We start from the raw sequence: 101,109 nt of genomic DNA on the forward strand, positions 1-101,109 counted from the left end.
AGAAGTCTGTAATAAAGCATCTCGGTAAAGATTAATATCGATATGCTCATAAATAATCGGTTTACCATAATTTTGGGATAACTTTTCTGCAATATCCCCGAAAGAGTATGAAACATTATGAGAAAGGCTGTACTCCTTATTTTCCTCCTGAGGAGACATTAATATACGAATTAAAAACTCAGCTATATCTTTTACCGAGACAAAACTAATACGTCCTGACCCTGCCGGATAATAAATAACTTTATTCTCTATAGGATCTCCAATAAAAAACGGAAGCCTTTCCATTAAAATATTCACGCGGACAATATTATAAGTAATTCCCGACTGCCGTATGTATTTTTCAGTATCTCTATTTTCCCGAATTATACAACATTCACTATGATCAGGACCAACCGTGCTTATAAAAATAATACGTTTTACTTTATTTCCCCGAGCAGCATTTACAAGATTGATATATCCCATTCTTTTATCGAAAAGAATATTAGAATCCGTTACCAATATTGTATCAACATTTTTCAGAACTTTATCTAAAAAAGGATGATCGTTGATTGAACCCTCGTAAAATTCGGTATTCAAATTTACGGAAAAAGAATTTTTAGCTTCCTTTTCATTTACTATAGCCTTTACCGGTATTTTAAAATCATTTTTGTCCAGCAACGCTAAAATCTCCCGGCCTAAACAATCGGTAATATCCGTTATAAGTATCATAATCATTCCATTTTTAAGAAATAGAACAGACTGAAGGATAAAAATGTTTAAAAAAGGCACCTCGAAAATATATAAAAGTAAAACCTTTATATATTCATCATTATTTCTTTACTAAAATATAATTATCAGCCAACTGTCCGGTTATAACCTCCTTATCGGCATTTAAACGCCGCAATTTATTTGTTTCAACTTTATAATATTGCTCTTCCCCGGCATTGGTTTTCAACGTAATTATACTATCGTTGACAATATAAGTTCCTTTTTCATCGAATATACCATCCTTTTCATCAATATAAACCAAATGCAATGCAAAATTACCGTCTTTCTCGAGGGTAAGGGTTGTTTCTATTCCCGGACAATCGGCACAGGGCAAAATACCCTTATACTCTCCCGAATAAGGAGACACACTTTCAATTATGTTTTTATCTGGAATTCCGGCATCAGTTACATCATTTTCTTTATTGACTCTTACATTATTTACACAGGAAAATAACGTAAAACAAGATAATAATAAAATAATAATTTGTTTCATTTCAATTTATATCAATTGGTTAATAATATGATCAACAAACTTTACTGCATCAACATGTTATAAATATAAGAATTTTTTTCGGATAAATGTTCATTTCGACCTTTCTGATCTTTATTTATTTAGTTACAAAAAAATTATAATTTGAGATTCAAAGACACTTAAAAAGCCGGTAAAAATTTACCGGCTTTTAATATTTAATAACAAGGTTTTATTTAAGACCTTTAAGTTGTAATATAATTTTAGGTATATCAGTATTATCCAGTCTACGACTGAATTTATCCGATCCCACCCCAATAGCAAACAAAGGTACCTGACTTGCCGAATGATTCCCCGAAGCCCAGCTTACATGGGCTTTTTTATTTACCAATGCAACAACTTGAGTAGCCAAAGCATCGATACTGGCATAAAGCGATCTGACATCTTTAGAATTTCCATGAAACATTTCATCAAAAACGGTCATCAGTTTTGCTTCTTCTTTAAGTGTTACCGGTATTGTTTTCCATAATCCGGTTTCAGCACTCAATATCTGCTTCATTTCATCCCAACTGATATTCGGATTGTTTTTCTTAACTTCTTTCAAATATGCAGAAAGATTCTTACCCGACATCTTCTGATTTGCAAAATACTCTGTATTTACGTCCATAGTCCCATTCCCGAGGATACAGCCACCCGTTTCATGATCAGCAGTAATAACAATGAGTGTTTCTTTAGGATGTTTCTTATAAAACTCATAAGCAACCTGTATTGCCTGACCAAAGTCAATCACCTCATTTACAACAGTAGCACCATCATTTGCATGAGCTGCCCAATCGATTTCTCCACCTTCCACCATCATAAAGAATCCTTTTTTATTATCTTTTGAAAGTTGTTCGATGCAAGCTGCAGTAAAAAAAGGTAAAGCGGTATCACCGGGTTTACGATCGATCATATAAGGAAGTGCATCGATCATAAGAGAATCAGCCGACAACAATACCATTTTTTTCTTTGTATCTCTATTTCGATTATATTCTTCTTCTCCCCGACAAACGACATAACCATTATCTGCTAAAGCAGTATATACATTTTTATCATTCGGATCTTTTTTATTTATAGGTTTGGTAAATGCCGAACCTGCAAAAAAATCAAATTCCGACTCAGCAGCCTGAATACCAATCTCATATCCCATGTTACGGTTAGGCTGATTGGCATAAAAACCTGCCGGTGTTGCATGATCTACTGAGACACTCGTAAGTATACCGACTTTCATACCCTCTTTTTTCAATTTCTTTGCGACTGATTCGAGAGGCTTCTTGTCAACATCAAGGCCAATCGCTCCATTATATGTTTTTGTACCGGTTGCCAATGCAGTTGCTGCTGCTGCCGAATCGGTCACCCTGTTGGTAGCAGAAAACGTAGTAACGACAGACTGCACCGGAAATTGCAAAAAAACAAGTGAATTCTTTATATTCCCGTCATTCTGACTTTGACAATATTGTCGGGTAGCCTCAATATGATTAAAACCCATTCCGTCTCCAATAAAATAAAAAATATACTTAGGGCCTGCAGCATAGCCTGTAAAAATGCTCAGAAATATAAATACCCCAAGCAAAAACATCATTTTATTTTTCATATACCATAATTTAACTTATACAAAAGTAGCCTATTAATAATATAAAGCCAATTTTTTCTTAAGACATTTCAATAACAAAAAATGTTAATATAAAAATAGGGAATAAGAATAAATATCCCTATCCCCCACTCAAATTTATTGTTATCAAATATATGATCACCAAATCACAACTCGTTTCTCGGGATCGAGATACATAGCATCACCGGGAGTAATATCAAATGCTTTATAAAATGTATCGATATTCTTCAGAGCCATATCAACTCTCCATTTACCCAACGAATGAGGATCTATCTTTGTTAAACGTAGAATTTCGGCATCACGTATATTCATAGCCCATAAAGCTGCATAGGCTAAATAGAAACGCTGATCGGGAGTAAATCCATCTATTTTTTCTGTATTATTTTTTTGTGCATTTTTAAAAGCTGTGTATGCCACTCTCAATCCACCTTGATCGGCAATATTTTCACCTAATGTGAAACGGCCATTTGCGTGTACGGTATCCACGACTATAATACTACTGTACTGATCGGCAAGTTTATCGGCTCTGAGATTAAACTGTCGTGCATCTTCGGCTGTCCACCAATCTTTTAGATTCCCGTCTTTGTCATATTGTCTTCCCTGATCATCGAATCCATGTGTCATTTCATGTCCTATTACCACCCCGATAGCACCATAATTAACGGCATCATCAGCATCGAAATAAAAAAATGGAGGCTGTAAAATCCCGGCTGGGAAGCAAATCTCATTTGTATTCGGGCTATAATAAGCATTTACCGTTTGCGGACTCATACCCCATTCAGTCTTATCTACAGGTTTACCGATCTTATCAAGCATATAATTATATTCAAATTCATTTGCCCGGCAGATATTTTCCCAGTATGAATCAGATTTATCGATAGTCAAACCCGAATAATCACGCCATTTATCAGGATAACCGATTTTAATATATACCGCATCTAACTTTTCTTTTGCTTTAGCTTTTGTTTCTGAGGTCATCCATTCCAAGCTATCGATATGTTGACCTAATGCAACTTGTAAATTTTTCACCAATTTTACCATTCTTTCTTTGGCTTCAGGAGGGAAAAATTTATCAACATACATTTCTCCTACAGCTTCTGGTAAGGCATTACTTGTTATTTCAAGGGATCGTTTCCATCTGGGCTGCTGCTCTTGTTTTCCTGACATTGTTTTTCCATAAAAATCAAAAGAGGCCGAAACAAAATCGTCACTCATGTAAGGCGATGCAGCATCTAAAAGATGAAAAACCAGATAATTTTGCATTTCTTCAGGGGAAAGCCCAGAAATCACAGAATTCATTCCTTTTATAAAACCTAATTGCATAGGATTTATTTCGGAAGGTGTTTTCACACCCATAGCCTCAAAATAAGCATTCCAGTCTATTGCCGGAGTTAACGCCGCAAATTTATTGAAAGGCATTTTATTATAATTTATCTGCGGATCCCGTAGCTTTTCTCTCGTATAAAAAACATTCGCTAATTTAGTCTCTGTTTTCAACACCGATTTAGCTGCTTTTCCAGCATCTTCCGATTTATAACCGGCTAAAACAAATATCTTTTCTACATATTTTTCGTATGCATTTCTAATTTTAAGATTATCAGAATCATTTAATAAATAATAATCTCTATCTCCCATATTTATACCGCTTTGATAAAGGCTCACAATATTTTCTGAGCTGTTTTTATCATCTGCTCCTACAAATAAAGAAAAGAAAGGTGATGCTCCCTGCTTTTGCAAATTTGCAATCTTGATACTAAACGCTTTTTTATCCTTCGCCTCCAATACATCTTTTATTTGAGCAGCCAATGGAGCAATTGATTCCGAATTCAGTCGAACACTATCGAGTCCGAGGTTATACAAATCGGAAACCTTTTGAGCTATACTTCCCTGATCGAATTTCTTCTTCCCCAGTTCCATAATCAGGTCCTTTAGCTGTTCCTTATTATTTTCCCGTAACTGATCGAATGAACCAAACCGGCTGTATTCTGGTTTTAAAGGATTTTTTTTCATCCAACCTCCACAGGCATATTGATAAAAATCACTGCCGCACGATACTGTCGTATCGAGATTCGACAAATCTAAACTATCGTTTTTCACTGTAACATTTTTATTATGGCATCCTGTTACAACAAACAATCCTGCCATTAATGATAAAATCAATAATCGTTTCATCTTGTAATTAATTTAAATTTTCGTTTAACGAGCGCTTTTCTTCAAGTTCAATTGTAAAAGATGTCCACAAATTCATTGCCTCATCAAGTTCTTTCTTCATCATACCGTGTTCTTCGTACAATCTTGTATCTGAAGCTCCTTCGGGAGTAGATAATTTTTCTTCCAATTCTTTTATTTTATTTTCGAGAATCTCTATTCTATTTTCATTTTCCTCTATCGACCTTTCGAGCCGTTTTATCTGTCTTTGTTGTTCTTTTCGTTCTTCGTAGGTAAGTTTATTATCTTTTCCTACAATAGACTCTCCTTCTTTGTGTTTCGCTACAGAAATATTTTTTTCAATCTCACGCAAGTTATTAATTTTTTTCTTTTGCAAAAAATCATAAATACCTCCCAAATGTTCCTTAATAACGCCTCCTCCAAATTCATATACTTTTGTAACCAAGCCATCTAAAAATTCCCTGTCATGAGATACGACTATAACCGTTCCGTCAAAATCTTTAATAGCCTGTTTTAAAATATCCTTCGTACGCATATCAAGATGATTAGTAGGTTCATCGAGTATAAGAAGATTAACGGGCTCGAGTAATAATCTAATCATCGACAATCTCGTTTTTTCTCCACCGGAAAGTACTTTTACTTTCTTATCCGAAGCTTCTCCGCCAAACATGAAAGCTCCCAGAATATCTCGTATTTTAGTACGGATATCTCCTACTGCTACCCGGTCTATCGTATCAAAAACCGTTAAATCTTCATTCAGAAGTTGAGCTTGATTTTGAGCGAAATAACCAATCTTTACATTATGGCCGATTTTTAAATGACCCGAAAAATCAATTTCCCCCATAATACATTTAACAAAAGTAGATTTTCCTTCACCGTTCTTTCCTACCAATGCCACTTTCTCTCCTCTTTTTATTGTAATATCGGCTCCTGAAAAAACAGTATGATCTCCATAACTCTTTCCAAGTCCCTCTGTTATAACTGGATAATCTCCAGAACGAGGTGCTGGAGGAAACTTGAGATTTAATCGGGAGTTATCCATTTCATCTACTTCGATACGCTCAATTTTATCTAACTGTTTTATACGCGACTGCACTTGAACCGCCTTAGTCGCTTTATACCTGAAACGGTCGATAAAAGCCTCTGTATCCTGTATCTGTTTTTGCTGATTTTCATAAGCCCGCTGCTGCTGCTCAAGACGTTCTGCACGCAATTGAACATAGCGGGAATAATTCACTCGGTAATCATAAATTTTACCCAATGAAATTTCGATGGTACGAGTCGTTACGGCATCGATAAAAGCTCGGTCGTGTGATACCAACATTACTGCATTTGCACGTGTAGATAAAAAATTCTCCAACCATTGTATCGATTCTATATCCAAATGGTTAGTCGGCTCATCAAGTAAAAGCACATCCGGACGTTGTAACAATAATTTAGCTAATTCGATACGCATTCTCCATCCTCCACTAAATTCTGAAGTGGGTCGATCGAAATCGTTTCTCGAAAAACCTAATCCCATTAGCGTTTTCTCAATCTCGGCCTGATAATTACCGGCACCCATTAAATGCAGTTGTTCGGTTGCATTTGTCAACCTTTCAATAAGATCCTGATAATCATCCGAATCATAATCGGTACGCACTAACAATTCAGCATTCATGCTATCGATACGGGATTGCATTTCGAAAATATGCGCAAAAGCCTGTTCTGCTTCGTGCATAACCGTACGACTATCTGCCAACTGCATTTGCTGCGGCAAATAACCGATAGAAAGATCCTTCGGATAATTTACGACTCCCGAAGAAGGCTGCTGTAATCCTGCAATAATTTTTAACATCGTAGATTTACCCGCACCATTTTTACCAACCAAAGCGATACGGTCTTTTTTATTCACTACATATGTTATATCATCGAATAACGGATTACCACCAAACTCGACAGTAAGCCCTTCTACTGAAATCATCCTTTTTTAACTTTAAATAATCTGTACTAAAAACTTATACGAACACATTTTTCCACATTATACACAAATTTTATAATCGATCGATCATACGTACTACCGAATGTAACTTATGTGTATAATCTCCTATATCTTCCCGATAAATTCCTTTTTTATCAAGAATATCTATACGTACGCTTCCCGAACAATGAATGATTCGATCCGAAGCAATTATCATTCCTACGTGCACTATCTTTTCCATGGCATTTGAGAAAAAAGCCAAATCACCTGGAAGAATTTCCTCATTTGTGTCCAAACAGCGTCCTGCCAATGCCTGATCTTTTGCATCACGTGGTAACTCTATCCCATTGATACGAAAAATAATCTGAATAAATCCGGAACAATCTACTCCCATTATATTACGGCCTCCCCATAAATAAGGAACATTAAGCCAATGACGCGCTGTTGCGAGTAATTGAGCCACACAACTCCATTGAGACTTTATAACCGATCCGGAAATCAATCGCCCTGTCATATTTCCCATACGGAACATTTCCGTTTCATCATCATATTCATGGAAAAGACTTCCCATACTAAGATACTGTACACCATCAATACCTGTTCTTTGAATGACAGCTATCGGTGAGGAAATAATCCAAGAACAATTTGGCTCAATATTAGACGAAATTTCGTTTTCAAATAACATCTTTCTATCGACCCAACCTCTGTAATTATCAGAAGACTCAATTTCAGCCCATTTTTCCTCTAAGGAAAGTATTTTAATCGTTTCGCCAAATAATAACTGACTTACCATTTCACTGGTCTCATCAGCCTTTTCCCTTATCGGTACAACGCTCTGTATTGCAATCGCACTACTCATCAATTATATTATTTAAATCGTTTCGCTATTTCCTCATTCGTCAATATCCATACTACAGGTTTTCCATCAGGTGTATAATTAGGTAGTGAAGACGCAAACAAATCACTTACCAACTGGTCCATCTCACGTTCAGATAAAACTTGACCATAAGGAATAGCAGCAGCATTAGACAATGTTATTGCTAACTGTTCGTGAAGATCGGCTTTTACATCCCGCCCCTTTTCAGTTGCCGTATCAATCATACTCCAAATCAGTGTTTCCACATTTATTCCTTCTATGCCCGAAGGTATTCCATTTATCGAGTAAGAATTATTTCCAAGGTCACTGATATCGAAACCCAAAAACTGCAAATCCTCACGGATACTCTCTAAAATAACAGACTGTGAAGCCGTTAACTGTATAATCTCAGGAAATAAAACCCGTTGTGAAACACCTTGCTTTTCACGGATATTTACAATATATTTATCATATAAAATTCGTGCATGAGCTCGGCATTGATCAATAAGCATAATACCTGATACCACTGTCGTAAGAATATAACGCCCCCTAAACTGCATATAAGAAGACCCGGTAGATATATTTTCCCCGACAGGCAAAATTGTATCCGATGTAACAACATCTCCAACAACTTCAACCTCATTGCTAATAATAGTAGAAGATATAAGCCCATCGCTTTCTTCATCGGGTCGAGAAGATTCATCTATTGCTATAAATCCACTATATAATTTTTCCCAGTCGAAATCCGGACGCTTTACCGAACCCGAAGATACTTTAAATGGGTTATACGAAGAATTAAAAGTCACAGAAGGCTGTTTTACAGGCTCATTTTTACGAAATACAGGTATTTCGGGAGCATCGGTCATATCAAAATCAATAGAAGGTACAGCACTGAATTTTCCTAACGACTCCTTTATTGCAGCCGCCAATATTTGCCATATAGGTTGCTCATTTTCAAATTTTATCTCTGTTTTGGTGGGATGAATGTTTACATCGATCGAAGCAGGATCAACAGTAAACATCAGAAAATAATTCGGCATTTCACCAGATGGAATCAACTGCTCATAACACTGCATAACAGCTTTATGAAAATAAGGATGCCGCATATACCTTCCGTTTACAAAAAAATATTGTAATGCGTTGCGTTTACGCGCCGATTCCGGTTTACCGATATAGCCCGATATGGATATCAACGAAGTTTCGGTTTCTACAGTAAGCAATTGCTGATTAAGACCCTTTCCGAATACCGAAATAATACGTTGACGAAAGTTAGAAACCGGCAAATTAAAAAGTTCATTCTCATTGTGTGTAAGTTCGAATGCTATCTGCGGATTAATAAGAACAATCCGTTCGAACTCAGCCAAAATATTATTTAGTTCAACAGAGTTAGATTTCAGAAATTTACGTCTTGCAGGTACATTGAAAAAAATATTTTTGACCATAAAATTACTACCGGCCGCACAAGCAATACACTCCTGAGACTCGACAACCGACCCCGAAAGGATAATGCATGTTCCCGTTTCATCTTCATTACGTCGTGTACGTAATTCAACCTGAGATATCGCAGCAATCGAAGCTAATGCTTCTCCCCTGAATCCCATCGTACGCAATGCAAATAAATCTGACGCTTCTCGTATTTTCGAAGTTGCATGGCGTTCGAAAGATAATCGGGCATCGGTCGCAGACATTCCCTTGCCATTATCGATAACTTGTATCAAAGTGCGACCGGCTTCTTTTAAAAAAATTTGTATGTGGGTTGCTCCCGCATCGATAGCATTCTCCACTAATTCTTTTATAACCGAAGCTGGCCTTTGTATTACTTCGCCAGCAGCAATTTGGTTCGCTACAGAATCAGGTAATAATTGTATCACATCGCTCATAATCCCTTCAAAATAAATTTATTCATTACTGAATCTTCTACGCTTTTTCGGAGCTTCGACCTGTTGTTTTACAATCTTACGGAAAATATCCTGCGGGTCTTTCGGCCTTATTGCTTCATACCAACGGTAATCGGGCAAAAACAGATCTTTTCTTTTTATCATGGGAATCGGGGTCAAGGAACCCTGGCCTCCGGGCCACATAATCAGCTTTTCCATTTTCTGATTAACTAAAAATAAAGTGAGAAAACTACTTTCGGCCCGATTTAAACCAATTAAAGTAGAATCTTTTTCTTCGGGATAAAAAATAGTTTGTACATTTCCACTTACATCGACCTGTCGCAACTGGCCATTATGAAAATATGCCTTCAGGTCTTTACCAGACAACTGATCGAAATATACCGAATCCTTATGCTGCGTCGCAAAGGCAAAATGAGGAATATGAGCCCATTCTACCGTACTATCGTTCATATATATTTTGATGGTATCACCAAATATTTGGTAATTTTCATTCCAGATTACCGGATCTTTATAAAGATACAAAGCAGAATCCCGAGTAAAATAATTCATCGAATCACATACTCCTTGTAAATCGGTCCTATAAAACCGAGTCCCGTAATAAGCCTGTAATTGCCTTGTCGAATCAGGCAATGTAAACGCCTTTAATGTATCTGCATGCAGGTATAGTGTGTCCAGTCCCGAATATTCAAGAAGGCGTGCAGAATCGGTCGCAAAAGAATACTCAGTTTTTTCATTATAAAATCCATATTGCCCTTCCATGGTTATTTTCCGAAGCGTATCATTAAGTATCATATTTCCAAACACCTCCCCAAATCCACTATTTCGATTATAAAAAATGGTGTCTCCGGTAAGCTGCTGACTTTTACTAACGATTACAGATCGGTCATATAGAGTAGATATGTTCTGCAAAGTATTATACCATCCCTTCTTCGAATAAATAACATTACTGTCGGAAACAATAACCGACGGCCCGATAATATTAGCGACTCGCGTAGCCGTATTATATTCAAGTGTATCTGAATATAAAATATATTGCGGATTTACCAACTGAACATCATAGTAAAAAATTGCATTTTTCGTATCAGGGCTATACTGACCATATACAGAAGTAAGTTCATCATCGACATTAACGATCTTTCCCCCATCGAAATAATATCCTATATTCGGCTCAAGATCATAATTTAGGCTATCTGTAAAAAGAACGACATCTCTGTTTTCCATCCTTACATTATACCGCAACTTTGCGATCTGAAGCATTCCATCGTAATATAATACATCACTATAAACGAAAAGAGTATCACCCTGTTCCATCCTAACGTTACCGAAAGCATCGAGCGAATTGGTATTCTCATAAAAATAAGCACTGTCGCAATACATATGCATTCCTTCTTTACGAAAATGAACATTCCCTCTAAGAACCTGAAAATCGGGATTTAAATCTTTATCAAAAAAAAGCTGATCGGAATATTCCAAATATACTTTTTTCTTTTCATCAGTCTCCGATGCGGGCTTTGCCAAAGGTTTTATCTGAGGATCATCCGGATTACGCCGCTGATGTTGAGCCCACCCGCACAGAGCCGACAGGCACAAGATACCGATAAGTACCTTATGCCTGCCTAACCCGAAATATTTTTTATTATTACGCATTTAATATGGTAGCCCGTTATTATTTCTTCAACCAACCGTCATATTTAAATTCACAGTTATTCCAACCGTCTTTTATTCTAACGTAGGTTTCCTTTTGCTTTTTCTTGATCCATTCTTCGATCAATTCATCTTGTTTGGCCTTTTCCACAACAGCCTTAAGAGCTTGATAATCGTCTCCGATATTTGCCCTATGTCCAAGTGTACGACTCTTCAACTTTACAATAGCAACGACTTCTTTTCCATTTGTTTCATCAACCATCTCAAACGGTTTCGATATATCTCCAACATTCATCTTATCAACAACTTTAGCTACATCCTGAGGCAGTTCCCCCATTTCAAATTTAGTAGTGCCGTCATGTTTATTCACCATCAATCCATAATTATTTCGCGTATCTTTATCTTGTGATAAATGAAGAGCTGCTTCTTCAAATGTAAATTTCTTTTTATCAATAATATCGGTACGAAGAGTATCGAGTAAATTAACTGCATCATCTAAATCTTTCTGAGCAATTTCAGGACGTAAAAGGATATGTCTTACATTTACACGATCTCCCCTTTTCTCAATTAATTGTATAATATGGTATCCGTATTCTGTTTCTACTATTTTAGAAACTTTCTTCGGATCATTAAGACTAAAAGCAACTTTGGCAAATTCGGGGACAAACTCGGCTTTTCCCTTGAAGCCCATTTCACCTCCCATACGAGCTGAGCCAGGGTCTTGAGAATACATAATAGCCAAAGTAGAAAAATCGGCATCTCCTTTATTTATTCGGTCGGTATATTCACGTAAACGTGATTTTATATTATCGATTTCCTGTTGTGGAATACGAGGTTTAACCGATAATATTTGCACTTCTACCTGTGTCGGAATATAAGGAATACTATCTGCAGGAAGGTTCGAGAAGTAGCGTCGTACATCAGAAGGGGTTATTTTTATATCCTTCACCAACGCTTTTTTCATCTCATTTACAGTTTCATTATTTCTAACCGATTCCGTCAGTTCTTCTCTTATTTGAGCCATTGTCTTACCTTGGTATTCTTCCATTTTTTCTTTGGACCCATAAAAATTCAGAATATAATAATTTATCTGGGCATCGACTTGCTGTAATACGACAGCATCGTTAACTTCGATACTGTCGAGTTTTGCCTGATGTAAAAATAATTTCTGAATAGCAATTCTTTCAGGAAGAACACAATAAGGATCGCCATCGATCTTTTCTCCGCTATATTGTAAAGACCGGTAATAGTCTTCGACTTCGGATTTTAAAATTGCTTCATCACCTACTACCCAAACGACTTCATCGATAACATTATTATCCTGTGCATTTGCAGTAAAGGCTAATGCCATAAACATGACCGGAAGAATAAATGTATTAAAAAATTTATGCATGTCTTTATTATTTATTTTTATTCTTTTCTTTATTTCTTTGCGATCCATAATATTCTATTCTATTATCCTTTATCGCTTTCTCGTATAATTCTTTTTCGGTATTTACCAAAAATTGTAATCGCATTTTATTCGTCAGAATTTCACGTATCTGACGTTTAGCAAAATCAAACGGCATAACACTACCGGGAACTTTATAATCACTGATATTCAATAAATACCAATAACCGCCATCACTTATCTCCAAATATTTTTGACGTCTCAAGAAATCGGTTTCATCGGAAATCTCATACGGAATATTATCCATTACTTCGCTAAAAGAAACCCAGCGGTCATAAAAATATTCGTATATTACAGCATTATTCAAACCATATTTTTCAATATTTTCTACGGCATCGGGTTTATCAGATCGATACCATTTCTTTAACTGTGAAATACGAGGAGAATTAACCGGCACTTTAATAAACAACCCTCTTATTATTCCCGATTTCAATTTAAACTCATCTGCATGCTTATCGTAATAAGCTTTAAGATCACCTTCAGATATTTCCTTCGACAGCTTCTCATCCAGCAGTTGTTTCTTATATTCAAAAATAATAAGATCTTCTCGATACCGATCCACTTTTTGATCAATCTTGGAAAGATCGGGTATATTTTTCGCTGCGACATCGTACAAAATACGATCATTAACCCACTGGGCAATATAATTGTCGGCAAATCGAGCACTATCTGCAGCTGATAATCCGTTAGGCATATCATTCGATAATTCATCCCGGTAAAGAACCTGATCCCCAACCCTTACCAATGCATTATTCTCATTGTTAATATTCTTTCCTCCTCTGTTACATGCCATAAAGAAGGCACTTACAAACAGGCATATCAACAATGAGAATAAATTACGCATATACTGCTAATTTTAGTTTTACTTTTCAAGCTATAAAAGTACAACTAAATTTGCTGATACTAATCCTTCTTAACTGTTTTTAGAACATCTTCATGTATTTCAACCGGATATTTTAAATTTAATTGCTCAACCCATTTTTCCTCAAGATAATTCTGGTAATCTGCAGTAACCTGCCCCCGAATATCAGTATATACCTGAGGTCCTTTTTTCAGCATCTTTCCAGAAACGAAAATGACAGGAAATTTAGAATCCACAGGCTTTTCTCCAATCTTAAAAGCCAGTTTATCAACAATTTCGTTATCCCCCTTTACAAACAAGCCTCTTTCTATACGTACCTGTTTTAAAGTATCATTATTAAATTCTTTATTAACATACATAACTACCGAGTCGATTGGTAATGTTTTAATACGCTTTTTTACTTGTTTAGCAATCTCTTTACTGGAACATTTTACGACAAACCCTTTATATTTTGGCTCATCCCAACGATATTTTTTCTTATTCTTCTTAAAATACTCAGCCAATCCGACTTCATCTTTCGATGCTTTATCCCAAACTTCCTGATTACTAATCTCGAACAACAACATTCCATCACGATATTCATTCATTAAATTTCTGAAATCAGGATATTTTCTTTCCAACTGGCTGTCTTCATAATTCAAAACAGTCTTATTTACATAAGCATCTAACATCAAATCAAGCATCATTTTGGCACTGGCATTTCGTACCGAGCGTCGCATCCCCATCGCATCTTGGGCAAAATCGCTTATTTTATAAATTTCACCATCGAGGGTAAATAAAGGTAACCGATCATTGGCAATTGTAGCAAGGTATAATGAATCGGTGGGATAAGCCGTTGAAATGAGACTATTCAAACGCTCTTTCGCCGTTTCATTTATTGTAAAATGATATTCTTTCTTCAACTTACCGATCAAGACTTTTTGCCCCAAAGTACCTCTTTCATCTCTTGCAATTGTACGCATTATCAAAGGTTTCATTTCGTCATAAGGTTTGAGGGCTCTTTTATCGAGCAATCTGATTATATGCCATCCATAAGCTGTTTTTATCGGTTGTGAAATGTCTCCTACATTCTTTAATGCAAACGCAGCTTCTTCATATTCAGGAACAATACGTCCGGTACTTATCCAGGGCATTTCTCCCCCTTTTTGCGCCGAACCAGTATCTTCAGATTTTTCCCGTGCAATCTTAGCAAAATCTCCCCCCTGAATAACTTCTTGATAAATTTCTTTGATTTTTGCTTCTTTCGCCTTTGCCTGATCGGGTGTATCTTCGGGAGAAGTCATTATCATGATATGCGCAGTAAGAATTTCACCCCTGCTCGGGCGACGATCCCAAACCTTTACTAAATGATAACCAAACTGCGTTTCAACCGGTTCCGATACCGAACCCACCGGAGTCTGATATGCCGCCATTTCAAACGGATAAACTGTTCTGAATCCGGTAATATAGCCTAAATTACCATGATTTTGTCTTACCGAAGGATCCTCAGAATATTCATCGGCCATTTTATTAAAATCAGCACCATTTCTTATTTTATTCAAAACTTCGAGAGCTCTGCCATGCACCTTTTCTTTCTCTTCGACAGATGAACCCGGATTTACATTAAAAAGGATATGACTTACCTTAATTTCTTCTTTTAAACGATCATAAGCTTCTTGAGCCAGCTTATCGTCCACACTCGTATCTACAAGGTAAGGTTTTGCCAATTGCTTGCGATAACCGGCCAACTCGGTCTGAAACGCCCTTGTCGTATCTATTTTATGAGCTTCGGCTTCAGCGACTTTTAATTTATAATTTTTAAAAAGAACTACATATTCATCTAACGATTTATGATCGATCTGTTGCTGATTATTTTTATTATAAATATATTCGAATTCAGATTTTTTTATGCTTTTCCCGTTAACCTTCATTATTTCAGGATCATTATCAGCATTCTGAGCAGTCATAGATACAACACATCCCATAAAAAGAGATAATACTAACCAGTTCTTTTTCATTTGTTTTTTATTTAATATTGTAGGGCTTGTAAACCCTCGTTATTACAAAATATAGTTAATAAAAAGAATACACTAATTTAACGATTCAAATATAAAAAAATTATATTTACAACGCTAAATTAGTGTATTTATAACGTATCCTATAAACGGAATTTTATCCTCTGCTACTATAATTGGGTGATTCGCTGGTAATTGTTACATCATGAGGATGACTTTCGGCAACTCCGGCATTTGTAATACGAGTAAATTTAGCTTTGTGCAAAGCATCTATATCGGCAGCTCCGCAGTAACCCATTCCAGCTCGTAACCCGCCAACCATCTGATAGATTACTTCATATAACGAACCCTTATAAGGTACCCTTGCAGCGATTCCTTCGGGAACGAGCTTCTTGACATCGGTTTCACCTGCCTGAAAATATCGGTCTTTAGAGCCTTTTTCCATCGCTTCGAGAGATCCCATACCCCGGTACGATTTAAATTTACGTCCGTTATATATAATCGTTTCGCCCGGCGATTCTTCTACACCGGCCAACATCCCCCCCAACATTACGGAATAGCCGCCGGCAGCTAATGCTTTTACAATATCACCCGAATAACGAATACCACCGTCTGCGATTAAAGGAATATTAGTTCCTTTCAATGCTTTTGCCACTTCATAAACCGCAGATAACTGAGGAACTCCTACGCCAGCAATAACACGTGTCGTACAAATAGACCCCGGCCCTATTCCTACTTTTACTCCATCTGCTCCGGCATCAGCCAAATAACGAGCAGCCTCACCAGTTGCTATATTCCCCACAACAACATCGATTTGCGGATATTTAGCTTTTACCTGCTTCAACAAATTTATAACATGTACAGAATGCCCGTGAGCCGTATCGATTACTATTGCATCTGCACCGGCATCAACAAGAGCAGCAACACGTTCCATAGAATCACCGGTTACTCCTACACCTGCAGCAACACGCAAACGACCGAGTTTATCCTTACAAGCAAAAGGTTTATCTTTAGCTTTGGTTATATCCTTGTACGTTACCAGCCCTATTAATTTACCGTTCTTATCTACAACAGGCAATTTCTCAATTTTATGTTGCTGTAAAATATCGGCAGCTTGCTGAAGATCGGTCGACTGAGTTGTCGTAACCAAATTGTCAGACGTCATAACCTCATCGATAAGACGATTTGGATTACGTTCGAAACGAAGATCTCGGTTGGTAACTATACCTACCAGGCATCCGTCATCCGATACCACCGGTATTCCACCGATGTGATATTCCTTCATCAACCCTAAAGCATCTTTTACTGTAGAACCTCTTTTTATGGTTATAGGATCGTAAATCATTCCATTTTCAGCTCTTTTTACCATATGCACTTGTCTTGCCTGGGCTTCTATCGGCATATTCTTATGTATTACACCGATACCCCCTTCTCGGGCTATAGCAATTGCCAACTGAGCCTCGGTAACAGTATCCATTGCTGCCGAAACTAAAGGAATATTTAACTGGATATTTCGTGAAAAACGAGTCGTAAGATCGACTTCACGCGGAAGAACTTCCGAATAAGCGGGGATTAACAATACATCATCGAATGTTAACCCGTCCATGACAACTTTATCTGCAATAAATGACATAATGAGGAAGGCGTTAAAAATTTATTGCGTGCAAAGATAAATATTTTTAATGAATCTTTATGCGTAAAATGCTTTTTTTTCATGCTTTTTTACACCATTACAACAACGGCTGTAGAAAATTTCTACAGCCGTTGCATAATTATATTATATAAAGAATCAATTTCCCATTTCCGAAAGGAATTTAATTCTTACCAAACGTATTTCTTCTTCTGTATAATCCCGTCCGAGTTCAGCAATCGCATCTTCGAGACTGTCACTATCGGCTTCTTTAAAATATTCGAAAATATCATCGATATGATCTTCATCCATTATTTCTTCCAGAAAATAATCGATATTTATTTTCGTACCCGAATATACAATGGCTTCTACCTCATCTAAAAGATCGGTAAATTCGAGACCTTTAGACTCAGCCAACTCATCGAGTGCAATCTTACGATCGATACCCTGAATAATAGATACTTTTAATTTCGATTTATTAGCGACAGTACGCACTCTTAAGTCTTCGGGACGTTCTATCTCATTCTCATCACAATGTATCTTTATTACTTTTATAAATTCTTCTCCATACCTTTTTGCTTTACCGGCTCCAACTCCTGGAATATTTTGTAACTCCTCCATAGTCACCGGATATGTAGTAGCCATAGCTTCGAGAGAAGGGTCCTGAAATATAACATAAGGAGGTAGTTCGAGCCTCTTGGCGATTTTCTTTCTCAAATCTTTAAGTATAGAATAAAGAGTTGGATCTACCGCACAAGAAGCTCCGCCTTTCATCGGTACTTCTTCTTCAACTTCATCGAAATCATTATCTTGTACAATCTTAAAAGATACCGGTTTTTTCAAAAAGGCATGGCCAGACTTCGTTACTTTCAATAAGCCATAATTTTCGATATCTTTATCGAGATAACCGGCAATAAGGGCTTGACGAATAACCGCATTCCATGTTTTTTCTTCTTCTCCCTGTCCACACCCGAATACCTCGAGATCGTCCTGATGATAAGATAATATTTCTGATGTTTCTTTTCCTAATAATACGTCGATCACATGATCGGCTTTAAACTTTTCTTTTAATGCAATTACAGTTTCAAGAACTGCACAAAGTAAATCTTGAGCTTCCACTTGTTTTTTAGGGTTTAAACAATTGTCACAATTTCCACAGTTTTCCTCTCCGTATTCTTCCCCAAAATAATGCAACAGTAGTTTACGACGACATACCGAAGACTCAGCATATGCTGCAGTTTCGAGCAGCAATTGTTTACCTATTTCTTGTTCTGCGATAGGCTTACCTTGCATAAATTTCTCGAGTTTCTGCAAATCTTTATTAACATAGAAAGTAATGCATTCTCCCTCACCTCCATCTCTTCCGGCCCTTCCGGTTTCCTGATAATAGCCCTCAAGACTTTTAAGAATATCATAATGTATTACAAAACGCACATCGGGTTTATCTATTCCCATACCAAAGGCTATCGTAGCTACGATAACATCTACTTTTTCAAGCAAAAAAGCATCCTGATTAGCTGTACGTGTCGCAGAATCCATTCCGGCATGATAGGGTAACGCATTTATCCCGTTTACTTTTAAAGTTTCGGCTAATTCCTCCACTTTTTTACGACTAAGACAATATATTATTCCCGATTTTCCAGACTGATTCTTAATATACTTTATAATATCTTTATCTACGTTCTGAGTTTTTGGCCTTACTTCATAATATAAATTGGGTCGGTTAAAGGAAGATTTGAATACTGCCGAATCGATCATACCCAGATTTTTCTGAATATCATGTTGTACTTTCGGCGTCGCCGTTGCTGTAAGGGCTATAAGCGGATGAGAACCTATTTCGTTAATTATGGGACGTATCCTACGATATTCGGGACGGAAATCATGTCCCCATTCCGAAATACAATGGGCTTCGTCCACTGCATAAAATGAGATTTTTACTTGTTTTAAAAATTCTATATTCTCTTCTTTAGTAAGCGACTCGGGAGCCACATACAGTAATTTTGTTTTTCCTGATAAAATATCGGATTTCACCTGATCTATAGCCGCTTTATTCAACGAAGAATTTATAAAATGGGCTACCCCGTCTTCTTCACTAAAATTACGCATCGCATCTACTTGATTTTTCATAAGTGCGATAAGTGGAGAAATAACAACAGCCGTACCATCCAATAACATAGACGGCAACTGATAACACAATGACTTGCCCCCTCCGGTAGGCATCAATACAAATGTATCATTGCCGGCAAGTAGATTTTCGATGATCGCTTTCTGGTTTCCCTTAAAAGTATCGAACCCGAAATATCTTTTTAACTCTTCTGTCAGATTTGTGCTCTTAGCCATTCAATAGTAAATTAAACTTTAATTACGACATATGTTGGAAATCGGATTTATATAAGCATTGAAACAAAATTATAAACAAGTCTTCAAAATAACCAATTTTTACACTATTATTTTAATGTAAAGTCAGCATATTTGTCTTCTTTAGTTTATCCTCTGCATATTTACGGGTAATATTCAGTTCTTTTTCGTCAGAGGATGGCATATCGAACATCGCATCCATCATAATATTCTCAGCAATCGACCGTAATCCTCTGGCTCCTAACTTAAACTCAATCGCTTTTTCGACGATAAAATCAAGGGCACTTTCATCAAACGTCAGTTTTATACCATCCATTTCAAATAGCTTCTCATACTGACGAATAATCGAATTCCGAGGCTCGGTTAGTATCCTACGCAACGACTCTTTATTTAAAGGATTTAAATATGTCAATATAGGTAAACGTCCGATTATCTCGGGGATAAGACCAAAAGCCTTTAAATCTTGTGGGGATACATATTGCAAAAGATTATTTCGATCGATCACAGCCTTATTTTTATCTGCTGCATATCCTACTACTCTCGTATTTAAACGCATAGCGATCTTTTTCTCAATCCCGTCGAATGCGCCGCCGCAAATATAAAGTATATTTTTAGTATTTACTGCAATCATTTTCTGATCGGGGTGCTTACGACCACCCTGAGGCGGTACATTTACAACCGATCCTTCCAGCAACTTCAACAATCCCTGCTGAACTCCTTCTCCGCTTACATCACGGGTTATAGAGGGATTATCACTTTTCCGGGCTATTTTATCTATCTCGTCGATAAATACAATACCACGTTCGGCCGCTTCTACATTATAATCGGCTACCTGTAATAAACGTGTCAATATACTTTCTATATCTTCTCCGACATATCCTGCTTCGGTAAGCACTGTTGCATCTACAATTGTAAAAGGTACATGCAACATACGAGCTATAGTTTTCGCAAGTAATGTTTTACCGGTTCCCGTAGGGCCAACCATTATAATATTTGACTTCTCTATCTCGACTTCATCCTTATCGGATTCCTGATTCTGTAACAAGCGTTTATAATGATTAAAAACCGCAACAGACAGATAACGTTTTGCATCATCTTGTCCGATTACATACTCATCGAGAAATTTTTTTATCTGATGTGGTCGAGGTAAATCCTTTTTGGAAAAACCGAGATCCGTCTTATTATTTTTCTTTTTCCCGAAAGCTTCTTCGGTGATCAGATAAGCCTGTTCGACACATGTATCACAAATATAACCAGTCATACCGGTTATTAACAAATTTACTTCATTTTCCGATCGTCCACAGAAACTACATTTGTGTTCTTGCTTCGCCATTATAATTTATCGTTCTTGCTTCTCTTCTAATTTTCAAGTCTATTTTAAAGGATTATTTTGAGCGTGAAAGTACATCATCGATCATCCCGTATTCTTTTGCTTCTGCGGCAGTCATCCAATAATCACGATCAGAATCTTTTTCTACACGCTCATACGTATTTCCCGAATGATCTGCAATAATCGTATACAATTCTTTTTTCAACTTTTGTATTTCACGAGCAGTAATTTCAATATCCGACGCTTGTCCCTGGGCTCCTCCCATAGGTTGATGTATCATGACGCGGGAATGCCTTAAAGCAAATCGTTTACCTTTAGTACCGGCAACAAGGAGAACTGCAGCCATAGAAGCAGCCATACCGGTACATATCGTAGAAACATCACTGGCAATATACTGCATCGTGTCATAAATTCCAAGTCCGGCATACACACTTCCACCCGGAGAATTGATATATATCGAAATATCTTTTCCGGCATCTGCAGAATCCAAATACAGCAATTGAGCCTGTATTACATTAGCCGTATAATCATCAACTTGTGTACCCAAAAAAATAATACGATCCATCATCAAACGCGAGAAAACATCCATCTGGGCGACATTCAATTGTCTCTCCTCGATTATGGTAGGCGAAATATAACTGCTCGTTATATCCATATATTTATCCAATGCCAGACCATTCATACCTAAATGCTTGGTTGCATAATTCTTAAAATCGTTTATCGCCATTTTCTTTAAATTTTAAATTGTCATTCTTTAATTGTAACAAACAAAGGTATAAATAATTTCAGTAAACATACAAATTTATTTTATTGCATTCGTCACATAAAAGAATATAAAATCAATAATAATACAAAAAAATATACCTGCCGAAATTGTTCTTCACCGGGCATATCATATAATCAAAAGACATAAAAATTCCCATATCTTTTCCAAGATACGGGAATTTTTGCTATCATTTTCGAGTTATTTATTTTCGAACAGTTTATAAAAATCGTCGAGGGCAATCTCTTTTTCATTAAGTTTCACCTTTTCTTTTATAGCCTTCGTAATTTTTTCTTCCGTAGCACGATCTACGATATTACGTACAGCATTTTTATCTTTAAGCATATCAGTCGCATACTTTTCAAGAATATCAGCAGGAACATTAGCCATCCCGTATTGAGCAAACTGTGCTTGAGTAACTTTTTTAGCCATTTCGAGTACATCGGCGTCTTCTACCTTAATATTCAAGTCGCGTACAATCTGTTCTTTTATCAAATGCCACTTAAGATCGGGAAGCATTTTTGGGTATTCTTCTTCAATAGATTCGGGAGTACGATTTTCCCCTGATGCTACCAGCCAACGTTTTAAGAACTCTTCAGGCAATTCCACATTACCTACCTTTTTTTCGATTACTTTACGAGCATCTATACTGAATTTATAATCGCTTTCGGGGCTTAACTGAGCTGCCAGCATTTCTTTAATTTTGGCTATATATTCCTCCTCAGTTTTCACAACATCTTTACCGAAAACGTTATCGAACAGCTCTTGTCCCATCTCAGCAGGTTTAAATCCTAATATTCCAGTAACTTCCATTTCGAAATCACTTTTAACATCAGCCGCCTGTTCTTTAGAGATGTGTAACATAGAAGCCATTTCTACTTCAAGTCCATTACATGTATTCGAAGGGTTAAAAACAACTTTATCCCCGACTTTCACTCCAGCAAATTTAGCCTTTTCATCATCATTCTTAAAATGAGAAGGAGACACGATAGTGCTTTCAACGGCAATACCGTCCTCTTTAACGGTTCCATCTTCAGCAAGTTCGGTAAGTTTACCCCGAATCATGTCGTTATCTCCGGCTGTTTCCACTTCGATTTGAGTACCGAAACGATTTGCCATCGCATCGCACTGCTTCTTTACCATTTCATCATCGATCTTAATATTATAGTAATCGACTTTTACATTTTTATTAAGATCAACTTTAATTTCAGGAGCCAAAGCAATATCAAACGAAAACTCAAAATCCTCTTGTGTATCGAAATCAATATTTTTTTGTTCGGCCGAAGGCAGAGGTTCGCCCAAAATATTCAATTTATTTTCCTTAATATGGTTGTAAAGTTGTTCTGAAACCTCCTTGTTGATTTCTTCTACCAGAACAGATTTACCAAACATCTTTTTTACCATTCCCATGGGTACCATACCTCGACGAAAACCCGGGATATTAGCCTTCTGACGATAAGTACGCAGAGCTTTATCTACTTTCTCCTGATAATCGGCTTTTGTAATCTCTATTTTGATTACAGCATTTACATTGTCAATGTTTTGTTGCGAAACGTTCATTCTTACGAATTTATTTAATTTAAAATTATTATGCATTCAATGACGGCACAAGAAATCACCGCCTATCTCAACTTATTTTTTTAACAAAATACAATTGGCAGCGCAAAAGTAATTGTAATCTTTCGATAATCAAACAGGTTTTACGATTTTGTTTTAAATTTAAAGCATAAAATACCGTTTTTCAAGCCTGCCACATACCTTAAATAAAAAAAATTTATCATTCGCTTGTACATCCAAATTTTATATTTTTCTTTGTAATCGAATGAGAGTAGGTTTGCTCTGAATGTTGAATGCTTCATACATTTAATTTAATGTATGTTTTATAAAACCTTATTTCAAACCCGCCTATTCAACATTTTATTTATCAACTTATTTTTTATTATGAACATTTACATTGGAAATCTTAACTACCGTGTTAAGGAAGCAGACTTGCAACAAGTAATGGAAGAGTATGGTCCTGTTGAATCTGTTAAGATCATTAAAGACCGTGAAACCGGTAAATCAAAAGGATTCGCCTTTATCGAAATGGCAAATGAAGCTCAGGCTAAACAAGCCATTGAAGAACTAAATGGAGCCGAATATGAAGGCCGTACAATGATCGTAAAAGAAGCACGTCCGAAAGCCTGATTTCAGATTATTATTGCTAATTGTTCTCCGCATGCAAGTCTAACAACATATTAATTTTTTCGACTTACAACGACTACTATAAAAAAGACCTTTCCTCCTTCGGAAAGGTCTTTTTGTTTTTCTATGACGGAATATTCCTCTTAACAATGAGGATAATTTATTAATCAGTAAAAGCACTCAACATCCAAACCAACTTTTCCTGTTCGGCCAAAAAATCGCTCATCATCGATACAGTTACTTCATCTCTTGCATCTGAAGCTACAGAAAGCAATTTTCTTTCTTCTTCTATAAAATGCCCATAAGTTTCAAGAATATTTTTCAAGGCTTCATCTGCATCCGAGACATAAGCGGTTTCTTTTATACGAGATACTTTCAGATAACTACTAAAATTATGTTCTGGTACTCCGCCAAGCATCAATATTCTTTCAGCAATTTCATCCACTTTTTCAGCAGCATCATTATACAATTCTTCAAATTTACTGTGCAAAGCAAAAAATAGCTGACCTTTGATATTCCAATGAAATCCTCTCAAATTTGTATAATATACCTGAAAATCGGCCAAAAGCTGTTGCAAACCATTTACAATAGTCTCTGTTTTTTGAACATCCAAATGGATATAATTTGTTGTCTTCATAATTTATAAATTTTATTTGTTTGTTTTTGTTGATACAAAGATATCGAGTCGAATTGATAGAAACAAACTGATAATTTCTATCTTTGCATAGATAAAATCTATCAAAGAAAATATTATGAATTTTCAACAGCTCGAATATATACTGGCCGTTTCTACATTACGCCACTTCGCAAAAGCGGCAGAATATTGCCATGTTACACAACCTACCCTGAGTATGATGATACAAAAACTCGAGGAAGAATTAGATATTAAGATATTCGATCGCAATGCACATCCTATACGCCCAACACCTGCCGGTGAACGGATAATAGAACAAGCTCGTAAAGTATTATATCAGGCATCGCTAATAAATGATATTGCAAAAGAAGAAAAAAAATCTTTATCGGGTATTTTTCGTATTTCTGTTTTACCTACTGTTGCACCATATTTACTTCCTCGTTTTTTTCCACAATTGCTAAAACAATATCCCGATCTCGACATACGGATATCTGAAATGAAAACAAATGACTGTATCGAATCTCTTCTATCCACTAAAGCAGATGCAGCAATTATCGCAAATTCGATAAATCACAAAGAATTAAAAGAAGAAGTTCTATATTATGAAGAATTTTTCGGTTATGTATCGTCACAGGAAACAGCTTTCAAAAATGATATCATCCGCTCGTCTGATATCAACGGAGAACGACTTTGGTTACTCGACGAAGGACATTGTTTCAGAGATCAGTTAATACGTTTTTGCCAAATGGAAAGTGTAAAGGTTCATCAACAAGCATATCGATTAGGAAGCCTCGAAACTTTTATGCGGATGGTTGAAAGTGGAAACGGTGTTACTTTTATTCCCGAATTGGCAATTTACCAACTTAACGAAACGCAAAAAAAACTCGTAAGACCTTTTGCTATTCCACGGCCGACACGTCAAATTTCAATGATTTCACGAACTGATTTTGTACGCTCGGGAATTCTTTCGTTACTCATCGATCATATTAAATCGGTAATACCTCAATCGATGTTGCAGCATAAAAAAACACAAATTCTTCTTTAAGAAAGAAGAAAAAAATGTAAAAACAAAACTCATTTTATTGATAAATATCTTTTTGTCAAAATAATGACAATTATATAAAGCAAAATGACAATTATCTAATACAAAATAGTATATTTGAAGTTGTAAAAATACATGACATTTTATATAATATAAAATAGTTAGATTGCGCTAAACTTAATCAAAGATGAAAAAAATTGGAAAGATATCCACATATTTCTCTTTTTTCGGAAAAAATAAACTATCATCTGAAACCTTACAACTTTTAAAATCTTTACAGGGAAATTCTGTCGATATCATATGTATACACAACAATAAATTCAAAATACTATATCTCTTCGATAATCCCGTAAATTCATTTTTATCTACAGCAAAAAATAAATATATTACTGATATCATACCCGATACGACAGCATACGAAAAATATAGAAAAAATGCTGAAAGTGTATTAAAAGACGGTATTTCAAGGGAATTTGAACTATGTTTTACATATAACCGTTCGATTCGAAATTTCAAAATAAAATGTATATTTCTTGAAAACAAAATTATCTCTTTTTTACAAATCGTTACTCCCAATTTATTTCCTGAGACAAATACAGGTGCAAAGGAAATACATCCTTTTTTCGAAAACATACTTGAAAATCTGGCAATCCCCATTTCCATTAAAAATATGGATACGGAAAAATATATATTCTGGAGTAGAAAATCGAATATTTTCGGATTTCCGGCATCTGTAATGATTGGAAAAACAGAAGACGTTTTTTTCGAAAAAGAGCAAGCTTCAAAATTACAAGAATTCGATAGAAAACTAGCCCGGGAAAACGGTTCGTATCAAGGCGTAGAAACTTTTAATCTGAAAAGCGATAATAAAAATCACACTTTAATAATCAATAAAAATATATTCTCTTCAGGTAATACAAAATGGCTGCTGTGCAGCTCTATAGACATATCCGATATCAAAGAACAGCAAAGCGAAATCGATTCGGTAACCCAAAAGCTTACCATGGCATTAAATATTTCGAAACTCATTCTTTGGTCTTACGACATAGAAAAAGAAAAAGTTACCTACGAATCATACCCGTTTTCAAAAGATAAAGACGTCTTTATACAGCTTGATAATATAAAGACAAAAGATGAATTTTATAGTTCCATACATCCCCAGGATCGCCCTGTAGTAAAAAAAATGCTTGATAAATTATCATCGGGAGAATTAAATAATATACAACAAGTTTTTAGATCCGATATCGAAAAATCAAATAATTATATCTGGCTTGAAATGCAGGCATCTGTCGAAAAACGAGATTCTGATAACTCTCCTTTACGATTAATCGGCACAATGACTTCCATCGACAGGTATAAACAACTCGAATATGCCCAGCGTCAAGCAAAAGAAGAGTTAGAAATCACAAACTCTATACTATCATCCGTATTAAGTATCTCTAAAGTTCTCCCCTGGCGATGTGACGTTCCATTTCAGTTATTTTCATGCGATTATAACATTTATCACCACGAGGACCAGCCAGCTCCTATCAACGGTAAATATTATTGTTCGGTAGGAAAATATATTAATTCGATACACCCGTCATATCGCGAAAAAATACGTACGGTATTTGAAGATCTTTTATCCGGGAAAAGAAAAGATTTCCATGAAGAATACCTTGTACACTGGTATAACGACCATGAATACGAATGGATCGATAAACAAGGTACGATTTATGAATATGACGAAAACGGTATTCCCAAGACAATCATCGGCTCGAGTATCGTTATAACCGAACGGAAACAAATGGAACAAAGCCTTTTGTTGGCCAAAGAACAGGCAGAAGAAAGTAATCGCTTAAAATCAGCATTTTTGGCCAATATGAGCCATGAAATAAGAACACCGTTGAATGCCATAGTCGGATTCTCGGAAATACTTACTACCACAGACGATGAAGATGAAAGAAAAGAGTATATTAATATTATACAAAATAATAATATTCTTTTGCTTCAGCTAATCGGAGATATCCTCGACCTATCCAAAATCGAAGCTGGTACACTCGAGTTTGTTTATTCCGATGTAGATGTCAATACACTACTGGAAGAAGTTTTACAAATAGCACAAATGAAAGCCGATAGTGAGGTATCAGTTTCTTTCGATGAAAAAATAACAGATTGCATTGCTTATACCGAACGCAACCGGTTATTACAGGTTATTAATAACTTTGTCTCTAATTCCATAAAATTTACCCATAAAGGAAGTATTAAAATAGGATATTATCTCACAAATTCTAATATGCTTCATTTTTATGTATCAGATACCGGTTGCGGTATAGCATCTGATAAAATTAATCAAATATTCGGCCGATTCGTCAAACTGGATAAATTTGCACAAGGTACAGGTCTTGGTCTTGCCATAAGCGAAACGATCATTCGTAAAATGAATGGAGAAATAGGAGTAGAATCATCTGAAGGCGAAGGCTCAACATTCTGGATAGAAATACCATTTATCCCTTCTAAAAAAAATAAAATATCGGAGAAAACATCCAAAACCGAAAATCCAACGAATAACAACTCTATCGAAAAGCCTCTTATACTCATTGCGGAAGATAATGCCAGCAATTATAAACTTTTTGAATCTATACTGAAAAAACAGTACACACTTCTACATGCATGTAATGGAGTAGAAGCCGTTGCCATATACCGAAATTATAGGCCTTCTCTGATTTTGATGGATTTAAAAATGCCCGAGATGGATGGTTATCAAGCAACAAAAGAAATAAGACGACTATCTGATACCGTTACAATTATTGCCGTTACAGCATATGCTTTTGCAGAGGACGAAATACGGGTATTGAATAACGGATTCGACGATTACATGTCGAAACCTATCAAAACTAAAATATTATTGGAAAAAATAGAAAAATATATAAGAGAATAATTAACATCGATTGCCATCTAACTCTTTTCGAGTAAAAAAAATATTATAATGTTATCAAAAAGTCATATATAAACAAAAAAAGGTTGTCTCGCGACAACCAATCTTCATTAACCTTAAATCTAATACCATGAAAAACACATTGCAAATGTAAAAGTTTTTTTGCGGTTGTCAATATATTAGAGTCATTTTCTTTTCTATTTTAATATCATTTAATACTTAGTGCCAATTTTACACTATAGAGAAATTATTTTTCACTTACTTAAACGATGGTAAATAAAAGTACTTTCTTCCACTAAGTCCTTTTAGTTTAAGTCGGTTTCTCCGCCATTAATGCTTCCATCCCAACGGGTATCTACAGTAACAGTAAAATCCAAATCATTATTTAATGAAGTATTTATATGTAATAATTGATTTCTTATAAGTGGTAAATTATCTTTTATTACAGCTTCGAAACAAGGTATATCTGCATTATCAGTAAATGCTTTAAGTTTATAGGTAGCGTATTCGTTGGGTAAAGTAGGATAAACACCTACCAGCAAATTGGACGCAATGTTTTTTTTCGTCATTTCTTGCAACATAATACGCTTTGAAATAGATATATGACCATTATAGTCTCCTCTCATAAAACGGTTAAGTCCTACATTATCCAAGCTAATTTCAAGAGCCGTTAAATAAGAAGGTATCTGGCTAAAAGAAAAATTTACAACACTGTGTAATCGTTGAAGATATGCATTATACCGCATATCACAATCACAATTTATTGTAAAGGGAAAGTTCAGAGCAAAATAATCTCCACATTTATCGACGCCGGGATATACAATCAAGTATTTATCAATATCGGAAGGATCTCCCGATAACACATCATCATCACAATTAGCGATTACAATCAGACGGTAATCCCCAGGATCTAACCCAGAATAAGAAAAAATATAATAAGGGGAATCCGACGATATAAAATCTGATACAATCCCCTGTTTTTGTAATACGCCATCTTTATAAAAGAAATAGCGAAACTTTTTAATACGTGTTTTAAAATTGGCTTCTGAATCTTCGGGAGACAATGTGGATGCTCCAAACTTTTCGACATATACATTAACAACTACATCAGCAGTTTTACATTTATCGAGATCTTCATGTACACAACTATATATAATACCGATAAATGGCAATAATGCAAAAAATATTTTGGTATTCATATTGAATAAAATTTTACTATTTATCTAAATTCCATTCGCAAAAATCGTCAAGAATTACAGCAGGATCTTCTTCTGGCAAATATTCGAGCATTCCTTTACCATATGGATATTCTTCATTGAATATTTCCGGGATATCGGCCGGCCGAAAAACTACCCCGCTAATACCGTTCGGCAATATTCTGAGACCTCTAATCGTACCATCATAAACATAAATAATACCCCCCGAGTAGGTATTGATTTTTATATCAGTCAAATAAAAATCCATTGTTCCGTCTGCCTCGGCACCGGTAAGAAAGAACATATTCGGTATATGAGAGTTATCCGGTCGAATAATAAAGTAACGATCGCCATTTTTTACGGTATACCATCTGCCAATAGCTGTAGTTGAAAATTTTATTTTCATTACCGGATTCAGTTTCGGATAAAATGCATCTCCCCAACAGTTCATACCTTCGCAAAACCCTTTTTGATCCAACGTACGGAGGGTCGTTTTAAAATAATGCTCGGTAGTATTAAATTTCACATCTTCGCCGGCTGTAGGTGGTATATAATCTTTTAACATCAACCTGAACTTCATCACTTTTCGGAAAAAATCGATTTTAAGACTGTTATCGGAAGTAGAATGTAGGTCTCCTGTTTTAGTCACACTAAATTCCTTTACTCCCGTAAATATTTCTCGGTTCAACTCCCGTTCTCCATAGTTAGAATAATCGATAGATCTTTTATAGTTAAAAGCATAGGGAATCGTATCACCGGGATGTGAAATATCTTTTACCAACATACCCTCATATATATCAGGATTCCACTTAACGCTTTCAGGATTAAGTACAGCTATAAGGCGATATTCTCCGGGACGCAAATCTACATTCCATTTACCAACTATCTGGTTAACACCAGTTATATATAATGTATTCCATTTCGATTGAGCAGGATCTAATTCAGCTGTTACAATAGTATCTAAGTACCAGCAATTATTCAATTTTTTCAATAATATACCTCTGAAACTATTTTGCAATCGCGTCGTCACAACATCTTCTTCCACATTTTTTGTCCTCATAGGACGTAAATCTGTCTCATATTGAATATTTTCCAAATGAAGAATAAAATTAAAATCTACATTATATTTATTTACCGTACCCTCCTCTGTAAAAAAAATATCTTCTAAAAAATCGTTTTCTTCCCGACATGAATAGATGCTTAGGAGTATACTAGAAATAATGATTATATTTTTCCACATAATTATATTCTGTTTAATTAATATTTTTTCCAAGCAGTATGAATGCCGAAATCCGACAATTCCGGTATATCGATAATACGATTTCCCGGTACTCCAGCCTTATTAACTGTAAAATGATCGGAAACAACAGAAATTCCATTTTTCTCATAAAGAGACGGGAGATTTAATTCTATACTATTCTCGAGATAACAATCGTGAATATGAATATGATTTTTTAATCCGCATACCGGTGTAGTATCGTAATATTTAAATAAAAGCCGCATTTTTATACCTTTATCCGAAGGAAGAAGAAATAAACCATTTACTCTTACCCCACCCTTTGCATACTCGACAATATTTAAACCTATATTATTCTGTGGCACCGAAACCTGAAATCGCTCGTTTTGATTTACGATCAGAGTTTCAACATATTCGTTTTCGTTTTTTTCAACAGCGACTAATTCATTTTCAGCATCGAATGATAATGCTTTTGTTATGCCTTTGTAATAGACTTCTATTGTGAAAACTCTATCTAAAACCGATAAATACCGGGGATCTATATCAATGGGATTATCTATTCCGGTTCCAGTCCTTACAAATTCGAATATCATTTGTCCTACTATTCGTTTTAATTTCCCTTCTATCATTCCGGCTGACATAATAGTCTTACTGCTCATTTCTGTAACCCCAAAATAATTTTCCATAGAAAGATGCTCGGTTAGGGGAATAATGACTAAATCGTTCCACTTCGTCTCATTTTGCACCAATGGCTTTTTTCCTATCGATTCTATAGTAATTTCACTATTATCTGACGGAGTGGCTATAAACAGAAAACGATAATCATTTTCTGTCATCTCTACATAAGGTATTCTTAACCAGTTGTTTTTTTCTTGTAACGAGAGTAAAGAACCCGAATATATAAAATCATTTTCCTGTTTCGATTTTTTAAAAATATACATCGAATAATTCAGTTCAGGTAAATTATCCGAACTGCTTTTTACAAACATTTTCACGGGTATTTGTACTTTTTCCACGTTATCTATTGCTTCGATAGATTCATTCTCAGCACAGGAGATCAAAATCCACATCAAAGTAACAAAAGATAAAGCCGTTACAAATAGTCTGATAATCATTTTCATTATAGTAGGCATTTGGCATTATCAATTCCACATTCCATTGTCACCTGTTATTTTTTCCGAAATAGGGATTCTATCAAGGGTGATTCCAATTAATTTATAGGCAGAGTTAACCCATAGCCTAATTTCTAATTGTTCATTACGTTCAGCATGTCCCGTTAACAATTTTTCCATTTTCTGAAATGGAGAACCATCAACCGGATTAAGCGATACTTTTAGAGATATTTTTCTTTCCGAATTTGAAGAAGGAAGAAAAAAAGGTCCGTCGATATCGATAAATCCATCAGCAGTAAGCACATTTTTATCAATCGAATAGGTTGATAACGACTTTCCCGTATCGTATGTTCCCGAAGCATTTACACACTTACCAACGCCCGTGATTTCAACTTGTATATTTTCAAATATGTCTGCCATAGAATGTCCTTGTTCATAAGGAACCGGAATATATTCATCTCCATGTTTATAACCTTGTTTTACAGTTATGCGCAATTGCGATACAGCCCTTTTAAGGGTACATGTTATCGTACTGCCCGAACTGATTGAATAAACAGAATCAGCAATTTGGTATTCCTGTAAAAATAATTCTCCCGAAGGCATCAGACAGCCGTTATTTAAAACGTCGGGCTTAACTACAAACATTACGTCTTTGTAATTTGTAATCGGAGTTAAAGTTTCAGGGATAAGCATAAAATTATTTCCGGATGATTCAGAAAACAAAAATTTATATTCACCCATTGGCATGCTGACTTTTATTTTACCCTCGTTCCAATGCTCTCCAATCGTCGAATTATACCAATAACCTTCCCCTTCTTTTCGAAAAGCATAAATTATGGCATTATTCGTTTTATTTATAAAAGTCACTGTTTCTTTTTTATTTCTTATTTCTGAAGATACTCCTGGCTTTCTGCCATCGAGAGTATCTTCAGAACAAGAAAACAAACACATTACAGGCAAAACGACTAAAAAAATATACCGTATGACCCTCATAAGCTATTGATTAAAAATATTAAACTTCTTCTTCAACAATGTTACATCCATCCCAAGCAGTTTCGATACTGATATCGAAGTTTAATGTAGTATCGAATATCGTTCCGCTCAACACATAAACTTTCACTAACGTAACTTTATTCCTTTCCACAGGTATTCCATCGGCAATATAAATTGTACGTACCGTACTGGGGGCCTTAGTAACAACCACAGTTAAACCGGCTTTTGTACTATTTTCGGAAAAAGGGAAAACGAATGCTCCTCGAATATGAGCTGAACCGGCGTTAATGTGATCGGGCAGAATATTATCATATTCTTTAAATTCAGGAGTACCGACAATTGTTTTATCAGAATTTCCGATGGTAACGGCCGTTGCCGGATCTGGATTATAATTCGCATTAAAAGTTCGATACATACCATTATCTTTAATGGGGCTACCGACAAAATTTATTTTATTATTTATACCGCTAAACCGCATCTCGAAAGATTGGGGTAAAATTCCCCCGAATATATCTGTCGTACCATTTGTTTCGGTATAAGTATTATCCGGATTTTTAATAGCTCTGATAAATAAAATATCAACTCTCGATACTCCACGATTAAGAGTAGATTTTACGATAGGGTTGCTCTCGTTTGAAAGTCCGAGCGTATAGTCGGGAATCTCTTCAAAGGTTCTTTTTTCAAGAAACAGCGAATGAGTATCCGAAAGAGAAGAATTCAGATTTAATCCTAAATTTTCATGTAAAAAAGTGCCCCCTTTTACTAAATCATCCATCGTGAAATTACCCCTCTCATTAATCCCTGCTACAGGGATAAATTTATACGTACCAATCGGCAAAGTAGCCGTTCCCGAGAGTTTATTATCTGTTATACTCATATTATCGGTATCGACATCTTTTAAATATCTGTAATTTCCCGTACCGGATTCTTGCCTGAATGCCAGAATTCTAAAATCGTTTTTCCCCATAGGTTTTTCTAAATTCCGAAAAGGATAGATATGATCTTTAAAATTCAAATTCATCTCGAAACGGATTTTAGTAGTAGAAAGATCTGAGGGAGAATTTAAATTATTTTGCTCCTCGTCGGTACATGAGACAAAACCCAATAAGGCTGTCGCCACAAACAATTTTAATTTTTCAATTTTCATTTTTCAATTTATTAAATTTTACATTTTTTATTTATACATCAACATTAATTCATTGCGGTTATAAGAAGCTTCTTTGCATCCATTTTTTTCAGCCTCTTCGAAACATTTTAGAGCTTTTTTCCAATCACCTTCATAAAGTAACAAGACTCCTAAATTATTTTGTACAACAGGATCGTTTTCAAAATCTACCAAGTAATTTCTGGCCTGAATATAGTCTCCGTTATTTATAGCAATAGCTGCCATATTATTATGCGCAAAAACATTTTGAGGGTATAAGTCGTATGAAATTTCTATTATATTATTAAAATCAGAAGAACCTTGCGAATAAGTAGAAGCGATTTGGTAAAGTTCATTCATATTCAGCTGTTCGGGTTTATATTTCAATATTATTTTTCCTGATTCTACCGTAAAAGGCATAATCCGATACTGAAACTTGCATTCAACTCTCCTAAGAAGCGGATAAATATTATTTAATAAATATCTATAGGTATACCCACCATCTAAATTTCTTATTTTTTCATCTCGGGCATCCGGATGATCCGTCATATCAATTATAGAGATAATCTCATTCCGTAATGGGATTTCTGAACTATCTACTTTTTGACGTACGCTCAACCAATCTTCCGATTCTGAACCAACAGTAAATAAATCCTCATTAATAGATCGTTTATTTATCAGGTAATGTTTTAATGCTTCAGCCCGTTTTTCCGATAAGCGTGTATTATAAGAGAAATTTCCTTCGGGAGAAGCATAACCGGTTAACGCAATTAATTGAGGAACGATAGCTGTATCACCAACAATGGTATCTATCACAGCATTTATCGTAGATAATTCGATAGCATTATTATCGAATTCTGGATTTAGTACGGCACTTCCCTGATGAAAATTCAATCTTGCCACCACCAATTTCTCTCTTACCTTAGGTTCAGAAAACGGAACGGCAAAATAGGCTAAAGGCCTTTTATGAAATTGCATAACAGGGATCGCACCAAGTTCTTTATTGCATTCGGCACACCCCGAAATCTTACGCATTAAATATAACTTGCTTCCATACATCCAATTTTTAAAATTAACTTTAGCCGTATAATTAACATCAGATCGGTCTTCTGTAAGCGGAATAACGCGATACGGTTCACCAAATACATTTTGCTTGTCATACAATATTTTTTGCCTGTGATTAACCTTCTCCCGAATTTTACCGGTAAAAAGGACAAACGGCAAACGAAGAGTATCCAGTCCGTTTATCAATATGGGTCTCAGCATCATTTGCTCTTCAGCACCTATATTTAATTGGGAATAATCGATAGAAAAACCTATATTTAAATAATTACCCGAACGAAATATATCTTTATTTCCTATTCTTATATCGTCATTATTCCGATCTTTAGCTTTCATTATAGGTATGAAAAAAAATATACCGATAAATATATATAAACCGACTCTTTTCATATTTATACTTATCTTTAATTATTTTATTATATATATTATACTCACGGCCAATTTCGTAGGGCCATAATAATTGTGATTCTGTTTCTTAATTATTTCTCCACAAGTTGCTATTGGATATTTTTTATCAGAAAGACGAGCGTAGCCAATTCCTAATGAAGTTTCGAGATTCCAATGGTCATTCAAAACCCAATGATAACCATATACAATACCACAACCGAATAAATGACCTTGATATCGATTATGTTTCATATTATCATTAAAAAAAAGGCCTCCGACATTATAAGTGGCGTAAATACCGTGTAATCCCCAAAAATGTCCGTTAAACTTTTCACACAACCAATAACGTATTTCCGGTTGTATAAGGCCATGTTTTAATCTGTATTTTCCGAATTTCCAAGGATTATAATTCCCCGATAAATCGAACGACCATTTACTGCTGAGTCCGAATTCAACGCCTAGATTAAGAGTAGTCGATACAGCGTACAGAAGATTTGATTTAACGGCAACTTTCTGTCCCCATGAAGTATAGCACGCTAACCCCGATAAAAATACGATCAAAAATATCTTTTTCATCTCCATTAAATTATAGCAATCCTGATTAAAGGAATAATGCAAAACACATTTTAAAACGATAATAATTATTCATGGCTTAAGCTTTTGGAATAATATCATCTGCAATCTTGTATTTACGACAAAAACACAAAAAGAGGTAAAAAAGACGTAGAGAAAAAAAATAATAAGTTCTAAATAATTATAGCAAAGTTCAAGATATACAAAAAGTTACAAAATAATTTTGCCTCAAATAATTATAGTTGTAAATTATTACTGAGTAATATTTTAATCTCCTATTAAAAAATATCATGCTATCATAAGTCACCGTTTCTTTTATCAGGTAGGTACCTTAATAATCAATCGTTTTGTATATTTGTGCATACTCCACAATTATTCACCATAAAAAAATCCCTTTATTCAGTCTTTAGAATATAAAGCCAAATAAAAGGATATATGATTACCGGTTTGTAAAAACAAATTTCTAGAAAAACAGCGATTATAACATTATAATCACAAGGTTAGTTTTAGAAACTTATGACTCAAAAGAAAAAAAATCTCATTTTGACATCGCCCTCTCTAACTTCTGAATGATCTCCCCATAATTTCCAAAATTACGAGCAATTATTTTCCCCTCAGGAGAAATAAGTATAAGCAACGGCATAGCGGTAAGATTATAGCGTTCGGCAATATATGCATTATCGGGATATGAAGTATATACAGTCTTCCATATATGATGTAACATGGGACTCAACTGACGATATACTTCGGGCTTATAGGTCATAAGAGCATCCGGATCTACACTATTTTGTACTAAGTCAAGAATTTCAAGGCCCTTAGAATGATATGTATAATATATCTTCTCTATCTCAGGGTTGATACGATAACTCCCAACAGAAGGCCCCCAATAAAACAATAACAAGTATTTACCTTTATAATCACTCAATGAAACATGCGTTGTATCGTTAACATAAAGCGTAAAATCGGGAGCAACGGCCCCCGGTTCGGTTTTCTTTTTCATATCGATCACCTGACGTATCAAATCGGCTGTATAAGTTTTTTGTATTTCAGAATCCATTTCTGAAAGACGTTTTTCCATTTCAGCCGACGATAATAACGATGAATTCCACAAATATAAAGCTGCGCCATATTCTGTATCGGTAGATTCGTTAGCTAACTGCATACTGACTTTATCCCAATCAGGTCCGTTATTAACTTGCGTAAACTCCACCAATACTTCTTTCATAGCCGCAGAATTCTTATCTTTGCGAGCTTTATCATATTTATCATAAACATCTGCTTCGACCCGGCCTACACTATCTTTCAAAAATGTATATCGGGCAACCAGAGAATTTTCATACTCTGCGCCGCTCTTTTCTGCAAGATTAAAACGATCAGCAGTTCCTTTAAGCTTTACAGTACCCTTTCCCAAAAAAAGCAACATTTCACGATTTCTTGCACTTACGGCCGTATCAATCGGATGATATTCGAGAGTATAAAACGATGCCCCGTCATTTTTCTTTTTATATTCGAATCCGTTTTTCTTTTTTGCTAAAACAACATCGACCGTACGATCTGATGGTTCAAGAACATTTTCACGATATATATATACGGTATCTCCTTTTTGCATACCCTCTATTTCGGCCTTTAAAGTAAAAGATTGTTTCTGGGCAGATACAGACACAGATCCCAGACATAATAATAAAGATATAAATATAGTTTTCATTTTTATGATTTTAGCCACGAATTAATTTTGGAATGTAAAAGTACAAAATGTTAGTATAAACAAGTAATACCTTAACGGAATTAAATAAAAAATCATATACTTTCTAACCTGAATTATATAAAGATCCTATTAAAAAGTAAGTATCTCCACACCATTTTCCGTCATTAATAAAGTATGTTCCCATTGAGCCGAAGGTTTCCGGTCGGCCGTAATAACTGTCCAGCCATCTGCAGCATCGATAAAAACTTCATAAGTACCCATATTTATCATAGGCTCGATCGTAAAAATCATGCCGGGAACTAAAACCATACCCGTTCCTTTTTTCCCGAAATGATTCACTTCTGGTTCCTCATGAAATGCCAACCCGACTCCATGTCCGCATAAATCCCTAACAACAGAATATCCGTTTTTTTCGGCATGCTTTTGTATTGCATGACCAATATCACCGACAAACCCGAATGGTCGGGCTGCTTTCATACCTATTTCAAGACATTCTTTTGTTACGTTGACCAAGCGTTGTTTTTCTGGAGAAACCTCTCCGATCATAAACATACGGGAAGCATCGGAATAATAACCATCGAGAATTGTAGATACATCGACGTTAATAATATCTCCATTCCTTAAAATACGATTTTTATCGGGTATTCCATGGCATACGACTTCATTAATCGACGTACATACACTTTTCGGAAAACCTTCGAAATTTAATGGTGCCGGTATAGCCCCCTGAGAAACAGTATAGTCATAAACTAAACGATCGATTTCCTCAGTCGACATGCCTTCCTTTATTTCACTTTGTACAAGGTCAAGAACTCCCGTGTTTATCGTTCCACTGCGCCTGATACCTTCAATTTGTTCCGGCGTTTTCACTAAATTACGAATAGGTACAAGATGCCCTTTATTTTGTAGATATAATATCCTTTTATCTAGTGCTGTAAGAGATTGTCCTTTAATGATCCGCCAATTATTTATCCGTTTCTTAGGCATATTCGTGATATTAAATTCGTAATTTTCAAAATTACTCATTTATTCACAGGATATACAACCTTGTACCAATTTATTTATAAATATTTATATCACACATTATAGCATTATATTACTTCTAACGGAATTTTATGATCTGGATAAGGAAATGCCTCGTCGAGACGTTTCATATCATCGCTAGTAAGATTTATCGATAAACTCTTATAATTTTCTTCAACATGTTTCAGAGATGACGCTTTCGGTATAGCCATTATCCCGGGATTCCTTAAAACCCAAGCCAAAGCGATCTGAACAGGTGTGGCAGTATGACTTTCTGCTATTTCACGCAAAACCGGATGATTAAGCAACCGACCTTGCTCTACAGGAGAATACGCAATTAAAGGAAAATCATGTTTCTGTGCCCAAGGTATCAGGTCATACTCTATACCCCTGCGTGTCAGATTATAAAGGACCTCATCGGCAGCACACGAATTCCCCTCTTTAATCGAGAAAAAATTTTCCATATCCTCTACATCCATATTACTGACCCCCCATTGACGTATTTTCCCCTGTTTCTGCAAGTCAAGCATTCCGGATACCGTCTCCTCAAACGGGTGCACTCCGGCCCAGTGAAGCAAATAAAGATCGATATAATCGGTTGCAAGCCTTTTCAAACTTCTTTCACAAGCGATTTTAGTGCCTTCTCGAGTCGCATTTGAGGGCAATATTTTCGTAATAAGAAAAACTTTATCTCTCCGCCCTGCTATTGCTTCACCGACAAGCTGTTCCGATCTTCCATTTCCATACATTTCAGCAGTATCGATTGCGGTCATCCCCATTTCTATACCTGCTTGCAAAACTCTTATTTCATCTATACGGCGAGGCGGATAATCGCCCATATTCCAGGTTCCCTGCCCTAAAGCACATACTTGAGTGTCGTCTACGAATGTTACTATTTTTTTCATAATGTATGTATTTATTGAACAAAACTTTTATCGGAAGTTTATATTTACCGATGATAATACGATAACAAGATATTGACACTAAAGGTTATTATAAAATTATGAATATGGATTTAATATATAAATGATTCTATATTGTATCAACTATTTTCATTAGTTTTACAAACTATAATTAATAAATGGTTCTCCATTGAAAAATAATATTCTTTTCTTTTTAAGAATTCAGAAATGATCTTTAATCAATTTAAAATAAATTAGTATGAAGTATTTTATCGTATTCTTTTTTTCAGCCTCCGTAATTTTTTGTGATTCAAGTGCTGCACAGACCGGAATAACTAAATATAAAATAGAAGATAAATCATTGAATACCGCTGCTCAAAAATGGATGGAGACAGCATTATGGTTATCTCGCCGAATGAAAAAAACAGTTGAGAATGAAGAAGTGCCTAATTTATTCACAACAAACCCTGAATTGCTTCAATACATAGATAGTATTGCAAAGGTTTGTCGTCGCGATAGTAGTTTACAAAGTGTAATAATAGTAAGAATCCCTGATAGCAAAAAACTTCTCGAACTACATAGTTCAATAAAAATTAGTGAGAAAACATGGGATTTAGTGAAAGACCGGTTTACTATTTCCGCCCTTATTTCATCAATGAACAGCCAAGAAGGTTACCTGCAATTAGCAGCCTCAGAAATGCTTGCCGTAAGTCATACTTATATAAAGCCTCCCGAGTGGAACAGCAATTTACTATTTTTATTAAATTACGGAAGTGAGTTTGATTCGGCAGTCGCTTTCTGGCAATCGGGAGAAAATACGATAACCGGGGAAGCAAAATTTTTTTCAAATCAACAAACAAAAGATTTCATACAAGTCATGAAACATTTATTCGGGTCGGAACTGGTATGGAAAAAATGGGATAAAGAGGAATTAAAAGAATTATAAATTGTAACCATAAAAATAAAACAGAATGTGGTTTTCTTTTGTGAATACCACATTCTGACATAAAATTATATATTTAAATTAAAAATTTCCAGGTTAAATTAAGCTATACTTATCAACTTTGAAAATAGACATTTTTAATCCCGATCCGAATTAAAAATACAACATAAATCCGGTCGAAAAGCTGTTCATCGAAGGACCATAATTCTTTTGTATCATATTAAAAAATGAATATTTGGCATAAAAGCCCAAATGGCTGTAACCTAATTGAAGTAAAAAATCGACGTTAATAGGATTAGGATATATATTTTTTGAAAATTCCTTAATCTTTCGATTTTCATAACGAGTCATGGTCTTCACACTACTATATGTTTTAATACCTATAACGGGTCCAAATGACACGAATGGCCTACCTTTTAAACATAAGCTTTGCCATTCGGCAAGCAAAGGAACATTCAGATGTACGGTTTTCAGTCGTGAATAATCAAGAGATACGTCCGGTAAAACCGGTGAAATTAAAATTTGTTTATTATATTTTACAAAATAAAATTCGTTATCCATTACATAATTACGCCAATCAAGGCCTATTCCCGAAACCAGGCCCCAACCTGTATTTCGTATCTGAGAATGAAATGTTACGATATTCCAAGTAATTTCGAAAGACCGTGCGAAATTAAGAGACAATCCATTCTCATTAATAAACCGGAATTCATCGTTCATTATATTACAAAACCCCAATCCCAATCCGGCCCAATGAGGCTTAAAAGAATGTCGTTTTTCATTTTTTTTGGTCAACAGCTCCGAAAATGGAAATGAAATTATTTCATTCACTTGCCAAGTTTCCTGTTTATTGCCATTTTGATATTTTGCATCATATATACGATTATAATTATCTCCCTCGGCATCAAAAACCGTTATCGAAATATTTTCCGGGGCATCTTTAATAATATAACGCTTGCCGTTATATATTAAAGTCGTATCATTAATATTCATTGAATTATTTTCGGCAATTGCCGAAAATGGAAAAATTGTAACAAGTAAAACTAACAATGTTTTCATTTGCTTATTATTTCTTTTTGTTTATAAATATTTTTATCAAGGCGTCGAGATCAGTTTTTCCCTCGAGATAAATGATCGTCGCATTTCCACTATTTTCTTTATGAAAAAGAATAAAACGATTCGCATCTTTATCACTATTTAGTGCTGGGGGTAGCTGATAATAGGCAGCTAAGACTTTATTTCCATTTTTTATAACTTTACTATTAACCGCGTTTTTTCCATCGGCCAACACTGCTTTTTCGAACTTTGCGACATCATATTCCGAATTTTTCACCGATATACTATGAAAGAAAGACAATTTATATGATTCTAACTCCCTCCCTTTCATTATCACTACAACAGCATTCGAATTTTTATTATACTCACCCGAAAATAAAGTAGACACATTTAAGCCTTTCTGTGCCCCGGAATTTATAGCCAGACATAAAAAATAAAGTATAAGTATAAAAATTTTTTTCATCTTTCTATGATTTATTTTCCAATTTACGGAATCAACGGATCGAAAATACCAGATAACTCTTCCTCTACCGAGTGATCACAAACCGGAAAAACGGATAATGTTTTTCGTAGCTGCTCTTCAACAATTTCTTTTTTTGTATAACGTGTTCCATATACATAAGCGATATAGTCATTACGCAATGGTAAAATCCCATAAACAATACCTGCAATCACTGCTGCCGTAACAGTCGAAGCAACAGAAATACGGTAATGAGCGATCCTTTTCCTTTTTTTATCCATTTGGGTATATTGCTTTCCCATCATAATATAAGATATTACGGCTTTATCCGCATTGTGCTTAGCTGTATAACGAGAATCCATAAAGTATTCCTGAAGTAAACGTTCTTCTTCCGTTGTGGTTTCTCCCTCATAATACCGTCCGATCAGTTCTTCCCAATCGACATATCTTTTATCATTATTGTTACCCATTATATCTATCTTCATGTACAATACGATTATACTGGTCCCTAATTTCTTTACGTGCTCTCGATAAATTCATACGCACTGCTGTAGGCTGCATATTCAGCTTTTGCGATATTTCTTCAATTTCATATCCTTCAAAATCTTTCATTTCAAGTATTTGCCTTTGTAAAACAGAAAGATGTTCATTTATAATTTGGCGAACGATTAAAAAAGTCTCCCGAGTTTCAAAATTTTGCTGAATATATTCACCAGACCCAATATCTTGTGTTTTGTCAAGTTTCGAAAAATACAAGCTATCCTCGCGTCTCAACCGATCGATACAAATATTTTTAGCTGTTTTTACAGCCATCGAAGCCGCCTCGTTTTCTGTTTTTATACGATCCTTAATGGGCCAAAGCCTACAGAAAACCTCCTGTACTACATCAGAAGCATCTTCTCTGTTCCCCAGAAAATTGCCGGCAATATTCAACAGTTTGTTTTTCTGCTTAATGAAAGTTATAACTAACGGTTCGTGACTCATTTTCAATTTGGGATAAAGACCCGGATTACCGATCCTTATCAAAACTTTATTTTAATATGAAACGAAGTAATAAAAAAAACGTAACATGGAATAATCATTTTTTTTTGTAATTCATAAAATTTTCTATTACGATGAAAAAGTAAAGGTAAAAAACTATAGCTATCTCCCTCCTATTTTCCATCATAATTCATTATCTTCGTCGCATAAAGGAGAGAATATTTCTATGATTGATCAAATAACAGTAGATAAAATACTCGACGCTGCCAACATACTTGATGTAGTTTCCGATTTCGTGACCTTACGTAAACGAGGAGTAAACTACATTGGGTTATGTCCGTTCCATGACGAAAAGACCCCTTCTTTCAGCGTATCACCTTCAAAAGGCATTTGTAAGTGTTTTAGTTGCGGTAAAGGCGGAAGCCCCGTCCATTTTATTATGGAACACGAACAGATGTCTTATTATGAGGCCCTTAAATATTTGGCAAAAAAATACAATATAGAAATTAAGGAACGGGAACTGAGTGATGAAGAGAAACAGGTACAAAGCGACCGTGAAAGCATGCTCATCATCAATAATTTCGCACAGGAATATTTTACGAATATACTCTTCAATCATGTCGAAGGTCGATCGGTTGGTTTGGCATACTTTCACGAAAGAGGTTTCCGAGATGATATTATAAAGAAGTTCTCTTTAGGATACTCTCTCGAGCAACGCGATGCGTTGGTTAAAGAAGCCGAAAAAAAAGGATTTAAACAAGAATATCTGATAAAAACCGGCCTTTGTCTCGAAGGTCAAAACGGATATATCAGCGACCGTTTCAGAGGAAGGGTAATTTTCCCGGTTTTTAGTTTATCCGGCAAAGTACTTGCTTTCGGAGGAAGAGTCCTGAAAAAAAGCGACAAGTTGGCAAAATATGTCAACTCACCCGAATCAGAAGTCTATCACAAAAGCAACGAACTTTACGGGATATATCAAGCCAAGCAAGCAATCGTTAAAAATGACTGTTGTTTTCTTGTAGAAGGTTATACCGATGTATTATCTATGCATCAAGCAGGAATCGAAAATGTCGTAGCTTCTTCAGGAACATCGCTTACCCCCGGGCAAATTCGTCTTATACACCGTTTTACCAATAATATTATCGTCTTATATGATGGTGATGCAGCTGGGATAAAAGCCTCGTTACGAGGTATCGACCTCATACTTAAAGAGGGGATGAATATTAAAGTAGTACTGCTACCCGATGGAGACGACCCCGATTCATTCTCGAAAAAACAAAGCGCCTCGTCTTTTACAGAATATATTAAAAATAACGAGGTCGATTTTATACGATTCAAAACCAACTTATTACTCCAATCAGCAGGAGATGACCCTATAAAACGAGCTGCATTAATTTCAGACATCGTTCAAAGTATTTCGATTATACCCGATTCTATTGTTCGTTCGGTATATACCAAAGAATGCAGCCGCCTTATGGACATCAACGAAGAAGTTCTATTGAGAGAAGTAAACAAAAAAAAATTCGATTTACTCACCCAAAAACAAACTCCTCCGATAAATACCTCGATTGAAAAAGAAAATAAAGATCAGGAAACCGGTGCAGAAACAGAACAAAATTTACCGGAAACGACACCAGAAACCGTAAAAGAAAAAAGAAAATCTTCTCCTTTAGATTCATTCGAACGTACCCTTATACGCTATATGGTACGCTATGGCCGTCACATATTATTTACAGTAAAAGACGAAAATACAAATGAAAACATCGAATGGAAAGTGATTCCTTATATCATTGCTGATCTGAAGAATGACGAGATAGAATTTCAGCATCCATTATACCGTTATATGGCAGAAGTCGCTGTTAAAAAATTTGAAGAAGACAGTGAACACCTCGAACGATATTTCTTGACACATCCAGATGAAAATATCAGTAAATTAGCTGTAGATATGATTAGTGAAAAATATCAGTTAAGTAAAATACACACTAAATTTCAAAAAATAGATACTGAAGAAGATCGTTTGGCAGACTTAGTTCCCAGAGCTTTATACGAACTTAAAAACGCAATCGTATGCCAAAATATCAAACAAATAAATGATGAATTAAAAAAAGCGGGCAAAACTAAGGATTTGGAAAAAGTAAACAGTCTTATGTCTGAATTATCTACCTTATACGAAGTAAAAGCCGCCCTTGCCAAACAATTAGGAGAACGCATAGTTAACCCTTCATAAAAATAGAACATGTATTGTATTGAAGCCATACATATTACTAAAAATTACACTCGCCACACAGCACTTGAAGATGTAACAGTAAAAGTACCCCAAAACGTCATATACGGATTACTGGGTCCCAACGGAGCAGGCAAAACTTCGCTTATTCGTATATTCAACCGTATAACATTACCAGACAAAGGCAAAATATTTTTCAATGGACATTCTTTACAAGATAAAGATGTACAATATATCGGTTATCTGCCAGAAGAACGTGGATTATATAAAAAAATGAAAGTTGGAGAACATATTATTTATATCGGCCGACTAAAAGGAATGAGTAAAAACGATGCTTCGAAAGAAATGCATGGATGGCTTGAAAAATTCGGTATCGGTGAATGGGAAAACAAACGTATCGACGAACTATCGAAAGGAATGCAGCAAAAAATACAATTTATTGTAACGGTAATGCACAGTCCGAAGCTACTTATTTTGGACGAACCTTTTAGTGGATTTGATCCGATAAATGCCAATTTACTGAAATCGGAAATTTTAGAGTTTAAAAAAAAGGGGACGACAATTATTATTTCTACCCATAACATGGAATCGGTAGAAGAACTTTGCGACGAAATATCTTTAATCAATCATTCACATGTCATACTCGAAGGGAATGTAGATTCGATCCGTAAATCCCATAAAAAAAATATTTTCCGTATCGAAAGCAATAATCTCATACCGGTTTCTGATAATAGACATTTTCATATTCTCTCTCAACTGGAAGACAAACACAAACAAATTACTTTTCTGCAAAAAGACAAAGACATAAGATCAAATGAAATATTAAAAGAACTGGTTAATATTTGTGACATTACCGCATTTGAAGAAATTCTTCCTACAATGAACGAAATCTTTATTGAGGCGGTAACGTCCGGCGATATAAAATCATAAGAAATAAAATGAAAAAAATAGGTCTTGTCATACAACGAGAATATATTAACAGAGTAAAGAAAAAATCATTTATTCTGATGACTTTTTTAGCCCCTTTATTAATGGGTTCCTTGATTATGGTCCCTTTATGGCTCTCTTCTTTTTCCGATAACACAACACGTAACATTTATGTGATAGACAGCACAGGACTATATGCCGATGTGTTTCGATCTTCCGATAATTATACATTCAGTTACTCGAAAAACAACTTTTACCCCGACCGCCAAACTGATCAACCTTACGCGTATATAGTAATTACCGATAATTTGCTTACCCACCCGAAAAGTATCGCCATATATTCAGATAAACAGGTAAGTCTCGACTTTAAGAAATCGATACAAGACCGAATGAACCAATGGTTAGGTGAACAAAAACTCCTATCCTATAACATACCGGAAATAAAAAAAATTATCGAAAATACAAAAATCAATATCGATATACCGACTATCGTTCTTAACCAAGATGGTAGCAGGCAAGAAACCTCAGCCGAGTTTGCTACTTTGATCGGTATGTCCAGTACTTTGATCATCTACCTTTTTCTACTCCTTTATGGGGCACAAATCATGCAAAGCGTAATGCAAGAAAAAACCAACCGCATTGTAGAAATTATGGTGTCCTCAGTAAGGCCATTCGACCTCATGTTCGGCAAAATCATTGCTGTTGGACTCGTCGGGCTTACCCAGCTTTTTCTATGGCTAATACTTTTTTCCATTCTTATTATTTTTTTCGGCATAACATTCGGTATTTCAGAAATTTCAGCTCTTGCATCCGGACAACTGACATCAGCCACACTGATACAAAATAACGAAATCTTACAAATGATATCAGGCATACCCTTTACAAACCTCATTTTTTCCTTTATATTCTATTTTATCGGAGGTTATTTACTTTATGCATCCGTTTTCGCTGCAATCGGATCGGCTGTTGATACCGAATCAGATACACAACAATTTATGATACCGGTTACAGTCCTCATCATTTTTGCACTTTATACAGGATTATATAGCGCTCAAAATCCTGATGGGCCGCTTGCTCTTTGGTGTTCATTCATTCCATTTACTTCTCCTATCGTAATGATGGTAAGAATTCCGTTTGGAGTTCCTTTTTGGCAAATCATTCTTTCCCTGTTAATTCTGGCTGGAACAGCGATCTGCTCTATCTGGGCATCAGGACGCGTTTATCGTATCGGAATATTGATGTACGGAAAGAAAAACAATTATCATGATCTGCTAAAATGGATAAGATCTAAAAATTGATGTTATATTCTATCTTGTAAAACGGTACCAAAAACACATCATTTCATTGTTTTTATTATAGAAAAATTTCTTTATTAAAAAGGAATACCTATTTTTGTGTAGGTCTTTCGCACCGGCAAAATAAAAAATTGCCGGAAAACCGTCCTTTATAGAATAGGACTATATGGCAACGGCGAAGAAAGTCTTTTTGTACTTAAATCACAAAAAACTAACAGACAAACACTATGGCAGATTGTAGAGAAAAGCTGTTCGACCAATTTCCCCCGGTTAGTACCGAAGAATGGATGGAAAAAGTGACAGCAGACCTGAAGGGCGCCGACTTTAATAAGAAACTCGTGTGGCGCACAAACGAAGGTTTCAGTGTAAAACCTATGTATAGGGCAGAAGATACCGAAAACCTGAGAATAACAAACTCTAAACCGGGTGAATATCCCTATATCAGAGGAACAAAAGATAACAACGACTGGCTTATCAGACAAGAAATAGAGGTTACCGATGTTATATCAGCAAACTCAAAAGCAAAAGAAATATTGGGTAAAGGTATCAATTCGATCGGATTCCATCTACAAGCAGAAAATATCACTTCCGAGAAAATCGCCCTTTTGCTAAAAGGTATCGATCCTGAAACAACAGAACTCAATTTTCACTCATGCGTAAAACATGCAAAAAAATTAGTGGAAATTCTTAGTGAGTATTTTAAACAACAAAAAATTGATACACAAAAAACAAAGGGTTCGATTAACTATGATCCTTTTAAACGTTTGCTGAAACATGGTCGCGACTTCGAAGGCATAGCCTCATTAGCTGCAGATCTTATTAAAGCAGCCGCAGGATTGCCCAAATATCGCATACTCTCTGTAGACGCATATCTGCTAAATAATGCGGGTTCTTATATTTCCCAAGAACTCGGATTTGCACTTGCTTGGGGAAACGAATGGCTATCCTCTCTTACCGACGCAGGCTTGAGTGCAGATGATGTTGCTAAAAAAATTAAATTCAACTTCGGCATTTCCTCTAATTATTTTATGGAAATCGCCAAATTCAGAGCCGCCAGAATGCTTTGGGCACAAATCGTATCGGCCTATTCACCTGCTTGCAGTTGTGCTCCCAAAATGAAAATACATGCACAAACCTCACAATTTAATATGACAATTTATGATGCGCATGTAAATTTATTACGTTCTCAAACCGAAACTATGTCTGCAGCATTATCGGGTGTAGACTCTATTACGGTAACACCTTTTGACATTACTTATAAAGAGCCTGATGATTTCTCGGAAAGGATTGCCAGAAATCAGCAACTTTTATTAAAAGAAGAATCTCATTTCGATAAAATAGTCGATCCTGGAGCAGGATCTTATTATATAGAAAATCTTACCGTATCGATCGCAGAACAAGCGTGGAAACTATTCCTCGAAACAGAAGATAAAGGCGGATTCTATCAGGCATTGAAAAGTGGATTTATACAAGATCAGATCAATGCCTCATCAATAGCAAGACACGCTGCTATTGCCAAACGAAAAGAAATTCTTTTGGGAACGAACCAGTACCCTAACTTCAACGAAACCGCCTTTCAAAAGATTAAAAAAGAATCGAATGGTTGCGGTTGCAAATCACATGGATGTATTCCTGACTTCCCCACCCTCAATTTCAGCCGCGGAGCGAGTGACTTCGAAACATTAAGACTGGCAACAGAAAAATCAGGCAAACGTCCCAACGTGTTTATGCTCACAATCGGAAACTTGGCAATGCGTCTGGCTCGATCACAATTTTCTAGTAACTTCTTCGCTTGCGCTGGATATAAAATTATCGACAATCTCGGTTTCGATACTATACAAGCAGGCGTCGATGCCGCAATAAAAGCCAAAGCCGATATCGTCGTTCTTTGTTCGAGTGATGAAGAATACGCGACATTAGCACCCGAAGCCCAAAAAGTACTAGGAGACAAAGCTATTCTGGTTATCGCCGGAGCTCCCGAGTGCATGGAAGAATTGAAATCTCAAGGCATAGACCAATTTATAAATGTACGCAGTAACGTACTCGAAACATTGCAGGCATTTAACGCTAAATTATCAATTTAATCGAAAGACACAGAAAAATGAAACCTGATTTCAAAAATATAAATATAACAACTGATGCGTTTACAGTTTCAAACTGTAATAATAACGCACCAAAATCGGAACAGCCGACATGGCTTACTCCGGAATTAATCCCGGTAAAACCCATCTATACCAAAGAAGATCTCGAAGGTATGGAACATCTTAACTATGTAGCTGGTTTACCACCTTTTTTAAGAGGGCCGTACAGTGGTATGTACGCAATGCGTCCATGGACGATACGTCAATATGCCGGATTTTCAACAGCAGAAGAATCGAATGCATTTTATCGACGAAATTTAGCATCAGGCCAAAAAGGATTGTCGGTGGCATTCGATCTTGCGACACACCGGGGATATGATGCCGATCACGAACGTGTAGTAGGAGACGTAGGTAAAGCCGGCGTTTCCATTTGCAGCCTCGAAGACATGAAAGTACTTTTCGAAGGAATACCCTTGAATAAAATGTCTGTATCTATGACCATGAACGGTGCTGTTTTACCAATCATGGCTTTCTATATCAATGCCGGACTCGAACAAGGTGCCAAACTGGAAGAAATGGCCGGTACGATTCAGAACGATATTCTGAAAGAATTTATGGTACGTAATACATACATATATCCTCCCGAATTCTCGATGCGTATTATCGCCGATATTTTTGAATTTACTTCGCAATATATGCCTAAATTCAATTCGATCTCTATTTCGGGTTACCATATGCAAGAAGCCGGCGCAACTGCCGATATAGAACTGGCTTACACATTGGCCGATGGGCTTGAATACTTGAGAGCCGGAGTAAATGCCGGAATGGATATCGACTCATTTGCCCCCCGGTTATCATTCTTTTGGGCAATTGGAATGAATTATTTTATGGAAATTGCTAAAATGCGTGCTGCACGTATGTTGTGGGCGAAAATCGTAAAACAATTCAATCCTAAAAATCCTAAATCATTAGCGTTGCGTACTCACTCACAAACTTCGGGATGGTCTTTGACCGAACAAGATCCCTTTAATAATGTAGGACGTACTTGTATAGAAGCAATGGGTGCAGCACAAGGTCATACGCAATCGCTACATACCAATGCCCTCGATGAAGCGATTGCTCTGCCAACCGATTTTTCAGCTCGTATCGCCCGTAATACCCAGATATATATACAAGAAGAAACGTATGTAACTAAAGAGGTAGATCCTTGGGCAGGATCATATTACGTAGAATGGCTGACTAACGAATTGGCGCATAAAGCCTGGGAACACATTCAGGAAATCGAGAAACTCGGCGGTATGGCGAAAGCTATCGAAACGGGATTACCTAAATTACGGATCGAAGAAGCTGCCGCCCGCACACAAGCCCGAATCGACTCCGGTAAACAAACGATTGTCGGCGTAAACAAATATCGTCTCGAGAAAGAAGATCCGATCGATATTCTCGAAGTGGATAATACCTCGGTACGAAAACAGCAAATCGCACGTCTCAACGACTTAAAAGCTCACCGTGACGAAAACGCTGTAAAAGAAGCATTAGCTGCAATTACAGAATGTGTAAAAACAAAAAAAGGAAATTTGCTCGACCTTGCCGTAAAAGCAGCAAAAGTAAGAGCTACTTTAGGAGAAATATCTGATGCCTGCGAAGTTGTCGTAGGACGTTATAAAGCAATTATAAGAACTATTTCAGGCGTGTATTCTTCAGAAACAAAACAAGATGCCGATTTTATCAGGGCAACTCAACTGGCCGAAAAATTCGCGAAAAAAGAAGGTCGTCAACCCCGCATCATGATCGCAAAAATGGGCCAGGACGGACACGACCGCGGTGCAAAAGTGGTTGCGACAGGTTATGCCGATTGTGGATTTGACGTCGATATGGGCCCATTATTTCAAACCCCGGCAGAAGCTGCACGGCAAGCTGTTGAAAACGACGTACATGTTTTAGGAGTATCTTCCTTGGCTGCAGGACATAAGACATTGGTACCCCAAGTAATCGAAGAACTTAAAAAACTCGGTCGAGAAGATATAATCGTAATTGCTGGTGGTGTAATACCCGCACAAGACTATAATTTCTTATATGAAGCGGGTGTAGCTGCAATATTCGGCCCGGGTAGTTCTGTTTCTAAAGCGGCATGTCAAATTCTTGATATTTTACTCGACGAATAATATCGTATTGAATTTTTAAATACTAAGGGGCTGTCCAAAAAGTCGGATAGCCCCTTGCTGTAATTTACAGTTCAGTAGTAAAAGAAGAAAAGTTATCCTTATTCCCTGATAGAAAAAATAATAATCTCAAGTTTATTGAATGATATTTATTTATAGACTTACACGCTGTAAGTTAAAAAATAAGAAGTTGATTTTTTCGACTTACATTTTTTCTCATTACTTAATTTAACATATTTATTTTCCAATAGAATATTTTTCTACAAGAAAATATTTGTATATTTGCAATGATATTTGAGAAACAACTCAAGTAAAACAATATTTTCAATAAATAATAACAACATGGCAATTAAAATAAATCCAGACCTTTGTCCACAAAATCATCGTTGTCCCCTTATAAAAATGTGCCCTAAAGAAGCTATTTCACAAGTCGGGAACCAATTACCACAAATCTCCGAGGAAAAATGCATCGAATGCGGAAAATGTATAAAATCATGCGGCATGCATGCAATAAGCTTTTACCATTAACTATTGTTTATTTATCTTATTTTTCAATAACATAAATATATACACCATATTATTAAAAAATAAAATTTATATTTATATGAAAATATAGAATATTATGGGAAACTTAAACAAAAAAGATGAAATTGGCAGTTATGCCCTGTCGGGAATGTTTACTTTATCATTAAGATTAATTGTAGGATGGACCTATTTTTCGGCATTCTGGAGAAGAGTAGTTCTTGAAAATAAACTAATTCCTGACGATCCCGGATATATAGGTGAAAAATTCAACCACTTCTTACCTAATTCGATCGGAATAAAACCAATAATAGAATATTTGGTAAGTAACCCCGATTTACTTTGGTGGGCAATGATCATATTTACAATCATCGAAGGTATTGTCGGTTTATTATTCATGTTAGGTTTTTTAACCCGATTGATGAGCATCGGTATATTTCTACTTGCAGTCGGTATACTCTCGGGATCGGGATGGTTAGGAACAACCTGTTTAGATGAGTGGCAAATCGGTATTTTAGGAATGGCTGCAGGATTCACACTATTTTTTACCGGAGGTGGTAAATATTCATTAGATGCATTGCTATCAAACAAAGTTCAATTTTTTCAAAAAAACAAATACATCCCCTGGATTACTTCTGGTGCACTGCCTGTAAATGATAAAATATTAAAAAAAGTATTCTTATCGGGTACAGTGTTAGTATTTGGTTTCTCACTATTCACCAATCAGGTTTTTCACGGTGGTGTATGGGGAAAACTACATAACAAATCGGTAAAGCCCAAAATTGAAATAACCGAAAGTGCCATTAAAAATGAGACTCTCTCATTCACAATATACCGCACCGAAGGAGTAGACGTATACGGATCTTTTTTAATTGGATTAACTTTAAAAGCCCCTAATGGAAATATTGTATACCAAAAAAACGGAGATGAACTGGCTGAATTCCCACCCCAAAATATTATAAACAAATATGTCGCAAAAATCAAACCGGGAAAACACAGTTTAGTAATCCCTCTCGGAAGTAAAGCCGAAATAAAGATTCGAGATCCCAAAATACAAAATCTTCTTAAAGGTAAATATGTATTGATTCTTACCGATATCAGCGGACTTACCTGGAGTAAAGAAATAACCGTTAATTAATTCTGAGCATTTTTTTGAACTCATATTTTTTTGCCCTAATACCGAGTAATACAAGATATAGGGAGCTTGTAAAACAAGTTATTTATTATACGATAATCCCTGTGTTTTTATAAAAAGTAATATATTTGCCTTATCAACCAGAAATTAGAAGAATGGCAAAAAATAAATCGGTATATGTATGCAGCAGTTGTGGCGCCGATTCTCCAAAATGGATCGGGAAATGTCCCGTTTGTGGAGAATGGAATACTTATGTCGAAGAAGTCTTAACAAAAAAACCAGTAAATAAAACAGTCTATGTCTCTGAAGAGAATCGAAAAATAAAACCGCTACGGCTTCACGAAATCGTTACCAGCGAGGAAGTACGTATCGACCTGCATAATACTGAACTAAACCGGGTATTAGGGGGCGGTTTGGTTCCGGGATCACTGGTTCTTATTGGCGGCGAGCCTGGAATCGGCAAATCTACACTTGTATTGCAGACTGTTTTGGGAATAGCTGATAAAAAAATACTTTATATATCCGGAGAAGAAAGTGCACGACAATTGAAACTACGAGCCGACCGGTTAGATAGTTCCAATGCGGATTGTTATATCGTATGCGAAACTTCCCTCGAAAATATTTTCGTACACATTAAAAATACAAAACCAGATATCGTCATTATCGATTCGATACAAACCATTTCAACTGAAACTATCGAATCTTCTCCCGGTAGTGTATCCCAAGTACGGGAATGTTCAGCATCGATTTTAAAATTCGCAAAAGAAACGGGAACCCCGGTTATCCTCATCGGACATATTAATAAAGAAGGCAGTATCGCTGGACCAAAAGTTCTGGAACATATTGTGGATACTGTTTTACAATTCGAAGGAGATCAACATTATATGTACCGTATATTACGCTCGATAAAAAACCGTTTTGGAAGCACAGCAGAGTTGGGTATTTACGAAATGCGACAAAACGGACTCCGGGAAGTAAGTAACCCGTCGGAATTATTACTATCACAAAATCATGAAGGACTAAGCGGTGTAGCTATCGCAGCCGCGATTGAAGGAATCCGGCCTTTCCTGATCGAAACGCAGGCATTGGTAAGTACTGCTGCCTATGGGACTCCTCAACGTTCTGCAACTGGATTCGACCTGAGACGTATGAATATGCTCTTAGCGGTTCTCGAAAAACGAGTCGGTTTTAAACTGGCACAAAAAGACGTATTCTTAAATATTGCAGGCGGTTTAAGAGTAAATGATCCGGCTATGGATCTGGCGATTATAAGTTCCATACTTTCCTCAAATATGGATGTAGCTATTGAAGGCCAAACCTGTATGACAGGAGAAGTAGGACTTTCGGGAGAAATAAGACCGGTAAATCGGATAGAGCAAAGAATTCTCGAAGCCGAAAAATTAGGATTCGGGCACATTGTTATTCCATATAATAATCTGAAAGGATTCGATTCGAAAAAACTTAACATCGAGATTATCCCTGTAAAAAAAGTAGAAGAAGCTTTCAGACAACTATTCGGATAAACATAACCAATTAAAAATGATAAAAGAAATACAGTTAAGGCTTCTGCCGCAACAGGCAGCTTCTGAACAGGTTATCGCACAATATATCAGTAAAAGTCGTGGCATCGATTTAAATTCTATAAAAGCAGTTCATACGTTGAAACGCTCGATTGATGCGCGCCAAAAGACTATATACGTAAACATTTCTGTAAGAGCCTATATAAACGAAATTCCCGATGACGATGAGTTTAAGCGCATAACTTACCCTAACGTAGAAGAAAAAGAAAGAGTTATCGTCGTAGGTGCAGGACCAGCCGGATTATTTGCAGCATTACGTCTGATAGAACTCGGGATATGTCCCATTATTATTGAACGGGGGAAAAATGTACATGATCGAAAAAAAGACATTGCCCTTATCAGTCGTAACCAAACAGTAAACAGCGAATCAAACTATTGTTTTGGTGAAGGTGGTGCAGGCGCATACTCAGACGGAAAACTTTATACCCGAAGTAAAAAAAGAGGATCGGTAAACCGCATCCTTCATATTCTTTGTCAACACGGAGCCAGCATTTCTATTCTATCAGATGCACATCCACATATAGGAACCGATAAATTACCGTCGATAATCGAAAACATACGTAACCAGATTATTTCTGCAGGTGGAGAAGTTCACTTCGATACCCGCATGGATAAACTCATCATAAAAAACGGAGAAATAATAGGAATAGAAACTCACAAAGGAAAAATATATACTGGTAAAGTAATTCTGGCAACTGGACATTCGGCCCGTGATGTATATTATCATCTATACAATTCGGGTATTCCCATAGAAGCTAAAGGTATAGCCGTAGGCGTACGCCTCGAACACCCTCAGGATCTTATCGACCAAATACAATATCATAACCCAAACGGACGAGGGAAATACCTTCCGGCGGCAGAATATAATTTTGTAACACAGATCGGAGGAAGAGGAGTATATTCCTTCTGCATGTGTCCAGGAGGTTTTATCGTACCAGCGGCAAGTGGCCCCGAACAAATAGTCGTAAACGGAATGTCGCCTTCACACCGAGGATCGAAATGGGCAAATTCGGGAATGGTGGTAGAGATAAAACCTGAAGATATTCCCGACTATTCAATACATGGAAATTTAGCCGTAATGAAATTCCAAGAAGAACTCGAGAGATTGTGTTATGTAAACGGGAATTGCAAACAAACCGCCCCGGCACAACGAATGACAGACTTCGTAACCCGTAAAGGATCATTCGATCTTCCGGAAACTTCATATACTCCGGGAGTCATTGCCTCTCCCCTTCATTTTTGGATGCCGGAATTTATAACCACCCGTTTACAAGAAGGATTTAAATATTTCGGTAAAATATCGAAAGGTTTTTTAACCAGGGAAGCATTAATGATAGGAGTAGAAAGTAGAACTTCTTCTCCGATACGCATTCCCCGAGACAAGGAAAAATTAGAACACATCACGATAAAAGGCTTATACCCATGCGGAGAAGGTGCCGGATATGCAGGTGGTATCGTTTCTGCAGCAATCGATGGCGAACGATGTGCCGAAGCATTAGCCGCATCATTGTCAAAATAATTTTTTAAACCCAAATCTTATTATGATCTCTTTTTGCATCGCCCTGCTGATTCTTATCACAGGTTATTTTATTTACGGAGTTCTTATTGAACGCATTTTCGGAATCGAACCAAATAGAAAAACACCTGCTGTCGCCAATCCTGACGGTGTCGATTTCGTTCCTCTCCCTAAGTGGAAAATATTCATGATACAATTTTTAAATATCGCGGGATTAGGTCCCATTTTCGGGGCCATTATGGGAGCCCGTTACGGAACCTCCGCTTTCCTATGGATCGTTTTCGGTACTATCTTTGCCGGAGCTGTGCACGATTATCTCGCAGGGATGATTTCATTACGTCATAATGGTGAAAGTTTACCCGAAACAATAGGTCGATACCTTGGTTTAACAACCAAACAAATCATGCGCGCATTTACCGTAATTCTCATGATTCTCGTCGGCGCAGTCTTCGTAGCCGGACCTGCTGAGTTGCTCGCCATGCTTACTCCAGAACATTTAAACAGTACTTTTTGGATATATGTAATTTTTATTTATTTCATTATCGCGACCCTTTTCCCTATCGATAAAATCATTGGGCGAATTTATCCCTTATTTGCAGTCGCACTTTTATTTATGGCTATAGGCATATTAGGTGTTTTACTCATAAAATTTCCGGATATTCCTGAAATCACCGACGGATTGAAAAATATGCATCCACAAGCAGCAGAATCTCCCATATTTCCAATGCTTTTTATAAGCATAGCCTGCGGAGCAATATCGGGTTTTCATGCGACACAATCACCTCTAATGGCACGTTGTATGACCAATGAAAAACAAGGACGCCCCATTTTCTACGGAGCTATGGTTACCGAAGGTATCGTAGCACTTATTTGGGCAGCGGCAGCCACTTATTTTTTTAGTCCCGAAGGCCAGCAAACTTTTGGTGTTACCGGGCATGAATCGGACATAAACGGAAAAGCAGCCGTTATAGTACAAAAAATATCGGAAGGATGGCTGGGTGTATTCGGAGGATTTCTTGCAATATTAGGTGTCATTGCTGCACCGATTACCTCAGGCGACACCGCCTTGAGATCGGCAAGACTCATCGTTGCTGATTTTATACATTACGATCAGCGAAGTATTATAAAACGATTGATTATCTGTATTCCTATTTTCATAATTGCGATTGCAATTTTAATTTACAGTCTCGCCGATAAAGACGGATTCGAACTTATCTGGAGATATTTTGCCTGGAGTAACCAAACATTGGCTGTATTTACTCTTTGGGCAATTACGGTATATCTTACGAAAAAAAATAAATTTTATTGGGTTACCCTTATCCCCGCACTATTTATGATGACCGTAGTACTCGCCTATATTCTCTTCGACCCGATCGGTATAGGGTTACCTTATGCAACTTCTGTAACAATAAGTATAGCAATTACAGGTATTTCGGCCATATGGTTTTTCTATAAATTAAGAATTTTAAAAAAGGCCGATAATAAAAATACTTGAATTTTACTTACATAGGTATTACGAAATGCCGCAGCTAAAGCTGCGGCATTTCGTAATACCTATTTGTTTGGATTTTAAGACCATGCTACCGAATAATCTTCGGTAATTATTTATTATACGCATTTCCGTTTTTCACCTATTTTTCGTACCTTCGTCGCAATTTTTGAAAGAAGATATATTAGGATCAAAATATGAATAAGAAATTTGCCGAATATTCACACTTCGATTTGTCAGAGATTAACAAAGAAGTGCTAAAGACATGGGATGAAAATGATGTATTCCATAAAAGTTTGGAAACGCGTGAAGGTTGTCCGTCATTTGTTTTTTACGAGGGTCCTCCCTCAGCAAACGGAATGCCGGGAATCCACCATGTAATGGCACGATCTATAAAAGATATTTTTTGCCGTTATAAAACCATGAAAGGCTTTCATGTAAAACGTAAAGCCGGATGGGATACGCACGGATTACCAGTAGAACTCGGCGTAGAAAAAGCTTTAGGAATTACGAAAGAAGATATCGGCAAAACGATTTCGGTTGCAGATTATAATGCTGCCTGTCGTAAAGATGTCATGAAATATACACATGAATGGGAAGACCTTACCCATAAAATGGGTTATTGGGTAGATATGCACAACCCGTATATTACATACGATAACCGCTATATCGAAACATTGTGGTGGTTATTAAAGCAACTTTACAAAAAAAATCTTTTGTACAAAGGATATACTATACAACCATATTCACCCGCCGCAGGAACAGGTTTAAGTACACATGAACTGAACCAACCAGGTTGTTACCGCGATGTAAAAGATACGACTTGTATCGGTCAGTTTAAAATGAAAAACCCGAAACCGGAAATGAAAAATTTCGGGGAACCTTATTTTCTTGCTTGGACCACTACCCCCTGGACCTTTCCTTCGAATACAGCCCTTTGTGTTGGGCCGAACATAAGTTACGTAGTTGTACAAAGTTATAACCCTTACACCGGAGCACCTATCAGTGTAGTTGTCGCCAAAGATCTATTACATACGCTTTTCAATACTAAAGCTGAAGATCTCGAACTCGAAAATTATAAACCGGGAAATAAACTCATACCCTATAAAGTCGTAGCCGAATATACCGGTAACGATCTGGTAGGAATGGAATATGAGCCGTTAATACCATGGGTAAACCCTGGAGAAGGCGCTTTTAGAGTAATACCAGGTGATTTTGTTACTACAGAAGAAGGCACCGGCATCGTACACATTGCTCCTACTTTTGGTGCAGATGATAATCGAGTAGCTAAAATTAACGGCATTCCTCCGATGATGATGATCGATAAAGACGGAAACCAGCGTCCGATGGTAGATATGAGCGGTAAATTTTACGCAATTGAAGATCTTGATCCCGAGTTCGTTAAAAATTGTGTGAATGTCGATCTTTATAAAGAATTTGCAGGACGTTATGTAAAAAATGCCTATGACAGTTCATTAAAAGAAGACGATACCACTCTCGATATCGACATTTCGGTAATGTTGAAACAGTCGAATAAAGCCTTTAAAATAGAAAAACACGTACATAGTTATCCTCATTGCTGGCGCACAGACAAACCCGTATTATATTATCCTCTCGACAGTTGGTTTATACGTACTACCGCTTGTCGTGAACGCATGATAGAACTGAATAATACTATAAACTGGAAACCTCAATCTACCGGAAGCGGACGTTTTGGGAAATGGCTCGAGAACTTGCAAGATTGGAATCTCTCACGTAGCCGGTATTGGGGTACTCCTTTACCGATTTGGCGAACAGAAGATGGAACAGAAGAAATATGTATCGGTTCGGTAGAAGAGCTATACAACGAAATAGAAAAAGCAATCACTGCGGGTGTGATGAAAGAAAACCCATACCCCCAATTTACCCCGGGAGATTATAGTACAGAAAATTATGATAAAATAGACCTGCACCGGCCTTATGTAGATGATATTATACTTATCTCTCCCTCGGGGAAACCGATGAAAAGGGAAAGCGATCTGATAGACGTTTGGTTCGATTCGGGTGCTATGCCCTATGCTCAAATACATTATCCTTTCGAAAACAAAGAAATTTTTGATAACCGGGAAGTTTATCCAGCCGATTTTATCGCAGAAGGCGTAGATCAAACTCGCGGTTGGTTCTTTACATTACATGCTTTGGCAACCATGATATTCGATAGCGTAGCTTATAAAGCAGTTGTTTCGAACGGTCTTGTTTTAGATAAAAACGGAAATAAAATGTCGAAACGCCTGGGCAATGCCGTAGATCCTTTTTCTACGATCGAAAAATACGGTTCAGATCCATTGCGCTGGTATATGATTACCAATTCATCACCTTGGGATAATCTTAAATTCGATTTGGAAGGAATAGAGGAAGTACGTCGTAAATTTTTCGGAACCTTATATAATACATATTCATTTTTTGCATTGTACGCAAACGTAGATGGATTTAGTTATAGCGAACCGGACATACCCGTAAATGAACGCCCTGAAATCGACCGGTGGATACTCTCTTTATTAAATTCCTTAGTTAAAGAAGTAGACGAACATTACGCAAATTACGAACCGACCCGCGCCGGCCGTGCAATCTCGGATTTTGTGAACGATAACTTGAGTAACTGGTATGTTCGACTCAACCGTAAACGATTTTGGGGTGGTGTAATGGATAAAGATAAACTGTCGGCATATCAGACATTGTACACTTGTCTCGAGACCGTATCGATGTTAATGGCTCCCATTGCTCCTTTCTTTGCAGATCGATTATTTACCGATTTGACAACATCGACGGGTAGAGCTTCAGATTCGGTCCACCTCGCACACTTCCCTGAGTCCCATACAGAATACATAGACAAAGAACTCGAGGAACAAATGAAAATCGCACAGGATATAACTTCTATGGTACTTGCTTTACGCCGAAAGGTCAATATCAAAGTGCGTCAACCGCTAACCACACTTATGATTCCGGTTCTCGACGAAGGTCAGAAAAAACATATCGAAGCCGTAAAACCGCTTATATTAAGCGAAGTAAACGTAAAAGAAATGAAGTTTGTGGACAATGCCGCCGGAATATTGGTAAAACGTATTAAACCTGATTTCAAAAAATTAGGTCCGAGATACGGTAAAATTATGAAACAATTGGCTACCGCCATTTCTTCAATGTCTCAGGAAGATATTTTAATGTTTGAAAATGCCGGTACTTTTACGTTTGAAATTGAAAATCAACAAGCAACAATTGAATTATCAGATGTAGAAATAATTTCGGAAGACATCCCCGGATGGCTCGTTGCAAACGAAGGCAGAATCACCGTCGCTCTCGATATTACAGTAACCGAAGAATTGAAACGTGAAGGTATCGCCCGTGAACTGGTTAACCGGATACAAAATATCAGGAAATCGAGCGGTTTGGATATTACTGATAAAATAAAAGTATATGTATCATCCAACCCAGAAACAAATTCTGCAGTAGAAGACTATAAAGATTATATTGCCAAACAAGTGTTGGCCAATACAATAGAGATAACCATGGAACTACCTGGCGAAATTACAGACCTCGATTTCGACGGTCTGAAACTACCAGTATCGATTATCAAAGTATGAATTAGATGAAATATACCACGCTACGTTTTGTATATTAAGGTAATTTCTTTACATTCGTACAGCGAACAACCTATTGGTTTCTATGTTATAGATTAAAATAACAGACTTGAATATTGCTTAACCAAAAACTGTAAAATTATGAGTACGAAAACACGATATTCAGATGCAGAATTAGACGAGTTTCGGGAAATAATCCGCGAAAAACTCGAAAAAGCGTATAGAGATTATGACTTGCTGAAAGCGGCCATCATGAATACCGATGGAAACGATACCTCAGACACATCTCCTACGTTTAAAGTATTGGAAGAAGGAGCCGCGACTCTTTCAAAAGAAGAGGCCGGACAGTTGGCTCAACGCCAAATGAAGTTTATACAACATTTGCAAGCGGCAATGGTCAGAATCGAAAATAAAACATACGGTATCTGTCGGGAAACCGGAGAACTGATACCCAAAGAACGACTAAGAGCAGTTCCGCATGCAACACTAAGTATCGATGCTAAAAAAGGACATAAATAAATTTCGTATCAAAACAAAAATATTTATATGAAAAAAGACAATCCGATGTTTTAATCAGGGGCTTTTGTGTACCTGGAGATATCGGATTGTTTTTTCATAGGTAATTAATTGACAGGTCATATACCCGATCATTTCGATAATAAAACAATGAAACTTACAAAAGGACAAATCTCGGTAATAGTGATATTATTGGTATTGCTTATAGATCAAATTACCAAATTTTGGGTAAAAACCCACATGTATTTAGGACAAGATATACGCGTTACCGACTGGTTTTACATATTATTCGTAGAAAACAACGGAATGGCTTTCGGAATAGAGATTATCAGTAAGCTTTTTTTAAGTGTATTCCGTATTCTGGCTGTAGGCTTCATTAGCTATTATTTATTTAAACTGGTAAAAAAAGAAGTCAAAACCGGATATGTAATCTGTGTAGCGCTTATTTTAGCAGGAGCCGCAGGTAATATTATCGATAGTATCTTTTACGGTGTAATTTTCGATAACCCTCCTGCCCCGTTTATAGCAACTTTTCTTCCCGAAGGAGGCGGCTACGGAACTTTATTCCACGGTAAAGTGGTTGATATGTTATATTTCCCCTTATTTCGTTTTTATTGGCCCGATTGGATCCCATTTGTGGGTGGAGACTCATTTGAATTTTTCCGTCCGGTATTCAATATCGCCGATTCGGCAATCTCGATAGGTGTTATCCTGGTTTTATTATTTTACAGAAAATACTTGTCGAGTGAAGACCATAATAAAAAACACATAACTGAATAAATAAATTTCGTGATGAAAACGTCTTTCCATATAATGTTTTTTTCATTGTTTATCCTGATTGCATTTTCAGCTTGTGACAGAACCCCTGATGGAGTTCTCTCTCCTAAAAAAATGGAAGATCTATTGGTAGACGTACATAAATCAGAAGGACTTATAGATATAAATTATTCACAATATAATACCGAGGAACAGAAAAAAGCATTACGAGAATCTATATTACAAAAGCATAATACGACACAAGCGCAATTCGACACTTCTCTTATGTGGTATGGTCATCATCTGGATGCATATATAAAAGTATATGAGAATGTAATACAACGATTAAAAAAACAAGAAGAACAAGTAAATACTCTTTTGGCCAACGAGAATACCCAGCCCATGTCACGTCCGGGTGACAGCGTAAATATATGGAAAAGACCATCTAAATTTATATTCGAACCTCAGTATGCAAAGCAAGTATTTGCATTTGACATCAAATCTGATGAAAATTTTCGGGAAAGAGATATATTTACTTTTAAATTCAACTTCGGAATGCTTCCTATTAACACAACCGATTTACCGAAAGCGATACTGGCATTAAAATACAAAGATCAGTCTGTTAAATATACTTCAGCCAATATTAGTTTCGATGGGAATTATTCTTTAAGTATTTCAGGAGATTCGGCTCGCAAAATAGATAAAATATTCGGAAGTATTATGGTCCCATCACAACCGGAAAATACACGCATGTACATAAATAATTTATCTCTTTTACGCAGTAGATATAAAAAACCGAAAATACAGAAACCTGTCGATACCCACAATGATTCTATCGCAACTTCTACCGGAAATAAATAACTACCGATAAAAATGAAAAAAGGCTATTTTTCTCACCAACTATGTTATAACGGAATATTATTGAACAAACATATTCTTTATATAGAGAATCGAAAAATAGTTTCTGCACTCCCATTTCAACGGGAAATTTCATTAACTACTTTTTGTGAAGGAATACTAATCGCTACAAAAGAAGGATTTTGCGAAAAATTGAAAGCATTCGAAAAAACATTGGAAATACAATTACAGGAAAATAAATTATTATCTGCTGGGAATGCAATAGTTTTCAACCCTCTATACAATGATTATATTGCCAGAGAAGGAGATAATTGCGAACTATACTCTCTTATTTCGATAAATTGGATGACTTACCGGTTATCCCAGGACAAACTCGATATTATACGTATCTTATAATTTACATTTGCCTTCTTCTAAATTCGGCGCATACAATAGCCGTCGCTACACCGACATTCAACGATTCAGAAGTAATACGACCATAAGGATAATTAGGAATAAAAAGCTTATGAGTCATGTACATTTCAAGTTCATTCGATATTCCATTTCCTTCATTCCCCATTACTATCATTCCGTAAGACGATAATTTTTGAGAATAAATGTCGTTTCCATCGAGAAATGTACCATATACAGGTATTCCTTTTACTTTCTCAAACAAATCTTTCAACGGTAAATACAATACCTTTACCCGCGAGATGGCTCCCATAGTTGCTTGTACAGTCTTCGGATTGTATATATCTGCACACTCGGGAGAGCAAAATATATATTCTATTCCATACCAGTCGGCAAGTCGTACGATAGTACCCAAATTACCAGGATCTTGTATAGTATCTAATACGAGGGATAACGATTCTTTGACCCCATCGAAATCTAATGAATGGCTGGGGATACGATATACTGCAATAACATCTTGAGGAGAACGCAAAAGAGATGCCTTTTCGATATCATTCTTATCGGCAACGACAATCTCATTCGCTTTAATTTTTTGATGTGTAGCCAACCAATCTTGCGTAGCCACCAAAAGTTCACAATCGAATAACCCAATCGTATCATTTACAAGCCGATTACCTTCAGCAACAAAACAACCGGTTTGCATTCTTGCCTTTTTCTGTGCAAGAGACTGTATATATTTAATTTTATTCTTTCCAAGCATCCTATATCATTTTAATAACAAAGATAAATTATCTTTTCGATTTAAAGGTAATAAATACAATCGGGCTTTATCCAATCAGAATAAAAATGATTAGTTTTGTATCGGACAAATAAAAAGACAAAAATAAATATTATGAAATATATAGGTGCCCACGTAAGTATCTCGGGAGGAGTAGAAAATGCTCCTTTAAATGCAAAAGCTATCGGAGCAAAAGCTTTTGCTCTTTTCACCAAAAACCAACGTCAGTGGAAATCGGCTCCCTTATCTCCTAAAAATATAGAAATATTTAAAGAAAACTGCAAAAAATTCGATTTCTCCCCCGATTACATTTTGCCACATGACAGTTATCTGATAAATCTGGGGCATCCTGAGACAGAAGGATTAGAAAAATCGAGACTGGCATTTTTAGACGAAATGCAACGATGCGAACAATTAGGTCTTTCATTGCTTAATTTTCATCCGGGAAGCCATTTAAACGCTATTTCCCTCGAAACTTGTCTCAACCGAATTGCCGATTCTATAAATATTGCTTTAAACAAAACTTCGGGAGTAACAGCCGTAATCGAAAATACTGCAGGACAAGGAAGTAATGTAGGTTTCGCATTTGAACATCTCGCCCATATTATCGATAAAGTGGAAGATAAAACACGTATTGGCGTATGTATAGATACTTGCCACGCTTTTGCCGGAGGATATGATATATCTACACCAGAAGGATATAATAAAACGTTCGATAGATTCGATTCGATCATCGGATTTCATTTCCTAAAAGGAATACATCTGAATGATTCTAAAAAAGAGGTCGGATCTCATGTCGACCGACATGAATCTTTAGGTAAAGGAGAACTGGGAAAAGAAGTTTTTAGTACGATGATGAAAGACTCTCGTTTCGACAACATACCGATAATCCTAGAAACTCCCGATGAAACTTTATGGCCCCAAGAAATAGAATGGTTATACAGTCAAACAAAATAAAATATAAAAAGAGACACTTAAAAGCAATGTCTCTTATCTTTAAAAATATGATATATAAATGAGAAGTTTTGCCAGTGATAACAATTCGGGAATACATCCCGAAATTATGAAAGCTATAGAATCGGCTAATAAAGATCATGCGGCCGGTTATGGAGATGATAAATGGACAACTAAAGCCACCGCTCTCATAAAAAACGCTTTTGGACCAACAGCCGATCCTTATTTCGTGTTTAACGGAACAGGGGCCAACACTGTCGCCCTAAGAGCCTGTACACAAACCTATCATGCTATTATTGGGGCAGAATCGGCACATATTTTTATGGATGAATGCGGTGCACCTGTTTTTCAAACAGGTTGCCAAATAATAGAAATACCAACTCAAGATGGAAAACTCACTCCTGAACTGATTTATTCAAAGCTTAACGGATTCGGTGAAGTACATCATTCCCAGCCCAAAGTCGTATATATTTCTGAATGTACCGAATTCGGAACCGTATATACTCCTAAAGAAATAAATGCAATAGCCGATTTGATACATCCGTATGGCATGTATCTACATGTCGACGGAGCCCGATTATCAAACGCTGCTGTTTCTTTGAATCTTTCCTTCAAAGAACTTATTACCGATTGTGGCGTAGATATACTTAGTTTCGGAGGTACTAAGAATGGAATGATGATGGGGGAAGCCGTCATCTCTTTTCGTCCTGAATTATCAGAAGGATTAAAATTTATACGTAAACAATCCTGCCAACTATATTCTAAAATGAGATATACGACCTGCCAGTTCATTCCCTTTTTCGAAAGTAACTTATGGAAAAAAAACGCTCGTCATGCTAATAATATGGCTCGTTTACTGGTTGAAGGTATAAATGATATCGGAAAATTTATTTTTACCCAAAAAACTGAAGCAAATGTTATATTGGTAAAAATGGACCGACAATTGATAGAGGAATTACAGAAAAAATATAATTTCTATATTTGGAACGAAAATAACAATGAAATCAGGCTGGTAACCTCATTCGATACCACAGAAGAAGATATCTATAAATTTTTGAAAGATTTAAAAGAACTATCCAAATAATTAATGTTACAATTAAAAATAGCCAGCGGCACGTATTAGGTCCGCTGACTGTTTTTATCTGATAAATATTGAATTCCGTCCAACACCAAATGTCTATCCAACGATATTATCACATTTAATCTATATAAAAAATGTCTATAGTTTCTTTATCGGGAAAAATATATTATTTTTCTCTTTAATCTATTATTAAACTCCTGCGCATTTATTAGATCTTCAATCGTAAGGTGCATACGGTAACGCCAGTAGTGTCGTGGATTTGCAGGTATATTTATACGCTCTTCTGTTGGATTCTCCCTACGCAAATCACTATCTACTGATAACCAATCCTGCAAAGGAAGAATAACGAGCATCGACGGTGACTGCAATTGCATATCAATTATTTTATCACAAATCCAGGGCTCGCAATAAAACGGAGCCTCGCCGGGTAATTGTAAAATCTCATTATAAAACCGTTGTGTACGCCCACGGTCCTCTTCCCACCAAGCTCTGATATTACTCATATCGTGGGTAGAAGTCGTACATACCGATAAATACGGATAATTCCAAGTATTTGCAAACTCATGGGAATTATCTTTAGGCATACGCTGTATCTCTAAAGAAAGTATCTGTAAAGCCTGCATAACTTCGGGAACGCTATGTGGAATCATCCCCAAATCTTCTCCACAAGGCAACATTTGAGTAGCAGAAATAAGGGGTGGCAATTTTTTCATTGCTTCATGCTTCCAAAATTCATTATGCCTATGATAAAAGAACTCATTATACAATCGGTCATAACACCATTTTTCATAATCTGACAAGTCTTTATAGCTATAGGTATATTGTGAAGAGATACGGGGATGAAACTGATTTTTACGTATAGGATCTTCAACAAACAAAACTTCGGCAACTAAACCAAAAAGCGCTGCCTTTATCTTCAAGCTTTTTTCATCGGTTTTATCATGAAAATACTCTTCGATCTTTCTCTGCGTGTCGAATTCCGATTTTAACGAATAGCTTTCATTATGTGAAATAAGATACTCGTATTTAGCTTCTTCAACGTATTCACCGAAAAAATCGGGAAGCATATACTCCCGTATATAAGGTCTTGCATGTCGTAATAGATTAAAATAAAAACCGAACGACTGCATTTCTTCATAAGAATAAGGAAGTGCCGGATTGAAATGTCCCATAAGGCCCTCTACCTCGGACTGAGGAATTTCCCAAATACGGAAAAAGCCCAGAATATGATCGATCCGATAAGCGTCGAAATATTCAGACATCTTACAGAATCGCGCTTTCCACCAAGCATACCCGTCTCTTTCCATTTCATACCAGTTGTAGGTCGGAAATCCCCAATTTTGTCCTTTTACAGAAAAAGCATCAGGTGGAGCACCAGCTTGAGAATGCATATTAAACAACTCGGGATGCGACCATGCATCGGCACTACTCCGACTAATACCGATCGGAATATCCCCTTTTAATACAACTCTTTTTTTATGTGCATAATCTCGGGTTTCCTTTAACTGTTTCGCCAAATGGTACTGTACAAAATAATGATAGGCAATATCATAATAGTGTACATTACCGGGAGCGCAGAACTCCTCTATATCGGTTCTGTTATAAATAGAATATTCTTTCCAATATGTAAAATCAGAAGTATGATAATAATCCCTGAAATAACAGAAAGCAGCATAGGGTATTAACCATTCACAATTTTCTTTGAAGAACAATTTAAAATCATCCGACTGTAGTAATGCATCCCCGTCCTGCTTAAAAATCTCTTTTAAATATGCTTCCTTGGTCAAACTTACTCTTTCATAATCGATCTCGGAAAGAGCATTCAGTTCTTCTCTTATTTTCTCGAAACGAATCACAGAATCTTTATCTTTCAACCTTCCGACAGCTTCTACACGCAAATAATTGGGATGTAACGCAAACGTCGAATTTGCATTATATGGATAAGAATCTACCCAAGTATGTGTCATCGTGGTATCATTAACCGGTAATATCTGTATAAATTGCATCCCGGTATCGGCAGCCCAATCGACCATTTTCTGGAGATCGTAAAAATCACCTATTCCCATACTTTTCTCTGAACGAAGGGAAAATACTGGAATAGCGACACCCGATCCTTTCCATTTTGGAAAAGGATCATTCAACATCATACCCGTCTTAATCACACATTCGGTCTCACTGGGTTTCACCGTATCTACAAAACGATTGTCGCCTTCTTCCCAAGCAAGTAAAGAATGATTGTTTTTATCGAGAATCACAAACTTAAATTCATAGGGAAAATCAATTTCTTTTACCGGTATAGAAATCATCCATATAGGGTAGTGAGCATCATTGAGAACTCGTATTTTCTGTGTATTCCAACCGGAAGACCGGTCTATAACCCCCACAGCATTACCAGGTTGCACCATAGGTGCAAAAACATATAGAATCAACGTTCCCGGTTGATAAGGAGGCAAGTTCTCATTTTTGTCCTGTCTTGCAAAAATACCATGAACAAATGCCGATGAAAAAAAGGATTTATTATCAGGTTGTCGGCTCCATGAATCATAAACAACACACTTACCCACTTTATTGCCAGGACTTAATAATCTACTTTTCCCCCACTCCACATCATAAACTCGGTCATACTCTTTTACTAAGTAGCGATATTCAACCGGTAAATCTCCCACAGACGTTTCCAGTTCATAAGTCCACTTACCATTTCCATTATACCGCATGGCAACAGCCTCTTCCTCTTTAAATTCGCCTAAAGACGGTAAATTTCCTGAAATATACAGTATCTGTCCCCAAAAAGTATGATATTCGATATTAAAAATAATTTTCATAACGGGTATTTTTATTGATTATAACACTATACTTTCTTCAGCGGTTATAGTTTATACCATGAAGATACGATTTTTTCAAACTTTTAATTACAAAAACAAATTAAATAATCTGACATTTTCGTTCCCTTCAAACAAAAAAAGGCGAACATTGGTTCGCCTTTTCCATATTATGAACAGTTGTTCTTAAAATTATCCACATTTCGAAGTACCGCAAGATGTACATATCAGACATCCTTCCTGATATATAAGAGTTTCCTGCCCACAATTAGGACACTTTTGTCCGCTAGCTTTGGTACCGTTAGGAAGATATTTTTTCAACGCTCTCTCAACCCCATTTTTCCAAGTATTAATAGACTGACTATCAAGTTCGAGACCAGAAACAAGTTTCAGTACTTGATCAATAGGCATCCCATATCTTAATACTCCCGAAATGAGTTTAGCATAATTCCAGTATTCAGGATTAAATTTATCAGACAAACCTTCGATTGTCGTTTTATATCCTCTCTTATTAATAAACTGAAAATCATACCGTTTATTTCCATCTTCATCTACAGCTTTTATGATTTTCCCCTTTACGATATTCTTGGGAATCAAGATTCCATCCTCATCATCGGCCAAACCGGTAAATATTTCATAAGGATTTCCGTCTTTCAATCCGATAAAAGCAATCCATTTTTCTTTATTATTCTGAAAACGTACGACGTCAGCTTCAAGTTCTGTCGGGCGTTTAGGATCGATATGTACGATATTTCCATCTTTTTTATCATCGCTTTTCGCAGAAATCAATACCCCCGAACGTGATCCGTCGCGATATACCGTGCAACCTTTACAACCGCACTTCCATGCCTCGACATATAATTTTCCGACAAGCTCTTCGGTTACGTCTGACGGTAAATTAATCGTAACACTGATAGAATGATCTACCCATTTCTGTACACGACCTTGCATCTTGACTTTCTGCATCCAATCTACATCATTTGAGGTCGCCTTATAATATGGTGATTTCGATACTAATTCATCGATTTCATCTTGAGTATAATTATTTTTTATTTCATATCCCTGGGTTTTCATCCAGGTAACGAATTTATGATGAAATACCACGTATTCTTCAAAAGCATCTCCCGATTCATCGACAAAATCGACTCTCACTTTAGGATCATTCGGATTTACTTTACGACGACGACGATACACTGGCATAAATACGGGTTCGATACCAGAAGTAGTTTGAGTCATCAAACTTGTCGTACCGGTAGGCGCAATCGTAAGGCAAGCTATATTACGCCGCCCGTATTTCACCATATCCTCATATAACTGGGGATCGGCCTCTTTTATCCGCAGCATAAAAGGATTATTTTTTTCTCTTGCAGCATCGTATATTTCAAAAGCGCCTCGTTCTTTAGCCATTTCTACAGAAGAACGATAAGCCGCTAAAGCCAATGATTTATGCACAAATTCAGAAAAATCGGATGCCTTTTCGGTCCCATACTGTAAACCTAATGCCGCCAGCATATCTCCTTCAGCTGTCGTTCCTACACCGGTACGCCGTCCCATCAATGTTTTAGTTCTTATTTTCTCCCATAAATACCGCTCAGTCTGTTTAACCTCCTCAATTTCGGGATCAGAACCAATTTTTTCAAGAATCTTATCGATCTTCTCCATTTCGAGATCAATTATATCATCCATAATCCGTTGTGCAAGTATTACATGTTCACGGAATAAATCGAAATCGAAATATGCATCTTTTGTAAATGGCTTAACTACATAGGAATAAAGATTTATCGCCAACAAACGACAACTATCATAAGGGCACAAAGGAATTTCGCCACAAGGATTGGTTGAAACCGTACGGAAACCTAAATCATCATAGCAATCAGGTAGAGATTCCCGAATGATCGTGTCCCAGAAAAGAACCCCGGGTTCAGCCGATTTCCATGCATTATGTACGATTTTTTTCCATATCTTCTGGGCATCTACACTCTTGGTAACCTTCGGATTTTTAGCATTTACCGGGTATTGTTGTAAAAAAGGTTCTCCCGATACCGCCGCTTTCATAAAATCATCACTGATTTTCACAGAAACATTGGCACCGGTCACTTTTCCTTCAGCCATTTTAGCATCGATAAATGCTTCAGAATCAGGATGTTTTATAGAGACACTTAACATTAAAGCACCTCTACGGCCATCTTGCGCCACCTCCCTTGTAGAATTGGAATATCTTTCCATAAAAGGAACAAGGCCCGTTGAAGTAAGTGCGGAATTTTTTACCGGAGTACCCTTAGGACGAATATGTGAAAGGTCATGACCTACGCCCCCCCTTCTTTTCATCAATTGTACCTGTTCTTCATCGATCTTAATAATACCACCATACGAATCGGCAGAACCATCCATCCCGATAACAAAACAATTCGATAAAGAACCGATCTGAAAATTATTTCCTATACCGCTCATCGGGCTTCCCTGAGGAACAACATATTGAAAATTCTCAAAGAGACTCATAAGCTTTTCCTCGGACAAAGGATTTTTATATTTTTCCTCTATCCGGGCAATTTCTTTTGCCAGTCTCCGGTGCATATCACCGGGATTCAATTCATAAATATGTCCGAAAGAATCTTTCAAAGCATATTTATTTACCCACACACGTGCTGCTAATTCATCTCCGTCAAAATATTTCAAAGATGATTCGAAAGCCTCGTCATAAGTATAAATTTTTTGTTCCACAGTAAAATATAAGTTTTTGTGTTTTTAAATTTAATAAAATAAAATGGTATTCGATCTTGATTAAAAAATTTGATTTTGCAAGTTTAGACAAAACATTTTGTTTACACAAACAAATAACAAAATATTTATCAACAATCACAAAGTTATCCGGTTTAAAACACTATATTATTATATATCAAATAATTAACAAAATAAAAAATCAAAAATGTTTTACTTTTTAATTTTTCAATAAAACTTTTACACAAATAGAACGGATACATTACAAGTGTAATAAAAAAGGATTAAAAAAAAATATGAAAGAACGAATTATTTAAACGATAATAGATATAACAGAATATGATTATATTTGTAATAAAAAAGGACTATGATAACCGAAGATTTGAAAATGCGCCGTACCATTCGGAAATATAAAAATGAAGAAATTCCTGAAGGGTTATTAAACGAATTACTGGAAACTGCTTTCAGAACATCCACTACTGGAAATATGCAGCTTTACAGCGTAATCATTACTCGAGACAATGATAACAAGCAAAAACTGGCTCCTGCTCATTTCAACCAGCCAACAGTTACAACAGCTCCGGTAGTACTTACGTTCTGTGCAGATTTCAACCGTTTTATAAAATGGTGTGAACTACGCAATGCAAAGCCTGGTTATGATAATTTTCAATCTTTCTTTACGGCTGCAATCGATGCGATGATTGTCGCTCAACAATTTTGTACTGCGGCGGAATTATGCGGTTTGGGAATCTGCTATTTAGGGACGACCACTTATAACGCACCACAAATTATCGAAGTTTTAAACCTTCCGAAATATGTCATACCTGTAACCACTATTACTGTAGGCTATCCAGAGATTATTCCTCCACAAGTAGAAAGATTGCCTTTAGAAGCAAATATACATTACGAGACATACAAAGATTATACTCCTGAAGATATCGATCGTTTATATTATGAAAAAGAATCATTATCTGAAAACCGACAATTCATTACCGAAAATAACAAGGAAACATTAGCGCAGGTATTTACAGATGTAAGATATCCTAAAGCTAATAACGAACACTTTTCTGAAGTTTTCCTCGATATTATAAAAAAACAAGGATTTAAATTCTGAAAATAATAAAAAGGCCGGGATCTTGGATCCCGGCCTTTTTATTATTTTCAGCTATATCTCATTTTTTCAACAACTCTTCTATTTCCGCAACATTAGCTCGTAAAGCTTTGTCGATGCCAATCTGCTCACTTATGGTTTTACAAGCATGTAACACAGTAGCATGATCTCTTTTACCAATTGTGGTACCTATATATGATAAAGAACTATCGGTATATTTTTTTGCAAGATACATAGATATTTGACGAGCTTGCACAATTTCACGTTTACGAGACTTTGCTTGAAGTAATTTCGGGTCCATATCATAAAAGTCACAAACCGTTTGCTTTATACTTTCTATCGTAATTTGTTTCTTCTCTACTTGCACGCAAGTACTTAACACTCTTTCAGCCAAATCGATCGTAATATCACGATTAAATATAGTAGCATGAGCCATTAATGATACGATGACACCCTCAAGATCTCGAACATTGTCGGTTATATTGCGAGATATATATTCTATCACTTCATCGGGAATTGCTAATCCATCATGACGAACTTTATTTAATAATATATTCTTACGCAATTCATAATCAGGGCGCTCTACCTTAGCCGTCAATCCCCACTTAAAACGGGTAAGTAATCGGGGAACCATACCCTCTAATGATACGGGAGGCCTATCGGAAGTAAGTACCAACTGCTTATTATTTTGATGCAGGTGATTAAATATATGGAAAAAAGTATTTTGAGTCTGTATTTTATTGGCCAGTTCCTGAATATCGTCTATCAACAACACATCTATGCTCTGATAGAAATTTATAAAATCATTGACTTTATGATTCAGAACGGCATTTGTATACTGCACCTGAAAAAGATGAGAAGAAATATACAATACGCGAGCCGACGGATTACGCTCTTTAATACGTACCCCTATCGCTTGCACCAAATGAGTTTTACCTACACCTGATTCACCAAAAAGAAAGAACGGATTAAATGCATTTTTACCGGGCTTATCAGCAATGGTTTCTCCTGCCGTACGGGCTAACTGATTGCTGGGACTCAAACAATAATTTTCAAAATTATAATTCGGATTTAACTGAGAATCGAGTTCTTCGTAAACATGTTGCTTAAAAGGATCGGGAACTTCTTCGGCCGGTTTCATTTTCTTATGGTCAAAATTCAACGGCTTGGCCGCCCCATCGATCTGTACCGTAGTTTGTGTTTTACTTACAACAGTAACTTTATATTTCAATTGTACTCCAGGGCCAAAAACACGATATAACACATGTAGCAACAAATTACGGAATTGTTGCTCCAGATGTTCATAGAAAAAGTGAGTAGGTACCTGTATTACAAATACATTATTTTCGAAACTATCCGGAACGATGGGAACAAACCAATTTTTGTACATCTCATCCGTTACATTGTCTTTAATAATGCTCAAACAGCGGTCCCACAAAGTGACATGATCAGAACTCATTTTATCAATTCAAATTTTTCAATCAAAACCAAAACGATTACAAAATTTCAAATTCTTTTTCTGAAAAACAAATCGTTTTTTTCTTGTTTTTTTTATTGTTTTATTAATCCTTTATATTACAAGCATTTATAAAGCTCTTCCTTTTTTAAATATAAAACCACTAATTATAGCAAATATCTATCTAAATATCAATAAAATACATATTTATCATTTTCCAAATAAGAAAAGGCTTCTTTATCGAAAAATGAATATAAACACCACAATTCAAAACGATTTTGAATGTATTCTTTAAGTAACGCTATTTTTTCTATTATTTAGAACGATTTCAAATAATAATCATCAATTCTTTCGACCGAACAAAGAAAAATGCACATAACGTTTCGGATGCAAACGCAAATCGTTCAATAATGAATCTGCGCTGTTTACAGTAGTCACCAAACCCTTATACAACGACTTGTCATTTAACAGAAGTCCCATAGTATTATCAGTACGATTCAGTTTTTGCGTTATAGTATTCAGGTTTTGTATGGTAGAATCTACCGACGCTTTTGTATCGGCAAGTTTAAGTTCTCCCAATTGCACTGAAAAATCATTCAAGTTATGCGCAACCCCTTTAACGTCGTTCATTAAACTTGGAACATCATTGTCGAGTACATAGTTTATTTTACGAGATGATACTTCGAGATTTGCAGTAATATTATTAAAATGACGTATCGATGACTGTAACGCAGGATCTGACACCAGAGTCTGAAGGTTGGTAAGAATACTGTCTATCTTCGGCAACATCTGCGTTAGAGCCGGTAATACCTCATTCTGTATATTTCCCAGCATATCCGGAGCATTTTCACCGATCAAGCGATCTCCAGCCTTATGATTGCTGCTTACATATTTATTTAATAAAAGGTCTATTGTAGCTGTTCCTAAAAAATCGACTTTTAAAACAGCCCTACTTCCGGTAGGCACTTTTAATTTATTATCGAGGCTTATCTCTACGATTACCGAACCTGGATTCTCATAATTATATTCTATAGAACGAACCAAACCAACCTTAAAACCATCTATAACAACAGGAGTAGATACGGTAAGTCCTGTTACATTTTTATATTCGATATAATAATAATTAGCAGGCTTCATTAAATTAATCCCCTTCAGAAAATTTATAATTACTACCAACATGGCAATACTCACAACTACTGAAAGCCCAATCATTACTTCTTTTGTAAATATCTTTTTCATATATACTAATTTCTATTTCAATTTTTCACCATCTTTAAATCCAACAATAAACGCATCTTTAAATAATTTACGCACCTCAGTCAACTTTTTCTGTAAATCATTCCGGTCTGAAGCTTCATAGCAAGTATATTTATAAAGGCCGTTTTCTTTATAACAACTTACAGGAGACAAGCCTTTATATCTGGAAGATTTTTTTCCATAATATGCAGTCGAAGTCATAAACTGTATCTTATACACAATTTGCCTCGTTTTGGTTTGTTCATCAGTATTATTTTGCGTTTTTTTCGTTCCTGAAACCGGTACGATATTCTTTCCTGCTGTTTCTTTATTATTTTTTGCGTTATCTGTTTTATTATATATCCGACCTTGTTTTCTATCATACCCTGCTTTATAATCACAAAAAGCATTATAGATAGAACGTGCTATTTTAGTTTGTCCTTCCTTCGACGCAAGGAATCGTTCTTCTGAAGCATTAGATATATATCCCACCTCAACTAAAACACTGGGCATTCCGGTATTACGCAGCACAAGAAATCCGGCTTGCCTTACCCCTCTGTCATTACGTCCGGCCGCACTTCTGAATTGTTTTTGTATTGTCGAAGCAAGATCGATACTTTGCTCCATATGTTTGTCCTGTATAAACTCAAACATTATATAAGATTCTGTCGATTTAGGATCAAATCCTTCATAGCGAGTAGAAAAATCGTCTTCGAGTAAAATAACAGAGTTCTCCCTTTTAGCTACTTCCAAATTTTCTTCAGACCGAGCCAAACCTAAAGTATAAGTTTCTGTACCAAATGCAGATTTACTTTTAGCAGAATTTGTATGTATCGAAATGAAAAGATCTGCTTTAGCACGGTTAGCTATTGACGCTCTTTCTTGTAGCTCGACAAAGACATCGGTTTTGCGAGTATAAACGATCTTCACATCAGGATTATTTTTGGAAATCATTTCTCCTAATTTCAGAGCTATACCCAAATTTACTTTTTTTTCATTAATTATCTTCCCGATGGCTCCAGGATCTTTTCCCCCGTGACCAGCATCGATAACAACGACAAACCTATTGCCATCAGCATATGACAGAAATGGAATAATAAGGAGGAAAACGGTAAGTAAATATATAAGCTTCTTTTTCTTCATTTGGAAATTAGATTATCGAATCCTCTGAACCTCAAAGTAATTATACGATGTCTATAGCCTCATAAGAAGTTATCTTTGCTCAAAAATAACATTCCGAATTAGTGACAAAGGTAAAAAATATGGTGAAAACTAAGCATAATCCTTTTAGTTTTTTTATTATATTAGTATTGTAAAGAGGAAAATAGACTTTTATCGGGCCATCTTACAGAAATATTCTTATTTTTGCATAAAGCAGATCATAAATATGAAATTTTATATGCAAATATTCGGATGTCTTATCGTTTTACTATTTAATTGTACCTCTCATAATAACGACAATTTAACTCCGTACAATATAGAACGCTTCGACATTGAATTTAAACAATCTTATTATACGAGAGATACCTGTCGTAAAAATGTCTTCAAAAAAAAATATGGCAATTTTATCGATATTTATTGTAATGGCGTACTTCGTATGGATATTTTCCCCGATAGCGTTTTCTCTTCTCATAAAACTGCACTTTTTTTTAATGACACGCTGATTTCTAAAATTTATGCAGATGTTGCAAAAAAATTTCAAAATATGGACGATATCGCTATAGAAATCAGTAAAACACAGAAAAAATATAAAAAAGAATTTCCCAATCACGATTTTCCCGATATATACACACACATTTCGGCTTTCAACCAATCATATATAGTCGGCGATAATTTAATCTCAATAGCTTTAGACAACTTTCTGGATAACGATTACCCTGAATATTCAAACTTTTTTGAACCGTATGAAATAAAAAATAAGAATAGAGTATATATTGTCCCCGGATTGATACAAGTATTACTTTATACTGAATTTCCTCAAACTATCGATAATAAAACGACATTACTCGATCGAATCATATACGAGGGTAAAATCTTATATGCTACCCAAAAATTACTTCCAGATACCCCATCTTCCATTATTACAGGGTATGACGAAGAGCAAACCAAATGGCTCGAAAATAACGAATCTCACATGTGGAAAACGATACTAAGCAAACAACATCTTTTTTCTACAGACCAATTGTTACAACACAAATATATAGACCCTGCCCCTTTTACCGCAACATTCACCCCTATATCGCCAGGTAGGGCCGGCAGGTGGATCGGATTACAAATTGTTACTCGTTTTATGAATAAAAATAGAAATATTTCTCTCGAAGAATTATTTTCAGAAAAGCATACCAGTAACGAAATATTAAAAAAATCAGGATATAAAGGTTGACAAATTAAATTATTAAGAGAAAGAGAAATGAAACAAATTTACGGCTTAATAGGATACCCTCTCGGGCATTCTTTTTCAAAAACATTTTTCAACGAAAAATTCCAGGCTGAAAAAAACGATGCAGAATATATAAATTTCGAAATATCCCGATTAAAATCATTTAAAGAAATAATAACCAGAGAAACTCGATTGCAGGGGATGAACGTTACGATACCCTATAAACAGGAAATTATCAAATATCTCGATGAACTCGATGAAACCGCACGCATGATAGGTGCTGTAAACGTAATTAAATTCATCCGAAAAAGCGGAAAATTAATTTTAAAAGGGTACAACTCTGATGTAATCGGTTTTACCGAATCAATAAGACCATTGCTAACACCTTTACATCATAACGCATTAATACTGGGAACCGGAGGTGCTTCGAAGGCTGTGTGGTACGGATTGGAATCGCTCGATGTGACACCAGCCTATGTTTCTCGCGATTCTGGAAAAGGGTTATATACTTATAATGAACTTTCGCCTGAAATTATGAACAAATATAAAGTCATTGTTAATACAACTCCTGTAGGAATGTATCCCAAAGTCAACGAATGTCCGGATATCCCCTATGACTATATTACACCCGAACATTTGTTTTATGATCTGATATATAATCCAGATGAAACGTTATTTATGAAAAAAGCAAAAGATAAAGGAGCTACCGTAAAAAACGGGCTCGAGATGTTACTGTTACAAGCATTTGCCGCCTGGAATATATGGAATGAATAAAAAATCCAAATAAACCATTTTGTACCAAAGCTGTTATTATATAAAAAAGCTGCGACGATGTTAACATTACTTTCACCTACACGAACAATGAATATGGAGGCAAGAATTCCCCCTGATTGTCCGCATGCAACAACTCCCCGTTTTATAAAAGAATCGGAAACTCTTATAAAAGGGTTACAAACATTCTCAGCCGGAGAGCTTGCCAGGATAATGCAAATCAATACATCCGTTGCAAACAAATTTTATCATATATATCAGCATTTCTATAATACCAACATACCCTCTTTACAGGCAGTTTTAGCATATAATGGAAATGTGTATAAGAAACTAAACGCTGAAAATTTTAATCGAGAAGATTTTATTTATGCACAAAATAAGGTGCGGATTATTTCCACACTGTTTGGATGGATTACTCCCATAGACGGAATTAAAGCCTATCGACTCATGTTCCGCATGCATATACCCGGAACCGGAGACGAAAATCTATATCAATTCTGGAGCCCTCGGTTAACATCGACATGCATTAACGAATTAAAAGATAATGGGAACATATTGATAAACCTTGCATCAGATGAAATATTTAAATCGCTTGATAAAAAAGCATTGATAAATGCTGGAATAAAAATTATATCACCCGTATTTAAAGACTATCGAGAGGGAAAGTTAAGATCTTATCAAATATACTCGAAACAAGCTCGAGGAAGTTTTGCACGCTATATCGTGAAAAATAAAATAACAGACCCTCAGGATCTGTTGTCATATCAGGAAGACGGTTACCATTATGATGCAAACCTTTCCTCTGAAACTCAATATATTTACACACGCTAATTATAAATACATGAAGAAAAAAGACATTTGGAAAATAATAGGAGTGATAATTCTTGTGGCACTCATGCTGTATTGGCTTTTTGCCGGAACCCTACTCGAAGAAGATGACAACGCAGCTATGCCTTCCGACCTCATAGAGCAAAGCGGAAACTAATTACCCTACATACATAGGTGCCAACCTGCATTTTTTGTCGAAGGAATTACAACTCACTTAAACATCAACCGTATTTAACATAAAATTAAAGGTAATAACATATCATAATAAGTATAAAAAAGATTAAGTGAAACGAACAATACGAGATAATTATTTGTTAGTTAGATAAAAAATAACGAAATTTATTTCAGCATTAGTTCACTTAAATAATTATGTTATGAAAGCACTTATTATTGCCGAAAATGCCGGGAGAATATGGCGTGTGCTTGAAGAGACATACACTATCACTTCTACCCAGATGATGAGAAGGTTGAACCTCGATGATGCAGCTGTTTTTGCGGCCATCGGTTGGTTGGCACGGGAAAAGAAGATTTATTGTTGCGAAAACAGAGGTGATTGGTACATCAGTAACAAACAACCCCTAGGATTTTTTAGCTTCGGGTAAAAAACGATCTTTATACAATAAGTATATGACGAAAAGGAGAGCCTCCATGTTTGGAAGCTCTCCTTTTATCGTATAAGCCACTTTTTTTGTAAAAAATGTTGTAAAACATAATTATTGTGTATCTTTGTCTCGGTCTGGCTATATGAGAATAGCATTCAACCTTATTTTTGAAACAATACGATAGCAAAACAATAGCCGGAAACGTTCTTAACATATAACATTACTCCTATATACTGCAATTTCTACGATAAATATAATTTATGAATATGCAGTTCTTTTGCCTTTATCTTTTACTATAAAATCACAAAAAAAAGAATTAGAACCAATAGTGGTCGTGTCATTATTGATTCATTTTTAAAGAATAGTAATCTCTAAATAAAAGGAGAATGATACAGAAAATATTAGTTGCAAACCGGGGCGAAATCGCCGTACGCGTTATGCGGTCCTGTAAAGAGATGGAAATAAAAACTATCGCTGTATTTTCGGAAGCAGACAGAACGGCTAAACATGTTTTTTATGCCGATGAAGCTTATTGCATAGGACCAGCCGCCTCAAAAGAAAGTTATCTGAATATTGAAAAAATCATAGAAGTCGCCAAAAAATACGGAGCAGACGCAATACATCCTGGATACGGCTTTTTATCTGAAAATGCAAATTTTGCCCGAAGATGTAGCGAAGAAGGAATTATATTCATGGGACCGACTCCCGAAACAATGGAAACAATGGGAGACAAAATATCGGCACGACGTTGTATGATCGATGCAGGTGTACCCGTTGTACCAGGTACACAAGATAATCTTAAAAGCATTGAAGAAGCCAAAGAATTATGTAACCAAATCGGTTATCCGGTAATGTTAAAAGCGTCATCAGGTGGTGGAGGTAAAGGAATGAGACTCATACATAACGAAAATGAGGTCGAAGAAGCTTACTTAAATGCAAAATCAGAAGCGCTGTCTTCCTTTGGTGACGATACCGCCTATCTCGAAAAATATGTAGAAGAACCGCACCATATCGAATTTCAAATATTAGGTGACACTCACGGAAATGTCATTCATCTTTGTGAAAGAGAATGTTCTGTTCAACGACGTCATCAAAAGATCGTAGAAGAAAGCCCATCGTCTTTCATTACCGACGAGTTACGTAAAGAAATGGGACAAAAGGCAGTAGCTGCAGCAAAAGCCGTAAATTATATCGGAGCCGGAACAATAGAGTTTTTGGTTGACAAATACCGGAACTATTATTTTCTCGAAATGAATACGCGCCTACAAGTAGAGCATCCTATTACCGAAGAAGTATTGGGAATAGATCTGGTAAAGGAACAAATACATATTGCAAACGGAAAACCTCTACGATTGAAACAAAGCGATATTGTACAACGCGGACATGCCATCGAATGTCGTATATGCGCAGAAGATGCCGATATGAATTTTATGCCTTCACCTGGTATTATAAAACAGATAACCGAACCCAATGGCATCGGCGTGCGCATCGACAGCTATGTTTATGAAGGATATGAGATTCCTGTTCATTACGACCCAATGATCGGAAAGCTTATCGTTTGGGCTACCTGCAGAAAATACGCCATTGAAAGAATGCGACGTGTTTTATACGAATACAAGATAACTGGCGTAAAAAACAATATACCTTATCTCCGGCGAATAATGGACACTCCAGATTTTATACAAGGAGGATACGACACCCATTTCATCGAAAAAAATGCAGAATTCCTATTGCGAGGTATTACTCCAGGAGAAGAAGAAGAGTCGGAAAATATCGCTATGATCGCCGCTTATATCGATTATTTGATGAATCTCGAAGAAAACACATCCAATACAATCGATAACCGCCCCATTAGCCGCTGGAAGGCATTCGGCATGCATAAAGGCGTTTTAAGAATTTAAACAGTATCAAAATGGAAATACATATAGGAAAACGTGTAGCAGAAATCGAATTACTGAATAAAGACGGTAATAAAGTACAAATATCCATCGATGGAAAGCCTTATGACGTAGATATCGTTATGGCCGAAAACGGGATATGTTCGATTCTTCATAACGGTAAATCATACAATGCCGAACTTACAAAATCGGAAAATGGAAAGAATTATAAAGTAAATACACACTTTTCTACCTTTAATATAGACATTATCGATTCTCAGGCCAGATACCTACGTACCCGAAAAAAAGAAGATGACCGACAAGACGACAAAATCATATCTCCGATGCCGGGAAAAATCGTAAAAATTCCGGTAAATGAAGGAGACTTCGTTAGTGCTGGAGACACTGTCATCGTAATAGAGGCAATGAAAATGCAAAGTAATTTCAAAGTATCATCCGATTGCATGGTCAGAGAGATTCTTGTAAAAGAGGGCGAATCGGTAAATAATGACCAGATACTGATAAAATTAGATATTATAGTAGATCAGGAGAAAAAATAATTATGGAAAACGAAGAAATATATAACTCTTTTATAAAAAAGGACAAAATTGCCGAATTAGGTGGTGGCCCCGATAAATTGCAAAAGCAACATGAAGCCGGGAAAATGTCGGCCAGAGAACGTATCGAAATGCTTCTGGATAAAGGAACTTTTGCCGAACTCGACAAGTTAGTGGTACATCGCTGCAGTAACTTCGGAATGGATAAAACAAAGATTCCGGGTGACGGAGTCGTATCGGGTTACGGAAAAATCGATGGACGGCTGGTATATGTATATGCTTATGACTTTACCGTGTACGGAGGGTCGCTGAGTACGACAAATGCACAAAAAATTGTAAAAGTTCAGAACCTCGCACTACAAAACGGAGCACCGGTAATTGCCTTGAACGATTCGGGAGGGGCTCGTATACAAGAAGGCGTTGAAAGTCTTACAGGTTACGCAAATATTTTTTATCAAAACACCATGGCTTCAGGAGTAATTCCACAAATTTCGGCTATTCTCGGCCCTTGCGCAGGAGGAGCCTGTTATTCCCCCGCCCTCACCGATTTTATCTTTATGGTAAAAGAAAAAAGCCATATGTTCGTAACCGGTCCCGATGTAGTAAAGACTGTTACTCATGAAGAAGTAAACAAAGAAGAACTCGGTGGAGCCTATACGCATAGTACCAAAAGCGGTGTTACACATTTTATGAACAATTCGGAAGAAGAAGTTCTTATGGGTATTCGTGAATTGCTTAGTTTCCTTCCTTCCAACAATATGGAAGACGCTCCAATACAACAAACCAATGACGATATACACCGTGAAGACGAATCTTTACAAACAATAGTCCCTGCCGACCCGAATGTCCCATACGACATAAAAGATATTATTGAAACCGTTATCGATGATCATTACTTCTTTGAAGTTATGGCTCATTTTGCTAAAAATATCGTTATCGGATTTGCCCGTCTGGGAGGAAAATCAGTCGGTATCGTTGCCAATCAACCAGCCTATCTGGCAGGCGTTCTCGACATCGATGCCTCTGATAAAGCTGCCCGTTTCATCCGCTTCTGCGACTGTTTCAATATTCCTTTGGTCACATTTGAAGACGTACCCGGCTTTTTACCCGGATGCACTCAGGAACATAACGGAATTATTCGCCACGGAGCAAAAATAGTTTATGCATATGCCGAAGCAACGGTTCCCAAAGTTACACTTATTACCCGTAAAGCGTATGGTGGCGCTTATATCGTTATGTCGAGTAAACAAACCGGTGCAGATATAAATTTGGCTTACCCGAACGCAGAAATTGCAGTTATGGGGGCTGAAGGCGCTGTGAATATATTATACAGACATGCCGATGAAGAAACAAAAAAACAAGCGATTGAAGATTATAGGAATAATTTTGCCAATCCGTATAAAGCAGCCGAACTGGGATATATAGATGAAATAATATTACCTAAGCAAACCCGATATAAACTTATTCAAGCCCTGGATATGGCACAGAATAAAAACAAGAGCAATCCCCCTAAAAAACACGGAAATATGCCTCTCTGATTTTCAGGATATATAAAAAAAGCCGGTGAATTCACCGGCTTTTTTTATATATCCTGAAGATTATTTCCTCTTTTTCATTCCTTTATAAACAAGAAAAACAACTACAATTACCGCAATACCTATAAAAACATAAGATAATTCATGGCTGTACTCAGCCACTCGGCTCATTAACTGATCTTGCGGAACTACCGATTCGAGATAATAACCGATTGCTGCCAAAATAGAATTCCATAAACCAGCCCCAAGTGCTGTATATAACAAAAATGTAGACAACCTCATACGTGCTAAACCGGCAGGTATAGAAATTAACTGACGTACAGCCGGTACCAAACGTCCGATAAAAGTAGAAATGCGTCCGTTTTCATCGAAATACTTTTCAGCTTTAATAACTTTCGCTTCATCGATAAGACACATATGGCCAATGCGGCTGTTTGCAAATTTATATACTAACGGACGTCCTACCCAAAGCGCCAGAAAATAATTGATAAGGGCACCTATACATGCCCCTAACGTTGAAAAAAGAACCACGAGATAAATATTTAAACCACCCGCCGCGGCTTTATATGCAGCAGGAGGTACGACAATCTCAGAAGGAAAAGGAATAAACGAACTTTCTATCGTCATTAACAAAGTTATGGTCCAATAATTTAAATGATCGAGACACCATTGGATAAAAGACAAAGATTCCATCATAAATTTATCATTTTATATTTTAAGCCGACAAATTTACGGATTAATACCATCAAACACATTATATTTCTACGACAAAAACGTAAATAAAATACTATATATGTTTATATATATTAAATATTCAAATCCTTTCAAACAAAAAATTAAACTGAATGTTTTAGTAATAAAGAAAGGGAAAAACCTCCGGAAACGGAAAATTCCAGAAGTGTCTGACCGGTTTTTCCATTTAATACTGAAACGAAGTGTTATAAAATATATTCTTGTTTTTTGTGTGTTTCATTGGTATTATTATCCTTGCTTATTACCAAAAATAAGCATTATCCTCTTTCTTGTTTTTGATATATTTCAAGTTTGGGAAGGTTGCCTCGTGAGAGGCAGCCTTTTTAAATTTATAACAATTCGCTCAATTCGAGCCACCTCATGGTTTTTTTATCAATTTCATCGATAATATTCGCAATTCGTTTCGACTTTTCGATCAATTCATCGGAAGAAAGCATTCCCGAACTCATTTCATCTTCGAGTTGTTTTTTTTCATCTTCAAGTTTAGGTATTGTCGCTTCGAGTTCCTCAAACTCACGTTTTTCCTTAAACGACATTTTCGCTTTTTTATCTCCTTCATTACGCCTGCGAGAAGATTTTACCGATAATTCTTTTTTCTCTAATTCGGCGTGTTCCGCTTTTTCCTGATTATCTTGTCGAGACTTCCATCCCCTGTAATCGGTATAATTCCCCGGAAAATCCTTTAAAACGGCATTTCCCTGAAATACCATAAGATGATCTACGACCTTATCCATAAAATAACGGTCGTGAGATACAACGATTACACACCCTTTAAAATTTTTCAGATATTCTTCAAGAACATTTAAAGTAACGATATCCAAATCATTAGTGGGTTCGTCGAGTACCAAAAAATTGGGATTACTAATGAGAACCGTACACAGATATAAACGACGTTTCTCTCCTCCACTTAATTTATATATATAATTATATTGTGTTTCGGGTGTAAACAAAAAATACTGTAAAAACTGAGATGCAGACAGTTTACGACCGTCTCCGAGCGATATTTCTTCGGCAATATTACGAACCGCATCAATCACTTTCATTTGTTCATCAAATTGTAGTCCATCTTGACTATAATATCCGAACCTAACCGTCTCTCCGATCTCTATTTCTCCCCTATCCGCTTTTTCTATTCCCATCAGCATTTTTATAAAGGTAGACTTTCCGGTCCCGTTATTTCCAACAATACCCATCTTCTCATATCTGGCGAACACATAATTAAAATCTTGCAGAATTTTTAGATCGCCGAAACTTTTAGATAGATTTTTAGCTTCGAATATTTTAGAACCTATATAAGCAGATTTCACTTCGAGACGTACATCACCCTGCATTCTCTCTGAAGCAGCCTTTTCTTCAAGTTTATGAAATGCGTCGACACGATATTTAGCCTTTGTTCCCCGCGCCTGTGGCTGCCGTCTTATCCATTCGAGTTCGGTTCGTAATAAATTACGAGCACGATCGATTTCCGAATTCGTTGCATCGATACGTTCTTGGCGTTTCTCGAGATAATAACTATAATTCCCCCGATACGAATATAAGTTACGGGCATCAATCTCGATAATCTGATCGCATACTCTATCGAGAAAATACCGATCGTGAGTCACCATCAGCAAACTTAATTTAGTACGTTTCAGATATTCTTCAAGCCATTCTGTCATTTCAAGATCGAGATGATTGGTCGGCTCGTCAAGTATCAGCAAATCCGGCTCGGTAATCAATACATTAGCTAAAGCCACGCGTTTTAATTGTCCCCCCGATAAATGCTCTATTTTCTGATCGAAATTGTTTATTTTTAACCGGGATAAAATCTGTTTAGCTTTTTGTTCATAATCCCACGCTTTAAAATGATCCATTTTCTCAATCAAAGAATCCATGCAACTATAATCACCCCTCTGAGAAGCAGTTTCATATTCAGATATAAGATTTACCATTTCATTATCAGAATGAAAACAAGCATCAAGTACCGTAATTCCTTGCGGAAACTTCGGATCCTGTTCAAGATAACCGACTTTCAGGTCTCTACGAAAAACTACACTTCCAGAATCATATCCTTCCCTTCCGGCCAGGATATTGAGCAAAGTAGTTTTTCCGGAACCATTCTTTGCTATAAGTCCGATTCGATCCCCTTCGGCAATACCAAATGAAATATTTTCGAAAAGCAACAAATCACCAAACGATTTTTTCAGATTATCTACCTGCAAATAACTTACCATAGTCGAATTTTTATCTTAAATTACAGGATAAAATTAATTATAATTTTCGGAACTACCGCTATTCCTTATTTTAGGAACTCAAAAAAACGGAAAACAGAAATATGAATTATTATACAAAATAAAATGTATATCCTCTTTTTCATAGTGTCATGAGAACACTTAAATTGGTGATTTTAACAGAAATACAGTATTATTTTGCATTTTGTAGAAACATTTCGAGGTAAAAAAAGTTTTCATTTCAATAATTGTATTATCTTTGCTTCGTTCATCTAAGGAGACCATAAGCATGAAGCTCCTTACCAATCTTGTTATCCTTATATACTAGAAAAACACACATTAACGCCGACAATCATCCGTTAGGCAAGACTTAGAACATTTGGTCGGGAATGTATAGTCTTGCGAGAGAATACTTCCTTAATTTAAGTAAGAAATTAGAGTATAAAGGAAGATATAAGCCACTAATCATGCCACATAAAACATAAAAAATGAAGCTGCCTAACAATACAGAGTTAGTCAGCTTCTTTTTTGAAATAATTTTACTATTTTTCTTATTCCGTTAGAACAACAGAAATCATTCTCTGAGTAGCAAAAATCAAAATTATCCTAATACTATAAAAAATGATTTAAAGCTCTTATCACAGCTAATTTTCAAACTATATAATATATTTTCATTTCGAATTCAAGGGTAACTTTGCCGATTTCTTTTAATTTAAAATGTCAGAACTTACCGTATTCTTACAATATATAAAGATAAATTTAATTATATTAACAGTTAATTATTTTTATTTCATAAAATTGACTATATTTGTTCATCAAAAACTTCCGATTGTAACCTGTAATGCATGCAATATAATATTAATCAATATCTCGAAGCCGATGACGACGAACTCTTTGCCTTAATAGAAAAAGGAGATGAGAAGGCATTTACCCGTGTTTATGAAAAATATCATAAACTACTATATGTTGTAGCATACCGGTATTTGATGAATCGGGAAATGGCTGAAGATATCGTTCAACAAGTATTCGTACGTCTTTGGGAATATCGAGCAGAACTTCGTGTAGGGGTTAATCTGAAGAATTATCTTTTTACAATGACCAAAAATCATGTACTGAATCAAATAAGAGACAATAATACGGCATTGACCAAAAACTATGAGATAACACAAAGAGAAACCAATTATGATGATAACTTGATAGAGAAGCTGGAAAATAAAGAGTTGATGTGTCTTTTTTATAAAGCGATCAATTTACTTCCGTCTCAAAAGCGCGATATCTGTTTAATGAAAGTGAGCGACGAATTGTCGAACAAAGATATAGCCGATAAATTGGGGCTTTCTGTGAATACTATTAAAACACATTATTCGGAAGCATTGAAACTGTTGCGATTAAATTTAAGCAAAATGTTAATAATAGTTATAATTCTCACTCTAATAACCTTTTTAAGTGTCCACTTTACAATACAAATAAGAGCATGAACAAGCCCGACGATAAACAAATAGAAGATGTTCTTGCCGGAATCGCTTCCCAGGAAGTTGCGGCAAATGTGGCAAAATGGTTTGCAACCAAGGAAGGAATTGCATTTCTTGAAAAAACGATTGATAAAAACTTTGAACAGATAAAACCCGGTATGGAAGAACTTTACGTAAACCATTCTATATCTTCCGAAAAAATGCTGGCAAGTATAAAACAAAACATTCGCAAAAAGCGCATGCGCAGGATATTGTTTCGTGTGGCAGCTGTCGTAATTCCTTTTATCATATTAACAGGCCTCTATATGCAGTTGAATTCCCGTATCGATTTATTTGGCAATTCGGAATACGAAGAAATATATGTGGCAAAAGGAGAACGTATACAAATGGTTTTTCAGGATGGGACGAAGGTGTATATTAATTCGGATACCCATTTGAAATATCCTAAAAAATTCGGTCTGTTTTCAAGAGAAATATATTTAAGCGGAGAAGCTTATTTTCGTGTGGCAAAAAATAAAAACCGTCCTTTCATCGTGAATCTGAACGGTCCTGCCATACATGTGCTCGGTACCCGATTCAATGTAAAAGCCTACCCCGACAATTCAAAAATTCTGGCTTACTTAGATAAAGGTAAAATAAATTTTGCCCTTCCGTCTGACAAAAAATACACTTTAAAACCAGGAGAACAATTAGAGTATGACAGAAATACCCAGCTTTGTGTAATACAAAAAGCGACGGATACCGAAAACACTTCCAAGTGGACACAAAATATCATCAGTTTCAAAGACGCTTCCTTGTCGGAAGTCATCCAGATTCTGAATAGATGGTATAATGTGAAATTTGTCATTGTTGATGATAGGGCACTAAATTACTCTTATACCCTCACCTCTGAAAATACTTTGTTAGAGAAAGTGTTGAAAGATCTGGAAAAGATATCTCCCGTTCGCTTCGATTACGACCAAACAAAGAAAGAAGTAAAAGTGAAAATGAAATAGCAAAAAATTCCCGTTTTTTTTACTTTCACCGCTTTTTACTATTTATATTTATGGGTGGGCTACACTACCCGAGTAAATACGGACATCGGCCAGAAACATAATTATGTTTCTGGCCGATGTCCGTATTTAAAGGACCTTAGCCTTTACTAGCACCTTATTTACATTATTTGGATGTAAAATGTTTAATCTGCCGATCGACACACGAATCATCGTTTTCGAACAGTCTTTAAAGGAAGATAAAAAAGAAAAGAATAAAAAAAATACGTTTTCCCTCACCCGCTTTTCTATCTCGTGTGTCAACTTACAATAAAAGAAATTTTTATGTTAAGTTAAACTTTAAAACTAATCAGTATGAAACACAAGATGTTGTTTGTATTGTTATTGAGCTCGATGGTATACACTCCCGTCTCGGCCCAAAAAGTAACAATCAATCTTCAACAAGTAAAGTTAGAAAAAGTCTTTTCAGCCGTCACAAAGCAAACGGGACTAACCGTTGCTTATAGCCGCCCGACTGTTAATCCGGATATGATTGTTTCCGTACGAGCCGATAATGAAGAACTTTCTGGTGTTCTTTCCCGTCTGTTTGCAGGAACTAATGTGACTTTTGAAATAGGTAAAAAAATTTATCTAAAAGAAAAGACGGCCGACGTTACTAAATTTATAAACCAAATACATCAAATTATTTCAGGCAAGATAACCGATAATAAAGGGGAACCGATAATTGGTGCCAGTATTTTGGTAAAAGGAACGACAAAAGGAACTATCAGTGATTTAAACGGGAATTTCACTATCGATGCCGCCCCCGATCAAACCCTTATCGTAAGTTATATCGGTTATAAATCACAGGAGCTTCCCGTTTTAGATAAAAAATCTTTCAAAATTAAGCTTCTGGATGACACCGAGGTTTTAGACGAGGTAGTGGTGACGGCACTGGGCATAAAGCGTTCAGAAAAAGCATTATCTTACAATGTACAGCAAGTAAATGCCGATGCAGTAACGAATAATAAAGATGCCAACTTTATCAATTCCTTAAGTGGTAAGGTAGCAGGCGTTAACATCAATGCCTCTTCGTCCGGAGCGGGTGGAATGTCCAAGGTAGTAATGCGTGGGACGAAATCTATTATGCAATCTTCCAATGCATTATATGTAATAGATGGTGTTCCGATGTTTTCCAACACAAGCAAGGTTAACGGTACAGAATTTACTTCTCAAGGAAATTCTGAGCCAATTGCCGATATTAATCCTGAAGATATCGAATCGATGTCGGTATTGACGGGAGCGGCTGCGGCAGCTCTTTATGGTTCGGACGCTGCCAACGGTGCTATCATAATTACTACCAAAAAAGGTAAAAAAGGAAAAATAAGCATTACGGTGAATAGTAATGTAGAATTCAATTCCCCCTTTGTTTTACCACGTTTCCAATCTCGTTATGGTTCAGGTATCGGTGGCGTACTGGACAATGGTTCAAGTCGCAGTTGGGGACCTAAAATGACAATTGCAAATTATCAAGGATATAATCCAAAGGATGATTATTTCCAGACCGGTGTTATAGGTACAGAGAATATTTCTTTCTCGACCGGGAATGACAAAAATCAAACTTATGCGTCGGCTGCCGCAGTCAATTCAAAAGGCATTATTCCCAACAATAAATACGATCGTTACAATTTTACGGTACGTAATACAACTTCTTTTCTTAAAGATAAAATGACATTGGATATGACCGGCAGTTATATTCTGCAGGAAGACCGTAATATGGTGAATCAGGGTACTTATAATAATCCTTTGGTTGGTGCTTATCTGTTCCCTCGCGGCAATGATTGGAATGATATAAAAATTTACGAGGAATATGATAATGCCCGTAAGATTTATACACAAAAATGGCCTACGGGAGATGGCAACATGACGATGCAGAATCCTTACTGGGTAAATTATCGTAATTTGCGGGAAAACAGGAAAGATCGTTACATATTAGGAGCAAGTTTGGATTATCAGGTACTCGATTGGCTGAAACTTTCGGGACGCGTACGTTTGGATAATGCCAGTAATGATTATACCGAAAAAGCTTACGCAAGTACAAACACCCAGCTTACAGAACTTTCAGATCGCGGTCTTTACGGAGTTTCCAGAAGTTATGAAAAACAATTATATGCGGACTTTTTAATAAGCATAAATAAAAATTTCGACAAAAACTGGTCTTTACAAACCAACTTCGGTGGTTCATTTACAGATATGAGATATGATATGATGTCTGTGAGAGGGCCTATCGCCGATGGCTCGAAGACATTCGCCGGCGAAAAGCCCGGATTGACAAACGGATTTTATATACAGAACTTAAGTACCACTAAAACAAAAAATCTACAATCGGGATGGCGAGAACAGACTCAATCGCTTTATGCTTCGGCCGAAGTCGGATATAAGAGTACTTACTATTTAAATCTTACCGGACGTAATGATTGGCCATCCCAGTTAGCCGGTCCGAATTCAGCCAATACATCATTTTTTTATCCTTCAGTAGGCGGTTCCATTATTTTATCTGAATTAATATCAAATTTGAATAAAGATTACTTGTCGTATTGGAAAGTACGCGGATCATTCGCTTCTGTGGGTACAGCATTCGAGAGATACATTGCTAATCCTATTTTTAAGTGGAACAGCAGTGCCGGTCAATATAGTAATCTTACCGATTATCCGGTTTATAATTTGAAACCGGAACGTACCAACTCCTTTGAAGTGGGTATGAATATACGTTTCTTTAAGAATTTCGAATTGGATGTTACCTACTATAATGCCAAAACAATGAATCAAACATTCAATCCTCAATTACCGGTAGGTGAATATGCCCGAATCTATATTCAGACGGGTGCAGTACGCAACCAAGGTGTTGAATTGGCGTTGAATTTTAATAAAACATGGAATGATTTCATTTGGAATACAGGAGTCATCTATTCCATGAATAAGAATAAGATACTTGCTTTGGCGGATAATGTGATTAATCCTGTAACCGGTGAAAAGTTTTCCATCTCCTCATTGAATATGGGAGGCTTAGGCAGTACACGTTTTATTTTGAAAGAAGGTGGAAGCATGGGCGATATTTACTCATTAATAGATCTTAAAAGAGACGCTAATGGAGCCATTTATATCGATGAGAAAAACAATGTTGCCACGCAAAATTTGAACCCGAACAATTATATAAAATTAGGTAGTGTATTGCCGAAAGGGAATTTAGCATGGAATAATAGTTTCAGCTGGAAAAATATAAATATTTCTTTCTTATTAACGGCACGTTTAGGCGGAGTTGTTTTCTCTCGGACACAAGCTCTTTTAGATAATTTCGGAGTATCCGAGACATCGGCTGCAGCTCGAGATCAAGGGTATGTTTCCATAAATGAAGGCGACCGGGTAAATCCGGAGAACTGGTATTCTGTAGTAGCAGGTGGAACAGCTGTTCCTCAGTATTACTCTTATTCCGCTACAAACATCCGTTTACAAGAAGCTTCTATCGGTTACACTATTCCTAAAAAATGGTTAGGCAATGTTTGTGATATTAAAGTTTCTTTGGTCGGACGTAATCTTTGGATGATTTATAACAAGGCTCCGTTCGATCCCGAAAGTGTAGCATCTACAGATAATTTTTATCAGGGAATCGACTATTTCATGATACCATCTTTACGTAATGTCGGCTTTAACTTGAGCTTTAAATTCTAACTAAATTAAGAATGAATATGAAAAATATAATAAATAAAATAGTTTATGGCTCGCTCACTTTTGCGCTGTCTTCTTGTATCGCGAACTATGATAATATAAATACCGAACCCTATCAAGCACCTGACTTATCTCCAGATGGTTACGCTTTAGGATCTGCAATGAATAATTTAGCGGGTTGTGTGATATCGCCCGACGTAAATACAGCACAATTTACCGACTGTTTGTTAGGCGGACCATTGGGTGGATATTTTGCCGACTCCAATGCCGGTTTTACAGAAACCATTTCTAATTTTAATCCTAAAGATGACTGGAGTCGTGTATTTTTGAAAAGTGATAAAATTATTCCTACTTTATACTCCAACCTGAAACAAATAGAGATCGTATCTCAAAATACTAAAGATCCTGTACCTTTTGCTATTGCCAAGGTAATAAAGGTGGCTGCCATGCACCGTGTTAGCGATGCTTACGGCCCTATTCCTTATTCACGAATCGGTGCTAATGGCGAAATTGCGACTCCATATGATTCTCAGGAAGTGACTTACGACACCTTCTTTAACGAATTAGACGAGTCTATTAAAATATTAAATGAGCATTCCAACGAGCAACTGGTACCCACTGCCGATTATGTTTATAAAGGCAACGTAAAACAATGGATAAGGTTTGCCAATTCTTTGAAATTGCGTCTTGCTATACGTATTTCTTATGTAAATCCACTGAAATCCAAACAAATGGCCGAAGAGGCTGTGAATCCCGCTAACGGTGGAGTAATTGAATCGAATGTAGACAATGCAGCATGGAATTACTTTGAAACTTCGCAAAATCCTATTTATGTAGCTACTCGCTATAATCAAGTACAGGATTCCGAAACCGGGGGAGATACACATGCTGCAGCCGATATAATTTGCTACATGAACGGTTATAAAGATAACCGACGCGCGAAGTTTTTCACTTTATCCGAATGGAAAGACATTGACTATGTAGGAATGCGACGGGGTATCGTTATTCCTGAGTTAAAGACAATCGGTCGTAAATATTCGGGAGTAAATATTTCTCCCACCTCTCCACTTTATTGGATGAATGCGGCTGAAGTGGCTTTCTTACGTGCTGAAGGCGCCGCTGTTTTTAACTTTGACATGGGAGGTACGGCAGAAACATTCTACAATCAAGGCATCCGCTTATCTTTTGAACAATGGGGTGCAGACGGAGCAGAAGCTTATCTAAACAATAGTGAAAATAAACCCGAACCCTATGTCGACCCTGCTGGTACAAATACTTATTCGGACCAAATCTCAAACATTACGATTAAATGGGATGAAAGCGCTACTCCGGAAGAGAAGCAAGAACGTATTATCGTACAAAAATGGATCGCCAACTGGGAATTGGGAAATGAAGCTTGGGCCGATTTCCGTCGCACAGGTTATCCGAAACTAATTCCTGTAAAAGAAAATAAAAGCGGTGGCATAGTTGATTCGGAAAAAGGCGCGCGTCGCATGCCTTACCCTTTGGATGAATATGTCAGCAACAGGGAAAATGTGGAATATGCCATCGCCAACTATTTAAACGGTCCGGACAACATGGCTACAAATGTGTGGTGGGCGTCTAAAAAATAATATTAAACTTAAAGGAAAATATATATGAAAAATAGCTCGATATATAAATTATCTGCTTTGATGGTTCTAACCTTATCCCTAGCGATAATTTCATGTAGTGATTGGAACGAAGTAGAGAGCCTCGGCCTTAAAAATCAGTCATTAAAAGAACAATATCCTAAATTATACGCAGATTATATTCAGGATTTAATAAAATATAAAACAGGAGAACATAAAGTGACTTTCGTGTCTTTCGATAATCCCCAAAGAGATCCCGTTAATCAGGCAGAACGATTGACCGCGATTCCGGACAGTGTCGATTTTATTTGTCTGAATCATCCAGACGACGTAAGTCCTGAAATTCAAAAGGAAATGACTCAAATACGCGAAAAGGGAATACACACACTTTATGCCATTAAGTATGAAAATTTTAAAGAAGAGTGGGAAGCCAATACTAAAATAAATCCCGAATTTACAGAAGAAGAAGCTCTTGCCTATTTTGGGAAACGTACAGACGATATGTTGGCCATATGTGACAAATATAATTACGACGGCATTATTATCGATTATACCGGACAATCACTGGTAAGTATGGTCCCAGAAAATCTGGCTAAATATAATAAACGCCAAAAGAACTTTTTTAACAGAATAGTGTCCTGGCGAGAAAAACATGACCATAAGACTTTGGTATTTTATGGAAATGTGCAGTATTTGGTTCCTGAAAACCTGAGTATGATGGAAAAATACAATTATATCGCGTTAAAATCTGTTCTTTCTACCAGTGGAGATGATATTGCAGTAAAAGCTTACTTAGCACTTCAAGCAGGCGAAGATGTAAAAGATTCGCTTTATGTAGGAGTAAATCCTGTTCCCGCAAATCGGTTCATTGCCTGTGTCGAATTACCGCAAGCAGACGATAAAGAGCAAGTGAAAGGATATTGGAATACGAAAGACGCAAATGGGAATAAGATTGTCGCCGCTTTGGGTACGGCTCAATGGATAGGGCAATATTCACCTGATTTTACCCGTAGCGGTCTCTTTGTAATGAGTATCCAAAATGATTATTATAATAATACATACGGTTATTTACGTGAAGTCATTTCTATTATGAATCCTAATAAATAAAAGTGTATATGAAATTCTATAAATATCGTTATTTCTTTTTAGCCTTTATGGCTGTTTCAATAAGTAGTTGCAAAGATGAAAATCTTGATGACATACATCATTTTGGCAATAAAATTTATGTCACATCCGCACAAGTAGTAGATGATTTGTTGATAAGAAGTGATATATCGGACTATTCACGAGAAATAATCTGCCGTTTACCGAAACCTGCCGAAAAAGACGTTCAGGTAAAATTTGAGGCAGATCCTTCAATGGCGGCTAGCTATAATTTGATTTATAACGACGATGCAACTGCATTAGACTCTCATTACTACAATATTCCCGAAAAGACTTCTACCATTAAAGCCGGCGATATTTCAGGCAACAATATAGTGGTGAACTTTATGAATACCAACGAACTGGATAATTCTCGCCGTTATGTACTACCTGTGACGATTGTGAATGCAACCGACATAGGTATAATAGATAGTAAACGAACAACATATTTTGTTTTTAAAGGCGCAGCTCTTATCAATGTGGTAGCTAATATCAAGGGCTGTTATTTCCCTATTAACTGGAAGAGTGACGTAAGCAATCTTTCCACAATTACTGTAGAAGCATTGATCAGAAGCTCAGACTGGACTGCGGGACGCGGCAACGCATTAAGTTCGGTATTCGGTATCGAGGGCCAGTTCCTTATACGTATAGGGGATGCCGACCGACCACGTGATCAGCTCCAGATAGTAGCCCCGGGCGGGAACTTTCCCGGGCCGAATGTTATTCCGGGCTTGCCTGTAAATGAATGGATACACATTGCCATCGTTTATGATAATACGACAAAAGAACGCATTTATTATAAAGACGGCGTTGCGGTTTATAAAGATGCCGGGACATCGGGTACCGTATCTTTGGATAATAATTGCTTCATTGGTAAATCTTACGATAATTCTCGTTGGTTGCCGGGAGACATAGCCGAAGTTCGTATCTGGACAGTACAAAGATCTGCCGAACAAATAGCACAATCGCCCTATTCAATAAATCCTAAGAGCGAAGGACTATTAGCTTACTGGAAATTTAATGAAGGAGCGGGTAATGTTGTTAAAGATTATACAGAACATGGAAATGATATTACCGCCGAAGGAGGTGATCCTGTATGGGTAACTGTAGAAATCCCCTCAATGAATAAATAATAGGTTTAACTTTTTACAATAGAAATTCATTATGAATACAAAAATTTTAGTATCGGGATTGTTTGTCGCCCTGATTATGGGATGTACCGCATTCTTGACTTCTTGTACCGAGGATCTTGTGGTAGGAAAGCAATTCGATGAGTCGGCATACAGTGGTATTTATGAAAATAATGCATATTTGCGAGATGGAAAGTCGAATCTGGTTTCCAATGTTGTAGAACTTCACACAGATACTTATACTACTACCGTAAAGATGGGATTGAGCAAAGTTCCTACTGAATCTACTTCGGCGAAAGTGAATATAGATGCCGCTTGGCTGGATACTTACAATAAAGAACACGAAACAGATTTTGAATTGTATCCGCAAGATTTGGTAACTTTTGCCAATAATGGAATCCTCACCGTAAAAACGAATACTAAATCAGCTGAAATAACGATGACTATCCGGGCGGGAGAAGGCGTGCAGGAAGATAAGGCCTATGCCATTCCGGTAGCCATCAGTAACCAAAGCAGTGATATTACGATTAAAGATGAAAATGCGAAGCATTGCATTTATTTCGTAAAAGATATGAGAAATGCCGGTGATGCCTATAAAGGAGAAAATGTAGTAAAGGGTTGTTTGTTCCTCGAGGTCAATGACGTTAATCCGCTGAACGCTTTATCTTTTAAACTGGCGAACGGAAAATTATTGTGGGATGTAGTGGTGCTTTTTGCAGCCAATATCAACTATGACAATGTAGCCCAGCGTCCCTATGTAAAATGTAATCCGAATGTACAATATTTACTCGACAATCATGAAATTTTTCTCCAACCCCTCCGTAAGCGCGGCATCAAGGTTGTATTAGGATTCTTAGGAAATCATGATCAGACCGGTTTAGCCCAATTGTCTAAGACGGGGGCTCGCGATTTCGCACGAGAAGTAGCGGCCTATTGCAAAGCTTATAATTTAGATGGAGTAAATTATGATGATGAGTATTCAAATAATCCTGATTTAAATAACCCGGCATTTCAACCACTTGGAGCCAAAGCGGGTGGACGACTTTTATACGAGACAAAAAGAGCAATGCCCGATAAAATAGTCAGTACTTACAATTTTGGTAATATGTATGGTACAGAAGGCTCTAACGTAGATGGTGTAGACATTTCTGAATTTATCGATTTTGTCGTTGGCGATTACGGATTAGATAGTTCGGTTTATCCGATTGGAAATATGTCTTGGAAACAGTGTTCAGGTCTTTCAATGCAATTTTCAAGCGGACAAAGCATGGATCTGGATGAAGAAGGTGCACACAAACTCCTTGACCGGGGGTTCGGTTGGTATATGGGATTTGCGGCAAATCCGGATAATTATCGAGATATTTTCAATCGACTCACGGGATGTAAAATCTTATATGGTTCTCCGTTGGTAGATCCGACGATATTTTATAAAAAGGACGACCCTACCCCTTATAAATATCCCGATGATTTATAATAATATATAGAAAAGAATCATATAACTTTTATAGCAAGTATCAGTTAGTATGGAGAATAAAAATCAATTAAAAATATGAAAGCACATTATAAGTTATTTTTACCTATAGCAATAGGATTGTTCTTCACTTTCGTTAGCTGCAAAGATGATGAAGTGTTGAATTTGACCGAATATCCGGTAAATCAGCCAACCATAACCATCGACAATACGGAAGGTGCATCAGAGAAAATACTGACCGCTGTATACAAAGAAGATGGCAGCTTAGAATTAAACGGTCCTGTTAGCAGAACATATACATTTCATTTTGCAGCGTCTCCAAAAGACGCGACAGTAACCTTTGAGATTTTAAATACTAATATCCCGAAAGAAAATGTAGAAATAAGTACGACGAAAACTATACTTCCGGCCGGCTCTACGGATGCGACTGTTACAGTAAACTTAAAAAATGAAGATTTTAGTTTTGCGCAAGCCGATTACGATTCAGTTAATTATGTGTTAGGGGTGAAAGCCTCTGTAGAAGGATACAAAATAGGTTCTAAGCCCATAGAATCTAAAGTGGTGATTAAAAAAGAAAAATATATTGCCGCATGTTCTATAGTCGGAAAGAATGGAAACAAAGTTTCATTCGAACGAGCCTATTCACAAGGTAATATTTTAGATTCTGAACCAATATCCTATACTTTTAAAATGAAGTTGGATAAACCAGCACGGCAAGATGTAAAAATAAAACTTGCCACTACAGGCCTGGACGAAAAATTCATGAACGACATAACTGTTACTCCTGCTGAAATCACAATACCGGCCGGTAAATTAGAGTCAGAAGAAATTACATGGTCTATTACTAATGGCTTTTTACTGACAACAGCCGATGCGGAAACCCATACTCTCATAGTAACAGCTTCGGCTGAAAGTGAAGATCCTGTGGTAAGTATAAATAAGAAAGAAAATGTTCTCACTTTCAATATAAATAAAGTAATCCGAAATTTCGAATACATCTCTAATAAAGTTGACGACTGGAGTGAATTATCAAAGAGTTCCTGGTCTGTAGAACTAGGTCCTGATGTGTGGGGAAGCGGTAGCACAATTATTGACGGTGAAGGCGGGAAAAAAGCTACCGATATTTACTTTAAAGGAGAAGTTTGGTTTATAATAGATATGAAAGAAGCAAAACAAGTATCCGGTTTCGGGATCGATTATTATGAAAATGATGAGGCTGCATCCTGTCCTAAAAAAGTCACCATTTCAACTTCATCGGACAATATTACATGGGTTAAACAAGGAACGGCAGATACTCCTCGGAGTTATAATCATTATTTCCGATTCTTTACTCCGCTGACTACCCGTTATATAAAAGTCGAATTATCATCGGAACGTTATGATTACTATAACGATGTGACCGAAATTTATGTATACAATGCTCAGTAAAGTTTAATTATTATCGGTAGATAGTTAATTTTGAGAGAACTGTCTGATGAATGAAGAAAACCCTAAAAGTTTTATAAAACTTTTAGGGTTTTCTT

The 101,109-nt window shown here is 36.4% G+C and carries 77 protein-coding genes (1 of these 77 running past the window's edge); 38 read left to right on the plus strand and 39 right to left on the minus strand.

All coding sequences use genetic code 11. The features are described 5' to 3' along the window. The 16 genes from NMU02_RS08690 to tig form a co-directional block, all read right to left on the minus strand. Nucleotides 1–708, minus strand: partial view of an NmrA family NAD(P)-binding protein gene (locus tag NMU02_RS08690; RefSeq protein WP_255027426.1) — the 5' portion only. 240 nt of this gene lie to the left of the window's left edge; 708 of the gene's 948 nt are visible here — the first part of the coding sequence; its start codon is at nucleotides 706–708; the stop codon falls past the left edge of the window. A gap of 100 nt (nucleotides 709–808) precedes the next feature. Further along, nucleotides 809–1,240: a copper resistance protein NlpE gene (locus NMU02_RS08695; RefSeq protein WP_255027427.1), complete on the minus strand. Its 432-nt coding sequence runs from the start codon at nucleotides 1,238–1,240 to the stop codon at nucleotides 809–811. Between the two features lie 208 nt (nucleotides 1,241–1,448). Further along, complete coding sequence (locus tag NMU02_RS08700; RefSeq protein WP_255027428.1) at nucleotides 1,449–2,849, minus strand: alkaline phosphatase; 1,401 nt, start codon at nucleotides 2,847–2,849, stop codon at nucleotides 1,449–1,451. Nucleotides 2,850–3,005: 156 nt separating this feature from the next. Beyond that, nucleotides 3,006–5,039: a M13 family metallopeptidase gene (locus tag NMU02_RS08705; RefSeq protein ID WP_255027429.1), complete on the minus strand. Its 2,034-nt coding sequence runs from the start codon at nucleotides 5,037–5,039 to the stop codon at nucleotides 3,006–3,008. A gap of 7 nt (nucleotides 5,040–5,046) precedes the next feature. Continuing rightward, entirely contained in the window at nucleotides 5,047–6,999 is a 1,953-nt protein-coding gene (locus NMU02_RS08710) for an ABC-F family ATP-binding cassette domain-containing protein (protein WP_255027430.1), read from the minus strand. 70 nt (nucleotides 7,000–7,069) lie between these two features. Next, nucleotides 7,070–7,855, minus strand: a complete 786-nt coding sequence (locus NMU02_RS08715) for a C40 family peptidase (protein ID WP_255027431.1) — start codon at nucleotides 7,853–7,855, stop codon at nucleotides 7,070–7,072. A gap of 8 nt (nucleotides 7,856–7,863) precedes the next feature. Continuing rightward, nucleotides 7,864–9,732, minus strand: a complete 1,869-nt coding sequence (gene mutL / locus NMU02_RS08720; RefSeq protein WP_255027432.1) for a DNA mismatch repair endonuclease MutL — start codon at nucleotides 9,730–9,732, stop codon at nucleotides 7,864–7,866. A gap of 18 nt (nucleotides 9,733–9,750) precedes the next feature. Then, nucleotides 9,751–11,397 carry an OstA-like protein gene (locus tag NMU02_RS08725; protein WP_255027433.1) on the minus strand — a complete coding sequence of 549 codons (1,647 nt, stop codon included), beginning with the start codon at nucleotides 11,395–11,397 and terminating at the stop codon, nucleotides 9,751–9,753. Between the two features lie 19 nt (nucleotides 11,398–11,416). Beyond that, nucleotides 11,417–12,787 (minus strand): peptidylprolyl isomerase, encoded by a 1,371-nt coding sequence (locus NMU02_RS08730; protein ID WP_255027434.1) that lies wholly within the window; start codon nucleotides 12,785–12,787, stop codon nucleotides 11,417–11,419. Nucleotides 12,788–12,794: 7 nt separating this feature from the next. After that, nucleotides 12,795–13,688, minus strand: coding sequence for a peptidyl-prolyl cis-trans isomerase (locus NMU02_RS08735; protein ID WP_255027436.1), 894 nt, complete (start codon nucleotides 13,686–13,688; stop codon nucleotides 12,795–12,797). A 59-nt stretch (nucleotides 13,689–13,747) separates the two neighbouring features. After that, nucleotides 13,748–15,703: a peptidylprolyl isomerase gene (locus tag NMU02_RS08740; RefSeq protein ID WP_255027438.1), complete on the minus strand. Its 1,956-nt coding sequence runs from the start codon at nucleotides 15,701–15,703 to the stop codon at nucleotides 13,748–13,750. A gap of 154 nt (nucleotides 15,704–15,857) precedes the next feature. Further along, the gene (gene guaB, locus NMU02_RS08745; protein WP_255027439.1) at nucleotides 15,858–17,333 is read right to left on the minus strand and encodes an IMP dehydrogenase; all 1,476 of its coding nucleotides are present in this window, start codon (nucleotides 17,331–17,333) and stop codon (nucleotides 15,858–15,860) included. A 156-nt stretch (nucleotides 17,334–17,489) separates the two neighbouring features. Then, a complete protein-coding gene (recQ, locus tag NMU02_RS08750) occupies nucleotides 17,490–19,670 on the minus strand; it encodes a DNA helicase RecQ (RefSeq protein WP_255027440.1) in 2,181 nt (726 codons plus the stop codon). A 112-nt stretch (nucleotides 19,671–19,782) separates the two neighbouring features. Beyond that, complete coding sequence (gene clpX, locus NMU02_RS08755; RefSeq protein ID WP_255027441.1) at nucleotides 19,783–21,021, minus strand: ATP-dependent Clp protease ATP-binding subunit ClpX; 1,239 nt, start codon at nucleotides 21,019–21,021, stop codon at nucleotides 19,783–19,785. 52 nt (nucleotides 21,022–21,073) lie between these two features. Then, entirely contained in the window at nucleotides 21,074–21,739 is a 666-nt protein-coding gene (gene clpP / locus NMU02_RS08760; protein WP_255027514.1) for an ATP-dependent Clp endopeptidase proteolytic subunit ClpP, read from the minus strand. Nucleotides 21,740–21,982: 243 nt separating this feature from the next. Continuing rightward, nucleotides 21,983–23,341 carry a trigger factor gene (gene tig / locus NMU02_RS08765; protein WP_255027442.1) on the minus strand — a complete coding sequence of 453 codons (1,359 nt, stop codon included), beginning with the start codon at nucleotides 23,339–23,341 and terminating at the stop codon, nucleotides 21,983–21,985. A gap of 381 nt (nucleotides 23,342–23,722) precedes the next feature. Between tig and rbp the strand changes: the two genes are divergently transcribed. Further along, nucleotides 23,723–23,968, plus strand: coding sequence for an RNA-binding regulator (gene rbp / locus NMU02_RS08770; RefSeq protein WP_255027443.1), 246 nt, complete (start codon nucleotides 23,723–23,725; stop codon nucleotides 23,966–23,968). A gap of 160 nt (nucleotides 23,969–24,128) precedes the next feature. Here rbp and NMU02_RS08775 read toward each other — a convergent pair whose 3' ends face one another. Continuing rightward, the gene (locus NMU02_RS08775; RefSeq protein WP_255027444.1) at nucleotides 24,129–24,602 is read right to left on the minus strand and encodes a Dps family protein; all 474 of its coding nucleotides are present in this window, start codon (nucleotides 24,600–24,602) and stop codon (nucleotides 24,129–24,131) included. A gap of 115 nt (nucleotides 24,603–24,717) precedes the next feature. On the opposite strand from NMU02_RS08775, the gene NMU02_RS08780 reads away from it, so the two are divergent. Then, the gene (locus tag NMU02_RS08780; protein ID WP_255027445.1) at nucleotides 24,718–25,644 is read left to right on the plus strand and encodes a hydrogen peroxide-inducible genes activator; all 927 of its coding nucleotides are present in this window, start codon (nucleotides 24,718–24,720) and stop codon (nucleotides 25,642–25,644) included. A gap of 184 nt (nucleotides 25,645–25,828) precedes the next feature. Beyond that, a complete protein-coding gene (locus NMU02_RS08785; RefSeq protein WP_255027446.1) occupies nucleotides 25,829–28,561 on the plus strand; it encodes an ATP-binding protein in 2,733 nt (910 codons plus the stop codon). Between the two features lie 302 nt (nucleotides 28,562–28,863). Here NMU02_RS08785 and NMU02_RS08790 read toward each other — a convergent pair whose 3' ends face one another. The 10 genes from NMU02_RS08790 to NMU02_RS08835 all read right to left on the minus strand — a co-directional run bounded on the left by NMU02_RS08790 (nucleotide 28,864) and on the right by NMU02_RS08835 (nucleotide 39,895). After that, on the minus strand, nucleotides 28,864–29,757 hold the full coding sequence (locus tag NMU02_RS08790; protein ID WP_255027447.1) for a hypothetical protein: 894 nt from the start codon (nucleotides 29,755–29,757) through the stop codon (nucleotides 28,864–28,866). A 16-nt stretch (nucleotides 29,758–29,773) separates the two neighbouring features. Further along, nucleotides 29,774–30,994 (minus strand): hypothetical protein, encoded by a 1,221-nt coding sequence (locus NMU02_RS08795; RefSeq protein WP_255027448.1) that lies wholly within the window; start codon nucleotides 30,992–30,994, stop codon nucleotides 29,774–29,776. A 17-nt stretch (nucleotides 30,995–31,011) separates the two neighbouring features. Beyond that, nucleotides 31,012–32,112 (minus strand): DUF5031 domain-containing protein, encoded by a 1,101-nt coding sequence (locus tag NMU02_RS08800; RefSeq protein ID WP_255027449.1) that lies wholly within the window; start codon nucleotides 32,110–32,112, stop codon nucleotides 31,012–31,014. Between the two features lie 21 nt (nucleotides 32,113–32,133). Beyond that, entirely contained in the window at nucleotides 32,134–33,096 is a 963-nt protein-coding gene (locus tag NMU02_RS08805; protein WP_255027450.1) for a FimB/Mfa2 family fimbrial subunit, read from the minus strand. 19 nt (nucleotides 33,097–33,115) lie between these two features. Continuing rightward, nucleotides 33,116–34,243, minus strand: coding sequence for a hypothetical protein (locus tag NMU02_RS08810; protein WP_255027451.1), 1,128 nt, complete (start codon nucleotides 34,241–34,243; stop codon nucleotides 33,116–33,118). Between the two features lie 27 nt (nucleotides 34,244–34,270). Beyond that, nucleotides 34,271–35,638, minus strand: coding sequence for an OmpA family protein (locus NMU02_RS08815; protein ID WP_255027452.1), 1,368 nt, complete (start codon nucleotides 35,636–35,638; stop codon nucleotides 34,271–34,273). 72 nt (nucleotides 35,639–35,710) lie between these two features. Further along, nucleotides 35,711–36,265 (minus strand): DUF3575 domain-containing protein, encoded by a 555-nt coding sequence (locus NMU02_RS08820; protein WP_255027453.1) that lies wholly within the window; start codon nucleotides 36,263–36,265, stop codon nucleotides 35,711–35,713. Between the two features lie 535 nt (nucleotides 36,266–36,800). After that, nucleotides 36,801–37,967, minus strand: a complete 1,167-nt coding sequence (locus tag NMU02_RS08825) for a TlpA disulfide reductase family protein (RefSeq protein ID WP_255027454.1) — start codon at nucleotides 37,965–37,967, stop codon at nucleotides 36,801–36,803. 129 nt (nucleotides 37,968–38,096) lie between these two features. Beyond that, nucleotides 38,097–38,954, minus strand: a complete 858-nt coding sequence (map, locus tag NMU02_RS08830) for a type I methionyl aminopeptidase (protein WP_255027515.1) — start codon at nucleotides 38,952–38,954, stop codon at nucleotides 38,097–38,099. A 104-nt stretch (nucleotides 38,955–39,058) separates the two neighbouring features. Next, nucleotides 39,059–39,895, minus strand: coding sequence for an aldo/keto reductase (locus NMU02_RS08835; RefSeq protein WP_255027455.1), 837 nt, complete (start codon nucleotides 39,893–39,895; stop codon nucleotides 39,059–39,061). 256 nt (nucleotides 39,896–40,151) lie between these two features. On the opposite strand from NMU02_RS08835, the gene NMU02_RS08840 reads away from it, so the two are divergent. Then, on the plus strand, nucleotides 40,152–40,838 hold the full coding sequence (locus NMU02_RS08840; protein WP_255027456.1) for a hypothetical protein: 687 nt from the start codon (nucleotides 40,152–40,154) through the stop codon (nucleotides 40,836–40,838). Between the two features lie 150 nt (nucleotides 40,839–40,988). Here the strand turns inward: NMU02_RS08840 and NMU02_RS08845 are convergent, their stop codons facing one another. The 4 genes from NMU02_RS08845 to NMU02_RS08860 are packed head-to-tail and all read right to left on the minus strand — an operon-like array spanning nucleotide 40,989 to nucleotide 43,377. Continuing rightward, complete coding sequence (locus NMU02_RS08845) at nucleotides 40,989–41,894, minus strand: hypothetical protein (RefSeq protein WP_255027457.1); 906 nt, start codon at nucleotides 41,892–41,894, stop codon at nucleotides 40,989–40,991. Between the two features lie 7 nt (nucleotides 41,895–41,901). Next, complete coding sequence (locus NMU02_RS08850; RefSeq protein ID WP_255027458.1) at nucleotides 41,902–42,354, minus strand: DUF6108 family protein; 453 nt, start codon at nucleotides 42,352–42,354, stop codon at nucleotides 41,902–41,904. A 23-nt stretch (nucleotides 42,355–42,377) separates the two neighbouring features. After that, nucleotides 42,378–42,836, minus strand: a complete 459-nt coding sequence (locus NMU02_RS08855; protein ID WP_255027460.1) for a PG0215 family putative anti-sigma factor — start codon at nucleotides 42,834–42,836, stop codon at nucleotides 42,378–42,380. Beyond that, on the minus strand, nucleotides 42,814–43,377 hold the full coding sequence (locus tag NMU02_RS08860; protein WP_255027462.1) for a GFO_1088 family ECF-type sigma factor: 564 nt from the start codon (nucleotides 43,375–43,377) through the stop codon (nucleotides 42,814–42,816). The genes NMU02_RS08855 and NMU02_RS08860 overlap by 23 nt, the downstream gene beginning before the upstream one ends. Nucleotides 43,378–43,558: 181 nt before the next feature. Here NMU02_RS08860 and dnaG point away from each other — a divergent pair, with 181 nt between their 5' ends. The 15 genes from dnaG to NMU02_RS08935 all read left to right on the plus strand — a co-directional run bounded on the left by dnaG (nucleotide 43,559) and on the right by NMU02_RS08935 (nucleotide 64,403). Continuing rightward, on the plus strand, nucleotides 43,559–45,559 hold the full coding sequence (dnaG, locus tag NMU02_RS08865) for a DNA primase (RefSeq protein ID WP_255027463.1): 2,001 nt from the start codon (nucleotides 43,559–43,561) through the stop codon (nucleotides 45,557–45,559). A gap of 9 nt (nucleotides 45,560–45,568) precedes the next feature. Next, on the plus strand, nucleotides 45,569–46,486 hold the full coding sequence (locus tag NMU02_RS08870) for an ABC transporter ATP-binding protein (protein WP_255027465.1): 918 nt from the start codon (nucleotides 45,569–45,571) through the stop codon (nucleotides 46,484–46,486). An 8-nt stretch (nucleotides 46,487–46,494) separates the two neighbouring features. After that, a complete protein-coding gene (locus tag NMU02_RS08875) occupies nucleotides 46,495–47,781 on the plus strand; it encodes an ABC transporter permease (RefSeq protein WP_255027467.1) in 1,287 nt (428 codons plus the stop codon). Between the two features lie 224 nt (nucleotides 47,782–48,005). Continuing rightward, nucleotides 48,006–49,862: a methylmalonyl-CoA mutase small subunit gene (mutA, locus tag NMU02_RS08880; RefSeq protein WP_255027468.1), complete on the plus strand. Its 1,857-nt coding sequence runs from the start codon at nucleotides 48,006–48,008 to the stop codon at nucleotides 49,860–49,862. Nucleotides 49,863–49,879: 17 nt separating this feature from the next. After that, a complete protein-coding gene (scpA, locus tag NMU02_RS08885) occupies nucleotides 49,880–52,024 on the plus strand; it encodes a methylmalonyl-CoA mutase (protein ID WP_255027469.1) in 2,145 nt (714 codons plus the stop codon). Nucleotides 52,025–52,363: 339 nt separating this feature from the next. Next, entirely contained in the window at nucleotides 52,364–52,549 is a 186-nt protein-coding gene (locus NMU02_RS08890; RefSeq protein WP_494337085.1) for a 4Fe-4S binding protein, read from the plus strand. Between the two features lie 94 nt (nucleotides 52,550–52,643). Then, a complete protein-coding gene (locus tag NMU02_RS08895; RefSeq protein ID WP_255027470.1) occupies nucleotides 52,644–53,681 on the plus strand; it encodes a TQO small subunit DoxD in 1,038 nt (345 codons plus the stop codon). 152 nt (nucleotides 53,682–53,833) lie between these two features. Then, nucleotides 53,834–55,201, plus strand: coding sequence for a DNA repair protein RadA (gene radA, locus NMU02_RS08900; protein ID WP_255027471.1), 1,368 nt, complete (start codon nucleotides 53,834–53,836; stop codon nucleotides 55,199–55,201). A gap of 16 nt (nucleotides 55,202–55,217) precedes the next feature. Further along, nucleotides 55,218–56,777 carry an NAD(P)/FAD-dependent oxidoreductase gene (locus NMU02_RS08905; RefSeq protein WP_255027472.1) on the plus strand — a complete coding sequence of 520 codons (1,560 nt, stop codon included), beginning with the start codon at nucleotides 55,218–55,220 and terminating at the stop codon, nucleotides 56,775–56,777. Nucleotides 56,778–56,799: 22 nt separating this feature from the next. After that, entirely contained in the window at nucleotides 56,800–58,269 is a 1,470-nt protein-coding gene (locus NMU02_RS08910) for a carbon starvation CstA family protein (protein ID WP_255027473.1), read from the plus strand. 191 nt (nucleotides 58,270–58,460) lie between these two features. After that, on the plus strand, nucleotides 58,461–61,880 hold the full coding sequence (gene ileS / locus NMU02_RS08915; RefSeq protein WP_255027474.1) for an isoleucine--tRNA ligase: 3,420 nt from the start codon (nucleotides 58,461–58,463) through the stop codon (nucleotides 61,878–61,880). A 138-nt stretch (nucleotides 61,881–62,018) separates the two neighbouring features. Beyond that, nucleotides 62,019–62,396 (plus strand): TraR/DksA family transcriptional regulator, encoded by a 378-nt coding sequence (locus NMU02_RS08920; protein ID WP_255027475.1) that lies wholly within the window; start codon nucleotides 62,019–62,021, stop codon nucleotides 62,394–62,396. Between the two features lie 147 nt (nucleotides 62,397–62,543). Continuing rightward, nucleotides 62,544–63,173: a lipoprotein signal peptidase gene (locus tag NMU02_RS08925; RefSeq protein WP_255027476.1), complete on the plus strand. Its 630-nt coding sequence runs from the start codon at nucleotides 62,544–62,546 to the stop codon at nucleotides 63,171–63,173. A gap of 12 nt (nucleotides 63,174–63,185) precedes the next feature. After that, a complete protein-coding gene (locus NMU02_RS08930) occupies nucleotides 63,186–64,010 on the plus strand; it encodes a DUF4296 domain-containing protein (RefSeq protein WP_255027477.1) in 825 nt (274 codons plus the stop codon). A gap of 12 nt (nucleotides 64,011–64,022) precedes the next feature. After that, nucleotides 64,023–64,403 carry a hypothetical protein gene (locus NMU02_RS08935; RefSeq protein WP_255027478.1) on the plus strand — a complete coding sequence of 127 codons (381 nt, stop codon included), beginning with the start codon at nucleotides 64,023–64,025 and terminating at the stop codon, nucleotides 64,401–64,403. A 1-nt stretch (nucleotide 64,404) separates the two neighbouring features. On the opposite strand, the gene NMU02_RS08940 is transcribed toward NMU02_RS08935, so the two are convergent. Next, on the minus strand, nucleotides 64,405–65,157 hold the full coding sequence (locus NMU02_RS08940; protein ID WP_255027479.1) for an RNA methyltransferase: 753 nt from the start codon (nucleotides 65,155–65,157) through the stop codon (nucleotides 64,405–64,407). A 132-nt stretch (nucleotides 65,158–65,289) separates the two neighbouring features. Between NMU02_RS08940 and nfo the strand changes: the two genes are divergently transcribed. Next, a complete protein-coding gene (gene nfo, locus NMU02_RS08945; RefSeq protein ID WP_255027480.1) occupies nucleotides 65,290–66,132 on the plus strand; it encodes a deoxyribonuclease IV in 843 nt (280 codons plus the stop codon). Nucleotides 66,133–66,190: 58 nt separating this feature from the next. Further along, nucleotides 66,191–67,213 carry a threonine aldolase family protein gene (locus tag NMU02_RS08950; protein ID WP_255027481.1) on the plus strand — a complete coding sequence of 341 codons (1,023 nt, stop codon included), beginning with the start codon at nucleotides 66,191–66,193 and terminating at the stop codon, nucleotides 67,211–67,213. Nucleotides 67,214–67,359: 146 nt separating this feature from the next. On the opposite strand, the gene NMU02_RS08955 is transcribed toward NMU02_RS08950, so the two are convergent. Together NMU02_RS08955 and NMU02_RS08960 are read right to left on the minus strand one after the other, a co-directional pair. Continuing rightward, a complete protein-coding gene (locus tag NMU02_RS08955; protein ID WP_255027483.1) occupies nucleotides 67,360–70,032 on the minus strand; it encodes a 4-alpha-glucanotransferase in 2,673 nt (890 codons plus the stop codon). 189 nt (nucleotides 70,033–70,221) lie between these two features. Then, the gene (locus NMU02_RS08960; RefSeq protein ID WP_255027485.1) at nucleotides 70,222–72,750 is read right to left on the minus strand and encodes an adenosylcobalamin-dependent ribonucleoside-diphosphate reductase; all 2,529 of its coding nucleotides are present in this window, start codon (nucleotides 72,748–72,750) and stop codon (nucleotides 70,222–70,224) included. A gap of 364 nt (nucleotides 72,751–73,114) precedes the next feature. Between NMU02_RS08960 and NMU02_RS08965 the strand changes: the two genes are divergently transcribed. Then, nucleotides 73,115–73,861: a nitroreductase family protein gene (locus tag NMU02_RS08965; RefSeq protein WP_290427130.1), complete on the plus strand. Its 747-nt coding sequence runs from the start codon at nucleotides 73,115–73,117 to the stop codon at nucleotides 73,859–73,861. Nucleotides 73,862–73,919: 58 nt separating this feature from the next. Here NMU02_RS08965 and dnaA read toward each other — a convergent pair whose 3' ends face one another. The 3 genes from dnaA to NMU02_RS08980 form a co-directional block, all read right to left on the minus strand. Beyond that, nucleotides 73,920–75,317, minus strand: a complete 1,398-nt coding sequence (gene dnaA, locus NMU02_RS08970; RefSeq protein WP_255027486.1) for a chromosomal replication initiator protein DnaA — start codon at nucleotides 75,315–75,317, stop codon at nucleotides 73,920–73,922. 339 nt (nucleotides 75,318–75,656) lie between these two features. Next, entirely contained in the window at nucleotides 75,657–76,553 is an 897-nt protein-coding gene (locus tag NMU02_RS08975) for an MlaD family protein (RefSeq protein WP_255027487.1), read from the minus strand. A 12-nt stretch (nucleotides 76,554–76,565) separates the two neighbouring features. After that, nucleotides 76,566–77,693: an N-acetylmuramoyl-L-alanine amidase family protein gene (locus tag NMU02_RS08980; protein ID WP_255027488.1), complete on the minus strand. Its 1,128-nt coding sequence runs from the start codon at nucleotides 77,691–77,693 to the stop codon at nucleotides 76,566–76,568. Nucleotides 77,694–77,937: 244 nt separating this feature from the next. Here NMU02_RS08980 and gldB point away from each other — a divergent pair, with 244 nt between their 5' ends. The 8 genes from gldB to NMU02_RS09020 all read left to right on the plus strand — a co-directional run bounded on the left by gldB (nucleotide 77,938) and on the right by NMU02_RS09020 (nucleotide 85,103). Further along, nucleotides 77,938–78,933: a gliding motility lipoprotein GldB gene (gene gldB / locus NMU02_RS08985; protein WP_255027489.1), complete on the plus strand. Its 996-nt coding sequence runs from the start codon at nucleotides 77,938–77,940 to the stop codon at nucleotides 78,931–78,933. Nucleotides 78,934–78,960: 27 nt separating this feature from the next. Continuing rightward, nucleotides 78,961–79,704 carry a shikimate dehydrogenase family protein gene (locus NMU02_RS08990; RefSeq protein ID WP_255027490.1) on the plus strand — a complete coding sequence of 248 codons (744 nt, stop codon included), beginning with the start codon at nucleotides 78,961–78,963 and terminating at the stop codon, nucleotides 79,702–79,704. 57 nt (nucleotides 79,705–79,761) lie between these two features. After that, on the plus strand, nucleotides 79,762–80,532 hold the full coding sequence (locus NMU02_RS08995) for a YaaA family protein (protein ID WP_255027491.1): 771 nt from the start codon (nucleotides 79,762–79,764) through the stop codon (nucleotides 80,530–80,532). 10 nt (nucleotides 80,533–80,542) lie between these two features. Beyond that, a complete protein-coding gene (locus NMU02_RS09000) occupies nucleotides 80,543–80,686 on the plus strand; it encodes a hypothetical protein (RefSeq protein ID WP_255027492.1) in 144 nt (47 codons plus the stop codon). A gap of 217 nt (nucleotides 80,687–80,903) precedes the next feature. After that, nucleotides 80,904–81,131 carry a winged helix-turn-helix domain-containing protein gene (locus tag NMU02_RS09005; RefSeq protein WP_255027493.1) on the plus strand — a complete coding sequence of 76 codons (228 nt, stop codon included), beginning with the start codon at nucleotides 80,904–80,906 and terminating at the stop codon, nucleotides 81,129–81,131. Between the two features lie 386 nt (nucleotides 81,132–81,517). Next, nucleotides 81,518–83,032: an acetyl-CoA carboxylase biotin carboxylase subunit gene (accC, locus tag NMU02_RS09010; RefSeq protein ID WP_255027494.1), complete on the plus strand. Its 1,515-nt coding sequence runs from the start codon at nucleotides 81,518–81,520 to the stop codon at nucleotides 83,030–83,032. 11 nt (nucleotides 83,033–83,043) lie between these two features. Next, nucleotides 83,044–83,568: an acyl-CoA carboxylase biotin carboxyl carrier protein subunit gene (locus NMU02_RS09015; RefSeq protein ID WP_255027495.1), complete on the plus strand. Its 525-nt coding sequence runs from the start codon at nucleotides 83,044–83,046 to the stop codon at nucleotides 83,566–83,568. Nucleotides 83,569–83,570: 2 nt separating this feature from the next. Further along, nucleotides 83,571–85,103, plus strand: coding sequence for an acyl-CoA carboxylase subunit beta (locus tag NMU02_RS09020; RefSeq protein WP_255027496.1), 1,533 nt, complete (start codon nucleotides 83,571–83,573; stop codon nucleotides 85,101–85,103). Nucleotides 85,104–85,163: 60 nt separating this feature from the next. Here NMU02_RS09020 and NMU02_RS09025 read toward each other — a convergent pair whose 3' ends face one another. Together NMU02_RS09025 and abc-f are read right to left on the minus strand one after the other, a co-directional pair. Further along, entirely contained in the window at nucleotides 85,164–85,793 is a 630-nt protein-coding gene (locus NMU02_RS09025; protein ID WP_255027518.1) for a DedA family protein, read from the minus strand. 389 nt (nucleotides 85,794–86,182) lie between these two features. After that, the gene (gene abc-f / locus NMU02_RS09030) at nucleotides 86,183–88,066 is read right to left on the minus strand and encodes a ribosomal protection-like ABC-F family protein (protein ID WP_255027497.1); all 1,884 of its coding nucleotides are present in this window, start codon (nucleotides 88,064–88,066) and stop codon (nucleotides 86,183–86,185) included. Nucleotides 88,067–88,908: 842 nt separating this feature from the next. Here abc-f and NMU02_RS09035 point away from each other — a divergent pair. The 8 genes from NMU02_RS09035 (at nucleotide 88,909) to NMU02_RS09070 (ending at nucleotide 101,014) form a co-directional block, all read left to right on the plus strand. Beyond that, the gene (locus NMU02_RS09035) at nucleotides 88,909–89,541 is read left to right on the plus strand and encodes an RNA polymerase sigma-70 factor (protein ID WP_255027499.1); all 633 of its coding nucleotides are present in this window, start codon (nucleotides 88,909–88,911) and stop codon (nucleotides 89,539–89,541) included. Further along, nucleotides 89,538–90,530 (plus strand): FecR family protein, encoded by a 993-nt coding sequence (locus NMU02_RS09040; protein ID WP_255027501.1) that lies wholly within the window; start codon nucleotides 89,538–89,540, stop codon nucleotides 90,528–90,530. Before NMU02_RS09035 ends, NMU02_RS09040 begins: the two co-directional genes overlap by 4 nt. A gap of 351 nt (nucleotides 90,531–90,881) precedes the next feature. Continuing rightward, the gene (locus NMU02_RS09045) at nucleotides 90,882–94,235 is read left to right on the plus strand and encodes a SusC/RagA family TonB-linked outer membrane protein (RefSeq protein ID WP_354003113.1); all 3,354 of its coding nucleotides are present in this window, start codon (nucleotides 90,882–90,884) and stop codon (nucleotides 94,233–94,235) included. Nucleotides 94,236–94,252: 17 nt separating this feature from the next. Continuing rightward, complete coding sequence (locus NMU02_RS09050; protein ID WP_255027503.1) at nucleotides 94,253–95,845, plus strand: RagB/SusD family nutrient uptake outer membrane protein; 1,593 nt, start codon at nucleotides 94,253–94,255, stop codon at nucleotides 95,843–95,845. Between the two features lie 24 nt (nucleotides 95,846–95,869). Then, nucleotides 95,870–96,949, plus strand: coding sequence for a glycoside hydrolase family 18 (locus tag NMU02_RS09055; RefSeq protein WP_255027505.1), 1,080 nt, complete (start codon nucleotides 95,870–95,872; stop codon nucleotides 96,947–96,949). An 8-nt stretch (nucleotides 96,950–96,957) separates the two neighbouring features. Further along, a complete protein-coding gene (locus tag NMU02_RS09060) occupies nucleotides 96,958–98,118 on the plus strand; it encodes a DUF1735 and LamG domain-containing protein (protein ID WP_255027507.1) in 1,161 nt (386 codons plus the stop codon). Nucleotides 98,119–98,149: 31 nt separating this feature from the next. Next, the gene (locus NMU02_RS09065; RefSeq protein ID WP_255027509.1) at nucleotides 98,150–99,589 is read left to right on the plus strand and encodes a BT_3987 domain-containing protein; all 1,440 of its coding nucleotides are present in this window, start codon (nucleotides 98,150–98,152) and stop codon (nucleotides 99,587–99,589) included. Nucleotides 99,590–99,664: 75 nt separating this feature from the next. Next, nucleotides 99,665–101,014, plus strand: coding sequence for a DUF4989 domain-containing protein (locus NMU02_RS09070; protein ID WP_255027510.1), 1,350 nt, complete (start codon nucleotides 99,665–99,667; stop codon nucleotides 101,012–101,014). The last annotated feature ends 95 nt before the right edge of the window (nucleotides 101,015–101,109 follow it).

Origin of the sequence: Coprobacter tertius (genome assembly GCF_024330105.1) — a bacterium.
GTDB classification, from domain to species: domain Bacteria; phylum Bacteroidota; class Bacteroidia; order Bacteroidales; family Coprobacteraceae; genus Coprobacter; species Coprobacter tertius.

Coding starts and splice junctions, on each gene's coding strand:
- NMU02_RS08935 (WP_255027478.1), top strand. CDS start 64,023: ATGAAAAAAGGCTATTTTTCTCACCAACTATGTTATAACGGAATATTA.
- NMU02_RS08715 (WP_255027431.1), bottom strand. CDS start 7,855: ATGAGTAGTGCGATTGCAATACAGAGCGTTGTACCGATAAGGGAAAAG.
- tig (WP_255027442.1), bottom strand. CDS start 23,341: ATGAACGTTTCGCAACAAAACATTGACAATGTAAATGCTGTAATCAAA.
- NMU02_RS09035 (WP_255027499.1), top strand. CDS start 88,909: ATGCAATATAATATTAATCAATATCTCGAAGCCGATGACGACGAACTC.
- NMU02_RS08790 (WP_255027447.1), bottom strand. CDS start 29,757: ATGAATACCAAAATATTTTTTGCATTATTGCCATTTATCGGTATTATA.
- NMU02_RS08795 (WP_255027448.1), bottom strand. CDS start 30,994: ATGTGGAAAAATATAATCATTATTTCTAGTATACTCCTAAGCATCTAT.
- dnaG (WP_255027463.1), top strand. CDS start 43,559: ATGATTGATCAAATAACAGTAGATAAAATACTCGACGCTGCCAACATA.
- NMU02_RS08995 (WP_255027491.1), top strand. CDS start 79,762: ATGTTAACATTACTTTCACCTACACGAACAATGAATATGGAGGCAAGA.
- guaB (WP_255027439.1), bottom strand. CDS start 17,333: ATGTCATTTATTGCAGATAAAGTTGTCATGGACGGGTTAACATTCGAT.
- NMU02_RS08840 (WP_255027456.1), top strand. CDS start 40,152: ATGAAGTATTTTATCGTATTCTTTTTTTCAGCCTCCGTAATTTTTTGT.
- NMU02_RS09025 (WP_255027518.1), bottom strand. CDS start 85,793: ATGGAATCTTTGTCTTTTATCCAATGGTGTCTCGATCATTTAAATTAT.
- NMU02_RS08930 (WP_255027477.1), top strand. CDS start 63,186: ATGAAAACGTCTTTCCATATAATGTTTTTTTCATTGTTTATCCTGATT.
- NMU02_RS08815 (WP_255027452.1), bottom strand. CDS start 35,638: ATGAAAGCTAAAGATCGGAATAATGACGATATAAGAATAGGAAATAAA.
- radA (WP_255027471.1), top strand. CDS start 53,834: ATGGCAAAAAATAAATCGGTATATGTATGCAGCAGTTGTGGCGCCGAT.
- NMU02_RS08825 (WP_255027454.1), bottom strand. CDS start 37,967: ATGAAAACTATATTTATATCTTTATTATTATGTCTGGGATCTGTGTCT.
- mutA (WP_255027468.1), top strand. CDS start 48,006: ATGGCAGATTGTAGAGAAAAGCTGTTCGACCAATTTCCCCCGGTTAGT.
- NMU02_RS09050 (WP_255027503.1), top strand. CDS start 94,253: ATGAAAAATATAATAAATAAAATAGTTTATGGCTCGCTCACTTTTGCG.
- NMU02_RS08735 (WP_255027436.1), bottom strand. CDS start 13,688: ATGCGTAATTTATTCTCATTGTTGATATGCCTGTTTGTAAGTGCCTTC.
- NMU02_RS08925 (WP_255027476.1), top strand. CDS start 62,544: ATGAAACTTACAAAAGGACAAATCTCGGTAATAGTGATATTATTGGTA.
- NMU02_RS08955 (WP_255027483.1), bottom strand. CDS start 70,032: ATGAAAATTATTTTTAATATCGAATATCATACTTTTTGGGGACAGATA.
- NMU02_RS09000 (WP_255027492.1), top strand. CDS start 80,543: ATGAAGAAAAAAGACATTTGGAAAATAATAGGAGTGATAATTCTTGTG.
- NMU02_RS08820 (WP_255027453.1), bottom strand. CDS start 36,265: ATGAAAAAGATATTTTTGATCGTATTTTTATCGGGGTTAGCGTGCTAT.
- NMU02_RS08980 (WP_255027488.1), bottom strand. CDS start 77,693: ATGAAGAAAAAGAAGCTTATATATTTACTTACCGTTTTCCTCCTTATT.
- ileS (WP_255027474.1), top strand. CDS start 58,461: ATGAATAAGAAATTTGCCGAATATTCACACTTCGATTTGTCAGAGATT.
- NMU02_RS08785 (WP_255027446.1), top strand. CDS start 25,829: ATGAAAAAAATTGGAAAGATATCCACATATTTCTCTTTTTTCGGAAAA.
- rbp (WP_255027443.1), top strand. CDS start 23,723: ATGAACATTTACATTGGAAATCTTAACTACCGTGTTAAGGAAGCAGAC.
- NMU02_RS08895 (WP_255027470.1), top strand. CDS start 52,644: ATGGGAAACTTAAACAAAAAAGATGAAATTGGCAGTTATGCCCTGTCG.
- NMU02_RS09020 (WP_255027496.1), top strand. CDS start 83,571: ATGGAAAACGAAGAAATATATAACTCTTTTATAAAAAAGGACAAAATT.
- NMU02_RS08950 (WP_255027481.1), top strand. CDS start 66,191: ATGAGAAGTTTTGCCAGTGATAACAATTCGGGAATACATCCCGAAATT.
- NMU02_RS08870 (WP_255027465.1), top strand. CDS start 45,569: ATGTATTGTATTGAAGCCATACATATTACTAAAAATTACACTCGCCAC.
- NMU02_RS09040 (WP_255027501.1), top strand. CDS start 89,538: ATGAACAAGCCCGACGATAAACAAATAGAAGATGTTCTTGCCGGAATC.
- NMU02_RS08975 (WP_255027487.1), bottom strand. CDS start 76,553: ATGAAAAAGATATTTACAAAAGAAGTAATGATTGGGCTTTCAGTAGTT.
- NMU02_RS08845 (WP_255027457.1), bottom strand. CDS start 41,894: ATGAAAACATTGTTAGTTTTACTTGTTACAATTTTTCCATTTTCGGCA.
- NMU02_RS09015 (WP_255027495.1), top strand. CDS start 83,044: ATGGAAATACATATAGGAAAACGTGTAGCAGAAATCGAATTACTGAAT.
- NMU02_RS08730 (WP_255027434.1), bottom strand. CDS start 12,787: ATGCATAAATTTTTTAATACATTTATTCTTCCGGTCATGTTTATGGCA.
- NMU02_RS08705 (WP_255027429.1), bottom strand. CDS start 5,039: ATGAAACGATTATTGATTTTATCATTAATGGCAGGATTGTTTGTTGTA.
- NMU02_RS09070 (WP_255027510.1), top strand. CDS start 99,665: ATGAAAGCACATTATAAGTTATTTTTACCTATAGCAATAGGATTGTTC.
- NMU02_RS08805 (WP_255027450.1), bottom strand. CDS start 33,096: ATGAGGGTCATACGGTATATTTTTTTAGTCGTTTTGCCTGTAATGTGT.
- NMU02_RS08990 (WP_255027490.1), top strand. CDS start 78,961: ATGAAACAAATTTACGGCTTAATAGGATACCCTCTCGGGCATTCTTTT.
- NMU02_RS09055 (WP_255027505.1), top strand. CDS start 95,870: ATGAAAAATAGCTCGATATATAAATTATCTGCTTTGATGGTTCTAACC.
- NMU02_RS08710 (WP_255027430.1), bottom strand. CDS start 6,999: ATGATTTCAGTAGAAGGGCTTACTGTCGAGTTTGGTGGTAATCCGTTA.
- NMU02_RS08800 (WP_255027449.1), bottom strand. CDS start 32,112: ATGAAAATGATTATCAGACTATTTGTAACGGCTTTATCTTTTGTTACT.
- NMU02_RS08850 (WP_255027458.1), bottom strand. CDS start 42,354: ATGAAAAAAATTTTTATACTTATACTTTATTTTTTATGTCTGGCTATA.
- NMU02_RS08905 (WP_255027472.1), top strand. CDS start 55,218: ATGATAAAAGAAATACAGTTAAGGCTTCTGCCGCAACAGGCAGCTTCT.
- dnaA (WP_255027486.1), bottom strand. CDS start 75,317: ATGAGTTCTGATCATGTCACTTTGTGGGACCGCTGTTTGAGCATTATT.
- NMU02_RS08725 (WP_255027433.1), bottom strand. CDS start 11,397: ATGCGTAATAATAAAAAATATTTCGGGTTAGGCAGGCATAAGGTACTT.
- NMU02_RS08835 (WP_255027455.1), bottom strand. CDS start 39,895: ATGAAAAAAATAGTAACATTCGTAGACGACACTCAAGTATGTGCTTTA.
- NMU02_RS08910 (WP_255027473.1), top strand. CDS start 56,800: ATGATCTCTTTTTGCATCGCCCTGCTGATTCTTATCACAGGTTATTTT.
- NMU02_RS08940 (WP_255027479.1), bottom strand. CDS start 65,157: ATGCTTGGAAAGAATAAAATTAAATATATACAGTCTCTTGCACAGAAA.
- recQ (WP_255027440.1), bottom strand. CDS start 19,670: ATGGCTAAGAGCACAAATCTGACAGAAGAGTTAAAAAGATATTTCGGG.
- NMU02_RS08875 (WP_255027467.1), top strand. CDS start 46,495: ATGAAAAAAATAGGTCTTGTCATACAACGAGAATATATTAACAGAGTA.
- NMU02_RS08700 (WP_255027428.1), bottom strand. CDS start 2,849: ATGAAAAATAAAATGATGTTTTTGCTTGGGGTATTTATATTTCTGAGC.
- accC (WP_255027494.1), top strand. CDS start 81,518: ATGATACAGAAAATATTAGTTGCAAACCGGGGCGAAATCGCCGTACGC.
- nfo (WP_255027480.1), top strand. CDS start 65,290: ATGAAATATATAGGTGCCCACGTAAGTATCTCGGGAGGAGTAGAAAAT.
- NMU02_RS08775 (WP_255027444.1), bottom strand. CDS start 24,602: ATGAAGACAACAAATTATATCCATTTGGATGTTCAAAAAACAGAGACT.
- NMU02_RS08890 (WP_494337085.1), top strand. CDS start 52,364: ATGGCAATTAAAATAAATCCAGACCTTTGTCCACAAAATCATCGTTGT.
- map (WP_255027515.1), bottom strand. CDS start 38,954: ATGCCTAAGAAACGGATAAATAATTGGCGGATCATTAAAGGACAATCT.
- NMU02_RS09065 (WP_255027509.1), top strand. CDS start 98,150: ATGAATACAAAAATTTTAGTATCGGGATTGTTTGTCGCCCTGATTATG.
- NMU02_RS08855 (WP_255027460.1), bottom strand. CDS start 42,836: ATGAAGATAGATATAATGGGTAACAATAATGATAAAAGATATGTCGAT.
- abc-f (WP_255027497.1), bottom strand. CDS start 88,066: ATGGTAAGTTATTTGCAGGTAGATAATCTGAAAAAATCGTTTGGTGAT.
- NMU02_RS08780 (WP_255027445.1), top strand. CDS start 24,718: ATGAATTTTCAACAGCTCGAATATATACTGGCCGTTTCTACATTACGC.
- mutL (WP_255027432.1), bottom strand. CDS start 9,732: ATGAGCGATGTGATACAATTATTACCTGATTCTGTAGCGAACCAAATT.
- NMU02_RS08695 (WP_255027427.1), bottom strand. CDS start 1,240: ATGAAACAAATTATTATTTTATTATTATCTTGTTTTACGTTATTTTCC.
- NMU02_RS08965 (WP_290427130.1), top strand. CDS start 73,115: ATGATAACCGAAGATTTGAAAATGCGCCGTACCATTCGGAAATATAAA.
- NMU02_RS09045 (WP_354003113.1), top strand. CDS start 90,882: ATGAAACACAAGATGTTGTTTGTATTGTTATTGAGCTCGATGGTATAC.
- NMU02_RS08920 (WP_255027475.1), top strand. CDS start 62,019: ATGAGTACGAAAACACGATATTCAGATGCAGAATTAGACGAGTTTCGG.
- NMU02_RS09005 (WP_255027493.1), top strand. CDS start 80,904: ATGAAAGCACTTATTATTGCCGAAAATGCCGGGAGAATATGGCGTGTG.
- scpA (WP_255027469.1), top strand. CDS start 49,880: ATGAAACCTGATTTCAAAAATATAAATATAACAACTGATGCGTTTACA.
- NMU02_RS09060 (WP_255027507.1), top strand. CDS start 96,958: ATGAAATTCTATAAATATCGTTATTTCTTTTTAGCCTTTATGGCTGTT.
- gldB (WP_255027489.1), top strand. CDS start 77,938: ATGAAATTTTATATGCAAATATTCGGATGTCTTATCGTTTTACTATTT.
- clpX (WP_255027441.1), bottom strand. CDS start 21,021: ATGGCGAAGCAAGAACACAAATGTAGTTTCTGTGGACGATCGGAAAAT.
- NMU02_RS08740 (WP_255027438.1), bottom strand. CDS start 15,703: ATGAAAAAGAACTGGTTAGTATTATCTCTTTTTATGGGATGTGTTGTA.
- NMU02_RS08810 (WP_255027451.1), bottom strand. CDS start 34,243: ATGAAAATTGAAAAATTAAAATTGTTTGTGGCGACAGCCTTATTGGGT.